Genomic DNA, 115,343 nt, shown 5'->3' with positions numbered 1-115,343 from the left:
AGTCTAATCATTTGGTGATGGCACCAAAAGGGGGCGCTTGGCGAAAGACCGAGGCGCGCCCTTCGCGAGCAAGCGCGCTCCCACATTTGACCGAGCTCCACCTTTGGAATGCAGTCGAATGTGGGAGCGGGCTTGCTCGCGAAGGCGCCAGGCCTGGCACTACATCTTCAAGCCTTGATGAAATGCTTACGGTAATGCTGCAGCTCAGCGATCGATTCGCGAATGTCATCCAACGCCAAATGCGTGCTGCCTTTATGGAAGCTATCTTTAACTTCCGGCGCCCAGCGCGCGGCCAGTTCTTTCAAGGTGGACACATCCAGGTTGCGATAATGGAAGTAGCTTTCCAGCCCTTTCATATGCGTATAAAGGAAGCGGCGGTCCTGGCAGATGCTGTTGCCACAGATCGGCGACTTGCCCTTGGGCACCCACTTCTCCAGGAAAGCGATGGTTTGAGCCTCAGCTTCAGCCATGCTGATACGGCTGTCACGCACGCGCTGTGTCAGCCCGGAGTTGCCGTGGGTGCGGGTGTTCCACTCGTCCATGGTGGCGAGCACGGCGTCGCTGTGGTGAATGGCGATCACCGGACCTTCGGCCAAGGTGTTGAGGTTGCTGTCGGTGACAATCGTCGCCATCTCGATGATGACGTCAGTGTCGGGGTTCAGACCGGTCATTTCCAGATCGATCCAAATCAGGTTCTGTGGGTTTTGCATGGCTTGATTCTCTTTGCACCTTGGCGTAGCTGCGCAGTTTAGCAGGCGGGGCCGTGCTAGACTCGCGACCGTTTTACCTAACCTTTGTATTATCGACACGGAACACCAATGGCCAAACGCCAGCTCAATCGTCGCCAAAACTGGCGCATCGAAAAGATTCAAGGTGAACGCGCCGCTCGCGCCGCCAAACGTGAATCCTCCGCCGTGGAAGCGCTCGAGGGCGGCGACCTAGGCCCTGAACAAACGGGCTTGGTGATCGCGCACTTTGGTGTGCAGGTCGAAGTCGAGGCGCTCGAAGGCGAACTCGCAGGCTCTGTTTCCCGTTGCCACTTGCGCGCCAACCTGCCTGCGCTGGTGACCGGCGACAAGGTTGTGTGGCGTGCCGGCAACCAGGGTATCGGCGTGATCGTCGCCCAGTTGCCACGCACCACCGAACTACGCCGCCCCGACAGCCGTGGCCAGCTCAAGCCGGTGGCCGCTAACGTCGACATGATCGTGATCGTGTTCGCGCCGCTGCCCGAGCCGCATGCCAACCTGATCGACCGCTATCTGGTCGCAGCCGAGCATGCCGGTATTCGCCCGCTGTTGCTGCTGAACAAATTCGACCTGATCGACGAGCAGAACGCCCCGGCGCTCAACGCGTTGCTGGCGGTCTACCGCACCCTGGGTTACCCGGTGCTGGAAGTCTCGGCGCATCACGGCAACGGCATGGAACAGCTGCAACAGCAGTTGGACGGGCGTATCAGCGTGTTCGTCGGCCAGTCGGGCGTGGGCAAGTCCTCGCTGGTCAACAGCCTGCTACCGGAAGTCGACACCCGCGTCGGCCCACTCTCAGAGCTGTCTGGCCAGGGCACTCACACCACCACCACCGCGCGGTTGTTCCACTTCCCCGGCGGCGGTGAGCTGATCGACTCCCCAGGCATCCGCGAATTCGGCCTCGGCCACGTCAGCCGCAGCGATGTGGAAGCGGGCTTCATCGAGTTCAACGACTTGATCGGTACCTGCCGCTTCCGCGACTGCAAACACGACCGCGAGCCGGGCTGTGCGTTGCTCAAGGCCTTGGAAGACGGCCGCGTGCAGCAGCAGCGGATGAACAGCTATCGGTCGATTATTGCGAGCTTGCCTGAGAGCAGTTACTAAACCGCACTGACAAAAAGGCCGCGATCATCGCGGCCTTTTTGCATGTGGATTACGACCCGGTCGCCGGCGCAGGCGCCGTCGGGTCTTTCACCCCGCCATCATCAAACAGGTTCAGCTTCTGGCGCAGCTCATGCGCCGGCAACGGCTCCTGCCCCGGCGGAATGGCGTTCGGGTCGGCCGGCACTTCGCCTGGCGCACCTTCGCCTTGGGTCGGTACCGGCGGCGCTGCGCCTTGATCGCCTTCAATCGCGCGCTGGGCCTTTTTGGTCAGCACGACGATATCAATCCGACGGTTGATCGGGTTGAACGGGTCTTTAGGATCAAACAGCTGCGAGGAAGCAAAACCCACCACGCGCGCCACTTGCGGGTCGGGATAGCTGCCTGCCACCAGCGCACGGCGCGCGGCGTTCGCGCGGTTGGCCGAGAGTTCCCAGTTGCCGAAGTCGCCCTGGCCCGAATACGGCTTGGCGTCGGTGTGACCGCTGATGCTGATCTTGTTCGGCACCGCCTTGATGGTGTCGGCCATGGCCAGCAAGATGTCTTCAAAGTAGGGCTTCAGGCGCGCGCTGCCGGAGTCGAACATCGGCCGGTTGGCAGCGTCGGTGATCTGGATGCGCAGACCTTCAGGCGTGATTTCGAAGGAAATCTGGTCCTTGAATTTCAGTAGCTGCGGGTTCTCTTCAACCTTGGTCTGCAGTTCCTGCAGCAACAACTCGAGGCGCTCTTTCTCGACCTGATCGGCCATGCTCTCGACAGTTTCGCGCTCAATCGGGATGTTTTCCTGCGGCGATTCGGTCTTGACCTCGGGGTTGATGGTGCGCTCAGGCGCCAACTGCGGCGAGCCGCCCAGGTCGATCACAAACGGCGTACCGCTTTCCGAGAAGCCAATCGGGTCTTTGAAATAACCGGCGATGGCGATTTTCTGTTCGGGCGTGGCGGTCGACATCAGCCACAGCACCAGGAAGAACGCCATCATCGCCGTCGCAAAGTCGGCGAAGGCGATTTTCCAGGCACCACCATGGTGCCCCGCAGCGAAGCGCTTGACGCGCTTGATGATTATCGGCTGGTTGTTTTCCATGGTTTAGCGACCGCGAACCGCTTGTTCCAGCTCGGAAAAACTTGGGCGATGTTTCGGGTACAGCACCTTGCGCCCGAACTCCACCGCCAGCGATGGCGGCATACCGGACGCCGAAGCCACCAGGCACGCCTTAATCGCTTCGTAGAGGTTGACCTCTTCCTTGGCATCGTGGGCCAGGCAGGTAGCGAGTGGGCCGAAGAAGCCATAGGCCGCAAGAATACCGAAGAAGGTACCCACGAGGGCCGCACCCACGTGCATACCAATGGCCTTCTGGTCGCCTTCGCCCAGGGACGCCATGGTCACCACAATACCGAGTACCGCCGCGACGATACCAAAGCCGGGCATGGCGTCGGCAACGCCGGTCACGGCATGCGAAGGGTGCTCCAACTCTTCTTTAAGGCTGAACAGCTCCATGTCGAACAAGCCTTCGAGCTCGTGCGGCGCCATGTTGCCGGAGGACATGATGCGCAGGTAATCACAAATGTAGGCGGTCATGCGCTCATCTTTGAGCACGGCCGGGTACTTGGCGAAAATCGGGCTAGCCGCGGCGTCTTCGATGTCGCCTTCGATGGCCATCATGCCTTCACGGCGGCTCTTGTTGAGGATCTCGTAGACCAGGCCCAGAACCTCCAAGTAGAAGGTGTGGGAGAAGCGCGAACTGAACATCCCCAGCGACTTTTTGATCACATGCATGGTCATGTAACCCGGGTTGGCCTGCAAGAATGCACCTAAGGCCGCACCGCCGATAATCATCACTTCGAAGGGCTGGATCAACGCAGCGATTTTACCGTGGGAAAGGACGTACCCACCGAGCACGCTTGCGAAGACGACGATGATGCCGATAATTTTAGCCATAGGGGATTGGTACTTGCGCCGTCGGGTTCATGGACATATTGGGTGCAGCCGAAAACTCTTGTTCTACTTATCGGCAAAACTGCGCCAGACTATAGCCCGTTAAGGCGAAAAGCCAATTCGGCCCGTTCCGGGCATGTAGAACGCAAGTGATGATCGCGCCCCACTCATGGCTAATGAAACGACAGTACCCACTGCAAAACCCACCACACTCGCCGCTTGGATCAAGCGCCTGGACGACGTGCTGCTGCCTGTTCCCCAAGCCAGTCACGAGCGTGTGTGCAAAGCCATTCGCGATAGCCGCAGCTCATTGCGAGATATTGCCGAGCTGATGCAACACAGCCCCGCGCTCGTGCTCAGCGTGATACGCGAGGCCAATAGCCAGGCCCACGGCAGCCTGTCGGGGCCGGCGGAAAACCTCGAAGTGGCACTCAACCGCCTGGGCCTTAAACGCGCCGAGGAATTGTTGGCGCGCCTGCCTTCGGTGCCGGAAAAAGACATCCCCGTGGCCCTTCGCCAACTGCTGCTGGTGAGCCAACACGCGTCCCAGCAGGCCAACGGTTTGTTCGCCAGCCGCCTGGCGCGGCTATGGCAAGACATTCATTGGGGCAGCCTGCTGTTTCTGTCGCCGCTGTGGCCGATGGCCGTCGCCTACCCCAAGCTCCTGGAAGAATGGGAACTGCGCGTTATCCACAAAGGCCAGTCGGCGCGCAAAGTCGAGCAGGAATTGTTTGGCGTGCTCCTGCTGGACGTGTGCCTCGGCTTGACCGAGGCCTGGCACCTGCCGATCTGGGTCTCCCAAGGCTACAACTTGCTGCTCACCGAGCAACGCTTGCTGGTCAAGACGCTGCACATCGCCCGCGAAGACGACGCCCTGCGCCACCAGCAATTGCTCGATGCCGCCCCCAACCTGCGCCGCTGGCTGAACCAGCCGGCCAACACCGTGCTACTGGCCAACGGCCTGGCGATGTCGGCACAGGAATCCTGGACCTGCCCGCACACCGAGCGCTGGCAATACCTCACCGCGCTGTACCTGCAAGAACCGTTGAGCGACGTGCAGCAACAGGTTCACCAGCAAGCGGTGACCAGCGCACGCACCACCTTGATGCCGGACCTCTGGCACCCGGCGTTATCGCTGATCTGGCCGTGGCATGTGCAGAAAGTCCATCGCGGCCTGTTGCCGGCGCCGCCGCCCACTGCCGAATCATTGGCCGTGTGGCGCAATCGCTGCACTGAGCTACTGGTAGAACCGAGCCGTTTTGCCAATGCCATGCACCTGACCACCTGCGCCAAGGAAGCCTTGGTCGCCAGTGGCATGCAGCGAGTGTTGCTGTTTATGGCCGACCGCACCCTGAGCACCTTGCGTGCGCATCAAGCAGACGGTTTGCCTAAGGACGCCGCCAACCTGAGCCTGGACGTGGTCAACAGCACGCTGCTGCAGCGCCTGCTGGAAAAGTCCGCCCAGGTGCGCCTCACGCCAGACAATCACGCGCAGTTCTCGGCACTGCTGCCGCCGACCCTGCGCCGCCTGTTCACCGGCGAACACCTGTTGCTACGCTCCTTGAGTTGCAACGGCAAGGTGGTGATGCTGATGGTCGCCGACCAGGGCGGCGGGCCGTTCTCGGAAACCACCGTGCAAGCCTTCGGCAAAACCGCTCAATGCATCGAGAAAGCCCTGCACTGCTTTACCAACCGCAGCGCTTGATGCTTGCGCTACAATCGCCCTCTTTTATCGCCAACATTTGTGCCCAGGAGACCTCACATGCCTGACTTCTCTGGCTTGCCGCTGGTGATCGAGTCCAGCGACCTGCTCGGTCAACTGGATGCCGAACACCTGATTCTGGTGGACCTCACCAGTGCCGCCCGCTACGCCGAAGGGCATATCCCCGGCGCGCATTTCGTTGACCCCAAGCGCACCCAACTCGGCCAGGCGCCCGCGCCCGGCCTGCTGCCGCACAAGGCCGAGCTGGAAAAACTCTTCGGCGAACTGGGCCACACCCCAGATGCCACCTACGTGGTCTACGACGACGAGGGCGGCGGCTGGGCCGGGCGCTTCATCTGGATGCTCGACGTGATCGGCCACCAGAAATACCACTACCTGGACGGCGGCCTGCTGGCCTGGCTGGACGGTAAACACCCCGTGTCCACCGAGGTGCCCGCCCCGGTCGGCGGCCCAGTCAGCCTGACCTTGCACGATGGCCCCACCGCCACGCGCGAGTACTTGCAAAGTCGACTCGGCGAGGCCGACCTGGGCATCTGGGATGCACGCGGCCCGTTGGAATATTCCGGCGAGAAGGTCCTCGCGGCCAAGGGTGGTCACATCCCTGGCGCTGTGAACTTCGAATGGACCGCCGGCATGGACAAGGCACGCAACCTGCGTATCCGCCGCGACATGCCACAGATCCTCGAAGACCTCGGCCTGACCAAAGATAAAGAAATCATCACCCACTGCCAGACCCACCACCGCTCTGGCTTCACCTACCTGGTGGCCAAGGCGCTCGGTTATCCGCGAGTCAAAGGTTATGCCGGTTCCTGGGGCGAATGGGGCAACCACCCCGACACCCCCGTTGAGATTTAAGGTTTAAGGACAGTTAATGAAAAAGCAGTTGTTTATCCTCAGCCAGTACTTGCTGCCGCACCACTTGCTCTCGCGTCTGGCCGGCTGCATTGCCGAGTGCCGCGTACGCTGGTTCAAGAATGCCTTCACCGCCTGGTTCGCCAAGCGCTACCAAGTGGACATGTCCCAAGCCCTGGTTGAAGACCTGACCGCCTACGAGCACTTCAACGCCTTCTTCACCCGCGCCTTGAAAGACGGTGCGCGCCCGCTGGATCAGACCCCAGGCGCGGTCTTGAGCCCGGCCGACGGTGCTGTCAGCCAGCTCGGCCCGATTGAACACGGCCGGGTGTTCCAGGCCAAGGGCCACAGCTTCAGCGTGCTGGAACTGCTGGGCGGCGATGCAGCGTTGGCGGCCCCCTTCATGGGCGGTGATTTCGCCACCGTCTACCTGTCGCCGAAGGACTACCACCGCGTGCACATGCCATTGGCCGGTACGCTGCGTGAAATGGTCTACGTGCCGGGTCGGATTTTCTCGGTAAACCAGACCACCGCTGAAAACGTGCCTGAGCTGTTTGCACGTAACGAGCGTGTTGTCTGCCTGTTCGACACCGAACGCGGCCCGATGGCGGTGGTGTTGGTGGGTGCGATGATCGTCGCGTCGATTGAAACCGTGTGGGCCGGGCTGGTCACTCCGCCCAAGCGCGAGCTGAAAACCTTCCGCTACGACGAAGCCGCGCGCGCGCCGATTCACTTGGAGAAGGGTGCTGAACTGGGCCGCTTCAAGCTGGGTTCGACGGCAATTGTGCTGTTTGGGCCGGATCAGGTTAAGTGGGCTGAAGAACTGGTGGCGGGTACGCCAGTGCAGATGGGCCAAGGCATCGCATCGCCTAAAGCCTGATTCGAAGCCGATACTGATCATTCCCACGCTCTGCGTGGGAATGCATCCTGTGACGCTCCGCGTCGCGACCTTAAGGCTGACGCAGAGCGTCAAGGCCAGCATTCCCACGCAGAGCGTGGGAACGATCGGTCCGTGTATCTACAGTTACAGCTGACCGTCGCGGTCGCGAAAGCCCAGCAGATACAACACACCATCCAACCCCAACGTCGAAATCGCCTGCTTGGCTGACTGCTTGACCAGTGGCTTGGCGCGGAACGCCACACCCAGCCCGGCAATCGCCAGCATCGGCAAATCATTCGCGCCGTCGCCGACCGCGATGGTCTGCTCCAGACGCAAACCTTCCTTGTGGGCCAACTCCTTCAGCAAGTCCGCCTTGCGCTGCGCGTCGACAATCGGCTCCACCGCCACGCCGGTCACCTTGCCATCCACCACTTCCAGCTCGTTGGCGAACACGTAGTCGATGCCCAGCTTGGCCTGCAACTGCTTGGCGAAGTAGGTGAAGCCACCCGACAGGATTGCGGTTTTGTAGCCCAGGCGCTTGAGTTCGGCGAACAGGGTTTCAGCGCCTTCGGTCAGGCGCAGCGAGGCACCGATCGAGTCCAGCACACTCACATCCAGGCCTTTGAGCAAGGCCAGGCGCTCCTTGAAGCTGGCACGAAAATCCAGCTCACCGGCCATGGCGCGCTCAGTGATTTCGGACACCTGCTCGCCCACACCGGCGGCCTTGGCCAATTCGTCGATGACTTCGGCTTCGATCAGCGTGGAGTCCATGTCGAACACCGCCAGGCGGCGGTTACGGCGGAACAGCGAATCTTCCTGGAAGGCGATATCGACATTCAGCTCTTGGGCCACGCTCAAGAACTCGGCGCGCAGGGCTTGTGGGTCCCCCGGCTCGCCGCGCACGGAGAACTCGATGCAGCCCTTGCCCTTGTCGGCTGGCGTGTCCAACGGCATGCGTCCCGACAGACGGTCAATATGATCGATATTCAAACCGTACTGGGCCGTGATCGAGCTGACGCGCTGCAATTGTTCGGCGGTTACCTTGCGGGTCAGCAAAGTGACGATGTGGCGTTTTTTGCCCTGGCCTTCCACCCAATGCTGATAATCGGCTTCGGAGACCGGGGTGAAACGCACCTGTTGATCCAGCTTATACGCCGTAAACAGGATGTCCTTTAGCACCGACGAGGCCTGTTCGGTGCTCGGGATTTCCACGAGGATGCCGAACGACAGGGTGTCGTGGATCACTGCCTGGCCGATATCGAGAATGTTCACACCACCCTGGGCCAGAACACCGGTAATGGCTGCCGTAAGACCCGGGCGGTCTTCGCCAGTGATGTTTATCAGGACAATTTCGCGCAAAGCGCACCCCCAGGCTGGAAAAAAACCGCATTCTACCCACTTTCAGTGACCATCGGGCACAGCCAGCGCTTTGCCGGTCCTAGGCCTGTCGCTATACTGCGCGTCAACTTCACGGACTAAAGAGCCGAGCTCAAGTGAACCGGCCTACGCCAATAAAAACCGACAACTTCTTCCTGCTGATCTTCCGGGCACTGCGCCACCGCCGTGTACCGATCGCATTACGCATCGCCAGCCATAACGTGATCCTGGTCGCTCTGGCCCTGGTGATCTACGCCTGCGTGATGGGTTTGCAATTCAAGCAGGCCATGCACGAGCAAGCCGACGCCCTGGGCGAGAGCTTGACCACTCAGACCGCCACCTCGGCGACTGAGCTGCTGGTGTCCAATGACATCCTCAGCCTCAACGTGCTGCTCAACAACCTGACCAAGAACCCGCTGGTGGCCCACGCGGCTATCTATAGCGTGGACAACCGGATCATGGCCGAAGCCGGGCAGCGCCCGAAAAACGGCCTGCTGGGTGAAGCCGAAGGCCTGTATCAGAGCAATATCACGTTTCAGGATGTGAAAGCCGGCCAACTGCGCATCAGCCTCGACATGCAGCAGTTCCAGCAGCCGATGACCATCAGCCTGCAGAGCATGGGCATCCTCAGCGCCATTTTGCTGGCATTGGCCCTGGCCTTGAGCTTGCGCCTGGGTCGGCATATCTCCACGCCGCTGATGCAACTGCGCATCTGGCTGCGCGATATCGACGAACACACCCCGGCCACTGATCGTCAGGATGAAATCGGCGACCTCGCCCGCCAACTCCACGCCAGCTTCGCCCCGGAACCGGTGGTGCCCGAGGTTGAACCCGAGCCTGAGTACGACGACACCGATTACGACGACGAACCCGAGTTTGAAGTGCGCGACCTGCGCGACCCGGGCTTTGACGAAAGCGCGCCGGTGGCCGGCCTCAAGCCCGCGACACGCCAGGCGATCAGGGCCGAAGAAGATGAACTGGACGATGAAGACCCGTTCTCCGATTTGCGCGACACGTCGGCCGCCGCCCCTGCCGTCGCTCCCAAGCCTGCGCCAGTGAAGAGCAGCGAACCCCAGCACAGCGCCGTCTTGGCCGTGCAACTGGGTGCCCAGGACCAACTGCGTCGCCTGCCCCGCGCCCGCCTGACGGAGTTGCTAGAACGCTACCGCGACTGCCTGGACCAGGCTGCTTCGCTGTATCAGAGCGAGCTGCACACCCTGAACGATGGCAGCACGTTGATGCTGTTCCACAGCGAAGACAGCGGCGAAGATTATCTGACTAATGCAATCTGCTGCGGCGAGTTGTTGCGCGCCTTGGGCCACGCCCTGCAGATTGAAGTGGCCGACAGCGGCATCACCTTGCAACTGCAGCTCGGCCTGACGGTGGGCGATGATCTGTTCGGCATGAGCCAGATCGACCTACTGCTCACCGAAATCGCCCAGGACGCGCTGGCCTTGTCGCAACACAGTCGCAACCTGCTGCTGGTGGAGCGCAAGATCAGCGAAGACACGTTGATCCGTCAACGCGCGCGTATCCGCCCGATTGCCAGCCCTGAAGGCGCGAGCTGCGTGGAGCGGCTGATGGAGCCGTATCCGTCGATGCTGGAGCGGCAGTTGGCACGCATGCATGAGACCCGCAACAAGCCTGAATAACACTGCTAGACCAATGATCGCTCCCACGCTCTGCGTGGGACGCCTCTTGGGACGCTCCGCGTCCTGCCAGGCCCAAGCCATGTACAAGGGTGACGCAGAGCGCCACAGGCTGCATTCCCACGCAGAGCGTGGGAACGATCAAACAAAAAGGCCCGCTGAGTAAGCGGGCCTTTTTTGTGAGTCGGTTTCAGATCAAAACCTGAACACTTCCATATCCGTACGAATCGGCGTAGCCATCGGCATCTTCGGCTTTTCCGGCGCTGCCGGTTTGGACTGTGCTGGAGCCTGTTTGCGCGGCGCCTCGGCGACCGAAGGCTGGTTGGCCAACGGTTTGAGCGCCACCGACAACTGCTGAGCCAGATGCTGCAACAACACGCCCTGGGCCTGGACCTGAGACGCGGTGGTGCCAGCGTGCTCTTCCTGCAGGTGCACAATGCGGTTATCGCGCACTTGGCCACGGCGGTCGATCAAGCGCCACTGTGCATCCAGGATCGCCGGCTGCGAAGTACCCGAGTCGAGTCGGGTAATCGTCAGCAATACCTGCACATCCGGCGTGAAGCCGGTCGGCGCAGGCGCGAGCACCACACGCTGGCTGTCCAACTGGCCCGCCACCTGGCGCAACATCAGTTGGTTGATATCGGACGACAAGCTGCCCGCCCAACGACCATCGGTGGAACCTTGCAGGCTGCCGTCGTTCTGACGTTGCAGCAGGGTTTCGCGTTGCAGGTAGTCAGCAACGACTACCGGGCCCAACAATACGGCCATGCCAGCGGTTTGTGCTGGCTGAGCCGGACTTCCGCTGTCCAGCTGGTACAGCGACACCGGTTGGTGCGTGCTGCAACCCGCCAGCCCCAAAAGGCCAGCGAGCATCAAAAATAGAGGAAGGCGTGGAGCAGTCATCATCCCATCCAGGTGGCTGCCACAAGGCGAACCACAATGTAATACTAAAAATAACCTAAACACGCTCGGCCACGCCGGCGCTGGAAAGGGCATATCATCCGTGAATATTCGCCATGACTCCAGCGCGAAAGCGTCGATCTACGCGTTAAATCGTAGATCGAGGGCTCTAATTCGCTTCAAACGGGTGTTTCCACCAGTAACGCATCCACTCGCTGGAAGCCACGCGGTAATTTGTTACCGCGACGGCCACGTTCACCCTTGTAATGTTCCAGGTCGTCGGGGCGCAGCGACAGTGTGCGTTTACCGGCCTGGAGCACCAAGGTTGAGCCTTCCGGGATCACGGCGATGTCGGTCACGTACTCTTCGCGACTGGCAACTCGATCCCCAGCAATCCCAATAATCTTGTTGCCCTTGCCTTTGCCCAACTGCGGCAGGTCACTGATCTTGAACACCAGCAAACGCCCTTCGGTGGTCACCGACGCCAGCCAGTTGCTCTCACGGTCTTCCACCGTACGCGGCAGGATCACCTTGGCGTTGTTCGGCAGGCTCAACAACGCCTTGCCCGCCTTGTTCTTGGCCTGCAGGTCTTCACCCTTGACCACAAACCCGTAACCCGCGTCGGAGGCGATCACATACAGCGAATCGTCGTCCGGCAGCAGCACGCACTCGAAACTCGCCCCCGGTGGCGGTGTGAGCCGCCCGGTCAGCGGCTCGCCCTGGCCACGGGCCGACGGCAAGGTATGCGCCGGCACCGAATAGCTCCGCCCGGTGGAGTCGATAAACACCGCAAACTGGTTGGAACGCCCGGCGGCAGCGGTCTTGAAGCCATCACCGGCCTTGTACGAGAGGCCAGTGGCGTCAATATCATGCCCTTTGGCGGAACGAACCCAACCCTTTTCCGACAGAACGACGGTAATTTTTTCGTTAGGCAACAGTTCGGTTTCTGTCAGAGCTTTCGCTTCAGCGCGCTGAACGATTGGCGACCGACGGTCATCACCATAGGTCTCTGCGTCTTTGATCAGCTCGGTGCGCACCAGCTTCTTGAGCTTGGCTTCGCTGCCCAGCAGGGCTTGCAGCTTGGCTTGTTCCTTGAGCAGTGCATCCTGCTCGTCACGCAACTTCATCTCTTCCAGTCGCGCCAACTGACGCAAGCGGGTATCGAGGATGTAGTCGGCCTGGATCTCGCTCAGCTCGAAACGCGCGATCAGCTCGGCTTTCGGGTGCTCGGCGGTACGAATGATATGGATCACTTCGTCCAGGTTGAGGTAAGCAATCAGCAAACCGTCCAACAGGTGCAGGCGACGCTCGACCTTGTCGAGGCGGAATTGCAGGCGGCGGCGCACGGTCTGTACGCGAAATTCCAGCCACTCCACCAGCAAGTTGCGCAGGTTTTTCAGCTGCGGCTTGCCGTCCAGGCCGATGATATTGACGTTGACCCGGTAGCTGGACTCCAGGTCGGTGCTGGCAAACAGGTGCTGCATCAGTACTTCGTGGTCGACCCGGCTGTTGGTCGGGATGATCACGATACGGCATGGGTTTTCGTGGTCGGACTCGTCACGCAGGTCGGCAACTTGCGGCAGTTTCGACGGTTTGGCCTGCATCAGCGCGGCGATTTGCTCCAACACCTTGGCGCCAGACACCTGGTGCGGCAGCGCGGTGACGATAATGTCGCCGTCTTCGATGTGGTACACGGCGCGCATACGCACCGAGCCCTTGCCGGTTTCGTACATCTTCAGCAGGTCGGCGCGCGGCGTGATGATTTCCGCTTCGGTCGGGTAGTCCGGGCCCTGGATATGCTCGCAGAGCTGCTCGACCGTGGCCTTGGGCTCATCCAGCAAGCGCACGCAGGCGGCGGCGACTTCGCGCAGGTTATGCGGCGGCACGTCGGTGGCCATGCCGACCGCAATGCCGGTGGTGCCATTGAGCAGGATATTCGGCAAACGTGCCGGCAACACCAAAGGCTCCTCCAACGTGCCGTCGAAGTTCGGGCCCCAGTTCGCGGTGCCCTGGCCCAATTCGCTGAGCAGCACTTCCGAATACCGCGACAAGCGCGCTTCGGTGTAACGCATGGCGGCGAAAGACTTGGGATCATCCGGCGCACCCCAGTTACCCTGGCCGTCTACCAGCGTGTAGCGGTAGCTGAACGGCTGGGCCATCAGCACCATGGCTTCGTAGCACGCCGAGTCGCCGTGCGGGTGGAACTTACCGAGCACGTCACCGACGGTACGCGCCGACTTCTTGTGCTTGGAATCAGCGTCCAGGCCCAACTCACTCATGGCGTAGATAATGCGCCGTTGTACGGGCTTCAGGCCGTCGCCGATATGCGGCAAGGCACGGTCCATGATCACGTACATGGAGTAGTTGAGGTAGGCACTTTCGGTGAAGTCAGCCAGCGACCGGCGTTCTACGCCATCTAAGCTGTCTGCGAGGATGTCACTCATGCGGGCCTCATCATTATTTGGTCTGGCGCAGCAGCAATGTGCCGCTGCGCTGGGTAAATTCAAGTTGTTTCAATGCACTCATGCCCAGCAACACCTGTTCCCCGTCCAAGCCCGGCGCCACCAGTGCGCGGACGTCCTGCAGGACGATATCGCCCAGTTTCAGGCGATCGAGGTGGGTACGGTAGCCCTGGCTACGCCCGTTGGCGGTGCTCAAGGTCACCGGCAAGCCACGTTTAAGTCCGAGGCGGTCAGCCAATTCGGCCGGAACCGCCACATCGGTCGCGCCGGTGTCGAGCATAAACTCCACCGGCTGCCCGTTGATCTGGCCGCTGGCAACAAAATGCCCTTGGCCGTTGCCCAGCAATTTCACTTCGATGTAACCCTCGTGTTGCTCCGAGGTCACAACAGCATTGGGGTTTTCCTGACGCGCTTCCCATTGCCCAAAAAAACGTGTGGCCAAAAACAGTCCGGCCCCCCATGCCAAAAACATCAATACACGTCCGGCACGCTTGCCGGGCGGTTGTGCACTCATGGCTGGGCGCTCCAGCCACCGGCAGGGGCGGCGAAACGATAGACCACAGGGCGTTTTTCACCATCGGCACGTGGGCCAAAATTATTGTCGATGCCCAACCACGCACCGTCAGCATCCACCACCAGGGCTTCGGCCAGGCCGTAGGGCTGGGGATAGCGCCGGTTCGGCGTCAGGGTTTCGTCGGCAAACGACCAGCACAGCTCGACTTTGGCTGTGACCGCATCGCGCCGGCAAATCTGGAACGCATTGCGCTCCAGGGTAAACAGCTTGCCGTTGAACAGCGCCAGGTCAGCAAAGTCCTTGGACACTGCCTTGGCGTTGGTGAACTGCGCCGGCTGCACTTCCTGGCCGGCCTCGCTCAACAACACACAGGGGCCCTCACAATCCCAGACGCTCTGCCCGCGCTTGATCGAGATCAAGCCACGCCGCTCACGCTCTGCCGCCAACCAAATCTGAGTGCCTTGCGGGTTCACCGTCAGGCCTTCAAACAACGCATTAAAATGCAGCAACATGCCGCTGGCACGGGCTTCACGCACCATGCCAGGGGCGATTTTCAACCACTCAGGCGCACCACTCACCGGCACCTGCAGCACGGCCGCGTGGGCTTCGCTGACGATGTAACGGTTGCCGACGGCATCACAGGTGATGCCTTCAAAATCCAGGTCGCCACCGCGAATAAACGAAGCGGCCTTGGTGCGTGAACGCAAACCCCAGGGCAAGCCAGACTCGGGCACCGGCGGCACGTCGATCTTCACCGTTTCGGCTTGCCAGGTCGGCGCGCTGATATCAAGGCGGTAGATCTGGTCGTCATCGCGGTCGGAAACCGTCCACAGGTCCTTGCCACACAAGGCCAGGCCCGAGAGGTTACCGCCGCGCATGCCGTCCACCGGGTGCTCGGACACGAGTTTGAGTTCTGCCACGGGCGCGGCAACCACCTCGGTGGCCGCCAACCCGCTCAACATCAGGATCGCCAGGGCGAAACCTGTGCGCATCAGCCTAGAACCTCGGCCAGGTTGCCTTTAGATTCCAGCCAGGCTTTGCGATCCGGTGCACGCTTCTTCGCCAGCAACATGTCCATCATTTCCGAGGTGCCGGCGAAGTCTTCCAGGGTCAACTGCACCAGGCGCCGCGTGTTAGGGTCCATGGTGGTTTCGCGCAGCTGCGGCGGGTTCATCTCACCCAGGCCTTTAAATCGCGTGACCTGTGGCTTGCCGCGTTTTTTTTCGGCGACCAGGCGGTCGAGGATGCCATCGCGCTCGGCTTCGTCCAGGGCGTAGAAAATCTCTTTGCCCAGGTCGATACGGTACAGCGGCGGCATGGCGACGTAGACATGACCGGCATCCACCAATGGGCGGAAGTGCTGGACGAACAGCGCACATAGCAAGGTGGCAATGTGCAAACCGTCGGAGTCGGCGTCGGCGAGGATGCAGATTTTGCCGTAGCGCAGTTGGGCAATATCAGCCGAGCCTGGATCGACACCGATGGCCACCGCGATATTGTGCACTTCCTGGCTGGCCAGGACTTCGCTGCCATCGACTTCCCAAGTGTTGAGGATCTTGCCGCGCAACGGCAGGATCGCCTGGAATTCCTTGTCCCGCGCTTGCTTGGCGGAACCACCGGCGGAGTCACCTTCCACCAAGAACAGCTCGGAACGCATCGGGTCTTGGCCGGCGCAATCGGCCAGTTTGCCCGGCAGTGCCGGGCCAGCCGTAATGCGCTTGCGCTCGACCTTTTTGCTGGCTTTGAGGCGACGGCCGGCGTTGTTGATCGCCAGTTCCGCCAGGGCCAGGCCCAGTTCCGGGTGCTCGTTGAGCCACAGGCTGAACGCATCCTTGACCACACCGGAGACAAACGCTGCGGCCTCGCGGGACGACAGGCGTTCTTTGGTCTGGCCGGAGAATTGCGGCTCCTGCATTTTCATCGACAGCACGAACGCGATGCGCTCCCACACGTCTTCCGGCGCCAGCTTCACGCCGCGTGGCAACAGGCTGCGGTATTCGCAAAATTCGCGCATGGCATCCAGCAAGCCTTGGCGCAAACCGTTGACGTGGGTGCCGCCCTGGGCGGTGGGGATCAAGTTGACGTAGCTTTCCTGCACGCTGTCGCCACCTTCGGGCAACCACAGCAGCGCCCAGTCGACGGCTTCTTTATTGCCGGCCAGGCTGCCGCAGAACGGCTCGTTGGGCAGGCGCTCGAAGTCGCTGACGGAGTCTTCTAGGTAGGAGCGCAGGCCGTCTTCGTAATGCCACTCGACCTTCTCGCCGGTGCCTTTGTCTTCAAAGCTGACCAGCAAGCCCGGGCACAACACAGCCTTGGCCTTGAGCACGTGCTTGAGGCGGCTGATGGAGAATTTGGGGGAATCGAAGTATTTCGGGTCCGGCGCGAAGTACACGCTGGTGCCGGTGTTGCGCTTGCCAACGGTGCCGATCACTTCCAGGTCGGTGGCTTTGTAGCCATCGGCGAAGGTCATCTGGTACTCGTTGCCGTCGCGCTTGACCTTGACCCGCACATGGTTCGACAGGGCGTTGACCACAGAAATACCCACACCGTGCAAGCCACCGGAGAACTGGTAGTTCTTGTTGGAGAACTTGCCGCCGGCGTGCAGCTTGGTGAGGATCAGCTCGACGCCCGACACACCCTCTTCGGGGTGGATGTCCACCGGCATGCCGCGACCATCGTCGGACACTTCCAGGGAATGGTCGGCGTGCAGGATGACTTGTACCGACTTGGCGTGCCCGGCCAAGGCTTCGTCGACGCTGTTGTCGATGACTTCCTGGGCAAGGTGGTTCGGCCGGCTGGTGTCGGTGTACATGCCTGGGCGTTTACGCACCGGGTCGAGGCCCGAGAGGACTTCGATGGCGTCGGCGTTATAAGAGCTAGCGCTGGGAGTGGCCATGGGGTCTCGTCGTGAGTCGTTCGATTAAAAAGTAACCTGCGATTCTTACAGTGAAGAAAAATCGAAGGATTGATACTGATCTGCGCCAATGCCGGCAAAGCTCAACATGGCCGGTATTTGCTGGGCAAAGCCCTGGTAACCGTGGTCGCCACCGGCCTGGATGCGTAAAGCACAGGCCCGGTAATACTGCTGGGCGAGGCGATAGTCCAGGGTTTCATCCCCGGTTTGCAACCATACCTGGTAACGCGAGGCGTCCTGCGGAGCCGGCACTTCCAGTTCGGCCAGGGCCTCGACGTGGTCGTGGGTCAGTTCCCAGGTTTCATCGGTGTAGAGGTTCTTCTGGGTGCCCAGGTAACCGTCAAACATCCGATGCGGGCTGACCGCCGGGTTGACCAGCAGCGCCTTGAGGCCATGGCGTTCGGCAAGATGGGTTGCATAGTAGCCGCCGAGTGAGCTACCTACCAGCAGTGGCCGCCCCAGTTGCTCAATGGCTTCCTCCAATTGAGGAATCGCCTGACGCGGATGGTGATGCAGGGCCGGCACGCGTAATTGGTCGGCCAGGCCGAGGCTGTCCATCACGGTGCTCAACTGGCTGGCCTTGTTGGACGCAGGCGCGCTGTTGAAACCGTGGATATACAAGATCGAAGCAGACATGCCGGGCTCTCCGTGCGTCAGCCAAAGAGGCGCAGTTTACAGGGATCGCAGGGGTGTGTGAGGCCCTCTATCTAAAGGACACAGAAGATCCACTGTGGGAGCTGGCTGGCCTGCGATGGCGGTGTATCAGTCACACATTGGTTAACCGGCATACCGCAATCGCAGGCAAGCCAGCTCCCACATTTTGATCTGTGTTTGCAGCGTTTAATAGCCGTTGCTGCCGTAATCGATGGTGAACGCAAAGCCTTTGACCCGCTCTACCCCGGTCTCTAACCGTCCGTCGGCATGCAGGCGCAGCCACCGGTAACCCGGCGCTTGCTCGCTGACCTTGAAATCCTCGCTGCCCGGCGCGAACTGGATACAGGTAGACGGCGACGCCAGCAGGCGCACGCCGTTGCGGTCGCGGTCGATCTCCTGGTGCACATGGCCCCAGAGCACGGCCTTGACCTGCGGGAAGCGGTCGAGCACGGCAAACAAGGCCTCGGGGTTACGCAGCCCGATCGGCTCCATCCACGCAGACCCGATGGGCACTGGGTGATGGTGAAAGCACACCAGATGGTGCTGGCCCGGCGCTTCGCTCAAGGCTTGGGCAAGCAATTGCAGTTGCTGGTCTTGCAGGTAGCCCGGCACCGAGCCGGGCACGGCGGAGTCGAGCAGGGTGACGCGCCAGTTACCGATGTCGACCACCGGCTCCAGCAGATCACTGTGCACAGCGGCATGCGCCATGATCTGCGGCTCATCGTGGTTACCGGGGATCCAGCGCGCCGGGGCGTCGATCTGCCGGGTCAGGTCGCGAAACTGTTGATAGGACTCAAGTGTGCCGTCTTGGGACAAGTCCCCCGTGGCCAGCACTAAATCGATGTGCGGCTGCTGCTCGCGCACCAACTCGATCACCCGCTGCAGGCTTTCGCGGGTGTTCATGCCCAGCAGCGTGCCATCGGCCTCGGCAAACAGGTGGCTGTCGGACAATTGCACCAGCAGCGCCGGCGCGTCAGGGTTCACGGTGGATACGCGGGACAAGGCGCTCTCCCAAGGCAATCACAGGAAATGGACGTTTGGCGCGATTATGCTGGGGCAGGACACAAAGAGGAAACCCAAGGAAGCAGATGCAGTTCACATCTACCGCACGACTTCGAACTCATGACCCAAGGCCAGGCAGTGGCTCAACCATTCACCGAGGAACACATTGAGCTGTGCTTTCTCATCGGGCTGGTGCATGAACACGTTTGGGTAAGGATAGATGCTGCGAAAGCGTCGCGCATGTTCGGCGCTGATCACTTCGGCCATGCGCGCATCGTGGTACACCTGCACTTCCAGTTGCGGCACCGGCAGCCACGGCAGGCTGTGCTCCTGGCGCACGCGCAAGGTGGTGGTGTACGGGCAGTTGACGATGACCTCCAGGTTCAGCACGCCGAGCATCTGGTCGCCGTGGGTCACCGCAATGCGCCGCGCCTCGGGCGTGTGGCGCATGTCGGGGAGCAAGCGCATCAGCCGCGCATAGTTGGCCTCGCAGGCGGCTTGCAACCCGATCAGGTCGACTCGATAACGTTCCCGTGCCTTTACTGCCATAACCCCCTCACTTCCGCGCGATTAAGCGCAAGCCATTGCAGGGCGATAATGCTGGCTGCGTTGGAAATTTTGCCGTCACGCACCGCCTGCAGGGCATCTTCGAACGCCCAGGTGGTGACGCGGATATCTTCTGCCTCTTCTTCCAGTCCATGGACGCCACCCGCCCCGGCGCTGTCGCAGCGGCCCAGGTACAAGTGCACGAATTCAGTACTGCCACCGGGCGACGGGAAATATTTAGTGATCGGCCACAGCGCGGAGAATGTCAGCCCAGCTTCCTCCTCGGCTTCGCGGTGCGCAACCTCCTCCGGCTCTTCATCCTTGTCGATCAGGCCAGCGACCATTTCAATCAACCAAGGGTTGTCGGTACGGCCCATAGCGCCGACACGGAATTGCTCGATCAGCACCACTTCATCGCGCTGCGGATCATAAGGCAGCACGCACACTGCGTCATGACGAACGAAGACTTCGCGATTGATCACCCGGCTCATGCCGCCATCGAATTTTTCGTGGCGCAGCTGCACGCGATCGAGCTTGTAGAAGCCCTTGTAGGCATTGTCGCGCTGAACAATCTCGATGGTGTTCGGCGTCGATTTGGCAATGTCCGTCATATTCTTCCTCGTTAAGGCCGTGCAATTGGCGCCATCCTAACGCGCCCATGCCGGTTGGTGCAGCCCCTTTGCAGTTGCCGAGATAGACGGCGGGCGTCAAACTCACTCTAATCAGCTTAGTGGCGAACTGACGGCTTTGTTCGCAGTCGAAGCGCTACTCTTTTTCGCTTTCCATCGATTTCCGAAGGACGCACATGTCGCTTTTAAAAATCGCCTCCATGGCCTGTATTGCCTTGACCCTGGGTGCTTGCCAGAGCCTGTTCCAGCCAAGCTACCTCAAGCCGCTGGACACCCAACAAGATGCCTCTGAGCAGATCAAGCCTGGCTGCGGCAGCCCCGACTGCCCGTTAGTGAACATTGATACCGTGCACTTCCCCAGCGAGCCGCAGCTCGACAGCCTGGTGGAACAACGCCTGCTGCAGATGACCCGAACCACCCCCGGCGCCAGCGTGCCGCCGACCCTGAACGCTTACCGGGACACGTTCCTGCGCGAGTCTGCCGACCGCCACAGCATGTACTTGCAGGCCAAGGTACGTGAGCAGCATGACGGACTGGTGATCATTGAAGTCTCCAGCTACCTAGACACGGGTGTCGCCCAAGGCCAGCCCGGCCGTGGTTTCATCAACTACTCACGCGTGCTGCACAAAGAGCTAAGCCTGAACGACATGCTGTTGCCGGGCCAGGAGCAAGCGTTCTGGAACGCCGCCAAAGTCGCCCACAACAGCTGGCTGATCAACTCGCAGATGGACCGTGACCCGGCGTTCGTGAAGAACTGGCCGTTCCAGAAAACCCCGAACATCGCCCTCACCAGCAGCGGCGTGGTGCTCAAGTACAACGTGTCGACCATTGCGCCTTACGCATTGGGGCTGATCGAAATGACCATCCCCTATGCGCGCCTCACCGGCGTAATCAAGCCTGAACTGGCGCCCGCGCGCCACTGAAGGCCCGGCCCAAGATCAGTTGCAACAGCCCTGCCAGCACCAGCGCCGGCAGGGTTGCGCCGATGTCCGGATACAGGTTTGCCAGCACGTGATACGTAGCGATGCCACCCAGCCAGGCCACCAGCGCTGGCCTTTGCAGGTGGGCGACCGCGCCCTGGCCACGGCGGCGCAGGATAAAGTGATCCACCAGCACCACGCCGAACAACGGCGCAAACACTGAGCCAATCAGCAGGAGGAAGTTCTGGTACTGCGCCAACGGTGCAAAGCAGGCGATCAGGGTGCAAATCACACCGATGGCCAGCGCCAGGTGCTCGACCTTCCAACGCAGCAAAATCCCGCTGGACACCGCCGCCGAGTGAATATCGGCAAAGGCATTTTCCGACTCGTCCAACAGGATCAGCAACAGCGGAATGCCCAGGCCCGCACCCGCCAGCGCCAGCAACAACGCATTCACCTCGCCACTTGGCGCAAACGCCAGCGTGTAAGCCACGCCCAGGCTCATCAGCCAGAAATTGCCGATAAAGAAGCCAAGGGCGGTGCCGCCGAAGACGTTTTTGGCGCGCTTGCCGAAGCGTGAGTAGTCGGCGATCAGCGGCAACCACGACAGCGGCATGGCGATGGCGATATCAAACCCCACCGCAAACGGCATCGAGCCGTCACCGGCCGTGGCCCACAGTGCAGCCAGGTCGGCCTTGGCGAACAGGTTCCAGGTCAGCCACAGGCAGGCGGCCAGCAACAGCCATATGCCCCATTTGCGCAGGATCTGGCGCACAAACGTCAGCGGGCCACTGACGGCGAGCAACGTCGCCAAGCCGCCGAAAAACAGCGTCCACAGTAAAGGGCTGGCCAATAGGCTGCCTTCGCTGAAGGCTCGTGTGCCCAACACGCTGGCGGCATCGCGCATCACGATGATTTCGAACGAGCCCCAACCGATCAGTTGCAGCAAGTTCAGCAGCGCCGGCAGGCTGGCGCCCTTGGCACCGAGGCTAAGCTTGAGCGCGGCCATGGCCGACAGGCCGGTGTCGCTGCCAATCACGCCGACGGCGGCCAGCAACAGCACACCGACCAGGGTGCCGAGGAAAATCGCCAGCAACGAACCGGACAAGCCCAGGCCCGGTGCAAGCAAGGCGCCGGTTTGCAGGACCATCAGGCCGATGCCGAGGGAAAACCACAGGGAAAACAGGTCGCGGGCGCCGAACACGCGTTTGTCGCTCGGCACCGCTATATCAGGAGAGTAGGTACTCGGTTGAATGCTCAAGGGTGTTATCTCTGAGGGGCATGATCGTTCCCACGCTCTGCGTGGGAATGCCGCTATGGACGCTCTGCGTCCGCCTTTGTGACGCGGAGCGTCACGGGATGCATTCCCACGCAGAGCGTGAGAACGATCGTGGGTGTCAGACCTTTTTGTACAACTGGCTACCTTCCTGCTTGAACCGCTGCGCCTGCTCGGCCAAGCCCTTGGCCACGTCCACATCCACCGCTTCAATACGCTGGTTGGCCGCGTACTCACGCACTTCCTGGGTGATTTTCATCGAGCAGAATTTCGGCCCACACATCGAGCAGAAATGCGCGACCTTGGCCGAGTCCTTCGGCAAGGTTTCATCGTGGTACGACCGCGCCGTGTCTGGGTCCAGGCCGAGATTGAACTGGTCTTCCCAGCGGAACTCGAAGCGCGCCTTGCTCAAGGCGTCATCGCGAATCTGCGCACCCGGGTGCCCCTTGGCCAAGTCGGCCGCATGTGCGGCGATCTTGTAGGTGATGATCCCGGTCTTCACGTCATCCTTGTTCGGCAAGCCCAGGTGTTCCTTAGGCGTGACGTAGCAGAGCATGGCGCAACCGAACCAGCCGATCATCGCCGCGCCGATGCCCGAGGTGATGTGGTCGTAGCCCGGCGCAATGTCGGTGGTCAACGGGCCGAGGGTGTAGAACGGCGCCTCGTCGCAGCATTCCAACTGCTTGTCCATGTTCTCCTTGATCAGTTGCATCGGCACGTGGCCGGGGCCTTCGATCATGGTTTGCACGTCGTGCTTCCAGGCGATCTTGGTCAGTTCGCCCAGAGTTTCCAGCTCACCGAATTGCGCGGCGTCGTTGGCGTCGGCAATCGAGCCAGGGCGCAGGCCGTCGCCGAGGGAGAAGCTAACGTCATAGGCCTTCATGATTTCGCAGATTTCTTCGAAATGCGTGTAGGCAAAGTTCTCTTTGTGGTGCGCCAGGCACCACTTGGCCATGATCGAACCGCCACGGGACACGATGCCAGTGACGCGTTTCGCGGTCAGCGGCACGTAGCGCAGCAACACGCCGGCGTGGATGGTGAAGTAGTCAACGCCCTGCTCGGCCTGTTCGATCAGGGTGTCGCGGAACAACTCCCAGGTCAGGTCTTCGGCGGCGCCGCCGACTTTTTCCAGGGCCTGGTAGATCGGCACAGTACCGATCGGCACTGGCGAGTTGCGGATGATCCACTCGCGGGTTTCGTGGATGTGCTTGCCGGTGGACAAGTCCATGATGTTGTCCGAACCCCAGCGAATCCCCCAGGTCATTTTCGCCACTTCTTCTTCAATGGACGAACCCAGGGCGCTGTTGCCGATGTTGCCGTTAATCTTCACCAGGAAGTTACGGCCAATGATCATCGGTTCCAATTCGGTGTGGTTGATGTTGGCCGGGATGATTGCGCGGCCACGGGCGATTTCTTCGCGTACAAATTCGGGCGTGATAATTTTCGGCACGCTGGCGCCGAAGCTGTGGCCAGGGTGTTGCTGCTCAAGCAGGCCGTTGGCGCGAGCTTCTTCAAGCTTCATGTTTTCGCGGATGGCGACGAATTCCATCTCCGGCGTGATGATGCCTTTGCGCGCGTAGTGCATCTGGCTGACGTTGGCGCCGGCCTTGGCTCGGCGAGGGTTTTGCAAGTGGGCAAAACGCAGCGACGCCAGCTCCGGATCGTTGAGGCGCTCCCGACCGTAGTGGGAGCTCAGGCCTGCCAGGCGCTCGGTGTCACCGCGCTCCTCAATCCATGGCGAACGGATATCGGCCAAGCCTTTGCGCACATCAATGATGACGTTCGGGTCGGTATAAGGGCCGGAGGTATCGTAGACCACCACGGGGGCGTTGATTTCGCCACCGAGATCGGTGGGTGTCACGTCAAGACTGATTTCCCGCATCGGTACGCGGATGTCTGGCCGAGTGCCTTGCACATAGATTTTTTGCGAGCGGGTAAACGGCTGCACGGAACCGGAATCGACCTTGGCCGACTCACTCAAGTGCACGGTGTTTTTCAGTTTTGTACTTTTTATTTCTGTGCTCATCACGGGCTCTCCAACTATCCAGGTGGTGGATTTTTGTCGGAGCGAACCTGTGACGGATGGACGCACTGAAACCAGTGCTGTGCTTGACGCACAAGAGCTGTTCGATTGTCGAACAACATCCCGGACGAAGCACAAGAGGACTCGCCGGGTGACGAGAAATCTTGTTCCCTACGCAGGCGCTAACCTGATCAGGTTCAACGGGATCCGGTATTTACCGATCTCAGCCTTCCAACAAGGCACCCCGACAAGAACGCGGCCAGTCTAGACCATGGCGTGGGCAAATTGCCAATAGCGGTGCATTCAGCGTGATGAATGGCGTGATTGCGGGATTGTTGCGCCGGGTCAGCGCCACTACACTCGGGCACTGCCACAATGCTTGACGCCAGGAATGGCCAGCCTTAGCCTTGGGCGCTAAATTATCGCCGTAATATTCACACTAGGGATCGCCTCATGCTGCGCAAACTCTCACTGGCTCTTGCCGTGTCTTGTGCGACCAATGGAATGGTCTGGGCAGCTGAAGCGCCCTTGTCCGCCAACACCGATTTGGTCAGCGTCTACCAAGAAGCGGTGAACAACAACGCCGACCTGGCCGCCGCCCGCGCCCAATATGGCGCGCAAAAAGAAGTGGTGCCCCAGGCCCGCGCCGGCTTGCTGCCGAACCTGTCGGCCGGCGCCGACAGCAACAACGTGCGCACCCAGATCAACCAACCGGCGGCCACCGCCAACCGTGACGCCCACTCCTGGCGTGCGACCTTGAGCCAGCCGCTGTTCCGCGCCGACCGCTGGTTCCAGCTGCAAGCCGCCGAAGCCGTCAACGAACAAGCCTCCCTGCAACTGTCGGCTACCGAACAGAACCTGATCCTGCAAAGCGCCGAGAACTACTTCGCCGTGCTGCGCGCCCAGGACAACCTGGCCTCGACCAAGGCCGAAGAAAACGCCTTCAAGCGCCAGCTCGACCAGTCCAACGAACGCTTTGACGTGGGCCTGTCGGACAAGACCGACGTGCTGCAATCCCAGGCCAGCTACGACACCGCGCGCGCCAACCGCATCGTCGCCCAGCGCCAGGTGGACGACGCCTTCGAAGCGCTGATCACCCTGACCAACCGCGAGTACAACGCCATCCAGGGCATCGTGCACACGCTGCCGGTGCTGCCGCCGGCGCCGAATGACGCCAAGGCCTGGGTCGAAACCGCCGGCCGCCAGAACCTCAACCTGCTGGCCAGCAACTACGCGGTCACCGCCGCCGAAGAAACCCTGCGCCAGCGCAAGGCTGGCCATTTGCCGACCCTCGACGCCGTGGCGCAATACGAAAAGGGTGACAACGACGCGCTGGGTTTCAGCAACCCCAACCAACTGCCGATCCCTTACGGCGGTGATGTATCGCAACGCACCATCGGCCTGCGCCTGAACATCCCGATCTACAGCGGCGGCCTCACCAGCTCGCAAGTGCGCGAATCCTATTCGCGCCTCGATCAGAGCGAGCAGCAACGCGAAGGCCTGCGCCGCCAAGTGGTGGAAAACACCCGCAACCTGCACCGCGCGGTGAACACCGATGTGGAACAGGTACAGGCACGCCGCCAGTCAATCATCTCGAACCAGAGCGCGGTGGAAGCCACGGAGATCGGTTATCAGGTGGGCACGCGCAACATCGTCGACGTGCTGGATTCACAGCGCCAGCTCTACTCGTCGGTGCGCAACTACAACAACAGCCGCTACGACTACATCCTCGACAACCTGCGCTTGAAGCAGGCCGCGGGCACGTTGAACCCAGGGGATTTGCAGGACCTGTCGCGTTACCTCAAGGCTGATTACAACCCGGACAAGGACTTCCTGCCGCCAGACCTGGCAAAAGCGGCTGCCGAGCAGCTAAAGGCCCGCCCCGGCTACTAAGCACAGCGCAAAACCAATGTGGGAGCTGGCTTGGCTGCGATGCAGGCACCGCGGTGTATCAGTTACACCTGGGTGATGCTATCGCAGGCAAGCCAGCTCCCACATTTGGATCAGGTTGGGTCAGTGATTGATCAGCCTGTCCAAGCCATCCAGCAAGCGCTTGAGCGCGCCCTGGTTGGCCTGCATCACCGCAAGCCCCGCCTCTGCCATCTTGCACGCATCCTGCGGCAGCTCGAACAGTTGCCGCACAGCCTCGGCCAAACCCTCTGCATCATCCACCTCACGCAACGCCCCCGCCTCGCGCATCATCGCGCTGATTTCGAGGAAGTTGAACAGGTGCGGCCCCATGATCACGGGCTTGGCCAGCGCTGCCGGCTCCAGCGGGTTGTGCCCGCCGGTGGGCACCAGGCTGCCGCCGACAAAGGCGCTGTCGGCCAGGGCGTAGAGAAACAGCAGCTCGCCCATGGTGTCGCCGAGCAGCACCGAGGTGTGCGCGGTCACGGGCTCACCACTGGAGCGGCGCACCGTGGCAAATCCTTGGTGCGCGCATAATTCAAACATCGGGCCGAAACGTTCCTGATGGCGCGGCACCAGAATCAATAGTGCATTGGGATAGCTGTCGAGCAACTGGCGATGGGCAGCCAGCACCACGTCGTCTTCGCCTTGATGGGTGCTGGCCGCGATCCACACCGGGCGCTCGCTGGCGCCCCATTGCTCACGCAACGCGGCGGCGCGCACCGCAAGCTCGGGGTCGATGGTCAGGTCGAACTTGATCGAACCGGTGACTTCGACGGTTTCCGGGCGCGCGCCCAGGCTCAGGAAACGCTGGGCTTCGGTGTGCGTCTGTACCGCGAACAGGCTCATTTCAGACAGCATGGGCGCGGTGAGTTTGGCGAACCGCGCATAGCCTTTGGCCGAACGCGCCGACAACCGCGCGTTGGCCAGCGCCACCGGAATGCCGCGCTGGGCGCAAGCGTGGATGTGGTTAGGCCACAGCTCGGTTTCCATGATCACCGCCAGCTTGGGTTGCACGCGATCGAGAAAACGCTTGGCGGCGCAGGGCAAATCGTACGGCAAGTAGCAGTGCTGAATGCGCGGCTCATTGGCGAACAGCGCCTGGATGCGCTCGGACCCGGTGGGCGTCATGCAGGTGACGGTAATCGGCAACGTCGGATGGCGCGCCAGCAGCCCGCGAATCATCGGCGCGGCGGCGATGCTTTCGCCCACCGACACGGCATGCACCCAGATGCCACCGGGCTGCATGACCGGCAGGCCGTAGGAAAAGCGTTCGCCGATGCGTTTGGCATAGGCCGGCGCCTTGCGCGCACGCAGCCACAAACGTAAAGCCACCAGCGGCAGCGCCAAGTAAAACAGACAGCTGTAGAGAGTTCTATTCATGGCGGCGGAGTTTATCGGCTTTTTCAGTCGATCGCCTGCAAGCACTCGGCAAATCGTTCGGCCAGGAAGCGCGCAGCGGGGCCCAGGTGTTCGTCACGGCGCCAGACCAGCTCCACGACTAGCGCAGGCGGCGTCCATTCGCTGTCCAGTTCAACCATTTGTTGTTGATAAGTGGGGTACTGCACGATATGCCGCGGCAGCCAGGCCCAGCCCAGGCCACTCATCAGCCATTCGGCCAACACGTAGAAACTGTCGGCGCGCCACACCAGCGGGCTGGCGGCTTCGCTGCCGGGGTAGACACTGGTCTGGGTCGACATCAGCAACTGGCGGAACTGCGCCAAGTGCTGGCACGTCACGTACTTCTCCTTGGCCAGCGGGTGATTCACGCCGCACACCGTGACCATTTCCACACTGCCCACCACACGCCGCTCAAGGGCTTCGGGGATTTGGTCGTGATAGAACAGCAAGCCCAGGTCAGCCTTACGCTCCACCAACTTGCGCGCCACATCGCCCTGAGCGGCGCTGGACAGCTGCACTTCCAGCAGCGGATATCGCCCGGCCAGTGCCTCAAGGCTGTCGAGCACCGGTTGGAACAGCATGGCTTCGTCCTGGGCCAGACGCAGGCAGGCTTCCTCGCCGCGCGTCAGCGACAACGCGCGGCCATTGAGCCGCTCACACTGGCGCAACACTTCGCGGGCTTCTTCCAACAACACACTGCCGGCTTCGGTCAGGCGCGGCTGGCGGCCACTGCTACGGTCGAACAGGCTCAGCCCAAGGTCGGCCTCGAGCAGGGCAATGCCATTGCTCACCGCCGATTGCGCCTTGCGCTGGTCGCGTGCCACCGCCGAAAATGAACGCTGTTCGGCGACACTGACAAACAGGCGCATCTGTTCCAGGTTCCACTGCACGCTCATGGCTCAACCCATCTTTAAATCGGATAGGTAATGACTTTACCCCATCTTTCCAAGCGTTAGAATGCCGACCTTATCAAGCACGCATCGCACCGAGGATTACCCCATGAATGTCGCTTACCTCTATTTGGCCATTGCCATTTGCTCGGAAGTGGTCGCGACCGTTTCCATGAAAGCCGTCAAGGGCTTGAACACGCCGATCCCATTGCTGCTGATGATTGTGGGGTATGCCATAGCGTTCTGGATGCTCACCCTAGTGGTGCGCACGGTGCCGGTGGGCATCGCCTACGCGGTCTGGGCAGGACTGGGGATTGTGATGGTCAGTGTCGCCGCGCTGTTTATCTACGGCCAGAAGCTGGATATCCCGGCGATGCTGGGGATGGGCCTGATTGTGCTGGGCGTGGTGGTGATTCAGCTGTTCTCGAAAACCGCCGGGCACTGATCACCGCTCAACAGCCTGTATACTGCGCCTCTTGTCTTGAACACTGAGGTCGCCCATGCCATCCGTTATGTCCACCGACGTTCTGATTGTCGGCGCCGGGGTTGCCGGCCTCTGGCTCAATGCGCGCCTGCGCAGCCAGGGGTTTTCCACGGTGTTGGTGGAAAGCGCCACCTTGGGTGGCGGGCAAAGCGTGAAGTCCCAAGGGATTATTCACGGCGGTGCGAAATACGCCCTGCACGGCGCCCTCACCGGCGCCTCCGAAGCGATTGCCGACATGCCGCGCCGCTGGCGCGAAGCCCTGGCCGGTAACGGCGAGTTGGACCTGTCCGGCGTGCGCCTGCTGTCCGAGGCCCACTACCTGTGGTCGCCTGGCACACTCGCCGGCAACCTCACCAGCTTCTTCGCCAGCAAAGCCGTGCGTGGCCGTGTCGACCAAGTCAAAGGCGATGAGTTGCCGCCGGCCCTGCAAGACCGCCGCTTCAAGGGCAAGGTCTATCGCCTGGCGGAGTTGGTCGTCGATGTGCCCAGCCTGATCGAACGCCTGGCGCAATTGGCCGGTGACGGCTTGCTCGCCGGGCAACACATCGAACCGCTGTTGGAAGGTGACACCTTGGTCGGCTTGAAGGTGGATGGCCGCGAGATCCGCGCCCAGCGCATCGTATTGAGCGCCGGTGGCGGCACGGCTGATCTGCTGAGTGCACTGGGCCTCAGCCAGCCAGCCATGCAAAAGCGCCCGCTGCATATGATCATCGCCAAAGGCCCGGGCCTCAAACCGCTGTACGCGCACTGCCTGGGCGGCGGCACCAAGCCGCGCCTCACCATCACCACCCACCCGGCCGCCGATGGTAACTGGGTGTGGTACATGGGCGGCGACATCGCTGAAGCCGATGGCGTGGCACGCACACCTGAAGAACAGATCGCCACTGCGCAAAAAGAGCTGGCGCACTTACTGCCGTGGATCGACATGAGCCAAACCCAGTGGGCAACCCTGCGCGTCGACCGTGCCGAGCCGCTGCAATCCGGCCTGTCCCGCCCCGACAACGCCTTCCTCGCCGAGCAGGGCCGCCTGTTGGTGGGTTGGCCGACCAAACTGGCGCTGGCGCCGGACTTCGCTGACCGCGTGCTCAGCGCCCTGGAACGCGACGGCATCCGCCCACGTGCTACCGAAGCCCTGCCCGAACTGCCAAAACCGGCCCTGGGCCAACCTGCCTGGGAGCAACTGTTGCCATGAGCCTGCCTACCCTGCACGACCTGCATCGCCCGCTGGGCAGCACCGGCTTGCTGGTGTCGCCACTGGGCCTGGGCACCGTGAAGCTGGGCCGCGATCAAGGGGTGAAATACCCCAGCGGCTTCCAGATTCCGGATGACGATGAAGCACGAATGTTGCTGCGCCAGGCCCGCCAGCTGGGCATCAACCTGATCGACACCGCACCGGCCTATGGCCGCAGCGAAGAACGCCTGGGGCCGCTGCTACGCGGCCAACGCAAGGACTGGGTGATCGTCAGCAAGGTCGGCGAAGAGTTTGCCGATGGCGTGTCCCATCACGATTTCAGTGCCGCCCATACCCGCATGTCGATCGAGCGCAGCTTGAAACGACTTGAAACTGATTTTATCGACCTGGTGCTGGTGCACTCCGACGGCAACGATTTGCATATCCTCAACGATTGCGAGGTGTACCAGACCCTGGCGGAGCTGAAAAAAGAGGGCAAGATTCGCGGTTTCGGCTTCTCCGGTAAAACCGTCGAAGGCGGCGTGAAGGCTCTGGAACAAGGCGATTGCGCCATGGTCACCTACAATCTGAACTCACGGTGCGAGAAAGCCGTCATTGATTATGCAGCCGCACACGGCAAGGGCATTTTGGTGAAAAAGGCCCTGGCCAGCGGCCACGTGTGCCTGGAGCCAGGAATGGATCCAATTCAAGCCAGTTTCATCTTGTTGTTTGCGCAAACGGGCGTCGCCAGTGCTATTGTCGGGACCATTAATCCGCTGCACCTGGCCCATAACGTGGCGACCGCTGCCAAGGTCATTCGTCAACTCTGATGCCGCCCACGCGGCCGACCCCGTCGCAAGAAGGAGCCGACATGCCGCGCACGCTCATTAGAAAAAACCCCAGCAACTTTAAAACACTGCCGCTGCACGTCGAAGCCACCCCCGAAGGCCTGAGTTACCAGAGCGTGGGCATGCCGCTCAACTTTGCCCAGACCCTGCAACGGCGCAAGCCGGTGGAGGTGGCAGACCCCGAGCGTTTCGCCCTGGAACTGGCGAACCTCGGCGTGTCGGTGCGCCTGACCCTGCATTGGCAAAACAAGGATTACTGGGTGCTGGTGCGCCAACGCCGCCAGGACCGTGGCGATGTGGTGCTCAAGCTGATCTCCGGCTACGTCCCTGCCCATGAGCTGAACCTGCCGCTGCACACCGCCATCCAGGAAATTGCCGAAGAATGCTTGCTGGAAACGCCAGAAGGCTGGCTGGGCGGGCGCTTTAACGACACGTGGCTACCGGCGCCCTACTCCGCAGCCCTGCATTACCGCGAAGCCCTGCCATTTCGCCTGAGCCCGTTGTCGGGCGCCGCACGCCCGGTGCGCTGCGCGACCATGCAATTGATCGAACGCCCACGGGCTTATGTGCACCTGCCGACCGCGTCGCTGCAATTGATTTATGACTTGCGTCTTGAGGTGCCGAAGGAAGCCAAATCCCTCAGCCTGTTTCACGTGGATGAGCGGCTCGAAGGCGACCAGTTGGTGGCGCGCCTGAACCGTCAGCGCCCGGACCTGTACCTGATGCCGCTAAAAGACGGCCAGCCGTTGGCTGAGCTGTACACGGTGAAGAAAGACCAACTGTATCCGGCCAGTACCCGCGGCCTGTACCTGGCCGAAAGTTTTGCCCAACAGGAAGGCTGGTTAGTGCGCGATGAGCGGATTCGTTGGAAGGATTGGCTGAGGCAGCAAGGGCTGGCTGAGCCTGAGAAGGAGTCGAAGCTCAAGCGCCTGACTGGCAAGGCGCGGCTGATGTTGCGCAAGATTGTGCCGAAGAAAAAAGCCAAGGGCTGATACCCGTCGATCGTTCCCGCGCTCTGCGTGGGAACGCCGCCCCGGACGCTCCGCGTCCTGATGTCAGCGCTTGTGCAATGTGACGCCGAGCGTCACAGGATGCATTCCCACGCAGAGCGTGGGAATGATCTGGTGCTCAGCCGTTGAGCAACCGCTCCAGCCCAACCTTCAACGGAGTAGGCTCAGGCAACTTGAAACTCGCCAGCAGCCGCTGATTGTTCGCCCGCGAATGCCGGATATCCCCCGAGCGCGCCGGCCCGTAAGTGATCGCGGGCAACTGACCCACCACCTCTTCCAGCGCCTGCAACACCTGCTTAAGCGTGGTGGTACGGTTCCAGCCGACGTTGATCGCACCCAGCGGTGCTTCAGGTGCCTCAATGGCCTGCACCAGCACATCCACCAAGTCTTCCACGTACATGAAGTCTCGGGTCTGCTCGCCATCGCCAAACACGGCAATCGGCACACCCTGCTGCACGCGCTCACTGAAGATACTGATCACCCCGGAATACGGCGATGACGGATCCTGGCGTGGCCCGAAGATGTTGAAGAAGCGGAAAACCACCGGCTCCAGGCCATGCTGGCGGCGGTAGAAGTCAAAGTAGTGCTCACCGGCCAACTTGTCGGAGGCGTAGGGTGTCAGCGGCGCCTTGGTGGTCGCTTCGTCAATCGAATCGCCCTCGCCGTTGTTGCCATACACCGCCGCACTGGAGGCATACACTACCCGCTTGACCCCAGCCTTGCGCATGGCCTCGCAGACATTCAGGGTGCCGACGAAATTGCTTTGGTGAGTACTCACCGGGTCATCCACCGACGCCTGTACCGAGGCCACTGCCGCCAAGTGCACCACGGCGGTCACGCCAACGGCGGCTTGCGCCACCAGCTCGGCATTGGCCACGTTGCCTTCGATCAGTTGTACGCGCGGGTTGCCCAGCGGCAGATTGCTGCGCTTGCCGGTGGACAGGTCATCCAACACCCGCACGGCGTAGCCGCTGGCGAGCAAGGCATCAACCAGGTGCGAACCGATAAAGCCGGCACCGCCGGTGATCAGGACCCACTTATCAGCGTTACTCATTGTTGCGGATCTTCTCGACGATGGCCGTGGTCGAGCTGTTTTCAACCAGCCCCAGCACTTTGACCTTACCACCGTAGGCGCCGACGAGATCGGCACCCACGACCTGGTCGACGGCGTAGTCGCCGCCCTTGACCAGCACGTCCGGCTTGACCTGGGCCAGCAGGTTTTCCGGGGTGCCTTCAGAGAAGCTGATCACCCAGTCCACCGCGCCCAAACCTGCCAAGACTGCCATGCGTCGGTCGACACTGTTGATCGGGCGGCCCGGGCCTTTCAATCGGCTGACCGAAGCATCGTCATTGACCGCAACGATCAGGCGATCGCCTTGGGCGCGCGCCTGTTCCAGGTACGTCACATGACCGGCATGCAGGATGTCGAAACAGCCATTGGTGAACACAATGCTTTCGTTATGTGCGCGCGCATCGTCAATCGCCAGCAGCAACTGCTCGATAGTCAGCACTCCACGCTCGGAACCTTCGGAACGCTGGATAGCGCGGCGCAGCTCAGGTGCACTGATGGCCGCAGTACCCAGTTTGCCGACCACGATGCCCGCGGCCAGATTGGCCAGGGCCACGGCGTGGGGCAATTCCTCACCGGCAGCGATCGAGGCGGCCAGGGTGGAAATCACGGTGTCACCGGCGCCGGTGACGTCGAACACTTCACGGGCACGCGCCGGCAGGTGCATCGCCGGATGGCCCGGGCGCAACAGGGTCATGCCGTGCTCGCCACGGGTCACCAGCAAGGCGCCCAGGTCGAGGTCGGCCATCAACGTGGCGCCTTTGGTCACCAGTTCGTGCTCATCGGCGCAACCACCGACGATGGCTTCGAACTCACTGAGGTTTGGCGTGATCAGGCTGGCGCCCCGATAAATCGAAAAGTCCTTGCCCTTGGGATCAGCCAGTACCGGGATGTTGCGGGCCTTGGCGGCCTGGATGAGCATCTGGTGGTTCTTCAGGGCGCCTTTGCCGTAGTCGGACAAAACCAGCACCTTGATGCCTTCGAGCAAACTGTCGACCTGGTCGCTGAGGGCCAGGGCGTCGGTGGCGAAGGGTTCTTCAAAATCGATACGCAGCAATTGCTGGTGACGGCTCATGACCCGCAGCTTGACGATGGTCGGCTGATGGGCAATGCGCTGGAACAGCGCACGCACGCCGGCACCGCGCAGGCTGTTAGCCAGGCTGTCGGCGGCTTCGTCGTCGCCGGTCACACCCACCAAGGAGGCCGGGGCGCCGAGGGCGGCAATATTAAGGGCAACGTTGGCAGCGCCACCTGGACGGTCTTCGATTTGCTCGACCTTGACTACCGGTACCGGTGCCTCAGGGGAAATCCGTGAGGTACCGCCATGCCAGTAACGGTCGAGCATGACATCGCCGACCACCAAGACAGGGGCTTGATCGAATCGCGGCATGGACAACTTCATGGAGCAACCCACATACAAAATGAACAGGGGCGCGATATTAGCACAGGGTTACAGGAGGCTTGTGGAGGGCGTGACAGAAGATGTCGCGGCAGACACGGGAGTGAATCCGCTGATGAACACCTGTGGGAGCGGGCTTGCCCGCGATAGCGCTGAATCAGTCGAAACATTCGGTGACTGACACTCCGTTATCGCGGGCAAGCCCGTTCCCACAAAGGCCTTTAAGTAATATCGGCCGCTACGGGGGCATCCAGGCCCATGGCATGCAGGCGGGCGTAATAGCCGTTCTGCGCCAGCAGCTCGCCGTGGGTGCCGCGCTCGACAATTCGACCGTCGTCCATCACCAGGATCAAGTCGGCCTTCTCGATGGTGGACAGGCGATGCGCGATTACCAGGGTGGTGCGGCCCTGCATGACTTTGTCCAAGGCCGCCTGAATGTGCCGCTCGGATTCGGTGTCGAGGGCCGAGGTGGCCTCGTCGAGAATCAACAGCGGCGCGTTCTTCAGCAAGGCCCGGGCGATTGCCAGGCGCTGGCGCTGGCCACCGGAAAGCAGCACGCCGTTTTCACCGACCTGGGTGTCGAAGCCTTTTGGCAACTGGTCAATGAAGTCCTTGGCATAGGCATCCGCCGCCGCCGCTTCAACGTCCGCACGCGGCGCGCCGGCCAGGTCGCCGTAGGCGATGTTGTTGGTCACGGTGTCGCTGAACAAGGTCACATGCTGCGTTACCTGGGCAATGTGTTTGCGCAGGTTGAGCAGCTTGTAATCCTCAACCTCTACGCCGTCCAGCAGGATTTCGCCGCTTTCATGGTGGTAGAAGCGCGGGATCAGACTGGCGAGAGTCGACTTGCCGCTGCCGGAACGGCCCACCAGGGCGATCATCTGCCCAGGCTCAGCGGTAAAGCTGATGTCCTTGAGCACATGGCGTTCGGTGCCAGGGTAGGTGAAGTTCAGGTTGCGCACTTCCAGCCGGCCACTGACCTTGTCGCGCTCGAGGGTGCCGCCGTCGACTTCCTGCTCTTCGTCCAACTGCTCGAAAATGCTTTCAGCGCCGGCCACACCCTTCTGGATGGTCGAGCTGACTTCCGACAATTGGCGGATCGGCTTGGGCAGCAAGCCGGCCAAGGTGATGTAAGCCACCATGTCACCGGCCGAAGCGTCGCCGCGAAGGTAAAGCACCAGGAACATCAGCACCGCCATGGCAGTGTAGATCACCAGTTGCAGCAACGGGGTGTAGATCGCCCCGGTGCGGGTCATGCGCAGTTGCTTGTCGGTGTTGCCTTGGCTGGCTTTGAGGAAGCGCTTCTCCTCGTAGACTTCACCGCCGAAGCTGCGCACCACGCGATAACCCTGGATGGTTTCCGAAGCCACGTGGGTCACGTCGCCCATGGCCACCTGGATCTTCTTGCTCTGCTTGCGGAATTTCTTACTGGCCGTGCTGACCATCACTGCAATCAACGGCAGGATAGCGATCATCACCAGCGTCAGGCGCCAATTCATGTACAGCAGCGAGGCAAACAGGAAGATCACCGTCATGCCTTCGCGGATCACCACCTTGATAGCATCGGTCGCCGCCCCCGTGACCATGGTCACGTTGAAGGTGATGCGCGAAATCAGGTGCCCGGAGTTGTGGTTGTCGAAGTAGCGGTTGGGCAGCGTCAGCAGGTTGTTGAACAACTGCACCCGCAGGTCGTGGACCAGGCCCAAAGAGACCTTGGCCAGCAAGTAGTTGCCCAGGAACGAACCCAGGCCCTGCCAGGCTGCGATCAGAATGATCAACAACGGCACGGCTTGCAGCAATTGCAGGTCACGCAGGAACGGTACGTTGGGGAACAGCACCGCTTCAGGGTTGGACAGACCGTCGACGAAGTACTTGAGGATGTACCCCAGCATGGGCTGGGTCGACGCGAAAATCAGAAATCCGACGATACTCAACGCGAACAAGCCAGCGTAGGGCTTAACGTACATGAGCAGGCGGAAGTATATTTTCAAGCTCGAAGGGCTTGCGCTCGGACTGGAGTCGGTCATATCACGCGGCGTTTTGAAAAAGGAGGCTGACTTTAGCACAGCTTCTCTGTTGTACTTGCACCCGGCATGACCCTCGGCCCGGTTGGATCCAACCGACGACATTATATAGCCACTACTTTAAGATGGTCGGCTTTCTCTATTCTGGAATGGCTTTTCTGTATGCACTCCAAGCGCCTTACTTATGGCTCAAATCGCGTTTTCGACTTCGTGGTCCTATGGATTTTGCCCATTGGCTTATTGTTGCTGCTGAGCTCGCTGTTCTACGTCACTAATCGCAATGTAATGCACCGGTTCTACTACGGTTTCTTCAGTGTCCCGACCTTGCTGCTGCTGTGCTTGCGCCCCCAGGAACTCAAAGAGTTGCTGCGTGAGCCCTTAGTGGTCGCCCTCCTGGCATTTTGCGCCTGGGCGCTGACCACCGTGCTGTGGAGCCCTGAACCTACCGGCGACTCCAACCTGTTCAAGGTACCGCTGCAAACGTTCATGTTGTTTGCTGGCTGCGGGTTGCTGCTGCATTACCGCAACGAGCTGTTCAAGCCGGTCTTCTTCAGTGCCGCGGTGATTGCACTGGTGGTGTGCCTGGGCAACCTGGTGGCGTTCGCCAAAGGTTTTGAGCCGGGCATGCGCATGATCGGCGGCCTGGGCGCCCTCGACAACCCGCTGCTCAGTTCGCACCTGTTCGGCTTTTTCTGCGTGTACTGGCTGTACGTCTGTGTAACCACCAAACGCTTGCACATGCTCTGGCTCAGCGTTCCCGCCCTGGCAATCATGACCCTGGCAGTGCTGGCCACAGGCTCCAGGACGCCGTTGGTTGCGCTGGTTCTGGCGGTGCTCTGGATGGGCTTGCTCAGCCGCAATCGTCGTTCGGTGCTGATGGTTGCAGGCCTGATAGCGGCGGCCGCCGCATTGCTGCTGTTTTACCCACAACTGATTACCGAACGCGGCAGCTCATTCCGCCTGGAGATCTGGCGCATCATTCTGGGCCGTATCGCTGATCATCCATGGATCGGCCACAGCTACGACTCCGAACTCTACGTGCAGCCTGCGAACTACGACGGGACACTTCGCGAGCCCCACAACTTTGCCTTGGGCGTGCTGTATTACGTCGGCATCATCGGCTTTATCCCATGGCTCTTCATGCTCGGCTGGGGCTTGTACAAAAGCCTCAAAGAGCGGGCGCAGCCACTGTTTATCCTGGCATCGTCACTGCTGGCCTACGGCATCGGCGCCGGCCTGACCGAAGGCGGTGGCATTCTGTCGCGGCCCAAGGAGCACTGGTTTTTGCTGTGGGTTCCACTGGCACTGATCGCCGGCCTGAGCATCGCCCAACGCCGCCGCAGCCTGCTGCGCATGCCAGTAGCAACGCCCAAGCCACAGGCCTTTGAAGCGTTGTGCAACGGTGCCCACGTCATCGAGGAGGATGGTCTGGGCCCGAAGGTGCTACGCCTGGAGGACGGCAGCTTCCTCAAACTGTTCAGGGCGCGCCGCTGGTACACCTCCGGCCGGTTTAATCCCTATTCGGAGCGCTTCGCGAGCAACAGCGAACAGCTGCAGCAATTGAGTATTGCTTCGCCGCCCATCCTCGACCTGTACAGCTTGCAAGATGGCAGCAGCGCCGTGCGTTATCGGCCGCTGCCGGGCCTGACCCTGCGCCAGGCGCTGCAAAGCCTGGACGCCAGCCTGCGAGAGTCGCTGATCGAACGTTTTGGCCGGTTCATGGCACAGCTGCACGAACGCGGCGTGTACTTCCGCTCGCTGCACTTGGGCAATGTCCTGCTTCTGGAAGATGGTGAGTTCGGGCTGATCGACGTGGCCGACATGCGCATTTACCCGTCAGCACTGCGCAACACGCTGCGCCAGCGCAACCTGAAGCACATGCAGCGTTACCCGCAGGACCGCAGCTGGTTGTTCGAAACCCATTTTGAACAGTTGGCCAAGGGCTATGCGTCAGTAGCCTCGCCGCAAGCCACGGTTAAGCTGCGTGAGCAAGTGCTGACACTCGCGCGCCCCGGCGCCTAACAGCAAGCCTGTGCGCCCCAGGGCTGGGGCGCACAATGCGCTGTCAGTCTTTCTCCAGCGGGGAAAAATACAACCGGCTCAAGCCGCGCCAGGTTTTCTTATTCCAGGCCCGGAACGGGATCTGCGCCAGCAGCTCGCGCGCCAACTTACGATCACGGTTGGCGGTCTTGAGGAACATGGAGCTGAGGAACTTGTAACGCACCTCGTCATAGAGCGGGTGGTCGCTGAACAACGCGTAGGAACGCAAGATATTGTCGATCATGAATCGATGGTTCTTGTACGAGTTGGTGGCGTGCTTGCGATAGCGGGCCATGACCACGTTCAAGCCATCGATAAAGTATCCGGCGTGGGTAATTTTCAACTCGATCAACAAGTCTTCCAGACGAATCTTCGGATCAAACCCACCGACCTTCTCCAGCGCCTCGCGCCGGATCATCAGCGTGGGTGCGGGCGGGTACGGTTTGCGCTCCAGGAACATATCGTCGAAGTCCAGGCGCCGAAACGGCACGTCGCGACGCTGGCGCTTTTCAGGAAACAGCTCGCCTTGGGCGTCGATCAGTTCGATGTTACCCGCGCAGATCCCCACCTCCGGCTTGCCATCCATATAGGCCACTTGGGTCGCAATCCGCTCTGGCAACATGATGTCGTCGGAACCGAACGGCACAACCAACGGGCCTTGGGAGCGTGCAATCGCGCCATTGAGCGTGTTGGTCAGGCCTTGGTTCTGCTGGACGCGAAAGTCGAAGGTATGGTGTTCCTGCAACCGACGAATACGCTCGACACTGTCGTCTGTCGACCCATCATCAATCACCAACAACTCGATGTTTGGATACGTCTGGTTCAGGGCACTGAGGATGCTTTGCTCGATGTACGGCGCATGGTTATAGGACGCGATGATCACCGTGACCAAGGGCTGACTCTGGTTCATACATTGTTCCTGCGGGCTTGAGACAATCCTGAATCAATCAGTTCGAGGTATTGCTGACGGAACACTTCAATGTCGTGCTCCGCCTGGAGGTACTGGTAGGCCCGCTCGCCTTTTTGCACGAGCGTTTCATCGGGCAGCGCCAAGTAGGTATCCAGCGCCTGGGTCAGCTCGGGGACGTTGGCCGGCTCAACCGCCAGGCCGCCCGCCCCTTCAATCAGCGGCAGCATGGCCGGCACGCTTGACGCGATCACCGGCAGGCGCCCGCTCATGCCTTCCAGCAGCGCCAGGCCCAGGCCTTCGGCCAGGGAAGGCATCGCCCAGATATCAAAGGCGCGAACGTACTGCAGGGCATTTTCCTTGAAGCCCAACAAGTGCACACGCCCAGCCAAGCCAAGGCTCTGGATTTGCGCGGCGAGGTTGGACTCCTCACGCCCCGCGCCAATGATGGCGAGCTGCGCTGTGGGGTATTTGTCTTTGAGTGCGGCGAACGCCTGCAACAAATAGGTGTGCCCCTTGACCGGCACCAGGCGCCCCAAGGCGCCGATCAAACGCACCGAAGGGTCGATGCCCAGCAACTCACGCGCGCGTTCACGCGAATGCTGCAAGGCTTCGGCCTGCTCGATGTCGATGGCATTGGTGATGGCGTAGGTATTGCTATCGGTAAACCCGCAGTTGCAGTCCAACAGGTACTGCTTGACCGCCGGCGACACACCGACAAAACGCCAGTGCTCGTCGACCCAGCGCTGCGCCTGCTTGCGTCGGTACAGACGGTCATACTCGCCAAAGCCGTGGGAGATGCCGATACACAACGGGATCTTCAGCCAGCGGTTCAGCTGCAACATCATGTTGACCGGTTTGAAGCGGTTGCACACCACGACGTCAAACTTTTCCCTGCGGCAGAACTTATACAACTGCCACATGGCGCGCAGCCTCAAGCCCTTGAGTGACGCGTCGGAAAACTCGAAGTAGACGGAGGTCGCCGCGCGACTGACCGGCCCCCCAGGCTCCGGCTGGCCACGCAGGAACGCGGCAGTGACTTCATAGCGGTCCGCAGGCAATGCCTTGACGATCTGTTCGGCCAAGTCGGCAAAATCATGGGATTTAACATTGTAGTCAGGCTGCAATTGCAGGACCTTGAAAGGCCGACTCATAACTCTCCTCGATGGAAACCTGTGGCATCAACAACCCAGGATGACTCAGCGGCCAGTGCCTCGGTGTACTCAGCGCTTGGCGCGGGCACCAACGGCCACTGATTACGCTTCCAGCAGACAAAATGGAAATACGGAAATTCCCGGTCGCCATCTCTGTCGTTGGTCAAACGACCATTGTTCCAAAACCATTGGTGCGGGAAGCGATCAGTGCCGTCATGCCACTTGATCACACCACCCGGCGTACTGAACGCCTCGGTGAACTCACTGCGACGGCGCCACGGGTTGAGTTTGCCCACCAGATTGAACAACGGCTTGGGAAAATTCTTGCGCCACAGGAAAATACGGCTGAACGCGCCTTCGTCCAGCGCATGATGCTCCTGATCGGTGAAACGCGCTTCCCAATCCTTGATCCGCATAAACACCTGGCGCTTTCTGGCAGTGTTACGCATCAGGCACAAATGGCCGGCAACCCGCCGTTCATGGGTCGAAAACAAGTCATAACCGGCCAGGCGGTCAGCCGTGAAATACCGGCGCAGGTCGCCATAGATCAGGTCCAGGTCGCCAAACGCCCAGAAATCGTACCCCTCTAGGCGATCGGCATGGATGTGCCCCAACGCAGGCTTGATGTCGCACAACTTGTAGGCGGCCTGCGGCGCAAAATTGATGTACAAACGCTGTGAAACCAACGCGCAGTAATCAGCAAAGCTGATGCTTTCAATCCTGACATTGTCCGGGACGTTGTCCGGTATCGGGCAGTCGCTGAACAACAGCCAGTCAATATCCGCATTGCGCCGGCAGCTTTCGAGAAAAAACGGCATCCAGAAAGGCCAATGGCCAAAGTATGGGATGAGGAAGAGGATGCGGGGGCACGGATTGATCACTGGGGACTCACTGTCAGTTTTACGGGAGCGCTCAGCGCTCCAACACGTTGCTTAACGTTACTTGTGCTTGATGAACCAAAAAAGCTCATGCCGCCGAATGGCCTTGCGGAAAAACTCGTTCTCACCCCAGGGCGAGACAGCCCTTCCCGCCAGCCAGCGCTGTATGACACGCCGCACACACCGCTTGAACGGCATCCTGGGCTGCAAGTCATGCATCATGCCCAGCGACATGGCCTTGTCACACTGCCGGCCTTCGGACACCGGCAGGCAATAAGGACGCAAAGTGTACGTGGAATCAAAACATGGTGGCAAAGCGATACCGGCGCCCGAATCGCCCATCGGCCAGCGGTCATTGTCATGCAGGTGATTGGCGTAACCGAGCAACGTCGTCGGCTGCCATTCAAGCCCCTGTAAGGCTTCCAATACGGCTTGCTGCGCGCAGATATGATCAGGATGCGGATCGAGCACCGGATGGGGCAACACGATGACTTCCGGGCGGGCCATGAGCAGCAACGCGCGCAGGTCGGCCAGCAGGTTGTTCCAGGTCGGCCGGCCATCGGCATCCGCCGGCAAAGGGAACGGATTGAATTGGCGGAACAGGCGAATGTCGCTCAACTCGGCCTCTCGCGAAGCCACGGCGCGATCCGGCTCGGCTTTCATCGCCGCTAATTGCAGGCAGAAATACCCCAGCTGAACGCAATGTTCCTGCGCCACCCCAGCCCAACGCGGTACGGCGACACTGTCCCAAGCACGCAAACGGCCCTTGAGGCGTGCCGCCTCAGGCTTGCCCAGGCCCATGTGCTGATAGTGCTCGGCTTCGATCTCGCCAGCCGTCAACGTCACGATCCAGGGTTGAGTCGCCTGGCTGTACAGGCCAAAGGCGGCCAACTCGGCATCATCGGCGTGCGGCGCAATGACCATCACCCGTTGCTCGCGCACATCAGGCTGACGGAATACCGACAGCACTGGCGTACCCAGCACACGGCAGCACCGAGCCCCCAGCAGCAGTTGCCCATCGAGCAGCGCTTGCGTTTGGCCGGTGAGGTTCAGGTAGCGCAGGCCATTGACGCCGCGCTCGAACACTTGGCGATCAGCGCCAGGCAAGGTAATAAACGGGTCGATAAAGCGGCCCAACGCGCTGCTCTTGAGGCGCAGCGCGAGGATCAGGGTCTCATTGCCCGCCAGCTCCAGCGCCTCGCCTAACACCAACCGGCCGTTGATCAGCGTGACCTTGGGCTGCTCGGTATCCGCTGCAAACTGATACTGGTAGTCGTCCTTGGGCGAGTAAAACAGGTGGTCGGCAAACCAGGCTTCATGGGCCACCCAGGCCAGCACTGCAAGCACCAGCGGCAGCCACCAGGCCACCAGCACACCCACGCCAATCAACAGCAGCAGGCCGATCAGCAGGCTGATGCGTTTATTACGGCGGTGGCGCTTGAGCAGCGCCTGCTTACGGCTCGTCGACTCGCTCATACGTTGAATACCGGTACAGGGTTGCACCAACGGTCCTTGTATTCGCGGTCAGCCCGGCCGAATGAGAACCGCAGCGGCTTGCCGGCTTCACGCGCCTGCTCCCAGGCACTTTGCGTGTTGAGAAAGCTCAGTACGCTGCCCGGGCTGAACGCACGCGTTTCAGGGTCTACGCCGCCATTGATGTACTCGACGCTGATCCATTCGGGCGCTTCAACGCGGTAGACCAATTGAATGGCAATCGGCGCATCGTTGAGGAAAATCACCGAACCGATCAGCCATTCACGCAGCAACTCGATCACCTGCGCCATGCGCTCGGCACCGGTGGCGGCAAAACCCCAGCGGCGCTGGAACAGGTCGCAGTAAATCGCTGCCAGCTCTGCACTGGAGAATTCCTGGACCGCACGCACCACGCCGCCCGCCTCTTCCAGCAAACGCAACTCACGGCGCTGGTTATAGCGAAACTTCTTCGACAGTTCTTCCGGCGTACGCGCCATGGCCAACTGCTCGGCCTGGAGCTTGAGGCCAGCAAACCGGCCTTCATTCAGGGCCGAGAGGTAGCGCCCGCGATGGCGCAACGGCGCCTGGGCATCGGCGGCGGCAGGCAGGATCAACTCGGCATTGCCCAAGTCGAACAAGCCCTTCTTGCCATGGCGCTTGAGCACATCCTTGGACAGGGCCAAGTCGCGCCCCCAGGTCGCAATGCACGCTTTGAGCTCACCGCCTTGTTCCCACGCCAAGTAGCGCACAGGAATGTCGGCCAGCCCGGCCAGACGTTCAACCACCTGCGGATGGGTGGCGACACTGCCACCGTAACGCTGCCAGGCGTCACTGTAAGTGGGCGCGTCAACGACCGCCCAGCCACGCTCGCGCCAGCCTTGGAATCGATTGAGCATCAGGCCCTCGCGGTCAGTGCAATGACAGGCGGCAACAGCCAGAACGTATCGCGTACCGCCTGATCCGAAAACCGCTCGTGCAGGCGCTCGAGCATCATCTCGGCACACTGTTGGTGCTGTTGACGATCCATCGCCGCCAAGTGCCGAAGCCCTTGGCCCAGGCGTTCGGCGTCACCGAACGGAAACAGAATACCCACGCCCTCGACCACTTCCCGGGCGCCGCCACACGCAGTTGCCAACAGCGGCACGCCAGCGGCCATGGCTTCCAACAGCACCATGCCGAACGGCTCGTGATCGGAACTCAGGGCAAAGGCGTCGAACGCTCGGAAGTAACGGCGCGCCTCCGGCACCTGGCCGAGGAACAGTACCTGCTCGGCAATGCCCAACTCGCGGGCCAAAGCCTTGAGGTCTTGTTCCAGCCGACCGGTACCGAGGATCGCCAGGCGACTCTGCGCAGGCAAATGTGGCAACGCCAGGGCAAAACCCTTAAGCAAGGTGGCTTGGTCTTTGTCCGGGTGCAGACGGCCGACGTTGCCGACCACCCACTCGTCCGGCGACAGCCCCAAGGCATCCCGCGCCGCATCGGCCGACACCTGCTGGGCCTGCAGGGCGTCGACATCAATGCGGTTGTACAGCGTCTGAATACGCGCCGCCGGCCAGGTCGGCAGGCAACGGCGCATGTCATCGCGCACCGCATCGGACACACCGAGCAGGCTCAGGCGTTTGCGGAAAATCGAGGCAAACAGCTTGCGGGTGCGGCGCTCATAGTCACCGAACGCGTGATGCACACCGATCACCGGCAAGCGCGTGCCAAGCAAGGCGATATAGATCGGCTTGAACCGGTGAGCGATGCAGAAACTGAAGTTGCGCGACGCTGCGATCTTGCGCAGCTCACGGATGGCGCCCAGCTTCAGGCCACGAATGGCCTTGGAGCTGAATTCCATGAACAACACTTCATCAGAGGCGCAACCGGCGGCGACCTCGGGGTCAGCGACCCCGGTGAGAAACACCGTGGTCACTTTATAGCCCGAGCCTGCGAACAGGCTCGCGTACTGCCGCGCGCAATCCAGGAACGGCCCGTCATAGCCGTGGCAGAACTGCAGGACGTGGCGCTCAGCCGACCGAGTCATAAGGGTCCACGCCGTCTTTGACGACCAGGATGTCTTCCATGATCAGGTACTGCAGGTCGGAGCCGAAGAACATGTTCAGCGCGTCGGTCGGCGAGCAGATCATCGCTTCGCCACGACGGTTGAGCGAGGTGTTCAGCGACACGCCGTTGCCGGTCAGCACTTCCAGCTCTTTCATCATGTCGTAGTAGCGTGGGTTGTATTCGCGTTTGAGCACCTGGGCGCGGGACGTGCCATCTTCATGCACCACTTCCGGCACGCGGGTTTTCCACTCGTCCGACACTTCAAAGGTGAAGGTCATGAACGGCGCCGGGTGATCGACCTTGATCATCTGCGGGGCCACAGTGTCGAGCATCGACGGGCAGAAAGGCCTCCAGCGCTCGCGGAACTTGATCTGGTGGTTGATGCGATCCGCCACGCCGGTCGCGCTCGGGCAACCGATGATCGAACGACCGCCCAACGCACGCGGGCCAAACTCCATGCGGCCCTGGAACCAGGCCACCGGGTTGCCGTCGACCATGATCTTGGCGATGCGCTTAGGCATGTTCTCGATCTTGCGCCACACCGGCTTGCTCGCGTGCTTGGCGCACGCGGCGATCACGTCTTCGTTGCTGTAGGACGGGCCGAGATAGACGTGTTCCATCTTCTCAACCGGTACACCACGGGCGTGGGACACGTAGGCCGCCGCACCGACGGCGGTGCCGGCATCGCCGGACGCCGGCTGCACGAACAGCTCCTTGACGTCATCGCGGGCAATGATCTTCTGGTTCAACTTAACGTTCAGCGCGCAGCCGCCGGCGAAGGCCAGCTTGCCGGTGTCCTTGAGGATGTCACCCAGGTAGTGGTCGATCATCTGCAAGGCCAGCTTTTCGAACAGCGCTTGCATGCTGGCGGCGTAGTGGATGTACGGTTCGTCGGCGATGTCGCCTTCGCGCTTGGGGCCCAGCCACTCGATCAGCTTTGGCGAGAAGTAGAAACCCTTGCCCTTCTCTTTGTAGCGGCGCAGGCCGATGACGTTGGCGTAGTCGGTGTTGATCACCAACTCGCCGTTCTCAAACGAGGCCAGACGCGAGAAATCGTACTTGCTGGCGTCGCCATACGGCGCCATGCCCATGACCTTGAACTCGCCGTCGAGCATCTCGAAACCGAGGAACTCGGTGATCGCGCCGTACAGGCCGCCCAGGGAATCCGGGTCGTAGAATTCTTTGATCTTGTGGATCTTGCCGTTTTCGCCGTAGCCGAAGAACGTGGTGGCGTACTCACCCTTGCCGTCGATGCCCAGGATCGCGGTTTTTTCCTGGAAGCCGGAGCAGTGGTAGGCGCTGGAGGCGTGAGCCAAGTGGTGTTCAACCGGTTCGATCTTGATTTTCTTCGGATCAAAGCCCAGTTGTTCCAGGCACCAGACGATCTTGTTGCGATAGCGCTTGTAGCGACGGTTGCCCATCAGGATCGCGTCGAGGGCGCGGTCCGGGGCGTACCAGTAACGCTTGGCATAGTGCCAGCGCGCCTCGCCGAACAGGCTGATCGGGGCGAACGGGATCGCCACCACATCAACGTCGGAAGGTTTGATGCCGGCCTGCTCCAGGCAGAACTTCGCCGACTCGTAGGGCATGCGGTTCTTTGCATGTTTGTCGCGTACGAAGCGCTCTTCTTCGGCGGCCGCGATCAGCTTGCCGTCGATATACAAGGCTGCGGAAGGATCATGGCTAAGGGCGCCGGACAGGCCAAGAATCGTCAATGCCACAGGGGTCTAGCCTCTTTTAGTCTGCATACAGGCGGGTTGCGCCTGAAAAAAGTGTGCCTCTCGCCTGGACGAGAAACAGCTAAAGGGCGGGATTATAGCGTAAAGACGTCCGGTGATGATCTAGCGTTTATGGCGACCCGTTGTCACTGCGCCCTAGCGAAAGATCTCAATACTGCCGTCCTTGCTCTGCCGATAGACCGTGTAAGGCAGCACCAACGTATCCAGAACGCCTGATGCGACAAAATCAATGGCCATCCAAGGAATCGAGTTAACCTGCTGGTCCGCCATATTCCCGTGACTGTTGGGCTCGCCATTGAGGGAGCAGAAGTCATACACCACGCCACTGTAAACACGCGGCACATTCTCACAGTGACTGCGCAGTTCTTTAAGGTTGCGGCTCGTCACCGCGTCTTCTCTAAATACCGTATTGATCGTGCCGCAACCGGCAGTCGAAAGTGCAATCGCAGCAAGAAAGGCATTCTTTACAAGCTTCATCAGTAGCATCTTCTTGAGTAGAAAACGGCAGCTTAACCTAGGGTTGCGAACTCCAGATAGATCGACAAACCACCGACGAGTCAGTCGGCAAACGCCTGCCGAGCCGTTAAACTTGCGCACTTTTGCGCGCCAGCGCTGCGCGCTATGGATGTCGGCTTGCTTATGAACGTTGTCACCCCCATCTGTTTCACGATGTTGCTTGCTGGCCTTTTGGGGGTGAGCTACAGCGTCAGGGCCGACGAGCCCCCACTGATCCTCGACCCCAGCGTGGTCACCGGTTCACGCAGCGCCAGCCCGACCTTCGACCTGCCGTACTCGGTGGACAGCATCAGCCACGAGCAAATCAGCGACGGCCAACTCGGCATCAACGCCTCCGAAGCCCTGTCGCGCGTGCCCGGCCTGGTGGTGCAAAACCGCCAGAACTACGCGCAGGACCTGCAGATTTCCTCGCGCGGCTTCGGTGCCCGTTCGGCGTTTGGCGTGCGCGGCATCAAGCTGATGGCTGATGGCATTCCCGCTAGCACCCCGGACGGCCAGGGTCAGGCCGCCACCTTCAACCTCGACACCGCCGAGCGCATCGAAGTCCTGCGCGGCCCGGCGGCCACTTTGTACGGCAGCAACGCCGGCGGGGTGATCCAGATGTTTTCCCGCAACGGCGAAGGCTCGCCGCGCATCGGCGCCGAAACCCTGGTGGGCAGCGACGGCCTGAGCAAGCACCACCTGACGGCCGAAGGCGCAGCCAACGGCGCGGGTTTCGTGCTCGACGCCTCGCGCATGGACACCGACGGCTACCGCGACCACAGCAGCGCCCGTCGCGACCAGACCTTTGCCAAGCTGAACTTCGAGCCGGATGACGACAGCAAACTGGCGCTGATTTACAGCAGCCTGGAGCAGAACGGCACGCAGGACCCGCTGGGGCAGAAATGGGCAGCCTATAAAGCAGATCCGCGCTCTGTGGATCCCGCCGCGCTGCAGTACAACACGCGAAAAAGCATCGATCATCAGCAATTGGGTATGAATTACGAGCGCTACATCGGTGATGCGACGTTGCAGGTGAACGCGTATACAGGGCGGCGGAGTGTGATTCAGTATTTGTCGATTCCCGGCGGTACGCCGTCAGACAAGCGCGGCGGCGTCGTGGACTTCGACCGCAAGTTCTACGGCGGCTCCATCCACTGGCTGCAACCGATCACCAGCGCCCCCGGCGACCTGACCCTGATCACCGGCCTCGACTACGACCGCAGCCAGGATGATCGCCAAGGCTATTCCAACACCCTCAACGGCGTGCACGGCGTCAAAGGCGCCTTGGGCCGCGACGAAATCGACACCGCCACCAGCCTCGACCCGTTCGTGCAAGCCAACTGGCTGCTGGGCGACTGGACCCTGCAAGCCGGCCTGCGCCACAGCACCCTGAAGATGGACGTGGACGACCACTTTCTCAGCGACGGCAACGACAGCGGCAGCAAGACCTACCAGAAGAACACGCCGTCAGTGAGCGTGATGTACGCCTTCACGCCAGACCTGCATGGTTACGTGAGCGCGGGCAAAGGCTTCGAAACGCCGACTCAGGCGGAGTCGGCGTATTCCAGCACCTCAAACGGCTTCAATTTCGCGCTCAAGCCTTCCGTCAGCAAACAATACGAGGTCGGCCTGAAAGCACGCATTGGCCAAGACACGCGCCTCAACGCCGCCCTTTTCCAGATCACCACCGAGGATGAATTGGTAGTGGCGCAATCCAAGGACGGGCGCACCACTTATCAAAATGCCGGCCGCACCCTGCGCCGTGGCTTCGAACTGGGCCTTGAAAGCCAGCTCAGCGACCACTGGAGCACAAGCCTCGCCTACACCCGACTGCAAGCCACCTACGACAGTGACTTCATCGGGAACGGGAAAGCCATCGACAAAGGCAACTACCTCCCGGGCGTGCCCCAAACCACCCTTTTCGCCGAGCTGAACTGGAAGCCCCGCGACTGGGTCAGCACCGCCATCGAAGGCATTTACCGCAGCAAGGTCTACGTCGAAGACACCAACCAGCAACGCGCCGCGCCGGGCTACAGCGTATTCAACTGGCGTGCGCGCTTTGAGCAGAAGGTCGAGCACTGGACCTTTCACCAGACCTTGCGTTTGGATAACTTGCTGGATCGCCAGTACGTGGGCTCGGTGATTGTCGGGGACGGCAACTTCCGCTATTACGAAGCGGCACCGGGAAGGTCATGGTATGCGGGGGCTGGGGCTGAATATCAGTTCTGATCAGGCCACGCGGCGCCTAGGTGGCCCTATTGCGGCATGGGTATCTACGCAATTTTTTGTGTTGCGCTAGGCTTTTGGCGGGGCTTTTAGGTAGATATGAGTACATATCCGTTGCTGCGGTAACGGCTGATATGGGTTCCGCCCTTACGGCGGGTCACTTTTGGAAAAGAGCCCCAAAAGTAACCAAAAGGGCTCTTGCCCCACCACTCGGTGCCTCGCCTAGGCTCGGCATGCCCTCACTCCGGCCATCGTGGTTAACGGGGCGCCTCAGATCAAGATCAAAAGCAAGAGCACGGCGGCCTAGTAGCCGACCTGAGTGGTAGAAGCAAAAGCAAGGCAGAAGCAGAGCAGAAGCAGAGCAGAAGCAGAGCAGAAGCAGAGCACCACCCTAACTAGCTGATTTAATGAGATCCCAATGTGGGAGCGGGCTTGCTCGCGAAGGCGGTGTGTCAGTCAGCTCATGTGTAACTGACCCACCGCCTTCGCGAGCAAGCCCGCTCCCACAATTTTGACCGAGTTTAGCTGCCTGCACCGTGGCACTCTGTTTTTCTGTGGGAGCTGGCTTGCCTGCGATGCAGGCACCTCGGTGTATCAGGCATAGCCAGTTGATGCCATCGCAGGCAAGCCAGCTCCCACATTAGATTGAGTTCAGTTTCAAATATCAGGTCGGCTGTCAGGCCGCCTCGGTTTTGCTTTTGATTTAACCACTCAGGTCGGCTACTAGGCCGCCGTGCTTTTGATCTTGATCTGAGGCGCCCCGTTAAACCACGCTGGCCGAACGCAGGCTTTGGAGCGTGGGTAAACCGGCAGGACGCCGGTTTAGCCGCGATGGGCCAAGGATGGCCCATGGCGGCGGCCCACGGTCCAAAGCCGGAGTGAGGGCACACCGAGCCTAGGCGAGGTGCCGAGTGGTGGGGCAAGAGCCCTTTTGGTTACTTTTGGGGCTCTTTTCCAAAAGTGACCCGCTGTAAGAGCGGAACCATACGAAGCCGTTACCGCAGCAACGGATATGTACCCAGCACCCCCGCGACAACCAAAGAACTCAACCCATAAAAAGTTGCGTAGATACCTATGCCCGCGATAGGGCCGAAAGCCCGCTTTAACCGGCGACGCCGATCTCTTTGGGCAAACGCTGATCGATCAACTGGTACAGCGCACTGCTCTGCGGCCAGTTGCGCATAAACCGCGCGCGATCCTTGGCATACGCCGGCGCAAAGCTGGCGACTGAGCTGTGCTGACACATGGCGTCCAAGTCAATCAACGCCCAGCGGTCTGCGTGCCAGAACAGGTTATGGCCCTTGAAGTCGCCGTGACTGATGCGCTCACGAATCAGCTCGGCAAACAGATGATCCAGCGCCAGCAGCTCGCTTTCAGGCACATCGCCGTGCTCAACGTAAGGCGCGAAACGCTCGATGATGTCCGGCCCCGGCAAAAACTCAGTCACCAGATACGCACGGCTGCGCAGCCAGAAGAACCGCTTCTCCAACACCGCCAGCGGCTTGGGCGTAGCAATCCCCAGAAACGCCAGGCGGTTGCCTTCGCGCCACGAATGCCAGGCACGGCTCGGGCGCCAGAAGCGCTTGAGCCAATGGGCAAAGCCCTTGATGTTGTAGCGCTTGATCACCAGCGGCCGACCGGCCACCTCGACCTTGCCCACGCTGGCCGCACCACCGGTTTTGTACAGGTGGCCCTGATCCAGCAATGCATCAGCCTGCTCCAATACCGGCAGCATCGCGGCCTCTTCCTCGCGACGAATCGCACGCAAGACAAAGGCGCCACGCACCACGCTGAACAGCGTGCATTCGCGGCCAACCTTGTTCAAAAAGTCCCTCAAGCGCCAGGCGCTGACTTTGCGCACCTGTTTTTCCAGGGCCTCCAGCGGCACAGCATGTTCGCCATTGCTCAGCAGGTAGTACACCAGCAGCTCTTCGGTGAACGGCTCAAGATTTTTCGGCAACTGCGCAAAAAACACCCCGAGGTTTTCCAGGACGCGGTTGCGCGACAGCGGTTTGCCCGCCTCTTCGACACGAATCCCGGCACCGTCAATCAGGTACAGCTTGCCGTTCTGGCGCAGCAGGTTGTCCAGGTGCAGGTCTTCCTGCCACAGGCCTTTGGCGTGCATCTGGGCAATCGCCGCCAGGGCCTCAGCGAGCACGGCGGTTTGTTCGTCAGCCAGCGGCGGCAAGCCTTCGACGGCCTGCCAGGCATCGGCAAGGCTTTGGGCGCCTTCAATAAATTCAAACAGCAGCCAGCCGCCCTCGCCTTCTTGCAGGCCATCGGCAAGCAGCAATGGCGTGGTCAGGCCTTGCTCGGCGAGCAGGCGCACACCGCTGAGTTCGCGCTGAAAGTGGCGTGCCGCCTTGCTGCCGACCAATAACTTGGCCAGCACCGTGCGCCCGCGCCAGACGCCAGCACCCACGTAGCGCTCGCCCGGTAACACGCGCAACAGGCTGAGCAGTTGCAACTGCCCTGGGCCTGCGGCGTCCGCCAGCTCGATAGTCAGCGGCAGATCAGGCGTGCGGCCGGCTTTCTTCAGCTCGGACAAACGCATCAGCGGTTCTCCTTATGGCTGCGGCGCGCCGTCAGGCGTTGGAACCAGGCGGCCACCGGTGCGCTGTCTTCAGGCTGTTGCAGATAGGCGGCCAGCAGTTGGCGCACTTGCGCGTCCGACCATTGCGGCGCGCGGCGCAACAGCGGCTCCAGGTCCTTGACCCGATCACGCTGGCCGAACAACAGCGGGCGAGTTTTCTCAAGGTCAATCAACTGCGCGGCATAGCCGTCGCCGAGGGCCTGCAAAAAAATATGCTTGGGATAAAAACAGCCATGCACCTGGCCGACGCTGTGCAGATGACGAGCCAGTTGGCCGCACGCCAGCAGGATCGCGCAGTGCTGGGCGTCCGTGAGTTGCGGCCATTGCTCCAGCAACGAATCCAGGTCGTTCCAACCGTCCAGGGCGCGGGTCAGCAACATCGCGCGGTGCTCGCCATTAACCTTGCGCTCACCGAAAAACGCCGCCTGCAATGCCGGAATACCGAGCTTCTGATAACGGCTGATATTGCGGAATTCACGTGCGAAGGTGGGCTCGCCAAACGGCTTGTGCAGTGTGCGCGTCAAGTAGTCGCTTTGGCGCTTAAGGTAGTAACCCTGGCCTTCGAGCTCCAGGCGAAACACGCTGCTCCAGCCGCCTTTGCTGGTATTGGGTTCATCCACCGCGTCCAGTTGCCTGGCCCACAGGGCATCGAAGGTAGCGAGGCCGTTGCGCTCAAGTAAGGCGCGGTCTTCGGCCGCCAGGAAATCACTCATTCGCGTCCCTCGAAAAACTTCACCACGTGGCGAATTCGCTGTTTGTCCGACGCCGTCAGGTGCGTGCGTTGGCGGTATTGCATGTAGAAGCGCAGGCGCTGGGTGGCCGACAAGTGATACTTGGCGACCTTGTCCAAGCAGGCCAAGTCCTTGGTGATACGGTACTTGAGCCAGAAGCCACGCCAGAAGTCGCCGTTGGGGCAATCGATCAGGTACAGGGTTTGCTGGTCATCGACCAACAGGTTGCGCCACTTCAAATCGTTATGGGTGAAGCGGTGCTCGTGCATGGTGCGCGTATATTCGGCGAGCTGGCGGCTGATCGCGCTGACCCACTTGGGATCTTTCAAACACGGATCGTTGCGATCAGCCAGCACCGACAGGTCTTCGGTTTTCGGCAACTCGCGGGTGATCATCGCACCACGGGCGTAGGCCAGGCCCTTGCGCTCCAGGCCCCAGGCCACTACGTCAGCAGTGGGAATACCCCATTTGGCGAAGCGCTTGAGGTTCTGCCACTCGGACTTCACCCGTGGTTTGCCCAGGTAGCGACGCAGGCCTTTGCCGGCACCGACGTAGCGCTTGACGTAGTAATTGACCCCGCCGCGCTCTACCCGAACCACTTCCGACAGCGGGTCGTGGGTCAGTTGCTCGCCTTCCAGAGCAAATACCGCCTCAAGGCTGCCGAAATCATCCGCCAGGGCGGCGTAAGCGGGCTCCAGGTTCCAACCCGCCATCAGAGCGCATCCCCGTAGCGTTGTTTACGCGCGTAAAGCTTGTCAGCCTTGGTTTGCAGCCATTGCAACAAGGCGTTTTCTTCGGCGAGGATCTGGCGCAGCGGTTGCTGGAAGTAGCCCTTGAGGAAGCGCAACTTGTCGCGACGCGTGAGGCCGATATCCAGCGCCGAGAAGTACAGCGCGGCCAAGTCTTTGTCGCGCCAGCGATGGCTGATCCTGTCGCGGGTCTGGGCGCGGTGCAGGTCGATCAGCGACAGCTTGAAGTCATCGAAGGTCACCGGCTTATCGGTGTGCAGCAGGAAGTGGCAGATGTAGCAGTCGCGGTGATTGACCCCACCGCGATGCATCATGCCGGTCATGCGGGCCACTTCGGCGATCAGCGCGCGCTTGAGGCGTGGCTCCGGCGGCTGCTTGACCCAGTCGATGCTGAAATCTTCCAGGCTGACGGTGGGCGCCAACTCTTCAGTGATGATGAACGAGTGCTGGTCGGCCGGGTTACTGCCGCGCTCGCCGTAAGCCACGGCGGTCATGGTCGGCACGCCGATTTCCTGCAGGCGCTGGATGGCCTGCCACTCCTGGCCTGCGCCGAGCACTGGCAGCTTGGCGGTGACCAGGTTCTTGACGATCTCGCCCCAGCCGATGCCACGGTGGATCTTCACAAAATAGCCACGACCATCCACCTCGGTACGCAAGGTACGGCGGGCTTCGAGTTCACGGTACACCTCGCCTTCCAGCCGCTCGACTTCGGCAAAGGCATCACGCCCAGCCCAGAGGGTCTTGAACGGTTCGGCAAGCATCAACTTCATCGCTTTGGCTCCGCCAGAATCACATCGGCCGCGTGCTGCGGCATGCTATAGAGGTCGGCCGTCTCGGCGAAGGCCAACCCATTGCGGCCCCAGGCCGCGCGCTGTGCAGTGTCGGTGAGCATTTGGGTCAGGTAGTGGTTGAGCTGCGTTTGTTCAAACGGCTCATCCAGCACCAGACCACTGTCGGCTTCGCGGATGTAGTGGGCATAACCACACACCGCCGAGACCAGCACCGGCAACCCGGCCACCAGGGCTTCGAGCAACACAGTACCGGTGTTTTCGTTGTACGCCGGGTGGATCAACAGGTCGGCGCCCAGCAGGAAACGCGGGATATCGCTGCGGCCCTTGAGGAACTGCACGTTATCGCCCAGCCCCAATGTCGCACTCTGCAATTGGAATACTTTGGGGTCGTCCTGGCCAATTACAAACAGTCGGGTGCGTTTTTTCAGTTCCGCCGGTAGCGCGGCCACGGCCTTGAGGCTGCGGTCGACACCCTTGGTCTTGAAGCCGGAACCGATTTGCACCAGCAGCAAGTCGTCGTCGGCGAGGTTGAATTCCTTGCGGAAGCCTTCGCGGATTTCGGCGGCATTCGGCGGTGCGCGGCGGTCCTGGGCGATGCCCGGCGGCAGCAGGTGGAAGCGTTCCAGCGGGGTGTCGTAATGCTTGATGAAGAGCGGCTGCTGCACTTGCGAGATCATCAGGATTTCAGTCTTGGCGCCCCTGGCGAACACCGCGCGCTCGTACTCGGCAAAGTGCTTGTAACGGCCAAAGCTTTTGTACAGCGAATGACGCAGGTTTTGCGCCTTGTCTTCAAAGCAGCCGTCGGCGGCGTAGTACACGTCCAGGCCGGGCATTTTATTGAAGCCGATCAGGCGGTCCACCGGGCGCTTGGCCAAGTCGGCCTCCATCCAGGCGCTGAGCTTTTCATTGCGACGGTGATTGAAGAACGCCTTGACCGGCGCCACCAGCACTTCGAAGCCCGGCGGTATGTCGCCCTCCCAGATCAGCGTGTAGACACGAATCTGGTGGCCGCGCTGCTGGCACTCCAGGGCGATGCGCATAAAGTCGCGCTGCAGGCCACCGAAGGGGAAATATTTGTACAGAACAAAAGCCAGTTGCATCAGTGCAGCTCCTCAGCCAGTAACAACGTGCTCAGTCGGCTTGCCACACGCTCAGGGTTCAAGCGCGTGAAGCACAGGGGCGACTCGCGCTTGATGTCGAACCGACGCAGGTCGTCGGCCGTTGGTTGATAGGTACAGTGTTTTTGCAGGCACGGCGCGCACGGGAAGTCGCTGGCCAGGTGAATCTGGCCCTTGCCGTAGGCGCCGGTCAGGCCAGGGTTGGTGGGGCCGAACAGGGAAATGGTCGGCACGTCCAACGCAGCGGCCAAGTGGCCAAGGCCGGTGTCGACCGCCACGCAAGCGCGGGCGCCGGCCAGGACGCGGGCCACACCGGCCAGGTTCAGCTTGGGCAGCACTTCGGCGTTTGGCAGGCCTTGGGCCAGGCGTTCGGCGCGGGCTTTTTCGTCGGCATTGCCCCACGGCAACTTCACGTCCACACCCAGGCGGCCCATGCGCTCAGCCAACTCGCGCCAATAGGCTTCGGGCCAGTGCTTGGTGTCCCAGGTGGTGCCGTGCAGCAGCAGTACAAAAGGTTTCTTCGGCGGCAGGCCGAGCAGTTTGTCGACGCTCAGGCCGTAGTCGCCCAGCCCTTTGGGCAAGTCATAACCCAGCGCCACGGCGAACAGCTGGCGCAAACGCTCCACCGCATGCTGCCCACGGGCTACGGCCAGGCGCCGCGAGTAGAAGCGCGAGGCCATTGGCTCGCGGGCCGAGTGTTTGTCGAAACCGGCCACTGGGGCACGCACGTAGCGCGTCAGCCAGGCGCTTTTCAGCAGGCCTTGAGCGTCGATCACCAAGTCGTATTTAGTCGACTGGATACGCTGTTTGAAGCGCCGCCACTCGCCACTCTTGATGGTTTGCCAGATGTTTTTGCGCCAGCGGCGAATCGCCACCGGGATGACCTTGTCCACCGCCGGGTGCCAGGTGGGGATTTCGGCGAAGCCTTCTTCCACCACCCAATCAAAGCGAATGCCAGGGATCGCCCGCGCCGCGTCGGTCAGTGCCGGCAAGGCGTGGATCACGTCGCCCAGGGATGAGGTCTTGATTACCAATACTCGCAAACTAACGAACCTCGACCACAGAGCCCTGCAACCGCTGCAAGGCATCGCTGACCGGTTGCGGCAGCAACTGGCGCAGGCAATTGTAGTGACCGAAACGGCAGGTGCGGTCGAAACACGGGCTGCAATCCAGGCCCAGGCGCACCACTTCGACTTTGTCGGCCAATGGCGGGGTAAACCCTGGTGAGGTCGAGCCGTACACCGCCACCAGTGGGCGGTTCAGCGCGGCGGCCACGTGCATCAGGCCGGAGTCGTTGGACACCACAGCATCGGCGCAGGACAGCAGGTCGATGGCTTCGGCCAGGGACGTGTCGCCGCTGAGGTTCACCGCCTCTTCGCGCAGGCCGGGAATCAGGCGCTGGCGGATGTCTTCGCCCACCGAGTGATCATTTTTCGAACCGAACAGCCACACCTGCCAACCTTCGCGAATCTTCATCTCGGCGACTTTGGCGTAATGCTCCGACGGCCAGCGCTTGGACTCACCAAACTCCGCGCCTGGGCACAGCGCCAACACCGGACGGTCGAGCATCAGGCCGAACTTGGCCAGGGCCGCATCGCGGGTCACCGGGTCGATCTGCAGGCTTGGGCGCGGGTACGGCGTCGGCAACTCAGCACCGGGCTCGTAGGCCAGGGCCATGAAACGCTCGATCATCAGCGGGTAGCGCGCCTTGTCGAGGGTGCGCACGTCGTTGAGCAACACGTAGCGAAACTCGCCGCGCCAGCCGGTGCGTTTAGGGATGCCGGCAAAATACGGCACCAGCGCCGACTTCAGCGAGTTGGGCAGCAGGATCGCCTGATCGTACTGGCCGGCCAGAGATTTGCCGATGCGACGGCGCGTTGCCAGTTCGAGGGCACCGTGGCCGAGCGGGAAGCTCAAGGCCTTGCGCACCTCGGGCATGCGCTCAAGGATCGGCCGGCTCCACTCGGGGGCGAGCACGTCGATTTGGCAGTCGGGATGGCGCTGTTTCAGACACTGGAACAGTGTCTGTGCCATCACCATGTCACCGACCCAACTGGGCCCAACGATCAGAATATTCATGTAGTGTCCACAAACGATGCGGGGAGGCTTATGCCTCCCCGCATCGATAATTACTGCAGATCGCGCTTTTTGTGGGAGCGGGCTTGCCTGCGATAGCATCGCCTCGGTATACCTGATACACCGAAGCGTCTGCATCGCGGGCAAGCCCGCTCCCACATAAAGCCGGTTTCCACATTAGATTGGCATCGCTCAATTCATCGGGTTTCAGCTTAAACCCAGTTCATTCCAGATTCGCATCACCTGACGCCGTTCGTCGGCGAACTGATCCCCGGCCACCGTACCGGCCTCGTTTTGCAAGGCCTGGCGGTGCGCGGCGGAACGGTAGGCCTTATACACCTCGCGCAGCAAATGAGCATCGGCGGCGGGCATCAACCCCACCTGCTCCAGGCCCTCCAGAATGCGGATATTGTCGGTGTAGCGCAGCAACGATGGATGTTGCGCAGACCACGCCAAAGCCGCGTATTGCACCATAAATTCAATATCGACGATACCACCGGCGTCCTGCTTGAGGTCGAACGCCACCGTGGGCTCGAAGGCATTGGCGCCGGTACCGGCCGCCGTAGACTTGGTGCCCAGGTTGCCGCGCATCTTGGCGCGCATCTCGCCGACCTCCTGGCGCAGCTTGGCCAAGTCGCGTTCGCGCCCCAGTACTTTAGCGCGTACCTGCTCGAACGCATGGCCTACGTCCTGGCTGCCCACCAGCACTCGCGCGCGGATCAGGGCCTGATGTTCCCAGGTCCAGGCTTCATTTTCTTGATAGCGCTCAAACGCACCGAGCGAACTCACCAGCAAACCGGACGCGCCGGAAGGCCGCAGGCGCATGTCCACTTCATACAGCTGGCCGGAGTTGGTCTGGGTGGTCAGCAGGTGGATGATCCGCTGGCCCAGCCGCGTGAAGAACTGCGCACCGTCGATCGGCTTGGCGCCGTCGGTTTCGGCCTGCGGGTCGCCGTCGTGGATAAACACCAGGTCAAGGTCGGAACCATGGCCCAGCTCGATGCCGCCGACTTTGCCATAGCCGACAATGACGAACCCCGGGTCGCACAAGGTGCCGTCGAGCCGCTGCGGCGAGCCGTGGCGCGCCACGGTCTGGCGCCAGGCCAGGGCCAGCACTTGTTCAAGGATGGCTTCGGCAAGCCAGGTCAGGTAATCGCTGACTTTCATCAACGGCAAGCTGCCAGCGATTTCCGAAGCGGCCACGCGCAGGCGGTGGGCCAGCTTGAAGTGGCGCAGGGCTTCCATCTGCTGCTCAAGGTCATCCTCGGGGATACGCGTGAGGCGTTCACGCAGCTCGGCAGCCAGTTCCGGCGCCAACGGTGGCTTGAACAGGCGGCCTTCGTTGAGCAATTCGTCGAGCAACAGCGGGAAACGCGTGATCTGTTCGGCGATCCAAGGGCTGGCGGCGCACAGGGTCAACAGGCGGCGCAGAGCGTCGGGATTTTCCGTGAGCAGCACCAGATAAGCGGAACGGCGGGCGACGGCTTCGACCAATGGCAACACACGCTCCAGCACCAGGTCCGGGTTGGCGTGTTCGACGGCCTGAGCCAGCAGGCGCGGGATAAAGGCATCGAGCCGCTCGCGGCCCAGGCGCTGCATGGCACGTAGCTGCGGGCTGCCGCGTAGGCCGGCCAAGGTTTTCAGGGCTTTGGGCGCGTCGGTAAAGCCACCTTCCTGCAATTGGCGGCACGCGGCGTCTTCGTCCTGGGACTCTTCCCACAGCGGCAACCACTCACCGCCCACGACCAATTCGCTTTCTTCGCCCTCCGCTTCATCAGGGTCGGCAATGACTTGGCGGAAGTGCCAGGCCACCCGGCCACGCCAGTACATCAGGCGTTCATGGAAGGCGGCCCAGTCGGCAAAGCCAAGCACAAAGGCAATGCGTGCCTGGTCTTCCGGGCTGTCCGGGAGCATTTGCGTCTGGCGGTCGGCAATTGCCTGGATCGCGTGCTCGGTGTAACGCAAGAATTCGTAACCATTGCGCAATTCGGCAATGACCGCCGCCGGCAAGTAGCCCTGACCTTCCAGAGTGCCGAGCACCTTGAGCAAAGGTCGCTGTTGCAGGCTCAGGTCTCGGCCACCGTGGATCAGTTGGAACGCCTGGGCGATAAACTCCACTTCACGAATGCCGCCCGAGCCCAGCTTGATGTTCTCGGCCATGCCCTTGCGCCGCACTTCCTGCTGGATCAGCTGCTTCATGGTGCGCAGCGCTTCGATGGCGGAAAAATCCAGGTAACGCCGGTAGACGAACGGGCGCAGCATATCCAGCAGTTGCGCACCGGCCACCTGATCACCGGCGACCACGCGCGCCTTAATCATGGCGTAGCGCTCCCAGTCGCGGCCCTGATCCTGATAGTACTGTTCCAGCGCATTGAAGCTGAGCACCAGAGCCCCGGCCGAACCGTAAGGGCGCAGGCGCATGTCGACGCGGAACACAAAGCCGTCGACGGTCATCGGGTCGAGGGCCTTGATCAATTTTTGACCAAGGCGAATGAAAAACTCCTGGTTATCCAGGGCGCGCTTCACGCCCACCGTCTCGCCGCCTTCGGGGTAGGCGAAAATCAGGTCGATATCCGAAGACAGGTTCAGCTCCACGGCGCCGAGCTTGCCCATGCCGAGGATGACCATGTGCTGAGCTTCACCGCTGCGCCGGCCAGTGGGTGTGCCGAATTGCACACAGTGGCGCTGGTACAGCCACTGGTAGGCTTGGTCGATGCTGGCGTCGGCCATGTCGGACAGGTCGCGACAGGTTTGCACCAGGTCGGCCTGGCGGGTCAGGTCGCGCCAAATGATGCGCACTTGTTGACGCGTGCGCTGGCGGCGCAGTACGCGGCCCAGCTCATCTTCTGTTTCGGCCTGTTGCACGGCACCGGCGATCTGGCCGCACAGCTCGCCGGGCGCAAAGCCACGGTCCAGCTCGCCCCAGGCCACCAGTTCAAGCAACATCAAAGGGTCACGCAGGCTCTGTTCAATGACGAAATCACTGGCGGCGCACACGCGGGCGAAGTCAGCCCACCGTTGCGGCGACCACTCAGAAAGGCCATGATCGGCGTCCAGCGCGGCCACTGCGTCACGAAATGACTGCTCGGCCCGCTGGGCGTAAGGCAAGAGAATGGCCGGTAATGGGGCCAGCGTTGGAAGGCTCATGGTCTATCCTTGATCGGCGCGTGAATGGCTTGTAGCTGTGAACGCAAGAACCACGCTCGGTGAAGGACTGTCGAACAAAGGTTATAAATAGCTGAAATTAAATTAATCTTGGCAGGCAACATCAAACTTTCACCTTTTCTTGTTCGCAAAAGATCAACAATAACGATTATGCTCACCAGCCAGACCGAGCCATACGCTCAGTCTTGTGTAGTTTTACTACTCGTATATACATTCGAAAGGCTGAAATGGCCGACGATTTGTAGTAAAACTACAGGACGCCGAAGCAACCTTCGGCCATCCAAGAATTTATGTCGTCTGCCCACAAGGCCAGTCGCAAACTCAGGCAACCGATTCTGGTAGCCTTTCCGCCCTGGAGCAAGCCATGCAAGACCTCGATCCCGTCGAAACCCAGGAATGGCTGGACGCCCTGGAATCGGTTCTCGACAAAGAAGGCGAAGACCGTGCTCACTACCTGATGACCCGTATGGGCGAACTCGCGACCCGCAGCGGCTCGCAACTGCCCTACGCCATCACTACGCCATACCGCAACACCATCCCCGTTACCCACGAAGCACGCATGCCTGGCGACCTGTTCATGGAACGCCGCATTCGCTCGCTGGTACGTTGGAACGCCATGGCGATGGTAATGCGCACGAACTTGAAAGATTCTGACCTGGGCGGTCACATCTCCAGCTTCGCTTCCAGCGCAACCCTGTATGACATCGGCTTCAACTACTTCTTCCAGGCCCCGACCGACGAACACGGCGGCGACCTGATCTACTTCCAGGGCCACACCTCTCCAGGCGTTTACGCCCGTGCGTTCATGGAAGGCCGCATCACCGAAGACCAGATGAACAACTTCCGTCAGGAAGTGGACGGTGGCGGCCTGTCGTCGTACCCGCACCCTTGGCTGATGCCTGATTTCTGGCAGTTCCCGACTGTATCCATGGGCCTTGGCCCGATCCAGGCGATCTACCAGGCACGCTTCATGAAGTACCTGGAAGCCCGTGGCTTCATCCCTGAAGGCAAGCAGAAAGTCTGGTGCTTCCTGGGCGACGGCGAGTGTGACGAGCCGGAATCCCTGGGCGCCATCTCCCTGGCTGGCCGCGAGAAGCTCGACAACCTGATCTTCGTCATCAACTGCAACCTGCAGCGCCTCGACGGCCCGGTTCGCGGCAACGGCAAGATCATCCAAGAACTCGAAGGCGTGTTCCGCGGTGCTCAGTGGAACGTGACCAAAGTCATCTGGGGCCGTTTCTGGGACCCACTGTTGGCCAAAGACGTCGACGGAATCCTGCAACGTCGCATGGACGAAGTCATCGACGGCGAGTACCAGAACTACAAGGCCAAAGACGGCGCGTTCGTACGTGAGCACTTCTTCAACACGCCTGAACTCAAGGCGATGGTTGCAGACCTGTCCGACGACGAGATCTGGAAGCTCAACCGTGGTGGCCACGACCCGTACAAGGTCTACGCGGCGTACCACGAAGCGGTCAACCACAAAGAACAACCGACCGTCATCCTGGCCAAGACCATCAAGGGTTATGGCACCGGTGCCGGCGAAGCGAAAAACACCGCGCACAACACCAAGAAGGTTGATGTTGAAAGCCTGAAGCTGTTCCGCGATCGCTTCGACATCCCCGTCAAAGACGAAGAGCTGGAAAACCTGCCGTTCTTCAAGCCAGAGCCAAACAGCGCCGAAGCCCGTTACCTGAGCGAGCGCCGTACTGCACTGGGCGGTTTCGTGCCACAGCGCCGCGCCAAGTCCTTCGACATTCCGACACCGCCACTCGATACCCTCAAGGCTATCCTGGACGGCTCGGGCGACCGTGAAATCTCCACCACCATGGCCTTCGTGCGGATCCTCGCGCAGTTGGTCAAGGACAAGGAAATCGGTTCGCGTATCGTCCCGATCATCCCGGACGAAGCCCGTACCTTTGGTATGGAAGGCATGTTCCGTCAGTTGGGCATCTACTCCTCCGTCGGCCAGCTCTACGAGCCAGTCGATAAAGACCAGGTGATGTTCTACAAGGAAGACAAGAAGGGCCAGATCCTCGAAGAAGGCATCAACGAAGCGGGCGCCATGAGCTCCTTCATCGCTGCCGGTACTTCGTACTCCAGCCACAACCAGCCGATGCTGCCGTTCTACATCTTCTACTCGATGTTCGGCTTCCAGCGTATTGGCGACCTGGCCTGGGCAGCAGGCGATAGCCGTACCCGTGGCTTCCTGATCGGCGGTACTGCCGGGCGGACCACGCTGAACGGCGAAGGCCTGCAACACGAAGACGGTCACAGCCACATTCTGGCTGCCACCATCCCGAACTGCCGCACCTTTGATCCAACCTACGGCTATGAGCTGGCGGTGATCATCCAGGACGGCATGAAGAAGATGACCGAACAGCAGCAGGACGTTTTCTACTACATCACCGTGATGAACGAGTCCTACCAGCAGCCAGCTATGCCGGCCGGCGTGGAAGAAGGCATCATCAAGGGCATGTACCTGCTCGAAGAAGACACCAAGGAAGCGGCGCACCACGTACAGCTGATGGGCTCCGGCACCATCCTGCGTGAAGTCCGTGAAGCGGCGAAGATCCTGCGTGAAGAGTTCAACGTCGGCGCTGACGTGTGGAGCGTTACCAGCTTCAACGAACTGCGTCGCGACGGCCTGGCGGTGGAGCGTAACAACCGCCTGCACCCAGGTCAGAAGCCTGCATTGAGCTACGTTGAAGAGTGCTTGGCCGGCCGTAAAGGTCCAGTCATTGCCTCTACCGACTACATGAAGCTGTTTGCTGAACAGATTCGCCAGTGGGTCCCGTCCAAGGAATTCAAAGTCCTGGGCACCGACGGTTTCGGCCGCAGTGACAGCCGCAAGAAGCTGCGTCACTTCTTCGAAGTTGACCGTCACTTCGTGGTGTTGGCAGCCTTGGAAGCCTTGGCTGACCGTGGTGAGATCGAACCTAAGGTGGTGGCTGACGCTATCGTCAAGTTCGGGATCAACCCGGAAAAACGCAACCCACTGGACTGCTGAGGAGATTTTTTGTGAGCGAACTCATTCGCGTACCTGACATCGGCAGCGGTGAAGGTGAAGTAATCGAGCTGTTTGTGAAGGTCGGCGACAAAGTCGAAGCCGACCAGAGCATCCTGACCCTGGAATCGGACAAGGCGAGCATGGAAATCCCTGCTCCCAAAGCCGGCGTGGTCAAGAGCCTGAAAGTGAAGCTGGGCGACCGCCTGAAAGAAGGCGACGAACTGCTGGAGCTGGAAATCGAAGGTGCCGCTGATGCGGCCCCTGCGCCAGCCCCTACTGCCGCTGCTGCACCCGCCCCTGCTGCTGAAAAGCCTGCCGCCGCCGAAGCTCCAGCAGCCCCGGCCGCTGCACCTGCCGCCGCCACCGTCCAGGACATTCATGTTCCGGACATCGGTTCGTCGGGCAAGGCCAAGATCATCGAGCTGCTGGTCAAGGTCGGCGACACCGTCGAAGCCGATCAGTCGCTGATCACCCTGGAGTCCGACAAGGCCTCCATGGAAATCCCTTCGCCGGCTGCCGGCGTGGTGGAAAGCATCGCGGTCAAGCTGGAAGACGAAGTCGGCACTGGCGATTTCATCCTCAAGCTCAAAGTACAAGGCGCTGCGCCTGCTGCGGCACCGGCGCCAGCCGCTGCTGCCCCGGCGGCCAAGGCTGAAGCGGCTCCGGCCGCTGCCGCCCCGGCACCGGCTGCAAAAGCTGAGGCCGCACCGGCCCCAGCGGCTGCCGCACCTGCGCCAAGCGGTGCCAAGGTTCACGCCGGCCCTGCCGTGCGTCAGCTGGCCCGTGAATTCGGCGTTGAGCTCAACGCTGTGTCGGCCACTGGCCCTCACGGTCGCGTGCTGAAAGAAGACGTGCAGGTTTACGTCAAAGCCATGATGCAGAAAGCCAAGGAAGCTCCGGCTGCCGGCGCTGCTACTGGTGGTTCGGGCATTCCGCCGATTCCGGTCGTGGACTTCAGCCGCTTCGGCGAAACCGAAGAAGTGCCGATGACTCGCCTGATGCAAATCGGCGCGTCGAGCCTGCACCGCAGCTGGCTGAACATTCCGCACGTGACTCAGTTCGACCAAGCCGACATCACCGACCTGGAAGCTTTCCGCGTTGCGCAGAAAGCCGTGGCCGAGAAGGCCGGCGTGAAACTGACCGTGCTGCCACTGCTGCTCAAGGCCTGCGCGCACCTGCTCAAGGAACTGCCGGACTTCAACAGTTCCCTGGCACCAAGCGGCAAGGCGATCATTCGCAAGAAATACGTGAACATCGGCTTTGCAGTCGACACGCCTGACGGCCTGCTGGTACCGGTCATCAAGAACGTCGACCAGAAGAGCCTGCTGCAACTCGCTGCCGAAGCGGCTGCGCTGGCTGCCAAGGCCCGCGACAAGAAGCTCACCGCAGACGATATGCAGGGCGCGTGCTTCACCATCTCCAGCCTCGGTCACATTGGCGGCACTGGCTTCACGCCAATCGTCAACGCGCCGGAAGTGGCAATCCTGGGTGTTTCCAAGGCCACGATCCAGCCTGTGTGGGACGGTAAAGCGTTCCAGCCTAAGCTGATGCTGCCGCTGTCGTTGTCCTACGATCACCGTGTGATCAACGGTGCAGCCGCTGCACGCTTCACGCAGCGCCTGAGCCAACTGCTGAACGACATCCGCACCATCCTGCTGTAAGCCTCAACGGGCCTCCCTTTCACCGGGGAGGCTTGGCTGCACCGATTTCCGAGCGCCACGCTCGTACCTCAACCCCGCCATTTGGCGGGGCTTTTTTTGGCCTGCCGGTTTGTAGGAGCTAGGCCCGCCGTGCCTGCGTCAATGCGCCACCCATCACCTCGATTGTAGAAACCGCTCCCGCGGCCGATAACAGCCATATAGCACTTAGCCTTCATCCTCTCTTGTCAGTGCGTGCTGCATGATGCAACCTTGCCGCAGGTGACAGTAAAGAGGGCGTGAGCCCGGCGCCGTGCGCATTTTTCCAAGCGAGTTCCCCCATGAAAAGCCAACCCGATGTCGCCCGTATGGCGGCCGAGGTAGTGACGCAGTTACCGGTGCCTTCGCGCCTCGGCATGCTGCGTTTCGAGCGGCTTAATGAGGCAAGCTGGGCCCTCTTGTACCTCGACCCCAATTGCGAGCGCCAATTCGGCCTGCCGGCGGTTGAGCTGTGTGCCTTGCTCGGCACACCCTACGCCAGCCTGATGGAACCGCAGGCGCGCTACCAACTGCACGACGCCATCCAGCAACAACTGACCCAGAGCCCGCATTACCTGGTGCGCTACACCTTGCACACCAACGACGGCCCCCTGAGCCTGCTGGAAATGGGCGAGGCCTACAAACAACACAATCGCCACCTGCTGCGCGGCTACTTGATGGTGGTCGACGGGCTGTTCAGCGAAATCCCCGCCGCCGCCCCGACCGCAGACCTGGAAAACCAGAACAGCCGCCTGCAGATCGCCCTGGAGCTCAACCAGCGCGCCCAGCTGGAACAGTTGCAGCACCTGGAACGCGTGCGCGCCCAACAGGAGCTGATTCTGCTGCTCGCGCGCCAGCGCTACACCACGCCTAACTCGCTGCAGGAAGCCGCCGAGCTGATCACCCGCAGCGCGTGCGACATCTACCAGATCGATTGCGCGAGCATCTGGAACCTCGAAGGCCAGCGCCTGGTGCCGATCTCGGCCTACCACCGCGCCGACCAACAACACCATTTGCCGGAAGCGATCGACGCCAGCGGCTTCCCGGACTACCTGGAAGCCCTGCACTCGAGCCGCGCCATCGACGCCACCCATGCGATGCGCGACCCGCGCACCCGGGAAATGGCCGAGAGCCTGCGCGCTAAGGATATATACGCGATGCTCGACGCGAGCATCCGCGTCGATGGCCAGGTCATTGGCGTGTTGTGCCTGGAACAAAGCGGCAGCCCCCGCGCATGGCAGACCGATGAAATCGCCTTCGCCGGTGAGCTGGCGGACCAATTCGCGCAAGTGATCAACAACCACAACCGGCGCACCGCCACCAGCGCCCTGCACCTGTTTCAGCGTGCCGTGGAGCAAAGTGCCAACGCCTTTTTGCTGGTCAATTGCGACGGCGTGGTGGAGTACGTCAACCCCAGCTTTACCGCGATCACCCAATACAGCGCCGAAGAAGTCCACGGTCACCGCCTGGCGCAACTGCCGGCGCTGGAGAACCTCAGCGAGTTGCTCTTCGATGCGCCGTCGAGCCTGGCCAAGAGCAATAGCTGGCAGGGCGAGTTCAAGAGCCGGCGCAAGAACCTCGAACCCTACTGGGGCCAGCTGTCGATTTCCAAGGTGTATGGCGACAACCGTGAGTTGACCCACTACATCGGCATCTACGAAGACATTACCCAAACCAAGCTGGCCCAGCAGCGCATCGAGCGCCTGGCCTACACCGACAACCTGACCAACCTGGGCAACCGCCCGGCGTTTATCCGCAACCTGGATGAGCGCTTTGCCCGCGACAGCGACAGCCCGATCAGCCTGTTGCTGGTGGACATCGACAACTTCAAGCGGATCAACGACAGCCTCGGCCACCAGACCGGCGACAAGCTGCTGATCAGCCTGGCACGCCGCCTGCGCAACAGCCTGAGCGCCAGTGGCAGCTTGGCGCGGTTTGCCAGTAACGAGTTCGCGGTGTTGCTCGACGACACTGATCTTGAGACTGGCCAGCAGGTTGCCAGCCAGCTGCTGGCCACCCTCGACAAGCCGATGTTCGTCGATAACCAGCTAATCAGCGTCACCGGCTCCGTGGGCCTGGCGTGCGCGCCATTACACGGCCGCGACCCGCAAACCCTGATGCGTAACGCCGGGCTGGCGCTGCACAAAGCCAAGGCCAACGGCAAACACCAAGTGCAGGTGTTCACCGAAGCCCTGAACGCCGAGGCCAGTTACAAACTGTTCGTGGAAAACAACCTGCGCCGCGCCCTGACCCAGAACGAGCTGGACGTGTTCTACCAGCCCAAACTGTGCCTGCGCAGCGGCCGCCTGCTGGGCATGGAAGCGTTGTTGCGTTGGAACCACCCGGAAAAGGGCATGATTCGCCCCGACCAGTTCATCAGCGTGGCGGAAGAGACTGGGCTGATCATCCCTATCGGTAAGTGGATCGCGCGCCAGGCCTGCCGCATGAGCCGGCAGTTGACCGCCGCGGGCATGGGCAACTTGCAGGTGGCGATCAACCTGTCGCCCAAGCAGTTTTCCGACCCGGATCTGGTGGCCTCAATTGCCACCATCCTCAAGGAAGAACAGCTGCCGGCCAACCTGCTGGAGCTGGAATTGACCGAAGGCTTGCTGCTGGAAGCCACCGAAGACACGCGCTTGCAGCTCGACCAGCTCAAAAGCTTTGGCCTGACCCTGGCCATGGACGACTTCGGCACCGGTTACTCGTCGCTGAGTTACTTGAAAAAATTCCCCATCGACATCATCAAGATCGACCGCAGCTTTATCCACGAAATCCCGGACAACCAGGACGACATGGAAATCACCTCGGCGGTGATCGCCATGGCTCACAACCTCAAGCTCAAGGTGGTGGCCGAAGGCGTCGAGACCGCCGAACAGTTAGCCTTCCTGCGTCGGCATCGTTGTGATGTGGGCCAGGGCTATTTGTTCGACCGGCCGATCCCCGGTGCAGAGCTGCTCGAGAAGCTTAAACGCTACCCGCGCGGGCCAATCGCCTGACAGCGCTGTAACACTCGGGCACACTGAGTGTCTTCTTAATACATAACTCAATCTGACTGAGAGGACTGATCATGGTCTTGCGCTCGGAAATTCTGGTGAACAAAAACGTGTTGCCTACTCAAGAACAAGCTTTGCCTGGCCGTGAAACCCCGATGAATCTGCCGCAAACGCATTTCGTCAACGGCAACCCGCTGCTCGGCCCCTTTGTCGACAACGTAGAGTTCGCGATATTCGGCCTGGGTTGCTTCTGGGGCGCGGAGCGCAAGTTTTGGCAGCGCGACGGCGTAGTCAGCACCGTGGTCGGTTATGCCGGCGGCTACACGCCGAACCCGACCTACGAAGAAGTTTGCTCGGGCCTGACCGGCCATAGCGAAGTGGTACTGGTAGTGTTTGACCAAGACAAGATCAGCTACGAAGAGCTGCTGAAAATGTTTTGGGAGTTGCACAACCCGACCCAGGGCATGCGCCAGGGCAACGACATCGGCAGCCAGTACCGTTCGGTGATTTACGCGGTGAAACCTGAGCATCTGGAGGCGGCCAAGGCCAGCGCCGAGGCGTATCAGGGTGAGCTGACCAAGGCTGGCCTGGGCACCATCACCACAGAAATTGAAGAAGCACCGACGGTGTACTTCGCCGAGGCGTATCACCAGCAGTACCTGGCGAAGAACCCGCAGGGGTACTGCGGGATCGGCGGCACGGGCGTGACCTGCCCGATCTGACGCAAACAGCATCGCGGGCAAGCCCGTTCCCACCTTGGAATGCATTCCAAATATGGGAGCAGGCTTGCCCGCGATGGCGTCCTGACAGGCGACTAATTACTCAGCGATGAGCCAATCCATCTGCCACCCACCCTGGGTCTGCCCAAGCTTCTTGGACAACCACGGCAGCAGCTCACGCAACTCCTCCTCCAGCCCCCACGGCGGGTTGGCAATCGCCAGGCCCGAGCCGGTCAGGGTGTTGGGCGTGTCCAGCGGATGCACCAGCAACTCCACCCGCAACAACTTCGGCGCACCGGTGCCGGCCAGGTCCTGATAGAAGCGGCGCAACATGCGCTGGTCTTTCACCGGGTACCAAATCGCCGCGACTGTCTGGCGCATGCGGCTGACGGCTTCCTTGAGGGACGCTGCGCAGCGCTGCATCTCGTCCAGTTGCTCAAACGGCGGATCGATCAGCATCAGCGCGCGTTTTTCCGGCACGGGTAGCAGGGCGCGCGGCACATGCCAGCCTTCGCCCAGGTGCACTTTGACCCGGCGATCACCCTTCATGTTGTCCTTGAGCAGCACACCATCTTCCGGGTGCTTTTCGTTGAGCAACACACGGTCCTGGGGCCGCGTGAGGCGGCGCGCCAGTTCCGGCGAGCCCGGGTAATAGCGCAACTGGCCGTCCGGGTTCATCTCGTGCAGCACGCGCATGTAGTCGGCGGTCAACGGCGGCAAGTCGCTCGCGCCCCACAGGCGGGCGATGCCTTCCAGGTATTCACCGGTGCGGTTGGCCTGATCACCTTGTAAGTCGTACAGCCCGATCCCGGCGTGGGTGTCAAGGTAGGCGAACGGCTGCTCCTTGCGCGACATCAAGGCGATGAGGCGGGTCAAGGTCAGGTGTTTGAAGACATCGGCGTGGTTGCCGGCGTGAAAGGCGTGACGATAATTCATGGTTGCTCCTGCGCAGGGGGCGAAGTTTACCTTCTACCGGGGCAAAGGTGCAGGGCTGCGTGTCGGCCGGTGCTTATGTCATAACCGCAGGCACACCGCCGAAAACAGTCTAATCGCCCCTGCGGGAACGGGCTTGCCCGCGAGGCAGGCGACGCGGTATTACCCTTGCACCGCGGTGATGCTATCGCAGGCAAGCCAGCGCCCACCGTGTACGGGGCGCTCAAGGAAACCAAGGAGGTCAATAACAATCATGAAAGACGCCACCATTGCACTGCACCACGGCTTCAAATCCGACCCGACCACCAAGGCCGTCGCCGTGCCGATCTACCAGAACGTCGCCTTCGAATTCGACAACGCCCAGCACGGCGCCGACCTGTTCAACCTGGACGTGCCCGGTAATATCTACACACGCATCATGAACCCCACCAACGACGTGCTGGAGCAGCGCATTGCCGCCCTTGAAGGCGGTATCGCCGCCCTAGCCGTATCAGCTGGCAGCGCCGCGATCCATTACGCGATCCAGACGCTGACCCGCGCGGGTGACAATATCGTCACCACGCCGCAGCTCTACGGCGGCACCTACACCCTGTTCGCGCACCTGTTGCCAAGCTTTGGCGTCGATGTGCGCTTCGCCCGCGACGACTGCGCCGAGGCCATCGCCGAATTGATCGATGACAACACCAAGCTGGTCTACTGCGAAAGCATCGGTAACCCCGCAGGCAACATCATCGACATCGAAGCCCTGGCCGATGTCGCCCACGCACGCGGCGTACCACTGATGGTAGACAACACCGTGGCAACGCCAATCCTGTGCAAACCTATCCAGTTCGGCGCCGACATTGTGGTGCACTCCGTGACCAAATACGTCGGCGGCCACGGCAACTCCCTGGGCGGCGTCATCGTCGACAGCGGCACCTTCCCCTGGACGAAGTACCCAGAGAAATTCCCCGGTCTCAACACCCCCGAGCCGGCCTATCACGGCGTGGTCTACACCGAGAAATTCGGCCCCGCCGCCTTTATCGCCCGTGCCCGCACCGTGCCACTGCGCAACACCGGCGCAGCCCTCGCACCGATGAATGCCTTCCTATTGCTGCAAGGCCTGGAAACCCTGGCCCTGCGCATGGAGCGCCATACTGAAAACGCGCTGAAGGTTGCGCAGTTTCTGCAAGGCCACGTCGAGGTGGAATGGGTCAGCTATGCCGGGCTGCCGGATCACCCGCACCACGCATTGGCACAGAAATACATGCAGGGCAAACCGTCAGCGATTCTGTCCTTTGGCCTCAAGGGTGGTTACGACGCCGGAGTACGCTTCTACGACGCCCTGCAAATCTTCAAACGCCTGGTGAACATTGGTGATGCCAAATCCCTGGCCTGCCATCCGGCGTCCACCACCCATCGGCAGATGAATGAGCAGGAGCAGGCCAAGGCCGGCGTGAAGCCCGAAATGATTCGCCTGTCGGTAGGCATCGAGGCAATTGAAGACTTGATCGAGGATCTGCAGCAGGCGCTGGGTTCAACTCAACTCTGAGGTCAAATAGTCAGCCAGCGCCCCATGACTGACATCCGCCCCGCGCACGAAGTAGGCGACCTTGTGCTGCAAGGTCACAGGCTTGAAGGCGGTGTACAGGTCGGGGCGTTGTTCTTCGAGCCATTGCAGCAGGTTATTGATCAACACCTGGGGTGATTGCGCGGCCAGATGCTCCAACACCACGGCGGGCACGCGCCACCATGGGCTGGTTTTGGCGGCAACCACCGGGCCTGTCGCAACCGTCAGCGGTTGGCGGTTGATCAGGTAACGCTGAAATACCGGCAACACCATCCCCGCCTCGTCGCCCAATTTCTGCACAATCGGCAGAAATTGGCCGCCATCCCAAAAGCGCAAAAACACGTCCTGGCCCTCGGGCAGCAACACCTTGGTCAGGCTTTGCAGATGCGCGACCACTGTTTCCAGCGGGCTGGACGACACTGCCAACCACCCCCAATCCGTTGCTTCGGTGGTTGCGATCCAGTCGAGGAAGGGGCTGCCTGGCTCGATGATGCCAACGTAAGGCATCACCTCATTCCACTGCGCATAGGCCGTGCCTGCCCAGATTGGCTGGGGCGGCATTGCACCTGCCTTCGCTTGCCAAGCGGTAAACGGCTTGGCGTCGCTGGCACTGCCCAGCACGGCGAAAATCTGCTCATTGGCGAGCAAAGGGTATTGGTCCAGCCAGGCACGAGGTTCCAAAGGCTGAGGCATAAGGGTTAACTCCTTTTAAGGTCGAGCCTGGAGATGTTCGGCAATATCACACTGACCGTTCTTGCAGCGCTCACACTCTTCGCAAAACGGTGCACTGCGTTTCAGGCTGGCTACTTGCACGCGGCTGAGCAGGGCGGGAATAACCGCCAGCAGCTTTTCCTTGATGCCCGGCATTAACGGCGCAGCGGCGGCAGCCGGCACGCCGCCAAGCTGAATCGGCACGCTGCTGAATATGCCGCTCGCCGAAAGCGTGATCGACTGCCCTCCCGCCTGGATCGTCACGCTGGCGCCGGCGTCGATAACAATGCTTTGCCCTGCTCCGATCTGAATGGCCCGCCCTGCCCGCACCTGCTGCGAACCACCGACCACCAGATGATCATCCTGCTTGAGCTCGGTCAGGCGGTTGCCGTGGGTAATGCGTTGCTCTTCGCCTTGAAGCTCATGGTGCGACTCGCCGCCCACCGTCACCCGGCGCTGGTTATCGACCTGCACCTGTTGGTCATTCAAGACGTGCTGGGTCCAATCCCGCTGGGCGCGCAGGTAGATTTCCTCAGCGCCCTTGCGGTCTTCAATGCGCAGCTCGTTGTAGCCACCACCCCCCGGGCTGCTGTGGCTGCGCAAGATGCTGCGGGTCTTGTCTGCCGGCAGGTCGAGGGGCACAGGGTTCGCCGCGTTGGGCAGGCAGCCCATCACCAACGGCATGTCTATGTCGCCATTCACGAAGCCTACCAGCACCTCCATGCCGACCCTGGGGATCAGCACCGAACCATAACGGTCATGGGCCCAAGCGCTGGCGACTCGCAGCCAACAACTGGAATGGTCGTTGTGCTCGCCGTCGCGGTCCCAGGCCATCTGTACTTTGACCCGGCCGTATTCGTCGCAATGGATCTCACTGTCGGCAGGCCCTGTGACCACCGCGCTTTGGTAGCCGGATATTTGCGGCCGCGACAGGATCAGGGGCGTTCGAAATGGCACGTCCCAAGGGGTGATAACAAATTCATTTCTGTAGCCCGGAGGTGATTCATCGCCATCGTCTTCGGGGACAGACTCCTCCAACACTTGAGGCTGATGCCCTGAATGGTGCAATTGGGTTACCAACCACAAATCATTCCATTCCTGACGAGGGTGCCCGGCCATTTTCAAGAACTGCCCGGTAACCAAGGCCGGCTGGTCGCTAAAACCGCTGGCCTGGCGATAATCGCTGCGGTGACGCTCCAACAGGCGTTGCGCCAGGTACTTACCATGCTCACGATCAGCAAAGTGCCCAGGGTAGCGCTGTTCGACCAGGGCGGGACGTTGCCCGCTGGAGGCCGAGCTTTCCAACACCAGACTCCGCTTCTTGAAATCGTAGTCTCGCAGGTTCACACCGGTGGTACGCGCCTTTAGCCGCAGGCTAAATTGCTTGATCGCAGGCGTGTCAGCGACCATCCCGGAACCGGGCGAATACGGGGTGGTTTGAGCCGGCTGGGCAAACACGCTCTGGTCATCGCCAAACACCAACAGGTGGCGCTCGGGGCTGTGCTGGAAGTGATAATGAATGCCAGACTCGACACACAGGCGCTGAATGAACTCCAGGTCGGTTTCACCGAACTGAACACAGTACTCACGCTCGGGGTACTTGCCGCTCAGCTGAAACGCGAAGGTGTCCCCCTGGATAGCCTGGGCCTCCAACACCAGCGCAATGATCTGGGGCACGGTTTTTTTCTGGAAAATCCGCTGGTGAGTGCTGTGTTCCAGATAAGCCAACTGCGGCACCAACGTGACCTGGTAACGGGTAAGACGCTTGCCCGAATCACCTTGGGCCACCCGATATACCTGGCCGTGAATGCCATGCCCCTGAGCGTCAAACCCCAGGAACGCCTGACGGTGCAGCAGGCTCTCGAGGTCCAGATCGGCTTGCTCGCTGACCAGTTCAAGGTCAACGCGAAACGGCAGGCTAATAAACTCATCACCCATGAACCCACGGACCTTGAGATCGCTGGGCTGCCCATCAAGGGTCAGGGTAAACGCGCTTTCGTTGGCAGGAGCGAACATCCGGTGTTTCTCTGCGAGGGGTAGGCGGCCGATTCTGCACCAGCTTTTTGCCGACCTGAGCGTGCCGCTGGCAAATCAGTAAGGTCCTACGTCATGAGTACAAAAATCCTCACTCAGCCGAGTCGAAGGCCGCTCATGTCCGTGCTAGCGTTAATGCTCCTCCCCTCGCCGGCCCTTTGGAAAAAGCATGACCACCCGCTACGCAAAAATCATCCTGACCCTCGTCCTTGCGGCCTTCGCCGGCTTAGTTGCGTTCAACAACATCACCGACTACGGCTCCAACTTCGCCTTCGTCAAACACGTGTTGAGCATGGACACCACGTTCCCCGACAACGCCGCTATGTACCGCTCAATCACCACGCCAGGGCTGTGGCACGCGGCCTACGCGCTGATCATCCTGGGCGAGGCGCTTACTGCACTGTTGCTGGCCTGGGGTGCGCTGTCGTTGTGGCGCGCTCGGCACGCGCCGGCTATCGCGTTCAACCGCGCCAAAGCAGGCGCAACCACCGGCCTCGCGCTCGGCTTTTTGGTGTGGTTTTTTGGTTTTATGGTGGTGGGCGGCGAATGGTTTCTGATGTGGCAATCCCATCAGTGGAATGGCCAGGAAGCGGCGTTCAAGTTCTACATGGCGATTCTGGGTGTGCTGATTTTTCTTAATCAGCCGGATACCGACTGAACCGCCCATAAAAAAGGCCCGCCATCCTTAGGACGCGGGCCTTTTTTCAATTCAGCGGGCGCTCAGCACCCGACGAATCACTTGTTGAGGTTGTAGTCTTTTTCCGCAGCATCAAAGCGCTCGACCATACCGGCAGTCGGTGCGCCCAGCTTGCTGACGAAGTAGATCGCCAGGCTGGCGAAGATGAAGCCTGGGATGATTTCGTACAAGCCCAGCAACTCGAAGTGCTTCCACACGATCACGGTGACCGCGCCGACCAGGATGCCGGCCAGGGCGCCGTTGCGGGTCATCTGTTTCCAGATCACCGAGATCAGCACCACAGGACCGAACGCAGCGCCGAAACCGGCCCAGGCGTAGCTCACCAGGCCGAGTACACGGTTGTTCGGGTTGGCTGCCATGGCGATGGCGATCAGGGCCACCAACAGCACCATCGCGCGGCCGACCCACACCAGTTCAACCTGGGAGGCGTTTTTGCGCAGGAAGGTTTTGTAGAAGTCTTCGGTCAGCGCGCTGGAGCACACCAGCAGTTGGCAGCTCAGGGTGCTCATCACCGCCGCCAGGATCGCAGACAGCAACACGCCGGCAATCCACGGGTTGAACAGCAGCTTGGCCAGCTCGATGAACACACGTTCGTGGTTCTCATTGACCGGGCCAGCCACTTCCGGGTGCGCCGAGAAGTAAGCGATGCCGAAGAAGCCCACTGCCACGGTGCCGCCCAGGCACAGGATCATCCAGGTCATGGAGATGCGACGTGCCTTGGCGATCGACTTCACCGAATCCGCCGCCATGAAACGCGCGAGGATGTGCGGCTGGCCGAAGTAGCCCAGGCCCCAGCCCATCAGCGAGATGATGCCGATGAAGCTGGTGTTTTTCAGCATGTTGAAGTTGTCGGGGTTCTTGGCTTCGATCGCCAGGAAGGTGGTGTCAATGCCACCGGTGGCCAGCAGCACGATGATTGGCGTCAGGATCAGCGCGAAGATCATCAGCGTGGCTTGTACGGTATCTGTCCAGCTGACTGCCAGGAAACCACCGACAAAGGTGTAGGCAATCGTCGCAGCAGCACCAGCCCACAGCGCGGTCTCGTAGGACATGCCGAAGGTGCTTTCAAACAGACGGGCGCCGGCGACGATGCCGGAAGCGCAGTAAATGGTGAAGAACACCAGGATCACCACCGCAGAGATAATCCGCAGCAGGCCGCTTTTATCTTCGAAGCGGCTGGAGAAGTAATCCGGCAGCGTCAGGGCATCGCCGTTGTGCTCGGTCTGCACCCGCAGGCGGCCGGCCACGAACAACCAGTTCAGGTAAGCGCCGACGATCAGGCCGATGGCGATCCAGCTTTCCGACAGGCCGGACATGTAGATAGCGCCCGGCAGGCCCATCAACAACCAGCCGCTCATGTCGGAAGCACCGGCCGACAAGGCGGTGACCACGCTACCAAGGCTGCGACCGCCGAGGATGTAATCGGAGAGGTTGTTGGTGGAGCGATAGGCCATTAAGCCGATCAGCACCATTGCTGCGATGTAGATCACAAACGTGATCAGGGTGGGATTGCTAACGCTCATAAGAGTGACGCCCTGGCATTGTTTTTATGTAGCGACGGTCTGTCAGACGGCCACCCGTGGATAAACGGGTAGACGAAACGACGTGCCGCGCATTTATGACTGACGTTTCCCCAGGAAAGCCGCCAGCCGATGAACCGAACCCTTCAGGTGGTTGCACCTTGGGCACGAATGCTATTCAACAAAGTAAATAAGGTGCAACCAGTTTCTTGAGAATAAGTTGCACCCATGTGTGTTTTGACTAAAACAGCGGTTTTTTGCTCCTTTTCGGAGCAAGAACAGCCAATGTCAGAAGCAAATGCACCACTGTGGAGCGGATTCGGTCGAAGGCCGAATTTTTTCCCGATCACGATCGAAAATTTCCTGAACAATTTGGGTTGCACCCGGTTGCACCTCTGGATGCGCAAAGCTAATCTTGCCGCCAGCAGATGCCACGCAGTAGTGGCACCCATGAGGATAAAAAGATGGCTACGACCACCCTTGGGGTCAAACTCGACGACCCGACCCGCGAACGCCTCAAGGCGGCCGCGACCTCCATTGATCGCACGCCGCACTGGCTGATCAAGCAGGCGATTTTCAATTACCTGGAGAAACTCGAGGGTGGTGCAACCCTGACCGAGCTCAACGGCTCGGGCAGCAAGGACGCTGAAGACGCAGGCGAAGTCCAGTCGGACCACGCCCACCAGTGCTTCCTGGAGTTCGCCGAAAGCATCTTGCCGCAATCCGTACTGCGCGCCTCGATCACCGCCGCCTACCGTCGCCCCGAGCCGGAAGTGGTGCCGATGCTGATTGAGCAGGCCCGCCTGCCGCAACAGATGGCCGAGGCCACCAACAAGCTGGCCGCCTCGATTGCCGAGAAGCTGCGCAATCAGAAGAGCGCCGGCGGCCGTGCCGGGATTGTTCAGGGCCTGCTGCAAGAATTTTCCCTGTCGTCCCAGGAAGGCGTGGCACTGATGTGCCTGGCCGAAGCGCTGCTGCGCATCCCGGACAAAGGCACCCGCGACGCGCTGATCCGCGACAAGATCAGCACCGGCAACTGGCAACCGCACCTGGGCAACAGCCCGTCGCTGTTCGTCAACGCCGCTACCTGGGGCCTGCTGCTGACCGGCAAACTGGTCGCCACCCACAACGAAGCGGGCTTGACCTCGTCCCTGAGCCGCATCATCGGCAAGAGCGGCGAACCGATGATCCGCAAGGGCGTCGACATGGCCATGCGCCTGATGGGCGAGCAGTTCGTCACCGGCGAAACCATCGCCGAAGCCCTGGCCAATGCGAGCAAGTTCGAAGCCAAGGGCTTCCGCTACTCCTACGACATGCTCGGTGAAGCCGCGCTGACCGAACACGATGCCCAGAAGTACTTGGCCTCGTATGAACAAGCCATTCACTCCATCGGCAAAGCTTCCCACGGCCGTGGGATTTATGAAGGCCCGGGCATTTCCATCAAGCTCTCGGCACTGCACCCGCGTTACAGCCGCGCCCAATACGAGCGCGTGATGGACGAGTTGTACCCGCGCCTGCTGTCCCTGACCTTGCTGGCCAAGCAGTACGACATCGGCCTGAACATCGACGCCGAAGAAGCCGACCGCCTGGAGCTGTCGCTCGACCTGCTCGAACGCCTGTGCTTCGAGCCACAACTGACCGGCTGGAACGGCATCGGTTTCGTGATCCAGGCTTACCAGAAGCGTTGCCCGTATGTGATCGACTACGTCATCGACCTGGCGCGCCGCAGCCGCCATCGCCTGATGATCCGCCTGGTAAAAGGCGCGTACTGGGACAGCGAAATCAAGCGCGCCCAAGTCGAAGGCCTGGAAGGCTACCCGGTCTACACCCGCAAGGTGTACACCGACGTTTCCTACATCGCCTGTGCACGCAAACTGCTGTCGGTGCCGGAAGTCATCTACCCGCAGTTCGCCACGCACAACGCCCACACGCTGTCGGCCATTTACCATATCGCCGGCCAGAACTATTACCCCGGCCAGTACGAATTCCAATGCCTGCACGGCATGGGTGAACCGCTGTATGAGCAAGTTGTAGGCAAGGTTTCCGATGGCAAGCTGAACCGTCCGTGCCGCGTGTACGCACCGGTCGGCACCCACGAAACACTGCTGGCGTACTTGGTGCGTCGCCTGCTGGAAAACGGCGCCAACACCTCGTTCGTTAACCGCATCGCCGACCACACCATCTCGATTCAGGAGCTGGTGGCCGACCCAGTGGCCAACATCGAGCAGATGGCCACGCTGGAAGGCGGCTTCGGCCTGCCGCACCCGCGTATTCCGCTGCCGCGTGACCTGTATGGCAGCGACCGCGCCAACTCGGCCGGTATCGACTTGGCTAACGAACACCGCTTGGCGTCGTTGTCCTGCGCCTTGCTGGCCACCGCCCATAACGACTGGAAAGCTGCGCCGATGCTGGGCTGCGCGTCCAGCAATGAAGCGGCTGCGCCGGTGCTGAACCCGTCCGACCTGCGTGACGTGGTCGGCCACGTACAGGAAGCCACCGTCGAAGACGTCGACAATGCTATCCAGTGCGCCATCAACGCTGGCCCGATCTGGCAGGCCACCCCGCCCGCCGAGCGCGCCGCGATCCTGGAGCGCGCCGCCGACTTGATGGAAGGCGAGATCCAGCCGCTGATGGGCCTGCTGGCCCGCGAAGCCGGCAAGACCTTCGCCAACGCCATCGCCGAAGTGCGCGAAGCCGTGGATTTCCTGCGTTACTACGCGGTGCAGGCACGCAACGACTTCACCAACGATGCCCACCGCCCACTGGGCCCGGTGGTCTGCATCAGCCCGTGGAACTTCCCGCTGGCCATTTTCAGTGGCCAAGTCGCTGCGGCACTGGCGGCCGGCAACCCGGTATTGGCCAAGCCTGCCGAGCAAACCCCGCTGGTGGCGGCACAAGCCGTACGCATTTTGCTCGAAGCCGGTATTCCGGAAGGCGTACTGCAACTGCTGCCTGGCCAGGGCGAAAGCGTGGGTGCGCGCCTGGTCGGTGATGATCGCGTCAAAGGCGTGATGTTCACCGGCTCCACCGAAGTCGCGCGCCTGCTGCAACGCAGCGTCGCCGGTCGTCTGGATGCCCAGGGCCGTCCGATTCCGCTGATCGCCGAAACCGGCGGCCAGAACGCGATGATCGTCGACTCTTCGGCGCTGACCGAGCAAGTCGTGATCGACGTTGTCTCGTCGGCTTTCGACAGCGCCGGCCAACGCTGCTCGGCCCTGCGCGTCCTGTGCCTGCAGGAAGATTCGGCAGACCGCGTGATCGAAATGCTCAAAGGCGCCATGGCTGAATGCCGCCTGGGCAACCCGGAGCGCCTGTCGGTGGACATCGGCCCGGTAATCGACGCCGAAGCCAAGGCCGGCATCGAGAAACACATCCAGGCCATGCGCGACAAAGGCCGCAATGTGTACCAAGTGGCAATTGCCGACGGCGAAGAGATCAAGCGCGGCACCTTCGTGATGCCAACCCTGATCGAGCTGGAAAGCTTCGACGAACTGCAACGCGAGATCTTCGGACCCGTGCTGCACGTGGTGCGTTACAAGCGTAAAGAGATCGACCAGCTTATTTCGCAGATCAATGCTTCTGGCTACGGCCTGACCCTGGGCGTGCACACCCGCATCGATGAGACCATCGCCAAGGTGATCGACAACGTGCATGCCGGTAACGTCTACGTGAACCGCAACATCGTCGGCGCCGTGGTCGGCGTGCAGCCATTCGGCGGCGAAGGCCTGTCGGGCACTGGCCCGAAAGCCGGTGGGCCGTTGTACCTGTACCGTCTGCTGTCGACTCGTCCTACCGATGCGATCGAGCAATCCTTCGTACGTGGCGACAAGCTGACCGCACCGGACGTGCGTCTGCGTGATGCCATGAGCCAACCGCTGACCGCCCTGAAAACCTGGGCCGACAGCAACAAGTTCAGCGACCTGAGCGCCCTGTGCAATCAGTTCGCCGCGCAATCGCAAAGCGGTATCACCCGCCAACTGGCCGGCCCGACCGGCGAGCGCAACAGTTACGCCATCCTGCCCCGCGAGCACGTGCTGTGCCTGGCGGAAGTGGAAGGTGACTTGCTGACGCAACTGGCAGCAGTGTTGGCCGTCGGCGGTTCGGCGGTATGGCCGGAAACTGACCTGACCAAGGCAGTGTTCCCACGCCTGCCGAAGGAAATTCAGGCGAAGATCAAGCGCGTGCCCGATTGGACCAAGGACGAAGTGGTGTTCGACGCAGTCCTGCACCACGGCGACTCCGACCAACTGCGTGCGGTGTGCCAGCAAGTGGCACAGCGTGGCGGAGCGATTGTTGGGGTGCATGGTTTGTCGCAGGGTGAAACGGCGATTGCGCTGGAGCGCCTGGTGATCGAGCGTGCGTTGAGTGTTAACACCGCTGCGGCGGGGGGTAACGCCAGCCTGATGACCATTGGCTAACTAATGTGGGAGCGGGCTTGCTCGCGAAAGCGGAGTGTCAGTCGCCAGATGCATTGACTGATCCACCGCTTTCGCGAGCAAGCCCGCCCCCACATTTGACCGCATTTCAAATCCCCCGCCGCTGTTCTGCCTCTCCATCACGCAAATCAATCTTGCTATCCAGCCTCTATTCGCACGCTTAGACTCAGGCCATTCCCTAAAAGGTAAGCCGCCATGTCCGAGACGCTGCTCAGTTCCCGCAATCTGGCTTTCGAGCTGTACGAAGTCCTCGATGCCGAGGGCCTGACTCAGCGCGAGCGGTTTGCCGAGCACAACCGCGAGACCTTCGATGCCGCCATCAGCACGGCGCGCAACATTGCCGAAAAGTACTTCGCGCCGCATAACCGCAAGAACGACGAAAACGAACCGCGCTATGAAGACGGCAAGGCGATCCTGATCCCAGACGTCAAACCTGCCGTGGACGCGTTCCTCGAAGCCGGCTTTCTCAACGCCGCGCGCAGTTTCGAAGCCGGTGGCATGCAACTGCCCACCCTGCTGTCCCAGGCCTGTTTCGCGCATTTCCAGTCAGCGAACGCAGCGTCCACTTCCTATCCGTTTCTGACCATGGGCGCCGCCAACCTGATTGAAAGCTTCGGCACCGAGGAGCAGAAACAGCGCTTCCTGCAGCCGATGATCGAGGGCCGCTTCTTCGGCACCATGGCCCTGACCGAGCCACATGCAGGCTCGTCGCTGTCGGATATTCGTACACGGGCAGAGCCGGCGGCTGACGGCACTTATCGCCTCAAGGGCAACAAAATCTTCATTTCCGGTGGCGACCATCCGCTGTCGGAAAACATCGTGCACATGGTGCTGGCCAAGTTGCCGGACGCGCCGGCCGGGGTGAAGGGCATTTCGCTGTTTATCGTGCCCAAGTTCCTGGTCAACGACGATGGCAGCCTGGGCGCGCGCAACGACGTGCTGCTGGCCGGGCTGTTTCATAAGATGGGCTGGCGCGGCACCACGTCCACGGCACTTAACTTCGGCGATAACGGTAACTGCGTCGGCTATCTGGTGGGCAAACCGCACCAGGGCCTGAGCTGCATGTTCCAGATGATGAACGAGGCGCGCATCGGCGTCGGCATGGGCGCAGTGATGCTGGGTTACGCCGGCTACCTGTACTCACTGGAATACGCCCGCGAACGCCCGCAAGGTCGCCTGCCCGACAGCAAAGACCCCAGCACCGCGCCGGTCTCGATCATTCAGCACGCCGATATCAAGCGCATGCTGCTGACGCAGAAGGCCTATGTGGAAGGCGCCTTTGACCTCGGCCTGTACGCCGCGCGGCTGTTCGATGACACCACCACCCTGGAAACCGACACCGCGCGCAAGCAAGCTCACGAACTGCTCGATTTGCTCACACCGATCGTCAAATCCTGGCCGTCGGAGTTCTGTTTGAAGGCCAACGAACTGGCAATCCAGATCCTCGGCGGCCACGGCTACACCCGCGAATACCCAGTGGAGCAGTACTACCGCGACAACCGCCTGAACCCGATCCACGAAGGCACCCACGGTATTCAGTCCCTGGATTTGCTCGGGCGCAAGCTCGCGCAGAACGGCGGCGCGGGCCTCAAGCAACTGATCCGCCTGATCGCAGAAACCGGCGCGCGGGCGCAGCAGTACCCGTCACTCACGGCGCTGCGCGACCCCCTGGAACAGTTAGTTAACCGCCTGCAAAGCGTGACGATTGGCCTGCTGACCGACCTCGCCCAAGGCAAGGTCAACAGCAGCCTGGCGAATTCGGCACTGTACTTGAAGGTGTTCGGGCACACGGTGATTGGCTGGCGCTGGCTGGAGCAGGCGATTCGCGCTGAGGAAGGCTTGGCCAAGGGCAATGCGGCCGATGTTGCCTTCTATAAAGGCAAGCTCCAGGCCGCTCGGTACTTCCTGACCTGGGAAGTGCCGAGCTGCCATCATGAACTGGCGATTCTGGAGGCACGCGATGACACGTGCCTGGGGATGCAGGATGCGTGGTTCTAACCGCTAAGGCTGGCCGATAGCCTTGGCGATGACGTCGACCGTGGCGCTGACTTGCTCTTGGTAACGGTCGAGTTCCTGCTGGTGCTGCTTTTGCATTTCGATCTGCTCGGCGCACAGGTTCAGCGCGGCCAGTACCAATAACTTGTCACCGATCAGCGTCGGGTACTTTTTCTTGGTGGTGGCCAGGGAAGCCTTGAGCATGGTCACGGCGTGCATCAGGGTTTGATCTTCCCCGTCCGGCGCCTTGATCGAGTAATCCTCTCCGAGAATCGAAACGACCTTTATCCCTTCATTCATGCGCCGACAGGACCTGCGCTCACACGCTCAACCAGTGCCTGGATGCGCGCGGCGGTGGCGCCATGCTTTTCTTCCTGTTCCATCAGGTTCAGTTGCAGGCTGTCGTTTTCGTCCTTGGCGCGGGCCAGTTCCGCCTTGAGGGATTCGTTGCTGCCCAGCAGGTTCTGATTTTGCTGTACCAGGTCGCTGACCAGTTGTTCCAATTGGCTGAGGGATGCTTCTAACATTTTGATTTCTCGGGCTTTTTAAAAGGGCGGTGACGATAAAGAAAATTCACCTCGGAAGCCAGGGTTATCCCAGGCCGGCAGCCCGTTTTTTAAGGGCCGGGCCGCGCTTTCGACCCTTAGTGACTGCATTTACCCCATCTGGTTCCTGAATCCCCCCCAACCCCTCGTCAGATGCAATAAAAACGCGCGCGCCCTTAAGACTTTAGTCGCATGGCCGATAACAGATGCACACCCCGTCTCGTGGCCGCACGGATCGCGCTTCTCCCCAGGATTCCAGCATGTCTCTTCGTAATATGAATATCGCTCCGAGGGCTTTCCTCGGCTTTGCGTTTATTGGTGCACTCATGTTGTTTCTCGGTGTGTTTGCCCTGAACCAAATGAGCAAGATCCGTGCGGCAACGGAAGACATCGCCCAGTCCAGCGTGCCAAGCATTCGCGCCCTCGACGAATTCACCCAGCTGACCCTGCGCCTGCGGGTGTTGTCGTACCGCTTGCTGACCAACCGCGAGCCGGACGTGCAGCAAAAGACCCTGGAAGCCTTCGAACTGCGCAACCAGCAGATCCGTACCGCCCAGGGCGTCTACGAAAAAGTCATCGAGAGCAGCGAAGAACGCGCCGCCTATGACGAATACGTGCGTTTGCTCGGCCAGTACCACCAGATCGAAGAGCGCATGAAGAGCTTGTCTCGCGCCAACCAGATCGACGAGCTGCGCACCATGCTCAACACCGAGCTGCTGAGCAACTCCGAGCAAGTCAACGCGGTGCTGACGCGCCTGCTGGACATCAATAACGCGATGGCCAACGCCAGCAACCAGCAAGCCAAAGACCAATACGACATGGCCTTTAAGCTGGTGGTGGGCCTGCTGATCGTTGCCACGGCGCTGACGTTGCTGTTCGCCTGGTTGCTGACCCGCAGCATCACCTTGCCGATCGCCCAAGCCCTGGAAGCGGCTGAAGAAGTCGCCGAGGGCAACCTGACGCGCCCGATCAAGGTCGACGGCAACGACGAAGCCGGCCGCCTGCTGGCTGCCATGGCCAAGATGCAGGACAAGCTGCGCGACACCCTGCAACGCATTGCCGGTTCCGCTACCCAGTTGGCGTCCGCCGCCGAAGAGCTGAACGCCGTCACCGACGAAAGCGCCCGTGGCCTGACCCAGCAAAACAACGAAATCGAACAAGCCGCCACCGCCGTCAACGAGATGACCAGCGCCGTCGAGGAAGTTGCGCGCAATGCGGTAAGCACCTCCGAAGCCTCGCGCGCCGCCACCACCTCCGCCGGTGACGGCCGTGACTTGGTGCAGGAAACCGTCAGCGCCATCGAACGCATGAGCGGCGACGTGCAAGCCACCGCTACGCTGATTGGCGACCTGGCGAATGAATCGCGCGACATCGGCAAAGTGCTGGACGTGATTCGCGGCCTGGCCGACCAGACCAACCTGTTGGCCCTGAACGCCGCGATTGAAGCCGCGCGGGCCGGTGAAGCCGGCCGCGGGTTTGCCGTGGTAGCCGATGAAGTGCGGGCGTTGGCCCATCGCACCCAGCAGTCGACCAGCGAGATCGAGCGGATGATCGGCAGCATTCAGACCGGCACCGAGCATGCCGTGGATTCGATGCGCAACAGCACCGAGCGCGCGGAATCGACGCTGAACATCGCCAAAGGCGCCGGGATGTCACTGGATACCATCAACACCGCGATTGTGGAGATCAACGAGCGCAACCTGGTCATCGCCAGCGCGGCGGAAGAGCAGGCGCAGGTGGCGCGCGAAGTGGACCGTAACCTGGTGAATATTCGTGACTTGTCGGTGCAGTCGGCGACGGGCGCCAGCCAGACGAGTACGGCGAGCAGTGAGCTGTCGCGCCTGGCGGTGGATTTGAATGGGATGGTGGGGCGGTTCAGGCTTTAACTGACACCGGTGCCCCCTTGTGGGAGCTGGCTTGCCTGCGATAGCAATCTAACAGTCAATATCCCCAGTGACTGATACACCGCAATCGCAGGCAAGCCAGCTCCCACATTGAGCAGCGTTTTCCCACAAAAGCTTTTTGACAGCGCAGCAATTCAACAGGTTAGAATCGCTGGCACGCAGACTGCATGGTCAGTTTGCGCCCCGTCTTCCCAGCTCTGGAGTACTGCCTTTGAATGCGACGACCATCAACAGCCTGTTCTTGATCGGCGCGTTGCTGGTGGGTGCGAGCATTCTGGTGAGTTCTCTTTCGTCGCGCTTAGGTATCCCGATTCTGGTGATCATCCTGGCCGTGGGCATGCTCGCCGGCGTCGACGGCGGCGGCATCATCTTCGATAACTACCCAACCGCCTACCTGGTGGGCAACCTCGCCTTGGCAGTCATCCTGCTCGACGGCGGTTTGCGCACACGGGTGGCGAGTTTCCGCGTGGCACTCTGGCCGGCGTTGTCGCTGGCCACGGTGGGGGTGTTGATTACCACCGGCCTCACCGGCATGGCCGCCGCTTGGCTGTTCGACCTCAATATCATTCAAGGCTTGCTGATCGGCGCCATCGTCGGCTCCACCGACGCCGCCGCCGTGTTCTCACTGCTGGGCGGCAAGGGCCTGAACGAGCGGGTCACCGCCAGCCTTGAAATCGAATCCGGCAGCAACGACCCGATGGCGGTGTTTCTCACTGTCACCCTGATCGACATGCTCGCCACAGGCCAGACCGGCCTGCACTGGAGCCTGCTGACCCACCTGATCCGCGAATTCGGCATCGGCGGCATCGTCGGCTTGGGCGGCGGCTGGCTGATGCTGCAGATGGTCAACCGCATCAACCTGGCCACCGGCCTGTATCCGATTCTGGTAATCGCCGGCGGCCTGGTGGTGTTCGCCCTGACCAACGCCTTGCACGGCAGCGGCTTCCTCGCCGTGTACCTGTGCGGCCTGGTGATCGGCAACCGCCCGGTGCGCAGCCGTCATGGCATTTTGCATATGCTCGACGGCATGGCCTGGCTGGCACAGATCGGCATGTTCTTGGTACTCGGCCTGCTGGTCACGCCCCATGACTTGCTGCCCATCGCCCTGCCGGCGTTGGGCCTGGCACTGTGGATGATCCTGTTTGCGCGGCCGCTGTCGGTGATGGTCGGCCTGCTGCCGTTCAAGGCGTTCCACGGTCGCGAAAAAGCCTTTATCGCCTGGGTAGGCCTGCGCGGCGCGGTGCCGATCATTCTGGCGGTGTTCCCGCTGATGGCCGGCCTGCCCCACGCGCAGCTGTACTTCAACCTGGCGTTCTTTATCGTGCTGGTCTCGCTGCTGGTGCAGGGCACGAGCCTGCCGTGGGTAGCCAAGCTGCTGAAAGTGACCGTACCGCCGGACCCTGCGCCGATCTCCCGCGCGGCCCTGGAAGTCCACGTCACGAGCGAGTGGGAGCTATTCGTCTACCGCTTGGGCGCGGAAAAATGGTGCATCGGCGCAGCCCTGCGCGAACTGAAAATGCCCGAAGGCACGCGCATCGCCGCGCTGTTCCGTGGCCAGCAACTGCTCCATCCGTCGGGTAGTACGGTGCTTGAAGTCGACGATTTGCTCTGCGTGATCGGCCACGAACACAACTTGCCGGCCCTGGGCAAACTGTTCAGCCAGGCCCCGCAACGCGGCCTCGACCTGCGCTTCTTCGGCGACTTCGTCCTCGAAGGCGACGCCCAGCTGGGCGCGGTGTCGGCCCTTTACGGCCTCAAACTCGAAGGTATCGACCCGGATATGCCACTGAGCCGCTTCATCACCCAGAAGGTCGGCGGTGCGCCGGTTGTGGGCGACCAAGTGGAATGGAACAACACGCTGTGGACCGTCGCGGTCATGGACGGGAACAGAATCGGAAAAGTCGGCGTCAAATTCCCCGAAGGAAGTCGTCCAGGCCCTGGACTCTTCCTCTAAACTGCGGGCTATTGGCGCCACGCCCCCCACCTTATTTACCTTGTTCGACCGGTATCCATGACGACTCTGCGCACCTTTTTAGCTACCGCCCTGCTGGGCCTGACCCTTTGTGTCGGCAGCGTTTACGCCGCCGACCCACCCAGCGCCGAGGCCATCCAGCAAACCCTGGACAAGCTGCCCGACCGCAAGCTGCCTGACGCCGACATGAAGGCGCTGCAAACCATCCTGCAACAGACCCTGACTTACTTGGGCAACAAACAGGATTACGAACAGCGCCTCATCGACCTCAAGCGCCAGCTGGAAGACGCCCCGCGTCAGACAACCGACAACCAGCGTGAATTGGCCAGGCTCAAGGCCACCAAAATCATCCCAGTGACGCAACGCTATGCCACTCTGCCGGTGCCGCAGCTTGAGCAATTACTGGTGCAGCGCACGACACAGCAAGGCGACCTGCAAAAATACATGTCTGACGCCAACAGCATGTCTATCGCCGCCCAGACCCGCCCCGAACGCGCCCAGACTGAAATCAGCAGCAGCCAGACCCGCATCCAGCAGATCAATTCGATCCTCAAGGCGGGCAAAGATAACGGCAAGCCCCTCACTGGCGACCAGCGCAACGTATTGAACGCCGAACTGGCCGCCCTCAACGCCTTGATTCCTCTGCGCCGCCAGGAACTGGCGGGCAACAGCCAACTGCAAGATCTGGGCAACAGCCAGCGCGACCTGGCGACGGAGAAAACCAGCCGCCTGGAGCAGGAAATCCAGGACCTGCAAACCCTGATCAACCAGAAACGCTTGGCCCAGTCCCAGCAGACCGTTACCCAACAGTCCATCGAAGCGCAGAAAGCTGGCGGCAGCAGCCTGCTGGCCACCGAAAGCGCAGCCAACCTGAAGCTGTCCGACTACCTGCTCAGAAGCACCGACCGCCTCAACGACCTGACCCAGAAAAACCTGCAGACCAAGCAGCAACTGGACACCGTGACCCAAAGCGACTCAGCGCTGGACGAGCAGATCAACGTGCTCAAGGGCAGCCTGCTGCTCTCCAAGATTCTCTATAAGCAGAAACAAGCACTGCCAAGCCTCAGGGTCGATCGCGACCTGGCGGACGATATCGCCAACATTCGCCTGTACCAGTTCGAGATCAACCAGGAACGCGAGAAAATCAACACCCCCAGCGCCTATGTGGATAACTTGCTGGCCAATCAGCCACCGGATGACGTCACCCCGCAACTACGCCGCACCCTACTGGAACTGGCGATCACCCGTAGCGATCTGCTGGAGCGCCTGAGCCGTGAACTGAGCGCGCTGCTGAACGAATCCATCACCCTGCAACTGAACCAAAAACAACTACTCAGCACCACCACCACCCTGCGCGCGACACTCGACGAGCAAATGTTCTGGATCCCCAGCAACAAGCCGCTGGACACCGAGTGGCTGGAAACCGTACCGGCGCACCTGAGCAAGCAAGTCACCACCCTGCCATGGGCCTCCAGCGTCAGCGAACTGTATGACGGCCTGACCCAGCGCCCGCTGCTGTTCCTGCCATTGCTGCTGTTGATCGGTGCCCTGTTGTGGCGGCGCAAAGCGCTGTACCAACGGCTGAACAAGGTCCATCTGGACATCGGCCACTTCAAGCGCGACAGCCAATGGCACACGCCGCAGGCTATCCTGATCAATATCTTGCTGGCGATGCCGGTCTCCCTGGGCCTGGCGCTGTGCGGCTACGCGTTGCAAATCGACGCCCGTGGGCAAAACGCCAACCTGGGCTCGGCCCTGCTGCAAATCGCCCAGGCCTGGTTGGTGTTCTACACCGCTTACCGCATCCTCGCGCAGGGCGGCGTGGCGGAACTGCACTTCCGCTGGGAAAAAACCCAGGTCCAATTCCTCCAAGGCTGGGTGCGCAAGCTCGGGCTGGTGGTACTGGCCCTGGTGGCCGTGGTGGCAATCGCCGAGCACCAACCGGCGGCGCTGGCCGACGACGTGCTGGGCATCGCCGTGGTGCTGACCTGCTACGCACTGATGGCCTGGCTGCTGGGCCGCCTGCTGCTGCACAGCCCGACCCACGAAAAAGCCTCTCTGTTTCGTAAAGCCATGGGCCTGGTGTTTACCGCCCTGCCCGTCGCCCTGTTCATCGCGGTGTGCTTTGGCTACTACTACACCGCGCTCAAACTCAGCGACCGCTTGATCAACACCCTGTACCTGCTGATGTTCTGGCTGGTAGTCGAAGCCACCTTCGTGCGTGGCCTGGGCGTTGCCGCACGGCGCCTGGCCTACGCGCGCGCCCTGGCCAAGCGCCAGGCGGCCAAGGAAGCCGGTGATGGCGAAGCGGTGATCGAAGAGCCGACCCTGGACATCGAGCAGGTCAACGAACAGTCCATGCGCCTGATCCGCCTGGCCTTGCTCGGCGGTTTCATCGCGGCGCTGTATTGGGTGTGGAAAGACCTGATCACCGTGTTCTCCTACCTGGACAACATCACTCTTTACGAATACTCCAGCGGCACCGGCGCCAATATCAGCATGGTGCCGATCAGTATCGGCGACTTGCTGGGAGCGTCGATCATCGTCGGCATAACCGTTGCCCTGGCGCGCAACTTGCCCGGCTTGCTCGAAGTACTGGTGTTGTCCAAGCTGGATTTGGCCCAAGGCAGCGCGTATGCAACCACCACCTTGCTGTCGTACATGATTGCCGGCATCGGCTTCGTGTCCGCCTTGTCCACGCTCGGCGTGAGCTGGGACAAATTGCAATGGCTGGCGGCAGGCTTGACGGTGGGGTTGGGCTTCGGATTGCAGGAGATCTTTGCCAACTTTATCTCCGGCATCATGATCCTGTTCGAACGCCCGGTGCGTATCGGCGACACCATCACCATCGGCAACCTGTCGGGCACGGTCAGCAAGATCCGCATCCGCGCCACCACCATCACCGACTTCGACCGCAAGGACATCATTGTCCCGAACAAGACCTTCATCACCGGCCAGTTGATCAACTGGTCGCTGACCGACACCATCACCCGGGTCACCCTGAAACTGGGCGTGGACTACGGCTCCGACCTGGACCTGGTGAAGGAATTGCTACTCAAGGCCGCGCGAGAAAACCCACGCGTGCTGAAAGAGCCGGAACCCCATGTGTACTTCCTCAACTTCGGCGAAAGCACCCTCGACCATGAACTGCGTATGCACGTGCGCGACCTCGGTGACCGTAACCCGGTGATCGACGAGGTGAACCGCTTTATCAACCGCGAGTTCAAGACCCACCACATCAACATCTCGTTCCGCCAGATGGAGGTCTACCTCAAGAACCTCCACGGCCAGGAATACAAACTGGTGGAAGTCGACACCCCGGCCAAGCCCGCCAATGACGGCGGCGCGCAAGAACCGCCGCCGAGCAAACTCGACTAACGCGCCTATCCCCAGCAGAATGCTCGGACATTCTGCTGGAGATGGCCGGTGAAAGCCCTCGACGAACTGACCTTCGACAACCGCTTCGCACGCCTGGGCGACGCGTTCTCGACCCACGTACTGCCTGACCCCCTCGACGAACCGCGCCTGGTGGTGGCGAGTAATGCGGCCATGGCCCTGCTCGACCTCGACCCGGTGGTGGCCGAAACGCCAGTATTTGCCGAGCTGTTCAGCGGGCATAAGCTGTGGGCCGAAGCGGAGCCTAGGGCGATGGTCTATTCCGGGCATCAGTTCGGCGGCTACTCCCCGCAATTGGGCGATGGCCGCGGGTTGTTGCTCGGCGAGGTGTACAACCAAGCCGGCGAGCATTGGGACCTGCACCTCAAAGGCGCCGGGCTGACGCCTTACTCGCGCATGGGCGATGGCCGCGCGGTGCTGCGCTCTTCGATTCGTGAGTTTCTCGCTTCCGAAGCCCTGCACGCCTTGGGCATCCCCAGCAGCCGCGCCTTGTGCGTAATCGGCTCCAACACGCCGGTTTGGCGTGAGAAACAGGAACGTGGCGCGATGGTGTTGCGCCTGGCGCACAGCCATATCCGCTTCGGGCATTTCGAGTATTTCTACTACACCAAAAAGCCCGAGCAGCAGAAGGAATTGGCCGAACACGTGCTTTCATTGCACTACCCCGAGTGCATGGAGCAACCCGAGCCGTACCTGGCGATGTTCAGCGAAATCGTCGAGCGCAATGCCGAAATGATCGCCAAATGGCAGGCCTACGGCTTCTGCCACGGCGTGATGAACACCGACAATATGTCGATCCTCGGCATCACCTTCGACTTCGGGCCGTTTGCGTTTCTCGATGACTTTGACGCGCACTTCATCTGCAACCACTCCGATCACGAAGGCCGTTATTCCTTCAGCAATCAGGTGCCGATTGGGCAGTGGAACCTCAGCGCGCTGGCCCAGGCGCTCACGCCGTTTATCAGCGTCGACGCCTTGAAGGAAGCCCTCGGGCTATACCTGCCGCTGTATCAGGCCCATTACCTGGACCTGATGCGCCGCCGGCTAGGGCTGACCATCGCCGAAGAGGATGACCAGAAACTGGTGGAGCAGTTGCTCAAGCTGATGCAAAACAGCGGCGTGGACTACACGCTGTTCTTCCGCCGCCTGGGCGATGAGTCGACGGCGCTGGCCGTGGCGCGGCTGCGTGATGACTTTGTCGACCTCGCCGGGTTCGATGCCTGGGCCGAGCAGTACAAGGCCCGCGTTGCGCGGGACGGCGACTACAGCGAAGCACAACGCCGCGAGCGCATGCACGCGGTAAACCCGCTGTACATCCTGCGCAACTATCTGGCGCAAAACGCCATCGCCGCCGCCGAGTCAGGCGATTACAGCGAAGTACGGCGCCTGCATGAAGTGCTGAGCAAGCCGTTTGAAGAGCAGGCTGGGATGGAGCAATACGCCCAGCGGCCGCCGGATTGGGGTAAGCATTTGGAGATTAGTTGTTCTTCATAAAACCTTTAGATAAACGTTTCCACTGACACCCTGAAACGTTCCGCCAGCCAACGTATTTGCCGCACGTTGAGCTGGCGCTTTCCGCTCAGGATTTCTGAAACAACCGACTGTGTACCTACACCTGGCAGATCACTCTGGTTTAAACCGTGCTCGCGCATCATGTAGCGCAGCACGTCGACGCCACTGGCGACGGGCATTGGGCGATGCTCATGATCGTAGGCTTCGATCCAGTCACTGAGGATATCTACCAAGCTCATCAGCGGGCTGTCCTCGTTTTCGCCGACCAGGCTTAACAACTCGTCCAAACCACACACCAGTGCGTCGTAGTCCGCCTCGTTTTCAGGTTTGCGCATCACTGGCGAAACAAATTGCCAGTGTTCGGCCGCTACTCGCATAAGCGCACTCATCTTATTTTTTCCTTCCATTTATCTTTCTCATAATCGCGGTGATCAAGCAGGTGCTTGATGTAAACGCGCTGCGCCCGATACTCCACGCCAGCAATAAGCCGCAGCTTGTTGCCTCCAATATCGAATACATGAAACTCCCCGACCTTATCCGTGGCGGGAAACATGGCTTTCATCGCCGCGAAGTCTTTGGGGGCGTTTTGCTTCATTACCCGATACCACTGATCCAAAGCCGTTGCTGAACGTGGCCACTTTTCCTTTGCTTCCCAGATCCTTTTCTCGCTGATCACTCGCATGCAACATCCTTATCGCATCTTGCTATGAAGGTTAAACCCGAATCCGAATTATCGCAATTTGCTATATTTGCAAACAGACAGATGGCGTAAAACAGAACAAGCGCTGACAGCTTAGATAGACCGCCTCACACCAGCTTGGGCAAACTGTGAGTGGATGAGTCATTTGCTCCACACCTTGATAAACCCGGTCACTGACTCCAAATTCACTCCATGGCCAATTCCAAGGAGCCCACCATGTCCGAACCTCTCGTCATCCCCTGCCCTCATTGCAACGGCCTCAACCGCATCCCCGGCGAGCGCCTGGGTGATGCGCCGAAATGCGGGCGCTGTAAGCAACCGGTGTTGCTGAACAAGCCCTTTGAGCTGAAACAAGGCGACTACGCGAGCCAAATAAAAGGCGACCTGCCGTTGCTGGTGGATGTGTGGGCCGAATGGTGCGGGCCGTGCAAGTCGTTTGCGCCGGTGTTTGAACAGGCGGCTGGGCAGTTGGAGGGTAAGTGTCGGTTGGCCAAGCTGGACAGCGAGGCTAATCAGCAGCTGTCGGCGCAGTTGGGGATTCGCTCGATTCCCAGTTTGATTCTGTTCAAGAACGGCCGCGAAGTGGCGCGCCAGAGTGGGGCGTTTCCGTTGCCGCAGTTGATGAGTTGGTTGCGCAGCCAGGGCGTGTAACCCAAACCCAATATCAACTCGGTCAAATGTGGGAGCTGGCTTGCCTGCGATGGCATCACCTCGGTCTAACTGAAGACCAAGTTGCCTGCATCGCAGGCAAGCCAGCTCCCACAGTTTGACCGCGTTTTAAGCTTGGGGTACGGGGGTTTCGCGGTCCATCATCTGGCCTACGAGTTGTACGCCGAGTTCGCTTAATTGGTGGATGACTAGGGCGACGTCGCGGTGTTCGCCGGTGAGGTCGTTGGATAGCTTGAGTAGCAGCGTGCGCACGGAAGAGAAGGTTTCGTAGCTGTTAAGCACGAGGGTTTCGGTGGGGAGGTTGGGTGCAACGGTATAAAGGTTAACCATGGAACGTCTCCTAGTAGAAGCCGCAACCAGCCGCTACTAAACGGAGGGTGGCAGCTGTACGCAGGTTAGTAGACCGGGGAGACGCAAACCGGCGCGCTCGAAAGCGCCCTCCGTACAGCCACCATCACGTTCAGGAAGGTCCTGACCGAAGAGTTGCTGTACGTCTCACCACGGGCTACTAAACCCGATCACTGAACATTCAGTGACCGAAGAACCTTAAAGACGCCCATCCAGACGCACAAGCCGGGCGATTCTGGCTTATCTGTAGGCAATGAGACAAGGCACACCCCCGCTTGCCAGACCCTTCCTACAGCCCCTGTGGGAACAATCCAAATCCCCCTGCAGGAATGCAAAACCAAATGTGGGAGCTGGCTTGCCTGCGATGGCATCACCTCGGTCTAACTGGCAGACCGAGTTGCCTGCATCGCAGGCAAGCCAGCTCCCACAGGGTTATTGCGCTGCCGGCAAGAGTCACGCGTTTTCCAGCAAGTTATGCAACTCCACAAACTGCTGCGTCAGCTTATGCCGTGGGTCCAGGTGGATCAGTGGCTTGTTCTCCTGATGCGACTCGCGCATGCGCACGGAGCTGGCCAGGTACACCGGCAGCACCGGCAGGCCCTCGGCAATCAACTCATCGAGCATCTGCTGAGGCAGGCTTGCGCGGGCCTGGAACTGATTGACCACGATGCCTTCCACTTCCAGGCCTTCGTTGTGGTCTTCCTTCAATTCTTCGATTTCTGCCAGCAGGCCATACAGCGCCTGGCGCGAGAAACTGTCGCAATCGAAAGGGATCAACACGCGATCAGCGGCAATCAGCGCCGATACCGCATAGAAATTCAGCGCCGGCGGCGTATCCAGGTAAATTCGGTCGTAATCTTCGCTCAACTCGTCCAGCAGCTTTCGCAGCTTGTTGATCTTGTGCTTGGCTTCAAGTTTGGGCTGCAGGTCCGCGAGCTCGGCGGTCGCGGTGATGACGTGCAGGTTGTCGAACGGCGTTTCGTAGATATCCACGCGGTTCTTCTTGGAAAACGGCCCGGAAGACAGGGTTTGCTTGAAGAACTCGGCAATGCCCATCGGGATATCGTCGCCGGTCAGCCCGGTGAGGTACTGGGTTGAGTTGGCTTGTGCATCGAGGTCCACCAACAGGGTTCGATAGCCTTCACTGGCGCTGACCGCCGCCAGGTTGCAGGCAATGCTGGACTTGCCAACGCCGCCTTTCTGATTGAACACCACACGCCGCATGGAAAAACCTCCGTGTATCAATGAATGTCCGAGTGTAGAGGGCAAAAGCGCCTGTTAGCTACCTCGTTCATTCATGCACTGCTGCATCAACCGCGCGTCTCACCTCGACTGACATACGTAGCCGATACGCAAAAAGGAATATTCCTACAAGCCAGTCCGGCATCGGGTAAAGGACAATCGGTAAATCTTTACTACCAAATTGTAATTAGCCATGAACAATTCTTTACCAACGTTTGCTAGAACCCCGCAGCACCGGGATAATGCGCGCCACTCGGCTATTGCTCCCTGTCCCGGTATTCGGGGCCAACGGCCGCACATGGAAGCCCGCAGGGGCGGGATAACTTCTCAGTGATCACTTTCAACATCGCCCAATGGCGCGCCTGGGCTCCCGGCCTGGAAAGTGCGCACGACTGGCACGCCTGGTGCCAAGCCCCGGTGTTGCTGCCTGCCAGCGATGCTTCGCCGGACGTATCCTTCCTGCCGGCCATGCAGCGCCGCCGCCTGAGCCGACTGGCGCGCATGGCCTTTAGCGTGGGTTGGCCGCTGGCCGAAGGCCTGCAAGACCTGCCACTCGTGTTTATTTCACGACACGGCGAAACCCCGCGCACCCTCGATATTCTCAGCGACCTGGCCAATGATCAGCCCCTATCGCCGACCCAGTTCAGCCTGTCGGTGCACAACGCGGTGATCGGCCTGTGGTCGATCCTGCGCAATGAAACCAGCGAAATGACTGCCCTAGCCGCCGCCGGCGATGGCCTGGAGCACGGCATGCTCGAAGCCGCCGCGCTGCTCAACGAGGGCGCCCCCGCGGTGTTGCTGGTAATCACCGAAGAACAACCGCCCGAGGCCTATGCCAGCTGGATCCATGACGTGCCCTTTCCCTACGCCGTCGGCCTGCTGCTGACACCGGGCGACGAGTGGCAAATGGAACTAAACAGCGGCGCTGTCCAACTCAGTCAAACCCAGTGGCCCCACGCCCTGAACCTGCTGCGCACCCTGCTCACTGAACAGGTCGCCTGCCAACATGCTTGGAAGAACCGTGTATGGAACTGGCAACGCAAGCCTTGACCGACAAACCACGGGACGCCTATTACTGGCGCCTGTTCGCCACCGCCGCCAGCTTCTTCATGTTCGGCGTGGGCGGGCTGTGCCTGCGTTTGCTGGTATTCCCGTTGCTCAGTTGCCTGCCGGGCAGCGCTGAACAACACCAGCGTCGCGCTCGCCACACCATCAGCAAACTGTTCTGGTTCTTCATCCGCATGATGCAGCGCGCCGGCGTGCTGACCTACAGCGTCGAAGGAGCAGAAAAACTCGGCCGCCCGGGCCAGATGATCGTCGCCAACCACCCGTCGCTGATCGACGTGGTGTTTTTGATCGGCCTGATGCGCCAGACCAATTGCGTGGTCAAGCAGAGCCTGTTCCAGAACCCGTTCACCCGTGGGCCGGTGCGTGATGCAGGCTATATCAGCAATGACGGCAGCGCCGAAATGCTCGATGCCGCCGCCGAGGCACTGCGCCAAGGCCAGACCCTGATCATCTTTCCGGAAGGCACCCGCACCACACCTGGCGCGGCGCCCGCCTTTCATCGCGGTGGCGCCGCCATTGCGCTGCGCGGTGCGACAATCATCACCCCGGTGGTGATCAAGGTCAGCCCCACCACCTTGACCAAGGCAGAACCCTGGTACCGCATTCCTAAACGTCGATTTCATTTCAGTTTGCGCGTGGGTGCCGATATAGAACCACACGCCTTTGCCGCACTCGGGCCCGCGCCCCAGGCTTCACGCAAGCTCAACGATTACCTGCACCACTATTTTATTAAGGAGCTCGCCGAAGATGAGCGACCAACACCGCCTTGAGCACGACATAAAGACGCTGATCATCGAGGCCCTGGGCCTGGAAGACATCAGCGTCGACGACATCGGCAGCGACCAGACCCTGTTCGGCGAAGGCTTGGGCCTGGATTCGGTAGACGCCCTGGAATTGGGCCTGGCGATCCAGAAAAAGTACGGCATCAAAATCGATGCCGACGCCAAAGACACGCGCAATCACTTCACCAACGTGGCCAGCCTTGCGGCGTTCGTCACGGCCAGACAGGCAGCTTGAGACCGGACCATGCAAACTCGTGACGATATTTTCAACACCTTGCGCGACGCCTTGGTGGAACTGTTTGAACTGGAGCCTTCGCGCGTCACCCTCGATGCCAACCTGTACCAGGACCTGGAGATCGACAGCATTGACGCCGTGGACCTGATCGACCACATCAAACGCCAAACCGGCAAGAAGATCGCCGCCGAAGAATTCAAGGCTGTGCGCACCGTAAACGACGTGGTTGAGGCGGTGTACCGTCTGGTCACACCTGCCGCATGAGCCGGCTGATCGGCCTTGGCCTGTTGCTGGCGGGGCTGCTGTATCCGTTTGCGGTGTATTACGGCACCGAGCACTTTGCGCCGTGGCAATTCGGCTTGCTGCTGGGCAGCCTGTGGCTGCTGCGTGCGCTGACCGGCGCACGACGCCCCGGCAGCCGCTGGATGGCGGTGGCGGTGATTGTGTTTTGCCTGTTGCTGGCCTGGTTCGACAACCCGCAGCTGCTGCGCTGGTACCCCAGCCTGGTCAGCGCCTTCATGCTGGCACTGTTCGGCCTGAGCCTGAAATACGGCCCGCCAATGGTCGAGCGCCTGGCGCGCATGACCGACCCGCACCTGCCGCCCAAGGCAATTATCTATACACGCCAGGTCACCGTGGTGTGGAGTGTGTTTTTTCTGTGTAATGGCCTACTCGCCGCAGCCCTCACCTTATGGGCGCCGCTGAGCTGGTGGACGTTGTACAACGGCCTGATCGCCTACGGGCTGATGGGGTTGTTGTTTGCCGTGGAATGGCTGGTACGACAAAGGGTTCGAGGCCGCGTATGAATGGGTTGAAACTTGAGCACCTGCTGCTTGAGCCGCTGGAACAGCGTTTGGTCACCACCGAACCTGCGATGAATCACGCCCAGCTGTGGGCGCAGTCCCTGAGCCTAGCGGCAGGCTTGCAGGCGCGCGGTATCCAGCGTTTGGCCGTGCACCTGGAAGACGCAGGCCTGCTGGCGATTGCCCTGCTCGGCGCCTGGCGTGCCGGCGCCAGCGTGTTGCTGCCCGCCGACCTGCAGCCCCAAACGCGCCAGCGCTGGGACGACGCCGTGGATGCCTGGCTGATTGAGGCCGCCGATCTTGACGCGCTGTATCAGCCGCCGTTGAGCGCCGCCGCACTCGACCTGGATACCTGCCAACTGAGCCTGTGTACCTCCGGCTCAAGTGGCGAACCCAAGCGCATCGACAAGACCCTGCGCCAACTGGCTAACGAAGTTCAGGCGCTGGAAACCCTGTGGGGTGCGGACCTTAAAGACGCGTGCATCATCGGCAGCGTTGCCACCCAACACATCTACGGTTTGCTGTTCCGGGTGTTGTGGCCGTTGTGCGCCGGTCGCACCTTTGTGCGCAAACAACTGGCCTTCCCCGAAGACATGCAGCGCGCTAGCCGCGAACACCCACAATTCGCCTGGGTCGCCAGCCCCGCGCTGCTCAAGCGCATGGGCGACAACCTCGACTGGCCCGCGCTGAGCCAGATGTCACGGGTATTTTCCTCAGGTGGCGCGTTGCCCATCGAGGCCGCCGGCAGCCTTTATGACCGTTTGCAGCAATGGCCGACGGAAATCCTCGGTAGCTCGGAAACCGGCGGCATCGCCTGGCGCCAAGGCGCGCAGCCGTGGCAGCCGTTCGCCGACGTAGCGCTGAGCCAGGATGCCGACGGCGCCCTGCGCATTGCGTCGCCTTACCTGCCCGAGGGGCATATCGAACAGACCGCCGACGCCGCCCGCATTCATTCCGATGGCCGCTTTGAGCTGCTGGGCCGCCTGGACCGCATCGTCAAGCTGGAAGAAAAACGCATCTCCCTGCCCATGTTGGAGCAGGCGCTGATGGCCCACGCCTGGGTCGCCGAAACCCGCCTGGGCGTGGTGCAGGAAAACCGCGCCTCCCTCGGCGCGCTGGTGGTGCTGAGCGCCGATGGCCTGCATGCGCTGCGCAATCAGGGCCGCCGCACCGTCACCCAAACCTTACGCCAGCACCTGAGCCAACACTGCGAAGCACTGGCCCTGCCACGTCGCTGGCGGTTGCTGCGCCAGTTGCCACTGAATGCTCAAGGCAAACTGCCCCAGGCGGATGTGGCGGCGCTGCTGCTCGCACCACGGCCAAAAGCGCCCGAAGTGCTGGAGCAAGTCGAAGCCAACGGTGAATGGACCGTGCAACTGAGCATCCCGCCGGACCTGGCCTATTTCAGCGGCCACTTCCCGGTCACGCCGGTTTTGCCAGGTGTGGTGCAGGTGGAATGGGCCTTTAACCTCGGCCAGCAGTTGCTGGATTTGCCCACAACCTTTGCCGGCATGGAAGTGCTCAAGTTCCAGCAACTGGTACGCCCCGGCGACCACGTTGAACTGCACCTGCGCTTCGACCAGGAACGCGCCAAGCTGTACTTCGCCTACCGCAACGGCGTCGCGGCCTGCTCCAGCGGCCGGATCCAACTGGTAAACGCGCATGCATAAGCTTTTGTGGCAGGCGGGATTGTTGTGGCGAGCGGGCTTGCCTCGCATTGGGCTGCGAAGCGGCCCCAGTAAGGTAACCGAGCTGTGTCAGACATACCGAGTGGGCAGGTTTTGGGGCTGCTTCGCAGCCCAACGCGGGGCAAGCCTGCTCACCACAGGAAGTCCGCCACCAGTCGGTTGGGTGAGCCATGCATAACCCCTGCGCCCTGATCCCGGTCTACAACCATGAAGCCGCCGTACCCGCCGTGGTCCACAGCCTGCTGAACAGCGGCCTGCCGTGCCTGTTGGTCGACGACGGCAGCAGCCCGGCCTGCGCGGCGGTCTTGGCGCAATTGGCCACACTCGAAAACGTCACCCTGCTGACCTTGCCCAACAACCAAGGCAAAGGCGGCGCAGTGATGGCCGGTTTCCGCGAAGCCGCGCGCCTGGGCTTCACGCATGCCCTGCAAGTAGACGCCGACGGCCAGCACGACCTGCGCGAAGTCGAGAGTTTCCTCGATACCTCACGCAGGCACCCCGACGCCGTAATCTGCGGCTACCCCGAATACGACGACAGCGTGCCCAAGGGCCGCCTCTACGCACGCTACCTGACCCACGTGTGGGTGTGGATCAACACCCTGTCGCTGCAGATTCGCGACTCGATGTGCGGCTTTCGCGTGTACCCGCTGGCGCCTACGCTGGCCCTGATGGACTCGGCCTACATCGGCACGCGCATGGATTTCGACTCCGACATCCTGGTGCGCCTGGCTTGGCGTAACCAGCCAATGCGCTGGCTGCCGACCAAGGTGCACTACCCCGCCGACGGCGTGTCGCACTTCCGCCTGCTGCGCGACAACGTGCGCATCTCGGCCATGCACACGCGGTTGTTCTTCGGCATGCTGGTGCGTGCGCCGATGATCCTGTGGCGACGGTGGCAGGCATGAGCGACAACACCAAGCACTGGGCCGACCGCGAAGAGCGCGGCAGTTTCTGGCTGATGAAACTCACCGCCGTCGCCGCTAAAGTCCTTGGCCGCCGCCTTCTGAGCCCGTTGCTGTACGGCATCGTGCTGTACTTTTTCCTGTTCGGCCGCACAGCACGCCACAGCGCCTGGGAATACCAGCAGCGCCTGGCCGACTGGAGCGGGCGCGATGAGCTGCGGCCTACGCATAAAAAAGTCTTCGGCCAGTTCATGGCGTTTGCCGACTCATTGCTCGACAAGCTCGACGTGTGGAACGGCAAGCTGCACCTGGAACAGATCGAAATCAACGACCCGGCGCAATTGCGCGGGCAACTGCGCGGTGAACGCGGGCAGATGCTGGTCGGCGCGCATTTGGGCAACCTTGAAGTGTGCCGCGCGCTGGCCGAAATGGGTGAACAAGTCACCATGAACGTGCTGGTGCACACCAAGCACGCCGAGCGTTTCAACCGCCTGCTGGGCGAAGCCGGGGCCACCCATTTGCGCCTGATCCAAGTCAGCGAACTGGACCCGGCGACCATGCTGCTGCTCAGCCAGCGCCTGGACGACGGCGAATGGCTGGCAATTGCCGGCGACCGCGTACCCCTGCACGGCGGGCGCAAGGTGCGTGTGGATTTCCTCGGTTTTGACGCAGCATTCCCCCAAGGCCCGTGGCTGCTGGCCGGGCTGCTCAAATGCCCGGTGAACCTGCTGATGTGCCTGAAACACCAGGGCCGCTATCGCTTGACCATCGAGCCCTTCGCGCAATTGATCGAATGGAAGCGCAGCACCCGCGAGCAGGTCATCGCCCTGTGGACCGCGCGCTACGCCGCACGCCTGGGCCAGTTCTGCCTGAAAGCGCCCCAACAATGGTTCAACTTTTACCCTTTCTGGAAGACCGATGACGACGCATCTTGAGCCGGTAACCTTTGGCGAACGCGCTTTGCGCATTGAAGACGTGCTGGCCTTGGCCAACCGTCAGGCGCCCACGCAGTTGCAGGGCGACGCGGCGTATCGCCAGCGCATTGCCAAGGGCGCGCAGTTCCTCGACTCGCTGCTGGACAAGGAAGGCGTGATCTACGGCGTGACCACCGGCTACGGCGACTCGTGCGTGGTGGCGGTGCCGTTGCAGCACGTCGAGGCGTTGCCACGTCACCTGTACACCTTCCATGGTTGCGGCCTGGGCAAGTTGCTCGACGCACAAGCCACCCGCGCGGTGCTGGCGGCGCGCTTGCAGTCGTTGTGCCACGGCGTTTCCGGGGTGCGTGTGGAGTTGCTGGAGCGTCTGCACGCATTCCTGGCGCACGACGTGCTGCCGCTGATCCCGGAAGAAGGCTCGGTGGGCGCCAGCGGGGATTTGACGCCGCTGTCCTACGTGGCCGCGACCTTGTCCGGCGAGCGCGAAGTGATGTTCGGTGGCGAACGTCGCCAGGCCGCCGATGTGCACCGCGAACTGGGCTGGGAGCCGCTGGTGCTACGCCCCAAAGAAGCCCTGGCCTTGATGAACGGTACCGCCGTGATGACCGGCCTCGCCTGCCTGGCCTTCGCCCGCGCCGACTACCTGCTGCAACTGGCCACGCGCATCACCGCGCTGAACGTGGTGGCGCTGCAAGGCAACCCGGAACACTTTGACGAGCGCCTGTTCGCCGCCAAGCCACACCCGGGGCAGATGCAAGTCGCCGCGTGGCTGCGCAAAGACCTGGCGATTGATGCGCCAACCGCACCGCTGCACCGCCTGCAGGATCGCTACTCGCTGCGCTGTGCGCCCCACGTGCTCGGCGTGCTGGCCGACAGCCTGAACTGGCTGCGCTCATTTATCGAGATCGAACTGAACAGCGCCAACGACAACCCGATTATCGACGCCGAAGAAGAACGCGTACTGCACGGCGGGCACTTCTACGGCGGGCACATCGCCTTCGCGATGGACAGCCTCAAGACCTTGGTGGCCAACGTCGCCGACCTGCTCGACCGCCAGCTCGCACTGCTGGTGGATGTGCGTTACAACCACGGCTTGCCGAGCAACCTGTCCGGCGCGCCGGCCGACCGCGCGATGATCAACCACGGCTTCAAGGCCGTGCAGATCGGCACCAGTGCCTGGACCGCCGAAGCGCTGAAAAACACCATGCCGGCCAGCGTGTTCTCGCGCTCCACCGAGTGCCATAACCAGGACAAAGTGAGCATGGGCACCATCGCCGCCCGCGATGCGATCCGCGTGCTGGAGCTGACCGAACAGGTGGCCGCCGCCACCCTGCTCGCGGCCAACCAAGGTGTGTGGCTGCGTGCCCAGGCTGAGGATGCGCGGCCACTGCCGCCGGCCTTGGCAGCCATGCATGAAGCACTCGCCAAAGACTTCCCGCCGGTCATCGAAGACCGTGCGCTGGAAGGCGAACTGCGCCTGTGCCTCAAGCGTATCGCCGAGCAACACTGGAGGCTGCATGCGTAGCCAAGGCGTGTTGCATTGCGACACTGAAATCCGCGTGCCGTTTTTCGACATCGACACCATGAACGTGGTGTGGCACGGGCATTACGTGAAGTACCTGGAAGTGGCGCGCTGCGCGCTGCTGGACAAGCTCGGCCATAACTACACCGCGATGCTCGAATCCGGCTACGCCTGGCCGGTGATCGACATGCAGCTGCGCTACGTGCGCGGCGCCACCTTTGGCCAAACGATCAATGTGCGCGCCAGCCTGGTGGAATGGGAGAACCGTTTGAAGGTGAATTACCTGATCACTGATCTGGCCAGCGGCGAACGCCTGACCCGCGCCAGCACCGTGCAAGTGGCGGTAGAGATTGCCAGCCGCGAAATGCAGCTAGCCTCGCCGAAAATATTCACCGACGCCGTCGAAAGGGCCTTGGCATGAGAGTTTTAATCCTGTTTGCAAGCGTGATGCTGAGCCTCAGCGCTCATGCTTTTGACCTGCAACAGCTGAGCGACCAGTTGGCTAAACCCTCAGTGATCCACGGCACCTTCACCCAGGAAAAACACCTGCGCGCCCTGCCGCAACCCTTGGTCAGCAAAGGCACCTTCGTGCTCGCCAAAGACCACGGCCTGCTGTGGCTGTTGAAAACGCCGTTGCAACAGGACTACCGCATCAGCACCGAAGGCATCGCGCGCCGCGACGCCAACGGCTGGCAGCTGCTGCCGAACAAGAGCGCCGGTGCCGAGCAGAACCGTCTGTTCCTCGCCGTACTCCAAGGCGACAGCAGCGGCCTGCAGCGCGACTTCGACCTGCAACTGCAAGGCGAGGCCAAGCAATGGAAGCTGACGCTGACCCCACGCTCATTGCTGCTCAAGCAAGTGTTCACCCAGATCAATATCGACGGCGGCGAGCTGGTCCAAACCATCCAACTGCTGGAAACCCAAGGCGACAGCACCGTGCTGCGCATGCAGGACAGCACGGCCGGCCAACCGTTGAGTGAAGCGGAGAGCCACGACTTTGCCCAGTGAGCGCCTGTTACCGCGCCTGTTCCTGATCCTGCTGGTTGCTGTACTGGCCCTGGCCGGGTGGCAGTGGCGCCAGGGTGCGCCGCTGTCGGCCAACCTGATGGAGCTGGTGCCGGGCAGCACGCCGGATGCACTGGAGCTCAAAGCCGAACAGCGCATGCAGGAACCGCTGAACCGCGAAATGCTGGTGTTGGTGGGGCATGCCGATCGGCAAAAAGCCGTGGCGCTCGCGCAGCAATTGGGCGAGCACTGGCAGGCCAGCGGGCTGTTTGAAAAAGTGCAGTGGAACCTGCAAGCCGACTTGCCGGCGTTGCGCGAGCAACTGCTGCGCGGGCGACTGGCGATGCTCTCAGCCAAAGACCGCGAACAACTGATCGAGCACCCCGACGCCTTCATTCAGCAGCGTGTGCAAGCGTTGTTCGACCCGTTCACCGGGTTCAGCCTGGTGCCAAGCCAGGACGACTGGCTGGGCCTCACCGGGCGTATCCAGAACAGCCAGCCGCAGCACGGTTCGGTGCAACTGGATATCGGCAGCGGCGCGTTGATCGCCGATGCCGACGGCAAAAGCTGGGTGCTGCTGCGCGCGCGTACCACCGGCAATGCCTTCGATATGAAACTGCCGCTGCAAGTGGCGGATCTGCTCCAGGCCAGCCGCACGCAGGCCAGTGAACAAGACGCGCAATTGCTCGCCGCCAGCGGGCTGCTCTACGCGGCCAATGGTCAGCAACAAGCGACCCGCGAAATCACCTGGGTCGGCGGCGGCGCCACCCTGGGCATTCTGTTATTGCTGTTGTTGGCGTTCCGCCGCTGGCGCGTGCTGCTGGCCTTTGTGCCGGTGCTGGTGGGCATGCTGTTTGGCGCGGTGGCCTGTGTGGCGCTGTTCGGCCATATGCATGTGATGACCTTGGTGCTGGGCTCCAGCCTGATCGGCGTGGCGGTGGATTACCCGCTGCACTACCTGTCCAAAAGCTGGAGCCTGCAGCCGTGGCGCAGTTGGCCGGCGTTGCGCCTGACGCTACCAGGGCTGAGCCTGAGCCTGGCCACCAGTTGCATCGGCTACTTGGCGCTGGCCTGGACGCCCTTCCCGGCGCTGACGCAAATCGCGGTGTTCTCCGCCGCCGGTTTAGTCGGCGCCTACCTGTCGGCCGTGTGCCTGTTGCCCGCGCTGCTCAAAGGCGTGGAGCTGCGCCCGGCGCAATGGCCGCTGCGCATCGCTGAAGGCCTGTGGCTGCTGCGTGCAGCCTTGATCAAACGCGTACCAAGCCCGGTGCTGCTGGCGCTGGTGCTGGTGTTTTGCGCCGGTGGCCTGTGGCACCTGAACAGCAAAAACGATATCCGCCAATGGATCGGCGCCCCGCCGCACTTGCTGCAGGAAGCCCAGGCCGTGGCGCGCATCACCGGGTTCCAGCCCACCAGCCAATTCTTCCTGGTACGGGCCGACAATCAGCAGCAGTTGCTGGAGCGTCAGGCGGCCTTGGGCCAGCGCCTGGACCAACTGGTGAATATGGACAAGTTGCAGGGCTACCTGGCGCTCAACCAACTGGTCAGCCTGCCAGCCGAGCAACAACAACTGCGCGATGCGCTGAACCAGTTGCCGCAACACTGGCAGCCGCTGCTGGACCTTGGCGTGCCCGCCAGCGCGCTGCAAGCCGAAGTCGCGCAGCTGCAAGCGCTGCCCACCGAAGACATCGATGCCGCGCTGGCAGGCCCGTTGGCCGAGCCTTGGCGCACATTGTGGCTGGGCCCGGTAAACGGCGGCGTGGCGGCGATGGTCAGCCTGCAAGGCTTGAACAACCCTGCGTTGCTACGGGTGCAGGCGCTGGACCTGCCCGGCGTGCAATTGGTCGATCGCCTGGGCGACTTGAACCGCGTGTTCGCCGACACGCAGATCAGCGCCGCTGAATTGAAATTGATGTCGTGCGTGCTGATCGTGCTGTTGCTGATCCTGCCGTTCGGCTTCGGCGGCGCCTTGCGCATCGTCGCGCTGCCGCTGCTCGCGGCGCTGTGCAGCCTGGCCAGCCTGGGTTGGTTGGGCCAACCGCTGACCCTGTTCAGCCTGTTCGGCCTGCTGCTGGTCACGGCCATCAGCGTCGACTACGCGATCTTGATGCGCGAGCAAATCGGCGGCCCTGCCGTGAGTCTTTTAGGTACGCTACTGGCAGCGCTGACGACTTGGTTGTCGTTTGGCCTGCTGGCAGTGTCGAGTACGCCGGCCGTGAGTAATTTCGGCCTGTCGGTCAGTTTGGGCCTGGCGTTCAGCTTTATGCTGGCGCCTTGGGCCGGCCAACAGAAGCACGCCTTATGAATGTGATTACCGCCAAAATGGCAAGGAGCCATCGTGCCCACAGTTGAAATGGAACGTCGCCAGGTGGTGGTGATTGGTGCCGGCCCGTCCGGTGCGATCGCTGCCGCGCTGTTAAAGCGCAACGGGCATGATGTATTGATTATCGAGCGTCAGCATTTCCCACGTTTCTCGATTGGCGAAAGCCTGCTGTCGCACTGCATCGATTTTATCGAAGAAGCCGGCATGCTCGAGGCCGTCCAGGCGGCAGGCTTTCAGCTGAAAACCGGCGCCGCGTTTGCCTGGGGCGAGCGCTACAGCGCGTTTGATTTTGGTGACACGTTCAGCAACGGCAAGCCCACCACCTTCCAGGTGCAGCGCGGCGAATTCGACAAATTGCTGGCCGACCAGGCCGCCGTGCAAGGCGTGGACATTCGCTATGGCGAAACCATCGTCGGCGTGGACTTCGCCGGCGAAAGCCGCTACCTGCACGTGCGCCGCGAGAATGGCAGCGAGTACCACCTCAAGGCCAAGTTCGTGCTCGATGCCAGCGGCTACGGCCGCGTGCTGCCGCGCCTGCTGGACCTGGAAGCACCGTCAAATTTCCCGCTGCGTCAGGCGGTTTTCACCCACGTTGAAGACCACATCGACCACCCAGGCTTCGACCGCACCAAGATCCTGATCACCACCCACCCCACCCAGCGTGACATCTGGTTCTGGACCATCCCGTTCAGCAACGGTCGCTGCTCGGTGGGCGTGGTTGCGGCCAAGGAGCATTTCGACGGCCGCGACAGCGACCTCGACGCCTGCCTGCGCGGCTTTATCGCAGAAACCCCAAGCCTTGCCGGCGTGCTGCAAAACGCCGTGTGGGACACGCCCGCGCGCACCATCGGTGGCTACTCCGCCAACGTCAAAACCCTGCACGGCCCGGGCTTTGCGCTGCTGGGCAACGCGGCGGAATTCCTCGACCCGGTGTTTTCTTCCGGTGTGACCATCGCCATGCGCTCGGCAAGCATGGCCGCGGGGCTGCTGCATCGCCAACTCAAGGGCGAAACAGTGGATTGGCAAACCGAGTTTGCCGAGCCGTTGAAGCGCGGCGTCGATACCTTCCGTTGCTACGTCGAAGGCTGGTACGCCGGCACCTTCCAGGATGTGATTTTCCACCCGAGCAGCTCGCCGGAGATTCGCCGGATGATCAGCTCGATCCTCGCCGGCTATGCGTGGGATGAGCGCAACCCGTTTGTCAGCGAGCCCAAGCGGCGGTTGCGGATGTTGTCGGAGATTTGTGCGGGCGAAACAGTATGAGCACTCAATACCTGAGTAAAAACTACGTCGAAGAAACCAAGTTCGGCTTCTGGTTCCTGCGCAGCCACACCTGGCAGCATCACGTGTTGCGCGTGGCGATCAACGACCTGCGCAGCTTGTTCACCGAGCCACTACCGGTAGCGCCGGTGTTGCTGGACGCCGGTTGCGGCCAGGGCAAATCGTTCCAGTATTTACAGCACGTGTTCGCGCCGCAGCGGCTGATCGGCCTGGACGCCGACCCTCACAGCCTGGAACTGAGCAAGGCCGAAGCCGCGCGCCAGGGCCTGACCATCGAGCTGATCGGCAGCGACTGCGCCACCCTGCAAGTGCCGGATGAAAGCGTCGATATCCTGTTCTGCCACCAGACCTTCCACCACCTGGTGGAACAGCATCGCGCCTTGAAAGAGTTCTACCGCGTGCTCAAACCGGGCGGCTACTTGCTGTTTGCCGAGTCCACCGAAGCCTACATCGACACCTGGGTGATTCGCTGGCTGTTCCGCCACCCGATGCACGTGCAGAAAAGCGCCGAAGAGTATTTGCAAATGCTGCGCGAGCAGGGCTTTGAATTCGGCCCGCAGAACGTCTCGTATCCGTACTTATGGTGGAGCCGTTCCAGCGATTTCGGCTTGCTCGAGCGCTGGGGCCTGCGCAACCCGCCACCGGTGGGCCAGCGTGAAGAGACCTTGGTGAACTGCGTGGCGCGTAAGCCTTTAGTGAGCGCCGCACCATGATCCGCCTGCTGTTGATCGGCTGCCTGTTGCTGCTGAGCGCCTGCGCTAGCCAGCCGCCATTGCCGGAAAAACCCCCAGCCCTGGCCTTGCCGATGCAACTGCATGTGCAGCGCCTGGCAGGCAGCCAGAGCCAGGATTGGCTGCTGGTGATCCAGCGCGAAGGCGCAGCCATTCGCTGGTCGATGATGGACCCGCTGGGCATTCCCCAGGCCCGGCAAAAGCTGGTAGATGGCCAGTGGCAGGCCGATGGCTTGCTGCCGCCCAACCCTCAAGCCCGCGAGTTGTTCGCCGCACTGCTGTTTGCCCTGACCTCGGCGGATGACGTGCGCGCGCTGTACCCCAGCGCCCAAGCCATGGACCTCACGCGCACGCTGCCAGGCCATTGGCAAATCGTGTATCAGTCTTCCGAGGTGTTTAGCGTGAACATGACGGGCCAGCCGTTGAGCTACCGCATCACGCCGCTTGGGGTTGCCCGATGACAGCTTATCTAAATGCGCTGGGCGTGATCTGTGCCTTGGGGCGCGGCCAGGCCGAGGTCAGCCGCAGCCTGTTTGCCGGCGACTGCTCCGGTATGCGCGCCGAGAGCGGCTGGGTGCCGGAACGTGTGTTGCCGGTGGGTGGCGTGCGCAGCGAGCTAGCGACTATCCCTGTCGAACTGAACCAGCAAAGCAGCCGCAACAACCAGTTGCTGCTGGAAGCGGCGTTGCAGATTGAAAGCGAGATCCGCCAGGCAATCCACGATTACGGCGCATCGCGAGTCGGCGTGGTTTTGGGTACCAGCACTTCGGGCATTGACGAAGCCAGCCGTGGCATCGCCAATTACCTGCGCGACCAGCAATTCCCCGGCGACTACGACTACCAACAACAGGAACTCAGCGCCCCGGCGAATTTCCTTGCCGACTGGCTGCAACTGAGCGGCCCGGCCTATGTGATTTCCACCGCCTGCACCTCCAGCGCCCGCGCGTTGATGAGTGCTCAACGCCTGCTGGACCTGGGCATGTGTGACGCGGTGATCTGCGGCGGTGTCGACAGCCTGTGCAAGCTGACGCTGAACGGTTTTACCTCGCTGGAAGCCGTCTCCAGCGAGCGCTGCAATCCCTTTTCAGTGAACCGCAATGGCATCAATATCGGCGAAGCGGCGGTGCTGTTTCTGATGACTAAAACACCTGCACCCATTGCTTTGCTGGGCAGTGGCGCCAGTTGCGACGCGCACCATATCTCCGCGCCCGAGCCCACCGGCAAGGGCGCGTTGCAGGCGATGCGCAAGGCTTTGGCCAGCGCGAAGCTTGCGCCCGAGCACATCGGTTACCTGAACCTGCACGGCACCGCCACCCAACACAACGACGCCATGGAAAGCCTGGCTGTCGCCAGCCTGTTTCCCGAAGGCGTGGCCTGTTCTTCGACCAAGCCCATGACTGGCCACACGCTCGGTGCAGCCGGCGCGCTGGAAGCGGCGTTCTGCTGGCTGAGCCTGACACACGGCTTGGTACCACCGCATGTGTGGGACGGCCACGCCGACCCGGCGCTGCCGGCCTTGCAATGGGCGCAGGCCGGCGACACCCTGAAAAAGCGCTGCCTGATGAGCAACTCGTTTGCTTTCGGCGGTAATAACGTCAGCCTGATAATCGCAGAGGCCCCATGATCGATTGGCCACTCGCCGAACTGCTGCCCCATGCGGCCGACATGATCCTGATCGACCAGGTGTTGTCGTTCGATGAAGAGCAGATTCACACCCGCCTCACCGTCAAGCCCGGCGGCCTGTTCAACCGCGCGGACGGCAGCCTGCCGGCCTGGGTCGGCATCGAGCTGATGGCGCAAAGCGTCGCCGCCTATGCCGGGTGCCGCGCGCGCCAGAAAGGCGATGCGGTGGAATTGGGCTTCCTGCTCGGCACCCGCAAGTTCGAGTGCAACGTGGAACACTTCCCGGCAGGCGCCGAGTTGCGCATCCACGGCCTGCGCTCGCTGGAAGACGACAACGGCATGGGTGTGTTCGAATGCCACCTCACCGGCGACGGTATCCAGGCCAGCGCACGCTTGAACGTATTTCGACCGCCACAGGCGGCCAATTATTTAGATGAACCGAAGGACGAAACGCCATGACTGAATCCGTACTGGTCACCGGCTCCAGCCGTGGCATCGGCCGCGCCATTGCCCTGCGCCTGGCGCAGGCCGGGCATGACATCGTGCTGCATTGCCGCAGTGGCCGCGTTGAAGCGGACGCGGTGCAGGTCGAGATTGAAGCCTTGGGCCGCAAGGCTCGCGTGCTGCAATTCGATGTGGCGGATCGCGCCAGCTGCAAGGCAATCCTTGAGGCCGACGTGGAGCAACATGGCGCCTACTACGGCGTGGTGCTCAATGCCGGCCTGACCCGCGACGGTGCGTTCCCAGCCTTGTCCGAAGACGATTGGGACGTGGTGATGCGCACCAACCTCGACGGTTTCTACAATGTGCTGCACCCGGTAATGATGCCGATGATTCGTCGTCGCGCCGCCGGCCGTATCGTGTGCATCACCTCGGTGTCGGGGCTGATCGGCAACCGTGGGCAGGTCAACTACAGCGCGTCGAAAGCCGGCTTGATCGGCGCGGCCAAGGCCCTCGCTATTGAATTGGGCAAGCGCAAAATCACCGTCAACTGTGTGGCGCCCGGCTTGATCGACACTGCGATGCTGGATGAAAACGTGCCGGTAGAAGAGCTGATGAAAATGATCCCGGCACAGCGCATGGGCACGCCGGAAGAAGTCGCCGGTGCAGTGAATTTCCTGATGTCGGCCGAGGCTGGCTACATCACGCGCCAGGTGTTGGCCGTGAACGGAGGCCTGTGCTGATGAAGCGCGTCGTCGTCACCGGCATGGCCGGCATGACCTCCCTGGGCTGCGACTGGGACACCATCGCCGCCAACTTTCGCGCCAACCGCAGCGGCATTCGGCGCATGGACGAGTGGGACCGTTTCACCGAACTGAACACGCGACTGGCCGGGCCCATCGACGATTTCGTGGTGCCTGCCCATTGGACGCGCAAGCAACTGCGCAGCATGGGCCGCGTCTCGCGCCTGGCCGTGTGGGCGGCAGAGCAGGCGCTGCAGGACGCCGGCTTGCTCGGCGACGAGTCGATCAAGGACGGGCGTATGGGCGTGGCCTGTGGCTCGTCCACCGGTAGCACCGATGAGATCAAGGCGTTCGGCAATATGCTGCTGAACTCCGTGGCCGAGGGGCTGAATGCCAACTCCTATGTGCGCATGATGCCGCACACCACGGCGGCGAATATCAGCATCTTCTTTGGCCTCACTGGGCGGCTGATCCCGACGTCCAGCGCCTGCACCAGTGGCAGCCAAGGCATCGGCTATGCCTACGAGGCGATCAAGTTCGGTCGCCTGCCGTTGATGCTCGCCGGCGGCGCGGAAGAGTTGTGCCCTACCGAAGCGATGGTGTTCGACGCGCTATACGCCACCAGCCTGAAAAACGATGCGCCACAGACCAGCCCACGCCCTTACGACAGCGGCCGCGATGGCCTGGTGATCGGCGAAGGCGGCGGCATGTTGGTGCTCGAAGAACTCGAACACGCGTTGGCACGCGGGGCGCACATCCACGCCGAGCTGGTGGGTTTCGGCAGCAACGCCGACGGCCAGCACACCACCCGCCCGGAGCAGAAAACCATGCGCCGCGCGATGGAACTGGCCCTGGAAGATGCCGGGCTTGAGCCTTCGGCCATCGGCTACGTGAACGGCCATGGCACTGCCACTGATCAAGGCGATATTGCCGAGACATTGGCGACCAGCAGCCTGTTCGGCAGCCGCATGCCCATCAGCTCGCAGAAAAGCTTCCTCGGCCACACCTTGGGCGCGTGCGGCGCACTGGAGTCCTGGTTCAGCATTGAAATGATGAACCGCGACCAGTACGTGCACACCTTCAACCTCGATTCGGTCGACCCGCAATGCGGCGAGCTGGATTACCTGCAAGGTGGCTTTCGCGAAATGCACAACGATTACGTGATGAACAACAACTTTGCGTTTGGCGGCGTCAACACCTCGCTGATCTTCCGCCGCTGGTCCTGAATTTTTAATCGATTGGAGAAAACGGAATGTCTTCCTTGCTACGCGCCACCCTGATCACCCTGGCGTTGCTGACCACCGCCGGTTGCACCAACAAACCGGTGCTCAACACCCAGCACGCGCTGCCGGCCAACACCCAGGTCAGCGAAGACAAAATGAAGCAGGTCATCGTCAACGCCCTGCAAAAACGCGAGTGGACCGTGCAACGTCTGAGCCCGCAACTGGTGCAGGCCGAAATCACCGTGCGTAACCAGTACTACGCCGCCATCGACATCCGTTACACCCGCAACAGCTACGCCATCACCTACCGCGACAGCCGCGACCTGGGCTACAAGGACGGCAAGATCCATCGCAACTACAACCGCTGGGTGAACAACTTGGACAGCGACATCATGGCGGGTTTGCGCAGCAATGGCGCGAATGAGCCGGGGTCGGCGGCGCAGTTGTTTGAGCAGACGGGGACGTCGAAGCAGAACTGATACACCCGCTTTCCTGTGGCGAGGGAGCAAGCTCCCTCGCCACAGGTTATTCGCCCGTCATACCAACGCCTTACGGGTTAGAAGTTCCACAAACGCCTTGGCCATCGGGGTTTGCGCGCCTTTGCGTTGCACCAGCCACACGGCCGTCACCGCTTCCTGATCGAGCAACGTGCGATACACCACGCCATCAATGCGTATGCGCTGGTAAGACGCCGGCAGCACCGACACACCCAACCCCGCCGCCACCAAACCGATGATGGTCATCGCCTCTCCGGCTTCCTGGGCGAAGTGCGGGCTGAAGCCGGCGTCACGGGCCAGGTTGAGCAATTGCGCATACAGGCCGCTGCCATAGGTGCGTGGGAAGAATACAAACGGCTCCTGCGCCAGTTGCGCCAGGTGCAAACCGCGCTCGCTGCCTTCCACCAGCGGGTGGCCGGCATTCAGTACGGCGACCAGAGGCTCACGCATCAGTTCGATGACGCTAAGCGAGTCGGGCAACGGCAGCGGCCGCATAAGCCCGACCTGGATCGACTCATCCACCAGCGACTCGGCCACTTCGGTGCTGCTCATCTCTTGCAGGTTCAGGTGCACCGCCGGGAACGCCTGACGAAACGCAAAGATCGCCTGCGGAATGCTGGAATTGAACGGCGCCGACGAGGTGAAGCCAATCTTCAACTCCCCCAGTTCGCCCAACTGCGCGCGCCGGGCCACGTCCGCCGCCTTGTCGACCTGCGCCAGCACTAACCGCGCCTCGTGCAGGAACAACCGCCCCGCCTCACTCAGCTCGACCCGACGATTGGTCCGCTCAAACAAGCGCGCGCCCACCTCTTGCTCCAGCGCCTGAATCTGCTGGCTCAGCGGCGGTTGCGAGATGCCCAGTACCTGCGCGGCACGGCCAAAATGCAGCTCTTCGGCGACGGCGATGAAGTACCGCAGGTGACGCAATTCCATGCAAACCTCATTAGGTCGTTAAAGCTATCAAACAGGTCGAATAATATATTGGAAAGAATCATTAGGCAGCTATATTCTTTTTTGCATTGCCAGTCCTGGCAGGCTTTCCCTCGCCGAGGTCCCCGTGAAATCTGCTGTCGCTCCATCTGCTCAAGACATCCCGCCTACCGCCTTAGATGAGGTGGTGGCACAGCTCAACGAGCAGTTCATCGAAAAAGGCACGCCGATGTTCATGCGCACCGTGCTGGCGCTGTTCTCCGGTGGGTTTGCGACCTTTGCGCTGCTGTATTGCGTGCAGCCGATGATGCCAGCGCTGTCCCACGAGTTTTCCATCAATGCGGCGCAAAGCAGCCTGATCCTATCGGTTGCCACGGCGATGCTTGCCTTGGGATTGCTGATCACCGGGCCGATTTCCGACCGGCTGGGGCGCAAGCCCGTGATGGTGTCCGCGTTGTTCTGTGCCGCGCTGGCGACCATCGCCAGTGGCTTGATGCCGACGTGGGAAGGGATTCTGCTGATGCGCGCGTTGGTGGGTTTGTCACTGAGCGGTCTGGCCGCTGTAGCGATGACCTACCTGAGCGAAGAGATTCACCCGCAACACATCGGCCTGGCCATGGGGCTCTACATTGGCGGCAACGCGATTGGCGGCATGAGCGGGCGCCTGATCATGGGCGTGCTGATCGACTTCGTCAGTTGGCACACCGCCACGCTGATCATCGGCGCCCTGGCGCTGATCGCGGCCACGGTGTTCTGGAAGATCCTCCCCGAGTCGCGCAACTTCCGCGCCAGCAGCCTCAAGCCACGCAACCTGCTGGATGGCTTTGTCATGCACTTCAAGGACGCGGGCCTGCCGTGGTTGTTCCTCGAAGCGTTCCTGCTGATGGGTGCGTTCGTGACGATGTTCAACTACATCGGCTATCGCCTGCTGGCTTCGCCTTACGAATTAAGCCAAGCCCTGGTCGGCCTGCTGTCGCTGGTGTACCTCTCGGGCATCTACAGCTCGGCGAAAATCGGCTCACTGGCTGATCGGCTCGGCCGTCGTCGTGTGTTGTGGGGCACCATCGTGCTGATGCTTTCGGGGATGTTACTGACACTGTTCACCCCGCTATGGCTGGTGGTGCCGGGCATGCTGATCTTTACCTTCGGCTTCTTCGGCGCCCACTCGGTGGCCAGCAGCTGGATCGGCCGCCGCGCAGTCAAGGCCAAGGGGCAGGCGTCGTCGCTGTACTTGTTCTGCTACTACGTGGGCTCGAGTATTGCGGGTACGGCGGGTGGGTTCTTCTGGCATTTTGCCGGGTGGAATGGGATTGGTGGGTTTATCGTGGCGCTGTTGATTGGCGCGCTGTTGGTGGCGTTGAAGCTGGCGAAGCTGGCGCCGCTGGGGAATGTATAGGCCTGACGCGATTTGCTGTATGTGGGAGCTGGCGTGCCTGCGATAGCGGTAGTGAATTCACCACCGCTATCGCAGGCAAGCCAGCTCCTACATTTGTTTTGTGTACACCCTAATAAAAAGCCCGGCACTGCCGGGCTTTTTCATTACTCGTGGTACTGCGCCGAC

Annotated in this window: 96 protein-coding genes and 1 riboswitch (1 of these 97 running past the window's edge); of the genes, 47 read left to right on the top strand and 49 right to left on the bottom strand. The window is 61.3% G+C overall.

Going from position 1 to position 115,343, the window contains the following annotated elements; translation table 11 throughout:
* Positions 1-167: 167 nt before the first annotated feature.
* Positions 168-710: an oligoribonuclease gene (gene orn / locus K0P33_RS03755; protein WP_003188046.1), complete on the bottom strand. Its 543-nt coding sequence runs from the start codon at positions 708-710 to the stop codon at positions 168-170.
* Positions 711-818: 108 nt separating this feature from the next.
* On the opposite strand from orn, the gene rsgA reads away from it, so the two are divergent.
* On the top strand, positions 819-1,850 hold the full coding sequence (gene rsgA / locus K0P33_RS03750; protein WP_003171340.1) for a small ribosomal subunit biogenesis GTPase RsgA: 1,032 nt from the start codon (positions 819-821) through the stop codon (positions 1,848-1,850).
* Between the two features lie 49 nt (positions 1,851-1,899).
* On the opposite strand, the gene motB is transcribed toward rsgA, so the two are convergent.
* Together motB and motA are read right to left on the bottom strand one after the other, a co-directional pair.
* Positions 1,900-2,928, bottom strand: coding sequence for a flagellar motor protein MotB (gene motB / locus K0P33_RS03745; protein WP_242154093.1), 1,029 nt, complete (start codon positions 2,926-2,928; stop codon positions 1,900-1,902).
* Positions 2,929-2,931: 3 nt separating this feature from the next.
* Complete coding sequence (motA, locus tag K0P33_RS03740; RefSeq protein ID WP_053254041.1) at positions 2,932-3,783, bottom strand: flagellar motor stator protein MotA; 852 nt, start codon at positions 3,781-3,783, stop codon at positions 2,932-2,934.
* A gap of 166 nt (positions 3,784-3,949) precedes the next feature.
* On the opposite strand from motA, the gene K0P33_RS03735 reads away from it, so the two are divergent.
* From K0P33_RS03735 to asd, 3 genes are read left to right on the top strand one after another with little or no spacing between them, the layout of a single operon-like run.
* Positions 3,950-5,485, top strand: a complete 1,536-nt coding sequence (locus K0P33_RS03735) for an HDOD domain-containing protein (protein ID WP_242154091.1) — start codon at positions 3,950-3,952, stop codon at positions 5,483-5,485.
* Between the two features lie 57 nt (positions 5,486-5,542).
* Entirely contained in the window at positions 5,543-6,358 is an 816-nt protein-coding gene (locus K0P33_RS03730; protein ID WP_094950980.1) for a rhodanese-like domain-containing protein, read from the top strand.
* A 16-nt stretch (positions 6,359-6,374) separates the two neighbouring features.
* Positions 6,375-7,235, top strand: coding sequence for an archaetidylserine decarboxylase (gene asd, locus K0P33_RS03725; RefSeq protein ID WP_094950981.1), 861 nt, complete (start codon positions 6,375-6,377; stop codon positions 7,233-7,235).
* Between the two features lie 144 nt (positions 7,236-7,379).
* Here the strand turns inward: asd and serB are convergent, their stop codons facing one another.
* A complete protein-coding gene (serB, locus tag K0P33_RS03720) occupies positions 7,380-8,594 on the bottom strand; it encodes a phosphoserine phosphatase SerB (RefSeq protein WP_242154088.1) in 1,215 nt (404 codons plus the stop codon).
* 134 nt (positions 8,595-8,728) lie between these two features.
* On the opposite strand from serB, the gene K0P33_RS03715 reads away from it, so the two are divergent.
* The gene (locus tag K0P33_RS03715) at positions 8,729-10,264 is read left to right on the top strand and encodes an AhpA/YtjB family protein (RefSeq protein WP_094950983.1); all 1,536 of its coding nucleotides are present in this window, start codon (positions 8,729-8,731) and stop codon (positions 10,262-10,264) included.
* Between the two features lie 192 nt (positions 10,265-10,456).
* Here the strand turns inward: K0P33_RS03715 and K0P33_RS03710 are convergent, their stop codons facing one another.
* The 9 genes from K0P33_RS03710 to K0P33_RS03670 all read right to left on the bottom strand — a co-directional run bounded on the left by K0P33_RS03710 (position 10,457) and on the right by K0P33_RS03670 (position 19,864).
* A complete protein-coding gene (locus tag K0P33_RS03710; protein WP_094950984.1) occupies positions 10,457-11,167 on the bottom strand; it encodes an ABC-type transport auxiliary lipoprotein family protein in 711 nt (236 codons plus the stop codon).
* Positions 11,168-11,340: 173 nt separating this feature from the next.
* On the bottom strand, positions 11,341-13,605 hold the full coding sequence (parC, locus tag K0P33_RS03705) for a DNA topoisomerase IV subunit A (protein WP_094950985.1): 2,265 nt from the start codon (positions 13,603-13,605) through the stop codon (positions 11,341-11,343).
* A 13-nt stretch (positions 13,606-13,618) separates the two neighbouring features.
* Entirely contained in the window at positions 13,619-14,137 is a 519-nt protein-coding gene (locus K0P33_RS03700) for a TIGR02281 family clan AA aspartic protease (protein ID WP_094950986.1), read from the bottom strand.
* Complete coding sequence (locus tag K0P33_RS03695; RefSeq protein WP_094950987.1) at positions 14,134-15,129, bottom strand: esterase-like activity of phytase family protein; 996 nt, start codon at positions 15,127-15,129, stop codon at positions 14,134-14,136. The genes K0P33_RS03700 and K0P33_RS03695 overlap by 4 nt, the downstream gene beginning before the upstream one ends.
* The gene (gene parE, locus K0P33_RS03690; RefSeq protein ID WP_094950988.1) at positions 15,129-17,033 is read right to left on the bottom strand and encodes a DNA topoisomerase IV subunit B; all 1,905 of its coding nucleotides are present in this window, start codon (positions 17,031-17,033) and stop codon (positions 15,129-15,131) included. The genes K0P33_RS03695 and parE overlap by 1 nt, the downstream gene beginning before the upstream one ends.
* A gap of 45 nt (positions 17,034-17,078) precedes the next feature.
* On the bottom strand, positions 17,079-17,687 hold the full coding sequence (locus K0P33_RS03685) for a YqiA/YcfP family alpha/beta fold hydrolase (protein WP_094950989.1): 609 nt from the start codon (positions 17,685-17,687) through the stop codon (positions 17,079-17,081).
* A gap of 204 nt (positions 17,688-17,891) precedes the next feature.
* Positions 17,892-18,707: a 3',5'-cyclic-AMP phosphodiesterase gene (cpdA, locus tag K0P33_RS03680; protein ID WP_094953741.1), complete on the bottom strand. Its 816-nt coding sequence runs from the start codon at positions 18,705-18,707 to the stop codon at positions 17,892-17,894.
* Between the two features lie 99 nt (positions 18,708-18,806).
* On the bottom strand, positions 18,807-19,256 hold the full coding sequence (locus K0P33_RS03675) for a DUF1249 domain-containing protein (RefSeq protein ID WP_094953740.1): 450 nt from the start codon (positions 19,254-19,256) through the stop codon (positions 18,807-18,809).
* Complete coding sequence (locus tag K0P33_RS03670) at positions 19,247-19,864, bottom strand: NUDIX domain-containing protein (RefSeq protein ID WP_094953739.1); 618 nt, start codon at positions 19,862-19,864, stop codon at positions 19,247-19,249. Before K0P33_RS03670 ends, K0P33_RS03675 begins: the two co-directional genes overlap by 10 nt.
* Before the next feature lie 194 nt (positions 19,865-20,058).
* Between K0P33_RS03670 and K0P33_RS03665 the strand changes: the two genes are divergently transcribed.
* Positions 20,059-20,805: an RsiV family protein gene (locus tag K0P33_RS03665; RefSeq protein WP_242154086.1), complete on the top strand. Its 747-nt coding sequence runs from the start codon at positions 20,059-20,061 to the stop codon at positions 20,803-20,805.
* On the opposite strand, the gene cytX is transcribed toward K0P33_RS03665, so the two are convergent.
* Both cytX and thiC read right to left on the bottom strand, forming a co-directional pair.
* Positions 20,774-22,063 carry a putative hydroxymethylpyrimidine transporter CytX gene (gene cytX, locus K0P33_RS03660; RefSeq protein ID WP_242154084.1) on the bottom strand — a complete coding sequence of 430 codons (1,290 nt, stop codon included), beginning with the start codon at positions 22,061-22,063 and terminating at the stop codon, positions 20,774-20,776. The two genes, K0P33_RS03665 and cytX, sit on opposite strands and share 32 nt — an antisense overlap.
* A gap of 136 nt (positions 22,064-22,199) precedes the next feature.
* The gene (thiC, locus tag K0P33_RS03655) at positions 22,200-24,104 is read right to left on the bottom strand and encodes a phosphomethylpyrimidine synthase ThiC (protein WP_094953736.1); all 1,905 of its coding nucleotides are present in this window, start codon (positions 24,102-24,104) and stop codon (positions 22,200-22,202) included.
* Positions 24,105-24,252: 148 nt separating this feature from the next.
* Positions 24,253-24,358: riboswitch (TPP riboswitch) on the bottom strand.
* Between the two features lie 196 nt (positions 24,359-24,554).
* Between thiC and K0P33_RS03650 the strand changes: the two genes are divergently transcribed.
* Complete coding sequence (locus K0P33_RS03650; protein ID WP_094953735.1) at positions 24,555-25,994, top strand: TolC family outer membrane protein; 1,440 nt, start codon at positions 24,555-24,557, stop codon at positions 25,992-25,994.
* Positions 25,995-26,114: 120 nt separating this feature from the next.
* Here K0P33_RS03650 and waaA read toward each other — a convergent pair whose 3' ends face one another.
* On the bottom strand, positions 26,115-27,392 hold the full coding sequence (gene waaA, locus K0P33_RS03645) for a lipid IV(A) 3-deoxy-D-manno-octulosonic acid transferase (RefSeq protein WP_094952882.1): 1,278 nt from the start codon (positions 27,390-27,392) through the stop codon (positions 26,115-26,117).
* A 23-nt stretch (positions 27,393-27,415) separates the two neighbouring features.
* Positions 27,416-28,306, bottom strand: coding sequence for a LysR family transcriptional regulator (locus tag K0P33_RS03640; RefSeq protein WP_094952883.1), 891 nt, complete (start codon positions 28,304-28,306; stop codon positions 27,416-27,418).
* Positions 28,307-28,409: 103 nt separating this feature from the next.
* On the opposite strand from K0P33_RS03640, the gene K0P33_RS03635 reads away from it, so the two are divergent.
* From K0P33_RS03635 to K0P33_RS03620, 4 genes are read left to right on the top strand one after another with little or no spacing between them, the layout of a single operon-like run.
* Positions 28,410-28,745, top strand: a complete 336-nt coding sequence (locus K0P33_RS03635; protein ID WP_094952884.1) for a multidrug efflux SMR transporter — start codon at positions 28,410-28,412, stop codon at positions 28,743-28,745.
* A 55-nt stretch (positions 28,746-28,800) separates the two neighbouring features.
* Entirely contained in the window at positions 28,801-29,976 is a 1,176-nt protein-coding gene (locus K0P33_RS03630; RefSeq protein ID WP_242154082.1) for an FAD-dependent oxidoreductase, read from the top strand.
* Positions 29,973-30,785 (top strand): aldo/keto reductase, encoded by an 813-nt coding sequence (locus K0P33_RS03625; protein ID WP_094952886.1) that lies wholly within the window; start codon positions 29,973-29,975, stop codon positions 30,783-30,785. The genes K0P33_RS03630 and K0P33_RS03625 overlap by 4 nt, the downstream gene beginning before the upstream one ends.
* 41 nt (positions 30,786-30,826) lie before the next feature.
* A complete protein-coding gene (locus K0P33_RS03620) occupies positions 30,827-31,795 on the top strand; it encodes a metal ABC transporter ATPase (RefSeq protein WP_094952887.1) in 969 nt (322 codons plus the stop codon).
* Between the two features lie 136 nt (positions 31,796-31,931).
* Here K0P33_RS03620 and K0P33_RS03615 read toward each other — a convergent pair whose 3' ends face one another.
* The 3 genes from K0P33_RS03615 to msbA form a co-directional block, all read right to left on the bottom strand.
* Positions 31,932-32,867, bottom strand: coding sequence for an NAD-dependent epimerase/dehydratase family protein (locus K0P33_RS03615; RefSeq protein WP_094952888.1), 936 nt, complete (start codon positions 32,865-32,867; stop codon positions 31,932-31,934).
* Complete coding sequence (hldE, locus tag K0P33_RS03610; protein WP_242154081.1) at positions 32,860-34,284, bottom strand: bifunctional D-glycero-beta-D-manno-heptose-7-phosphate kinase/D-glycero-beta-D-manno-heptose 1-phosphate adenylyltransferase HldE; 1,425 nt, start codon at positions 34,282-34,284, stop codon at positions 32,860-32,862. Before hldE ends, K0P33_RS03615 begins: the two co-directional genes overlap by 8 nt.
* A 218-nt stretch (positions 34,285-34,502) precedes the next feature.
* A complete protein-coding gene (gene msbA, locus K0P33_RS03605; RefSeq protein ID WP_094952891.1) occupies positions 34,503-36,308 on the bottom strand; it encodes a lipid A export permease/ATP-binding protein MsbA in 1,806 nt (601 codons plus the stop codon).
* A 159-nt stretch (positions 36,309-36,467) separates the two neighbouring features.
* Here msbA and K0P33_RS03600 point away from each other — a divergent pair, with 159 nt between their 5' ends.
* Positions 36,468-38,327 (top strand): O-antigen ligase family protein, encoded by a 1,860-nt coding sequence (locus K0P33_RS03600; RefSeq protein ID WP_094952892.1) that lies wholly within the window; start codon positions 36,468-36,470, stop codon positions 38,325-38,327.
* Between the two features lie 43 nt (positions 38,328-38,370).
* On the opposite strand, the gene K0P33_RS03595 is transcribed toward K0P33_RS03600, so the two are convergent.
* The 8 genes from K0P33_RS03595 to K0P33_RS03560 all read right to left on the bottom strand — a co-directional run bounded on the left by K0P33_RS03595 (position 38,371) and on the right by K0P33_RS03560 (position 47,019).
* Entirely contained in the window at positions 38,371-39,255 is an 885-nt protein-coding gene (locus tag K0P33_RS03595) for a glycosyltransferase (protein ID WP_094952893.1), read from the bottom strand.
* Complete coding sequence (locus K0P33_RS03590; RefSeq protein WP_242154079.1) at positions 39,252-40,406, bottom strand: glycosyltransferase; 1,155 nt, start codon at positions 40,404-40,406, stop codon at positions 39,252-39,254. Before K0P33_RS03590 ends, K0P33_RS03595 begins: the two co-directional genes overlap by 4 nt.
* Positions 40,403-41,287: a DUF6625 family protein gene (locus K0P33_RS03585; RefSeq protein ID WP_094952895.1), complete on the bottom strand. Its 885-nt coding sequence runs from the start codon at positions 41,285-41,287 to the stop codon at positions 40,403-40,405. Before K0P33_RS03585 ends, K0P33_RS03590 begins: the two co-directional genes overlap by 4 nt.
* A gap of 57 nt (positions 41,288-41,344) precedes the next feature.
* The gene (locus K0P33_RS03580) at positions 41,345-42,760 is read right to left on the bottom strand and encodes a PIG-L family deacetylase (RefSeq protein WP_242154078.1); all 1,416 of its coding nucleotides are present in this window, start codon (positions 42,758-42,760) and stop codon (positions 41,345-41,347) included.
* Positions 42,757-43,653, bottom strand: a complete 897-nt coding sequence (locus K0P33_RS03575; RefSeq protein WP_094952897.1) for an antimicrobial resistance protein Mig-14 — start codon at positions 43,651-43,653, stop codon at positions 42,757-42,759. Before K0P33_RS03575 ends, K0P33_RS03580 begins: the two co-directional genes overlap by 4 nt.
* Positions 43,653-44,783 carry a glycosyltransferase gene (locus tag K0P33_RS03570; RefSeq protein ID WP_094952898.1) on the bottom strand — a complete coding sequence of 377 codons (1,131 nt, stop codon included), beginning with the start codon at positions 44,781-44,783 and terminating at the stop codon, positions 43,653-43,655. The genes K0P33_RS03575 and K0P33_RS03570 overlap by 1 nt, the downstream gene beginning before the upstream one ends.
* Positions 44,767-46,524 carry a carbamoyltransferase gene (locus tag K0P33_RS03565; protein WP_094952899.1) on the bottom strand — a complete coding sequence of 586 codons (1,758 nt, stop codon included), beginning with the start codon at positions 46,522-46,524 and terminating at the stop codon, positions 44,767-44,769. The genes K0P33_RS03570 and K0P33_RS03565 overlap by 17 nt, the downstream gene beginning before the upstream one ends.
* A gap of 153 nt (positions 46,525-46,677) precedes the next feature.
* Positions 46,678-47,019: a YceK/YidQ family lipoprotein gene (locus K0P33_RS03560; protein WP_094952900.1), complete on the bottom strand. Its 342-nt coding sequence runs from the start codon at positions 47,017-47,019 to the stop codon at positions 46,678-46,680.
* Positions 47,020-47,181: 162 nt separating this feature from the next.
* On the opposite strand from K0P33_RS03560, the gene K0P33_RS03555 reads away from it, so the two are divergent.
* Positions 47,182-49,269 carry a TonB-dependent receptor gene (locus K0P33_RS03555; protein WP_242154076.1) on the top strand — a complete coding sequence of 696 codons (2,088 nt, stop codon included), beginning with the start codon at positions 47,182-47,184 and terminating at the stop codon, positions 49,267-49,269.
* Between the two features lie 1,099 nt (positions 49,270-50,368).
* On the opposite strand, the gene K0P33_RS03550 is transcribed toward K0P33_RS03555, so the two are convergent.
* From K0P33_RS03550 to glnE, 8 genes are all read right to left on the bottom strand, one after another.
* Positions 50,369-51,820, bottom strand: a complete 1,452-nt coding sequence (locus K0P33_RS03550) for a lipopolysaccharide kinase InaA family protein (RefSeq protein ID WP_094949236.1) — start codon at positions 51,818-51,820, stop codon at positions 50,369-50,371.
* Positions 51,820-52,572, bottom strand: a complete 753-nt coding sequence (locus K0P33_RS03545; protein WP_094949237.1) for a lipopolysaccharide kinase InaA family protein — start codon at positions 52,570-52,572, stop codon at positions 51,820-51,822. Before K0P33_RS03545 ends, K0P33_RS03550 begins: the two co-directional genes overlap by 1 nt.
* Positions 52,569-53,303, bottom strand: coding sequence for a lipopolysaccharide kinase InaA family protein (locus K0P33_RS03540; RefSeq protein WP_242154074.1), 735 nt, complete (start codon positions 53,301-53,303; stop codon positions 52,569-52,571). Before K0P33_RS03540 ends, K0P33_RS03545 begins: the two co-directional genes overlap by 4 nt.
* Entirely contained in the window at positions 53,303-54,109 is an 807-nt protein-coding gene (gene rfaP, locus K0P33_RS03535) for a lipopolysaccharide core heptose(I) kinase RfaP (protein WP_094949239.1), read from the bottom strand. The genes K0P33_RS03540 and rfaP overlap by 1 nt, the downstream gene beginning before the upstream one ends.
* Positions 54,106-55,230, bottom strand: coding sequence for a glycosyltransferase family 4 protein (locus K0P33_RS03530; RefSeq protein ID WP_094949240.1), 1,125 nt, complete (start codon positions 55,228-55,230; stop codon positions 54,106-54,108). The genes rfaP and K0P33_RS03530 overlap by 4 nt, the downstream gene beginning before the upstream one ends.
* Entirely contained in the window at positions 55,230-56,291 is a 1,062-nt protein-coding gene (waaC, locus tag K0P33_RS03525; RefSeq protein ID WP_242154072.1) for a lipopolysaccharide heptosyltransferase I, read from the bottom strand. The genes K0P33_RS03530 and waaC overlap by 1 nt, the downstream gene beginning before the upstream one ends.
* 1 nt (position 56,292) lies before the next feature.
* Positions 56,293-57,327 (bottom strand): lipopolysaccharide heptosyltransferase II, encoded by a 1,035-nt coding sequence (gene waaF / locus K0P33_RS03520; RefSeq protein WP_094949242.1) that lies wholly within the window; start codon positions 57,325-57,327, stop codon positions 56,293-56,295.
* Between the two features lie 204 nt (positions 57,328-57,531).
* Positions 57,532-60,471, bottom strand: coding sequence for a bifunctional [glutamate--ammonia ligase]-adenylyl-L-tyrosine phosphorylase/[glutamate--ammonia-ligase] adenylyltransferase (gene glnE / locus K0P33_RS03515; protein ID WP_242154070.1), 2,940 nt, complete (start codon positions 60,469-60,471; stop codon positions 57,532-57,534).
* 382 nt (positions 60,472-60,853) lie between these two features.
* Between glnE and aceE the strand changes: the two genes are divergently transcribed.
* The 4 genes from aceE (at position 60,854) to msrA (ending at position 68,890) form a co-directional block, all read left to right on the top strand.
* Positions 60,854-63,499, top strand: a complete 2,646-nt coding sequence (gene aceE, locus K0P33_RS03510) for a pyruvate dehydrogenase (acetyl-transferring), homodimeric type (protein WP_094949244.1) — start codon at positions 60,854-60,856, stop codon at positions 63,497-63,499.
* Between the two features lie 11 nt (positions 63,500-63,510).
* Positions 63,511-65,160, top strand: coding sequence for a dihydrolipoyllysine-residue acetyltransferase (gene aceF / locus K0P33_RS03505; RefSeq protein WP_242154068.1), 1,650 nt, complete (start codon positions 63,511-63,513; stop codon positions 65,158-65,160).
* A gap of 317 nt (positions 65,161-65,477) precedes the next feature.
* Positions 65,478-68,171: a GGDEF and EAL domain-containing protein gene (locus K0P33_RS03500; protein ID WP_094949246.1), complete on the top strand. Its 2,694-nt coding sequence runs from the start codon at positions 65,478-65,480 to the stop codon at positions 68,169-68,171.
* 71 nt (positions 68,172-68,242) lie between these two features.
* Positions 68,243-68,890 carry a peptide-methionine (S)-S-oxide reductase MsrA gene (msrA, locus tag K0P33_RS03495; protein WP_094949247.1) on the top strand — a complete coding sequence of 216 codons (648 nt, stop codon included), beginning with the start codon at positions 68,243-68,245 and terminating at the stop codon, positions 68,888-68,890.
* A 96-nt stretch (positions 68,891-68,986) separates the two neighbouring features.
* On the opposite strand, the gene rlmJ is transcribed toward msrA, so the two are convergent.
* Positions 68,987-69,823 (bottom strand): 23S rRNA (adenine(2030)-N(6))-methyltransferase RlmJ, encoded by an 837-nt coding sequence (gene rlmJ, locus K0P33_RS03490; RefSeq protein ID WP_034117387.1) that lies wholly within the window; start codon positions 69,821-69,823, stop codon positions 68,987-68,989.
* Positions 69,824-70,073: 250 nt separating this feature from the next.
* On the opposite strand from rlmJ, the gene K0P33_RS03485 reads away from it, so the two are divergent.
* Positions 70,074-71,351 (top strand): O-acetylhomoserine aminocarboxypropyltransferase/cysteine synthase family protein, encoded by a 1,278-nt coding sequence (locus tag K0P33_RS03485; RefSeq protein WP_242154066.1) that lies wholly within the window; start codon positions 70,074-70,076, stop codon positions 71,349-71,351.
* On the opposite strand, the gene K0P33_RS03480 is transcribed toward K0P33_RS03485, so the two are convergent.
* The gene (locus K0P33_RS03480; protein WP_094949250.1) at positions 71,337-72,062 is read right to left on the bottom strand and encodes a DUF4123 domain-containing protein; all 726 of its coding nucleotides are present in this window, start codon (positions 72,060-72,062) and stop codon (positions 71,337-71,339) included. The two genes, K0P33_RS03485 and K0P33_RS03480, sit on opposite strands and share 15 nt — an antisense overlap.
* Before the next feature lie 15 nt (positions 72,063-72,077).
* Positions 72,078-74,096 carry a type VI secretion system tip protein VgrG gene (locus tag K0P33_RS03475; protein ID WP_094949251.1) on the bottom strand — a complete coding sequence of 673 codons (2,019 nt, stop codon included), beginning with the start codon at positions 74,094-74,096 and terminating at the stop codon, positions 72,078-72,080.
* Positions 74,097-74,283: 187 nt separating this feature from the next.
* Between K0P33_RS03475 and K0P33_RS03470 the strand changes: the two genes are divergently transcribed.
* Complete coding sequence (locus K0P33_RS03470) at positions 74,284-74,772, top strand: DUF2165 domain-containing protein (RefSeq protein ID WP_242154064.1); 489 nt, start codon at positions 74,284-74,286, stop codon at positions 74,770-74,772.
* Positions 74,773-74,849: 77 nt separating this feature from the next.
* Here the strand turns inward: K0P33_RS03470 and putP are convergent, their stop codons facing one another.
* Positions 74,850-76,334, bottom strand: a complete 1,485-nt coding sequence (gene putP, locus K0P33_RS03465; protein ID WP_094949253.1) for a sodium/proline symporter PutP — start codon at positions 76,332-76,334, stop codon at positions 74,850-74,852.
* A gap of 143 nt (positions 76,335-76,477) precedes the next feature.
* Positions 76,478-76,714 carry a hypothetical protein gene (locus K0P33_RS03460; RefSeq protein ID WP_242154062.1) on the bottom strand — a complete coding sequence of 79 codons (237 nt, stop codon included), beginning with the start codon at positions 76,712-76,714 and terminating at the stop codon, positions 76,478-76,480.
* An 81-nt stretch (positions 76,715-76,795) separates the two neighbouring features.
* Here K0P33_RS03460 and putA point away from each other — a divergent pair, with 81 nt between their 5' ends.
* On the top strand, positions 76,796-80,749 hold the full coding sequence (gene putA / locus K0P33_RS03455; protein ID WP_094949254.1) for a trifunctional transcriptional regulator/proline dehydrogenase/L-glutamate gamma-semialdehyde dehydrogenase: 3,954 nt from the start codon (positions 76,796-76,798) through the stop codon (positions 80,747-80,749).
* 213 nt (positions 80,750-80,962) lie between these two features.
* On the top strand, positions 80,963-82,765 hold the full coding sequence (locus tag K0P33_RS03450) for an acyl-CoA dehydrogenase (protein WP_242154060.1): 1,803 nt from the start codon (positions 80,963-80,965) through the stop codon (positions 82,763-82,765).
* Between the two features lie 3 nt (positions 82,766-82,768).
* On the opposite strand, the gene K0P33_RS03445 is transcribed toward K0P33_RS03450, so the two are convergent.
* Together K0P33_RS03445 and K0P33_RS03440 are read right to left on the bottom strand one after the other, a co-directional pair.
* Complete coding sequence (locus tag K0P33_RS03445) at positions 82,769-83,062, bottom strand: cell division protein ZapA (RefSeq protein WP_094949256.1); 294 nt, start codon at positions 83,060-83,062, stop codon at positions 82,769-82,771.
* Positions 83,059-83,289: a hypothetical protein gene (locus tag K0P33_RS03440; RefSeq protein WP_242154058.1), complete on the bottom strand. Its 231-nt coding sequence runs from the start codon at positions 83,287-83,289 to the stop codon at positions 83,059-83,061. The genes K0P33_RS03445 and K0P33_RS03440 overlap by 4 nt, the downstream gene beginning before the upstream one ends.
* 278 nt (positions 83,290-83,567) lie before the next feature.
* Here K0P33_RS03440 and K0P33_RS03435 point away from each other — a divergent pair, with 278 nt between their 5' ends.
* From K0P33_RS03435 to selO, 4 genes are all read left to right on the top strand, one after another.
* Positions 83,568-85,193, top strand: coding sequence for a methyl-accepting chemotaxis protein (locus K0P33_RS03435; RefSeq protein WP_094949257.1), 1,626 nt, complete (start codon positions 83,568-83,570; stop codon positions 85,191-85,193).
* A 229-nt stretch (positions 85,194-85,422) separates the two neighbouring features.
* Positions 85,423-87,165, top strand: coding sequence for a potassium/proton antiporter (locus K0P33_RS03430; protein ID WP_094949258.1), 1,743 nt, complete (start codon positions 85,423-85,425; stop codon positions 87,163-87,165).
* 57 nt (positions 87,166-87,222) lie between these two features.
* A complete protein-coding gene (gene mscK / locus K0P33_RS03425; RefSeq protein WP_242154057.1) occupies positions 87,223-90,561 on the top strand; it encodes a mechanosensitive channel MscK in 3,339 nt (1,112 codons plus the stop codon).
* Between the two features lie 48 nt (positions 90,562-90,609).
* On the top strand, positions 90,610-92,073 hold the full coding sequence (selO, locus tag K0P33_RS03420) for a protein adenylyltransferase SelO (RefSeq protein ID WP_242154055.1): 1,464 nt from the start codon (positions 90,610-90,612) through the stop codon (positions 92,071-92,073).
* A gap of 5 nt (positions 92,074-92,078) precedes the next feature.
* Here the strand turns inward: selO and K0P33_RS03415 are convergent, their stop codons facing one another.
* A complete protein-coding gene (locus tag K0P33_RS03415; protein WP_094949261.1) occupies positions 92,079-92,480 on the bottom strand; it encodes a transcriptional regulator in 402 nt (133 codons plus the stop codon).
* Positions 92,477-92,773: a type II toxin-antitoxin system HigB family toxin gene (locus K0P33_RS03410; RefSeq protein WP_094949262.1), complete on the bottom strand. Its 297-nt coding sequence runs from the start codon at positions 92,771-92,773 to the stop codon at positions 92,477-92,479. Before K0P33_RS03410 ends, K0P33_RS03415 begins: the two co-directional genes overlap by 4 nt.
* A gap of 234 nt (positions 92,774-93,007) precedes the next feature.
* On the opposite strand from K0P33_RS03410, the gene trxC reads away from it, so the two are divergent.
* Positions 93,008-93,442, top strand: coding sequence for a thioredoxin TrxC (gene trxC / locus K0P33_RS03405; protein WP_017138537.1), 435 nt, complete (start codon positions 93,008-93,010; stop codon positions 93,440-93,442).
* A 126-nt stretch (positions 93,443-93,568) separates the two neighbouring features.
* Here trxC and K0P33_RS03400 read toward each other — a convergent pair whose 3' ends face one another.
* Together K0P33_RS03400 and K0P33_RS03395 are read right to left on the bottom strand one after the other, a co-directional pair.
* On the bottom strand, positions 93,569-93,790 hold the full coding sequence (locus K0P33_RS03400) for a DUF6124 family protein (RefSeq protein ID WP_242154052.1): 222 nt from the start codon (positions 93,788-93,790) through the stop codon (positions 93,569-93,571).
* Positions 93,791-94,261: 471 nt separating this feature from the next.
* A complete protein-coding gene (locus K0P33_RS03395) occupies positions 94,262-95,032 on the bottom strand; it encodes a ParA family protein (RefSeq protein ID WP_012721840.1) in 771 nt (256 codons plus the stop codon).
* Between the two features lie 348 nt (positions 95,033-95,380).
* Here K0P33_RS03395 and K0P33_RS03390 point away from each other — a divergent pair, with 348 nt between their 5' ends.
* The 20 genes from K0P33_RS03390 to K0P33_RS03295 all read left to right on the top strand — a co-directional run bounded on the left by K0P33_RS03390 (position 95,381) and on the right by K0P33_RS03295 (position 112,834).
* The gene (locus K0P33_RS03390; protein WP_094949264.1) at positions 95,381-96,100 is read left to right on the top strand and encodes a beta-ketoacyl synthase chain length factor; all 720 of its coding nucleotides are present in this window, start codon (positions 95,381-95,383) and stop codon (positions 96,098-96,100) included.
* Positions 96,076-96,888 (top strand): lysophospholipid acyltransferase family protein, encoded by an 813-nt coding sequence (locus K0P33_RS03385; protein ID WP_094949265.1) that lies wholly within the window; start codon positions 96,076-96,078, stop codon positions 96,886-96,888. The genes K0P33_RS03390 and K0P33_RS03385 overlap by 25 nt, the downstream gene beginning before the upstream one ends.
* Positions 96,866-97,135: a phosphopantetheine-binding protein gene (locus tag K0P33_RS03380; RefSeq protein WP_032904077.1), complete on the top strand. Its 270-nt coding sequence runs from the start codon at positions 96,866-96,868 to the stop codon at positions 97,133-97,135. The genes K0P33_RS03385 and K0P33_RS03380 overlap by 23 nt, the downstream gene beginning before the upstream one ends.
* A 9-nt stretch (positions 97,136-97,144) precedes the next feature.
* A complete protein-coding gene (locus K0P33_RS03375; protein WP_094949266.1) occupies positions 97,145-97,399 on the top strand; it encodes an acyl carrier protein in 255 nt (84 codons plus the stop codon).
* Positions 97,396-97,941: a hypothetical protein gene (locus K0P33_RS03370; protein ID WP_094949267.1), complete on the top strand. Its 546-nt coding sequence runs from the start codon at positions 97,396-97,398 to the stop codon at positions 97,939-97,941. The genes K0P33_RS03375 and K0P33_RS03370 overlap by 4 nt, the downstream gene beginning before the upstream one ends.
* Entirely contained in the window at positions 97,938-99,608 is a 1,671-nt protein-coding gene (locus K0P33_RS03365; RefSeq protein WP_242154050.1) for an acyl-CoA synthetase family protein, read from the top strand. Before K0P33_RS03370 ends, K0P33_RS03365 begins: the two co-directional genes overlap by 4 nt.
* Before the next feature lie 188 nt (positions 99,609-99,796).
* Positions 99,797-100,531: a glycosyltransferase family 2 protein gene (locus K0P33_RS03360; RefSeq protein WP_094949269.1), complete on the top strand. Its 735-nt coding sequence runs from the start codon at positions 99,797-99,799 to the stop codon at positions 100,529-100,531.
* Positions 100,528-101,463, top strand: a complete 936-nt coding sequence (locus tag K0P33_RS03355; RefSeq protein WP_242154026.1) for a glycosyl transferase — start codon at positions 100,528-100,530, stop codon at positions 101,461-101,463. The genes K0P33_RS03360 and K0P33_RS03355 overlap by 4 nt, the downstream gene beginning before the upstream one ends.
* A complete protein-coding gene (locus K0P33_RS03350) occupies positions 101,447-102,988 on the top strand; it encodes an aromatic amino acid ammonia-lyase (protein ID WP_242154024.1) in 1,542 nt (513 codons plus the stop codon). Before K0P33_RS03355 ends, K0P33_RS03350 begins: the two co-directional genes overlap by 17 nt.
* Positions 102,981-103,406: an acyl-CoA thioesterase gene (locus tag K0P33_RS03345; RefSeq protein WP_094949272.1), complete on the top strand. Its 426-nt coding sequence runs from the start codon at positions 102,981-102,983 to the stop codon at positions 103,404-103,406. The genes K0P33_RS03350 and K0P33_RS03345 overlap by 8 nt, the downstream gene beginning before the upstream one ends.
* Entirely contained in the window at positions 103,403-103,993 is a 591-nt protein-coding gene (locus K0P33_RS03340; RefSeq protein WP_094949273.1) for an outer membrane lipoprotein carrier protein LolA, read from the top strand. The genes K0P33_RS03345 and K0P33_RS03340 overlap by 4 nt, the downstream gene beginning before the upstream one ends.
* Positions 103,983-106,295: an MMPL family transporter gene (locus K0P33_RS03335; RefSeq protein ID WP_242154021.1), complete on the top strand. Its 2,313-nt coding sequence runs from the start codon at positions 103,983-103,985 to the stop codon at positions 106,293-106,295. The genes K0P33_RS03340 and K0P33_RS03335 overlap by 11 nt, the downstream gene beginning before the upstream one ends.
* Before the next feature lie 33 nt (positions 106,296-106,328).
* Positions 106,329-107,576 (top strand): NAD(P)/FAD-dependent oxidoreductase, encoded by a 1,248-nt coding sequence (locus K0P33_RS03330; RefSeq protein WP_242154019.1) that lies wholly within the window; start codon positions 106,329-106,331, stop codon positions 107,574-107,576.
* Positions 107,573-108,307, top strand: coding sequence for a class I SAM-dependent methyltransferase (locus K0P33_RS03325; RefSeq protein ID WP_094949276.1), 735 nt, complete (start codon positions 107,573-107,575; stop codon positions 108,305-108,307). The genes K0P33_RS03330 and K0P33_RS03325 overlap by 4 nt, the downstream gene beginning before the upstream one ends.
* On the top strand, positions 108,304-108,786 hold the full coding sequence (locus tag K0P33_RS03320; protein ID WP_242154017.1) for a hypothetical protein: 483 nt from the start codon (positions 108,304-108,306) through the stop codon (positions 108,784-108,786). Before K0P33_RS03325 ends, K0P33_RS03320 begins: the two co-directional genes overlap by 4 nt.
* Positions 108,783-109,949, top strand: coding sequence for a beta-ketoacyl-[acyl-carrier-protein] synthase family protein (locus K0P33_RS03315; protein ID WP_094949278.1), 1,167 nt, complete (start codon positions 108,783-108,785; stop codon positions 109,947-109,949). Before K0P33_RS03320 ends, K0P33_RS03315 begins: the two co-directional genes overlap by 4 nt.
* The gene (locus K0P33_RS03310) at positions 109,946-110,407 is read left to right on the top strand and encodes a hotdog family protein (protein ID WP_242154015.1); all 462 of its coding nucleotides are present in this window, start codon (positions 109,946-109,948) and stop codon (positions 110,405-110,407) included. Before K0P33_RS03315 ends, K0P33_RS03310 begins: the two co-directional genes overlap by 4 nt.
* Entirely contained in the window at positions 110,404-111,132 is a 729-nt protein-coding gene (fabG, locus tag K0P33_RS03305; protein ID WP_242154013.1) for a 3-oxoacyl-ACP reductase FabG, read from the top strand. The genes K0P33_RS03310 and fabG overlap by 4 nt, the downstream gene beginning before the upstream one ends.
* On the top strand, positions 111,132-112,358 hold the full coding sequence (locus K0P33_RS03300) for a beta-ketoacyl-ACP synthase (protein WP_094949280.1): 1,227 nt from the start codon (positions 111,132-111,134) through the stop codon (positions 112,356-112,358). The genes fabG and K0P33_RS03300 overlap by 1 nt, the downstream gene beginning before the upstream one ends.
* A 26-nt stretch (positions 112,359-112,384) precedes the next feature.
* Positions 112,385-112,834 (top strand): hypothetical protein, encoded by a 450-nt coding sequence (locus K0P33_RS03295; protein ID WP_242154010.1) that lies wholly within the window; start codon positions 112,385-112,387, stop codon positions 112,832-112,834.
* Positions 112,835-112,891: 57 nt separating this feature from the next.
* On the opposite strand, the gene K0P33_RS03290 is transcribed toward K0P33_RS03295, so the two are convergent.
* The gene (locus K0P33_RS03290; protein ID WP_242154008.1) at positions 112,892-113,785 is read right to left on the bottom strand and encodes a LysR family transcriptional regulator; all 894 of its coding nucleotides are present in this window, start codon (positions 113,783-113,785) and stop codon (positions 112,892-112,894) included.
* A gap of 124 nt (positions 113,786-113,909) precedes the next feature.
* On the opposite strand from K0P33_RS03290, the gene K0P33_RS03285 reads away from it, so the two are divergent.
* Entirely contained in the window at positions 113,910-115,178 is a 1,269-nt protein-coding gene (locus K0P33_RS03285) for an MFS transporter (protein ID WP_242154006.1), read from the top strand.
* A gap of 143 nt (positions 115,179-115,321) precedes the next feature.
* On the opposite strand, the gene hemE is transcribed toward K0P33_RS03285, so the two are convergent.
* On the bottom strand, positions 115,322-115,343 hold the end of the coding sequence (gene hemE / locus K0P33_RS03280) for a uroporphyrinogen decarboxylase (protein WP_094949284.1). It continues 1,046 nt past the right edge of the window; 22 of the gene's 1,068 nt are visible here — the last part of the coding sequence; its start codon lies beyond the right edge, outside the window — the gene reads right to left on this strand; its stop codon occupies positions 115,322-115,324.

The sequence above is a fragment of the Pseudomonas sp. ArH3a genome, from assembly GCF_022648765.1.
Lineage (GTDB): Bacteria > Pseudomonadota > Gammaproteobacteria > Pseudomonadales > Pseudomonadaceae > Aquipseudomonas.
The sequence above is the reverse complement of the archived record's forward strand: the minus strand, read 5'-3'. Positions and strand labels throughout refer to the sequence as shown.

Bases quoted from the DNA above. Each gene is read 5' to 3' on its own strand.
- K0P33_RS03380 (WP_032904077.1), top strand. From the start codon at position 96,866: ATGAGCGACCAACACCGCCTTGAGCACGACATAAAGACGCTGATCATC.
- aceE (WP_094949244.1), top strand. From the start codon at position 60,854: ATGCAAGACCTCGATCCCGTCGAAACCCAGGAATGGCTGGACGCCCTG.
- K0P33_RS03675 (WP_094953740.1), bottom strand. From the start codon at position 19,256: ATGGCAGTAAAGGCACGGGAACGTTATCGAGTCGACCTGATCGGGTTG.
- K0P33_RS03340 (WP_094949273.1), top strand. From the start codon at position 103,403: ATGAGAGTTTTAATCCTGTTTGCAAGCGTGATGCTGAGCCTCAGCGCT.
- K0P33_RS03595 (WP_094952893.1), bottom strand. From the start codon at position 39,255: ATGAACCAGAGTCAGCCCTTGGTCACGGTGATCATCGCGTCCTATAAC.
- msrA (WP_094949247.1), top strand. From the start codon at position 68,243: ATGGTCTTGCGCTCGGAAATTCTGGTGAACAAAAACGTGTTGCCTACT.
- K0P33_RS03310 (WP_242154015.1), top strand. From the start codon at position 109,946: ATGATCGATTGGCCACTCGCCGAACTGCTGCCCCATGCGGCCGACATG.
- K0P33_RS03370 (WP_094949267.1), top strand. From the start codon at position 97,396: ATGAGCCGGCTGATCGGCCTTGGCCTGTTGCTGGCGGGGCTGCTGTAT.
- K0P33_RS03355 (WP_242154026.1), top strand. From the start codon at position 100,528: ATGAGCGACAACACCAAGCACTGGGCCGACCGCGAAGAGCGCGGCAGT.
- K0P33_RS03575 (WP_094952897.1), bottom strand. From the start codon at position 43,653: ATGCTCAATCGATTCCAAGGCTGGCGCGAGCGTGGCTGGGCGGTCGTT.
- rlmJ (WP_034117387.1), bottom strand. From the start codon at position 69,823: ATGAATTATCGTCACGCCTTTCACGCCGGCAACCACGCCGATGTCTTC.
- K0P33_RS03545 (WP_094949237.1), bottom strand. From the start codon at position 52,572: ATGAGTGATTTCCTGGCGGCCGAAGACCGCGCCTTACTTGAGCGCAAC.
- K0P33_RS03615 (WP_094952888.1), bottom strand. From the start codon at position 32,867: ATGAGTAACGCTGATAAGTGGGTCCTGATCACCGGCGGTGCCGGCTTT.
- K0P33_RS03540 (WP_242154074.1), bottom strand. From the start codon at position 53,303: ATGGCGGGTTGGAACCTGGAGCCCGCTTACGCCGCCCTGGCGGATGAT.
- fabG (WP_242154013.1), top strand. From the start codon at position 110,404: ATGACTGAATCCGTACTGGTCACCGGCTCCAGCCGTGGCATCGGCCGC.
- K0P33_RS03650 (WP_094953735.1), top strand. From the start codon at position 24,555: ATGCTGCGCAAACTCTCACTGGCTCTTGCCGTGTCTTGTGCGACCAAT.
- K0P33_RS03600 (WP_094952892.1), top strand. From the start codon at position 36,468: ATGCACTCCAAGCGCCTTACTTATGGCTCAAATCGCGTTTTCGACTTC.
- waaA (WP_094952882.1), bottom strand. From the start codon at position 27,392: ATGAATAGAACTCTCTACAGCTGTCTGTTTTACTTGGCGCTGCCGCTG.
- K0P33_RS03685 (WP_094950989.1), bottom strand. From the start codon at position 17,687: ATGTCTGCTTCGATCTTGTATATCCACGGTTTCAACAGCGCGCCTGCG.
- parE (WP_094950988.1), bottom strand. From the start codon at position 17,033: ATGGCCACTCCCAGCGCTAGCTCTTATAACGCCGACGCCATCGAAGTC.
- rsgA (WP_003171340.1), top strand. From the start codon at position 819: ATGGCCAAACGCCAGCTCAATCGTCGCCAAAACTGGCGCATCGAAAAG.
- K0P33_RS03345 (WP_094949272.1), top strand. From the start codon at position 102,981: ATGCGTAGCCAAGGCGTGTTGCATTGCGACACTGAAATCCGCGTGCCG.
- K0P33_RS03570 (WP_094952898.1), bottom strand. From the start codon at position 44,783: ATGACTCGGTCGGCTGAGCGCCACGTCCTGCAGTTCTGCCACGGCTAT.
- K0P33_RS03365 (WP_242154050.1), top strand. From the start codon at position 97,938: ATGAATGGGTTGAAACTTGAGCACCTGCTGCTTGAGCCGCTGGAACAG.
- K0P33_RS03500 (WP_094949246.1), top strand. From the start codon at position 65,478: ATGAAAAGCCAACCCGATGTCGCCCGTATGGCGGCCGAGGTAGTGACG.
- K0P33_RS03555 (WP_242154076.1), top strand. From the start codon at position 47,182: ATGAACGTTGTCACCCCCATCTGTTTCACGATGTTGCTTGCTGGCCTT.
- K0P33_RS03350 (WP_242154024.1), top strand. From the start codon at position 101,447: ATGACGACGCATCTTGAGCCGGTAACCTTTGGCGAACGCGCTTTGCGC.
- K0P33_RS03630 (WP_242154082.1), top strand. From the start codon at position 28,801: ATGCCATCCGTTATGTCCACCGACGTTCTGATTGTCGGCGCCGGGGTT.
- motB (WP_242154093.1), bottom strand. From the start codon at position 2,928: ATGGAAAACAACCAGCCGATAATCATCAAGCGCGTCAAGCGCTTCGCT.
- K0P33_RS03325 (WP_094949276.1), top strand. From the start codon at position 107,573: ATGAGCACTCAATACCTGAGTAAAAACTACGTCGAAGAAACCAAGTTC.
- trxC (WP_017138537.1), top strand. From the start codon at position 93,008: ATGTCCGAACCTCTCGTCATCCCCTGCCCTCATTGCAACGGCCTCAAC.
- motA (WP_053254041.1), bottom strand. From the start codon at position 3,783: ATGGCTAAAATTATCGGCATCATCGTCGTCTTCGCAAGCGTGCTCGGT.
- K0P33_RS03730 (WP_094950980.1), top strand. From the start codon at position 5,543: ATGCCTGACTTCTCTGGCTTGCCGCTGGTGATCGAGTCCAGCGACCTG.
- K0P33_RS03735 (WP_242154091.1), top strand. From the start codon at position 3,950: ATGGCTAATGAAACGACAGTACCCACTGCAAAACCCACCACACTCGCC.
- K0P33_RS03485 (WP_242154066.1), top strand. From the start codon at position 70,074: ATGAAAGACGCCACCATTGCACTGCACCACGGCTTCAAATCCGACCCG.
- parC (WP_094950985.1), bottom strand. From the start codon at position 13,605: ATGAGTGACATCCTCGCAGACAGCTTAGATGGCGTAGAACGCCGGTCG.
- orn (WP_003188046.1), bottom strand. From the start codon at position 710: ATGCAAAACCCACAGAACCTGATTTGGATCGATCTGGAAATGACCGGT.
- K0P33_RS03560 (WP_094952900.1), bottom strand. From the start codon at position 47,019: ATGAAGCTTGTAAAGAATGCCTTTCTTGCTGCGATTGCACTTTCGACT.
- K0P33_RS03625 (WP_094952886.1), top strand. From the start codon at position 29,973: ATGAGCCTGCCTACCCTGCACGACCTGCATCGCCCGCTGGGCAGCACC.
- K0P33_RS03360 (WP_094949269.1), top strand. From the start codon at position 99,797: ATGCATAACCCCTGCGCCCTGATCCCGGTCTACAACCATGAAGCCGCC.
- putP (WP_094949253.1), bottom strand. From the start codon at position 76,334: ATGAGCGTTAGCAATCCCACCCTGATCACGTTTGTGATCTACATCGCA.
- K0P33_RS03550 (WP_094949236.1), bottom strand. From the start codon at position 51,820: ATGCGTTTGTCCGAGCTGAAGAAAGCCGGCCGCACGCCTGATCTGCCG.
- K0P33_RS03435 (WP_094949257.1), top strand. From the start codon at position 83,568: ATGTCTCTTCGTAATATGAATATCGCTCCGAGGGCTTTCCTCGGCTTT.
- K0P33_RS03695 (WP_094950987.1), bottom strand. From the start codon at position 15,129: ATGCGCACAGGTTTCGCCCTGGCGATCCTGATGTTGAGCGGGTTGGCG.
- K0P33_RS03410 (WP_094949262.1), bottom strand. From the start codon at position 92,773: ATGCGAGTGATCAGCGAGAAAAGGATCTGGGAAGCAAAGGAAAAGTGG.
- mscK (WP_242154057.1), top strand. From the start codon at position 87,223: ATGACGACTCTGCGCACCTTTTTAGCTACCGCCCTGCTGGGCCTGACC.
- K0P33_RS03300 (WP_094949280.1), top strand. From the start codon at position 111,132: ATGAAGCGCGTCGTCGTCACCGGCATGGCCGGCATGACCTCCCTGGGC.
- K0P33_RS03580 (WP_242154078.1), bottom strand. From the start codon at position 42,760: ATGAGCGAGTCGACGAGCCGTAAGCAGGCGCTGCTCAAGCGCCACCGC.
- rfaP (WP_094949239.1), bottom strand. From the start codon at position 54,109: ATGAAGTTGATGCTTGCCGAACCGTTCAAGACCCTCTGGGCTGGGCGT.
- K0P33_RS03440 (WP_242154058.1), bottom strand. From the start codon at position 83,289: ATGTTAGAAGCATCCCTCAGCCAATTGGAACAACTGGTCAGCGACCTG.
- K0P33_RS03470 (WP_242154064.1), top strand. From the start codon at position 74,284: ATGACCACCCGCTACGCAAAAATCATCCTGACCCTCGTCCTTGCGGCC.
- K0P33_RS03670 (WP_094953739.1), bottom strand. From the start codon at position 19,864: ATGACGGACATTGCCAAATCGACGCCGAACACCATCGAGATTGTTCAG.
- putA (WP_094949254.1), top strand. From the start codon at position 76,796: ATGGCTACGACCACCCTTGGGGTCAAACTCGACGACCCGACCCGCGAA.
- K0P33_RS03475 (WP_094949251.1), bottom strand. From the start codon at position 74,096: ATGTTCGCTCCTGCCAACGAAAGCGCGTTTACCCTGACCCTTGATGGG.
- K0P33_RS03710 (WP_094950984.1), bottom strand. From the start codon at position 11,167: ATGATGACTGCTCCACGCCTTCCTCTATTTTTGATGCTCGCTGGCCTT.
- K0P33_RS03590 (WP_242154079.1), bottom strand. From the start codon at position 40,406: ATGAGTCGGCCTTTCAAGGTCCTGCAATTGCAGCCTGACTACAATGTT.
- K0P33_RS03290 (WP_242154008.1), bottom strand. From the start codon at position 113,785: ATGGAATTGCGTCACCTGCGGTACTTCATCGCCGTCGCCGAAGAGCTG.
- K0P33_RS03385 (WP_094949265.1), top strand. From the start codon at position 96,076: ATGGAACTGGCAACGCAAGCCTTGACCGACAAACCACGGGACGCCTAT.
- K0P33_RS03620 (WP_094952887.1), top strand. From the start codon at position 30,827: ATGCCGCGCACGCTCATTAGAAAAAACCCCAGCAACTTTAAAACACTG.
- K0P33_RS03320 (WP_242154017.1), top strand. From the start codon at position 108,304: ATGATCCGCCTGCTGTTGATCGGCTGCCTGTTGCTGCTGAGCGCCTGC.
- K0P33_RS03480 (WP_094949250.1), bottom strand. From the start codon at position 72,062: ATGCCTCAGCCTTTGGAACCTCGTGCCTGGCTGGACCAATACCCTTTG.
- K0P33_RS03700 (WP_094950986.1), bottom strand. From the start codon at position 14,137: ATGAGTGCACAACCGCCCGGCAAGCGTGCCGGACGTGTATTGATGTTT.
- asd (WP_094950981.1), top strand. From the start codon at position 6,375: ATGAAAAAGCAGTTGTTTATCCTCAGCCAGTACTTGCTGCCGCACCAC.
- K0P33_RS03450 (WP_242154060.1), top strand. From the start codon at position 80,963: ATGTCCGAGACGCTGCTCAGTTCCCGCAATCTGGCTTTCGAGCTGTAC.
- K0P33_RS03395 (WP_012721840.1), bottom strand. From the start codon at position 95,032: ATGCGGCGTGTGGTGTTCAATCAGAAAGGCGGCGTTGGCAAGTCCAGC.
- waaF (WP_094949242.1), bottom strand. From the start codon at position 57,327: ATGAATATTCTGATCGTTGGGCCCAGTTGGGTCGGTGACATGGTGATG.
- K0P33_RS03665 (WP_242154086.1), top strand. From the start codon at position 20,059: ATGTCGCTTTTAAAAATCGCCTCCATGGCCTGTATTGCCTTGACCCTG.
- thiC (WP_094953736.1), bottom strand. From the start codon at position 24,104: ATGAGCACAGAAATAAAAAGTACAAAACTGAAAAACACCGTGCACTTG.
- K0P33_RS03640 (WP_094952883.1), bottom strand. From the start codon at position 28,306: ATGAGCGTGCAGTGGAACCTGGAACAGATGCGCCTGTTTGTCAGTGTC.
- K0P33_RS03295 (WP_242154010.1), top strand. From the start codon at position 112,385: ATGTCTTCCTTGCTACGCGCCACCCTGATCACCCTGGCGTTGCTGACC.
- msbA (WP_094952891.1), bottom strand. From the start codon at position 36,308: ATGACCGACTCCAGTCCGAGCGCAAGCCCTTCGAGCTTGAAAATATAC.
- K0P33_RS03415 (WP_094949261.1), bottom strand. From the start codon at position 92,480: ATGAGTGCGCTTATGCGAGTAGCGGCCGAACACTGGCAATTTGTTTCG.
- K0P33_RS03315 (WP_094949278.1), top strand. From the start codon at position 108,783: ATGACAGCTTATCTAAATGCGCTGGGCGTGATCTGTGCCTTGGGGCGC.
- hldE (WP_242154081.1), bottom strand. From the start codon at position 34,284: ATGAAGTTGTCCATGCCGCGATTCGATCAAGCCCCTGTCTTGGTGGTC.
- glnE (WP_242154070.1), bottom strand. From the start codon at position 60,471: ATGAGCCTTCCAACGCTGGCCCCATTACCGGCCATTCTCTTGCCTTAC.
- K0P33_RS03375 (WP_094949266.1), top strand. From the start codon at position 97,145: ATGCAAACTCGTGACGATATTTTCAACACCTTGCGCGACGCCTTGGTG.
- K0P33_RS03445 (WP_094949256.1), bottom strand. From the start codon at position 83,062: ATGAATGAAGGGATAAAGGTCGTTTCGATTCTCGGAGAGGATTACTCG.
- K0P33_RS03530 (WP_094949240.1), bottom strand. From the start codon at position 55,230: ATGCAACTGGCTTTTGTTCTGTACAAATATTTCCCCTTCGGTGGCCTG.
- K0P33_RS03635 (WP_094952884.1), top strand. From the start codon at position 28,410: ATGAATGTCGCTTACCTCTATTTGGCCATTGCCATTTGCTCGGAAGTG.
- K0P33_RS03400 (WP_242154052.1), bottom strand. From the start codon at position 93,790: ATGGTTAACCTTTATACCGTTGCACCCAACCTCCCCACCGAAACCCTC.